This window comes from Lysinibacillus sp. ZYM-1 (assembly GCF_001308875.1).
In the GTDB taxonomy this organism is placed as follows: Bacteria; Bacillota; Bacilli; order Bacillales_A; family Planococcaceae; genus Lysinibacillus.
Window position 1 is genome coordinate 1 of the sequence record NZ_KQ465115.1, and the last position, 115,343, is coordinate 115,343.

The 115,343-nt window shown below is 37.9% G+C and carries 111 protein-coding genes, 1 other RNA gene and 1 riboswitch (1 of these 113 running past the window's edge); of the genes, 35 read left to right on the plus strand and 77 right to left on the minus strand.

Annotation, left to right across the window (positions count from 1 at the left end; translation table 11 throughout):
• Positions 1-454 precede the first annotated feature (454 nt).
• Positions 455-2,134: a formate--tetrahydrofolate ligase gene (locus AO843_RS09715; protein WP_054610927.1), complete on the minus strand. Its 1,680-nt coding sequence runs from the start codon at positions 2,132-2,134 to the stop codon at positions 455-457.
• A 212-nt stretch (positions 2,135-2,346) separates the two neighbouring features.
• On the opposite strand from AO843_RS09715, the gene AO843_RS09720 reads away from it, so the two are divergent.
• Complete coding sequence (locus AO843_RS09720) at positions 2,347-2,547, plus strand: cold-shock protein (RefSeq protein ID WP_004269397.1); 201 nt, start codon at positions 2,347-2,349, stop codon at positions 2,545-2,547.
• A gap of 106 nt (positions 2,548-2,653) precedes the next feature.
• Here AO843_RS09720 and AO843_RS09725 read toward each other — a convergent pair whose 3' ends face one another.
• Positions 2,654-3,439, minus strand: a complete 786-nt coding sequence (locus AO843_RS09725; protein WP_054610928.1) for a VOC family protein — start codon at positions 3,437-3,439, stop codon at positions 2,654-2,656.
• Between the two features lie 158 nt (positions 3,440-3,597).
• Between AO843_RS09725 and AO843_RS09730 the strand changes: the two genes are divergently transcribed.
• Positions 3,598-4,083, plus strand: coding sequence for a flavin reductase family protein (locus tag AO843_RS09730; RefSeq protein ID WP_054610929.1), 486 nt, complete (start codon positions 3,598-3,600; stop codon positions 4,081-4,083).
• 83 nt (positions 4,084-4,166) lie between these two features.
• Here AO843_RS09730 and AO843_RS09735 read toward each other — a convergent pair whose 3' ends face one another.
• The 5 genes from AO843_RS09735 to AO843_RS09755 form a co-directional block, all read right to left on the minus strand.
• The gene (locus tag AO843_RS09735) at positions 4,167-4,322 is read right to left on the minus strand and encodes a YezD family protein (protein WP_080709351.1); all 156 of its coding nucleotides are present in this window, start codon (positions 4,320-4,322) and stop codon (positions 4,167-4,169) included.
• A 69-nt stretch (positions 4,323-4,391) separates the two neighbouring features.
• Positions 4,392-4,487, minus strand: a riboswitch (SAM riboswitch).
• 169 nt (positions 4,488-4,656) lie between these two features.
• Positions 4,657-5,751, minus strand: coding sequence for a DUF418 domain-containing protein (locus tag AO843_RS09740; RefSeq protein WP_054610931.1), 1,095 nt, complete (start codon positions 5,749-5,751; stop codon positions 4,657-4,659).
• A complete protein-coding gene (locus tag AO843_RS09745; protein ID WP_054610932.1) occupies positions 5,735-6,337 on the minus strand; it encodes a TetR/AcrR family transcriptional regulator in 603 nt (200 codons plus the stop codon). Before AO843_RS09745 ends, AO843_RS09740 begins: the two co-directional genes overlap by 17 nt.
• A gap of 111 nt (positions 6,338-6,448) precedes the next feature.
• The gene (locus AO843_RS09750) at positions 6,449-7,123 is read right to left on the minus strand and encodes a phosphopantothenoylcysteine decarboxylase domain-containing protein (RefSeq protein WP_054610933.1); all 675 of its coding nucleotides are present in this window, start codon (positions 7,121-7,123) and stop codon (positions 6,449-6,451) included.
• A gap of 74 nt (positions 7,124-7,197) precedes the next feature.
• Complete coding sequence (locus AO843_RS09755) at positions 7,198-8,076, minus strand: LysR family transcriptional regulator (protein WP_054611060.1); 879 nt, start codon at positions 8,074-8,076, stop codon at positions 7,198-7,200.
• A gap of 134 nt (positions 8,077-8,210) precedes the next feature.
• Between AO843_RS09755 and AO843_RS09760 the strand changes: the two genes are divergently transcribed.
• Entirely contained in the window at positions 8,211-9,110 is a 900-nt protein-coding gene (locus AO843_RS09760) for a DMT family transporter (RefSeq protein ID WP_054610934.1), read from the plus strand.
• A gap of 41 nt (positions 9,111-9,151) precedes the next feature.
• Here the strand turns inward: AO843_RS09760 and AO843_RS09765 are convergent, their stop codons facing one another.
• Both AO843_RS09765 and AO843_RS09770 read right to left on the minus strand, forming a co-directional pair.
• Positions 9,152-9,589, minus strand: coding sequence for a YflT domain-containing protein (locus AO843_RS09765; protein WP_054610935.1), 438 nt, complete (start codon positions 9,587-9,589; stop codon positions 9,152-9,154).
• A gap of 193 nt (positions 9,590-9,782) precedes the next feature.
• Positions 9,783-10,223: a Dps family protein gene (locus tag AO843_RS09770; protein WP_054610936.1), complete on the minus strand. Its 441-nt coding sequence runs from the start codon at positions 10,221-10,223 to the stop codon at positions 9,783-9,785.
• 237 nt (positions 10,224-10,460) lie between these two features.
• Between AO843_RS09770 and pepF the strand changes: the two genes are divergently transcribed.
• Together pepF and AO843_RS09780 are read left to right on the plus strand one after the other, a co-directional pair.
• The gene (gene pepF, locus AO843_RS09775) at positions 10,461-12,278 is read left to right on the plus strand and encodes an oligoendopeptidase F (RefSeq protein WP_054610937.1); all 1,818 of its coding nucleotides are present in this window, start codon (positions 10,461-10,463) and stop codon (positions 12,276-12,278) included.
• A 227-nt stretch (positions 12,279-12,505) separates the two neighbouring features.
• Positions 12,506-13,489: an SEC-C domain-containing protein gene (locus AO843_RS09780; RefSeq protein WP_054610938.1), complete on the plus strand. Its 984-nt coding sequence runs from the start codon at positions 12,506-12,508 to the stop codon at positions 13,487-13,489.
• A 64-nt stretch (positions 13,490-13,553) separates the two neighbouring features.
• Here the strand turns inward: AO843_RS09780 and AO843_RS09785 are convergent, their stop codons facing one another.
• Complete coding sequence (locus AO843_RS09785) at positions 13,554-13,745, minus strand: zinc-finger domain-containing protein (protein WP_054610939.1); 192 nt, start codon at positions 13,743-13,745, stop codon at positions 13,554-13,556.
• 191 nt (positions 13,746-13,936) lie between these two features.
• Here AO843_RS09785 and AO843_RS09790 point away from each other — a divergent pair, with 191 nt between their 5' ends.
• The 6 genes from AO843_RS09790 to AO843_RS09815 all read left to right on the plus strand — a co-directional run bounded on the left by AO843_RS09790 (position 13,937) and on the right by AO843_RS09815 (position 18,987).
• The gene (locus AO843_RS09790) at positions 13,937-14,329 is read left to right on the plus strand and encodes a ribonuclease HI family protein (RefSeq protein ID WP_054610940.1); all 393 of its coding nucleotides are present in this window, start codon (positions 13,937-13,939) and stop codon (positions 14,327-14,329) included.
• A 251-nt stretch (positions 14,330-14,580) separates the two neighbouring features.
• Positions 14,581-15,378 carry an amino acid ABC transporter substrate-binding protein gene (locus AO843_RS09795; RefSeq protein ID WP_054610941.1) on the plus strand — a complete coding sequence of 266 codons (798 nt, stop codon included), beginning with the start codon at positions 14,581-14,583 and terminating at the stop codon, positions 15,376-15,378.
• A 64-nt stretch (positions 15,379-15,442) separates the two neighbouring features.
• Entirely contained in the window at positions 15,443-16,099 is a 657-nt protein-coding gene (locus tag AO843_RS09800; protein ID WP_054610942.1) for an amino acid ABC transporter permease, read from the plus strand.
• Between the two features lie 11 nt (positions 16,100-16,110).
• Positions 16,111-16,857 (plus strand): amino acid ABC transporter ATP-binding protein, encoded by a 747-nt coding sequence (locus AO843_RS09805; protein WP_054610943.1) that lies wholly within the window; start codon positions 16,111-16,113, stop codon positions 16,855-16,857.
• Positions 16,858-17,152: 295 nt separating this feature from the next.
• Positions 17,153-17,869 (plus strand): helix-turn-helix transcriptional regulator, encoded by a 717-nt coding sequence (locus AO843_RS09810; RefSeq protein ID WP_054610944.1) that lies wholly within the window; start codon positions 17,153-17,155, stop codon positions 17,867-17,869.
• Positions 17,870-18,057: 188 nt separating this feature from the next.
• The gene (locus tag AO843_RS09815; RefSeq protein WP_082389435.1) at positions 18,058-18,987 is read left to right on the plus strand and encodes a DMT family transporter; all 930 of its coding nucleotides are present in this window, start codon (positions 18,058-18,060) and stop codon (positions 18,985-18,987) included.
• 303 nt (positions 18,988-19,290) lie between these two features.
• Here AO843_RS09815 and AO843_RS09820 read toward each other — a convergent pair whose 3' ends face one another.
• Positions 19,291-20,187: a LysR family transcriptional regulator gene (locus AO843_RS09820; protein WP_054610945.1), complete on the minus strand. Its 897-nt coding sequence runs from the start codon at positions 20,185-20,187 to the stop codon at positions 19,291-19,293.
• A 134-nt stretch (positions 20,188-20,321) separates the two neighbouring features.
• Between AO843_RS09820 and AO843_RS09825 the strand changes: the two genes are divergently transcribed.
• From AO843_RS09825 to AO843_RS09835, 3 genes are all read left to right on the plus strand, one after another.
• Positions 20,322-21,332, plus strand: coding sequence for an alpha/beta fold hydrolase (locus AO843_RS09825; RefSeq protein WP_054610946.1), 1,011 nt, complete (start codon positions 20,322-20,324; stop codon positions 21,330-21,332).
• A 76-nt stretch (positions 21,333-21,408) separates the two neighbouring features.
• A complete protein-coding gene (locus AO843_RS09830; protein WP_054610947.1) occupies positions 21,409-22,227 on the plus strand; it encodes a MerR family transcriptional regulator in 819 nt (272 codons plus the stop codon).
• A gap of 23 nt (positions 22,228-22,250) precedes the next feature.
• On the plus strand, positions 22,251-23,426 hold the full coding sequence (locus tag AO843_RS09835; RefSeq protein WP_054610948.1) for an MFS transporter: 1,176 nt from the start codon (positions 22,251-22,253) through the stop codon (positions 23,424-23,426).
• Between the two features lie 209 nt (positions 23,427-23,635).
• Here AO843_RS09835 and AO843_RS09840 read toward each other — a convergent pair whose 3' ends face one another.
• Together AO843_RS09840 and AO843_RS09845 are read right to left on the minus strand one after the other, a co-directional pair.
• Entirely contained in the window at positions 23,636-24,280 is a 645-nt protein-coding gene (locus AO843_RS09840) for a methyltransferase family protein (RefSeq protein WP_054610949.1), read from the minus strand.
• 22 nt (positions 24,281-24,302) lie between these two features.
• On the minus strand, positions 24,303-25,100 hold the full coding sequence (locus tag AO843_RS09845) for a MerR family transcriptional regulator (protein ID WP_054610950.1): 798 nt from the start codon (positions 25,098-25,100) through the stop codon (positions 24,303-24,305).
• Between the two features lie 762 nt (positions 25,101-25,862).
• On the opposite strand from AO843_RS09845, the gene AO843_RS09850 reads away from it, so the two are divergent.
• Positions 25,863-26,477: a C40 family peptidase gene (locus tag AO843_RS09850; protein WP_054610951.1), complete on the plus strand. Its 615-nt coding sequence runs from the start codon at positions 25,863-25,865 to the stop codon at positions 26,475-26,477.
• 36 nt (positions 26,478-26,513) lie between these two features.
• Here AO843_RS09850 and AO843_RS09855 read toward each other — a convergent pair whose 3' ends face one another.
• On the minus strand, positions 26,514-27,704 hold the full coding sequence (locus tag AO843_RS09855; protein ID WP_054610952.1) for an MFS transporter: 1,191 nt from the start codon (positions 27,702-27,704) through the stop codon (positions 26,514-26,516).
• 5 nt (positions 27,705-27,709) lie between these two features.
• Positions 27,710-28,108, minus strand: a complete 399-nt coding sequence (locus tag AO843_RS09860; RefSeq protein ID WP_054610953.1) for a MarR family winged helix-turn-helix transcriptional regulator — start codon at positions 28,106-28,108, stop codon at positions 27,710-27,712.
• Between the two features lie 165 nt (positions 28,109-28,273).
• Here AO843_RS09860 and AO843_RS09865 point away from each other — a divergent pair, with 165 nt between their 5' ends.
• The gene (locus AO843_RS09865; RefSeq protein WP_054610954.1) at positions 28,274-28,828 is read left to right on the plus strand and encodes a DJ-1/PfpI family protein; all 555 of its coding nucleotides are present in this window, start codon (positions 28,274-28,276) and stop codon (positions 28,826-28,828) included.
• A 38-nt stretch (positions 28,829-28,866) separates the two neighbouring features.
• On the opposite strand, the gene AO843_RS09870 is transcribed toward AO843_RS09865, so the two are convergent.
• The 5 genes from AO843_RS09870 to AO843_RS09885 form a co-directional block, all read right to left on the minus strand.
• Entirely contained in the window at positions 28,867-29,187 is a 321-nt protein-coding gene (locus AO843_RS09870; RefSeq protein WP_054610955.1) for a DUF3889 domain-containing protein, read from the minus strand.
• Positions 29,188-29,275: 88 nt separating this feature from the next.
• On the minus strand, positions 29,276-29,407 hold the full coding sequence (locus AO843_RS25365; protein ID WP_004269370.1) for a hypothetical protein: 132 nt from the start codon (positions 29,405-29,407) through the stop codon (positions 29,276-29,278).
• A gap of 19 nt (positions 29,408-29,426) precedes the next feature.
• The gene (locus AO843_RS09875) at positions 29,427-29,651 is read right to left on the minus strand and encodes a hypothetical protein (protein ID WP_082389436.1); all 225 of its coding nucleotides are present in this window, start codon (positions 29,649-29,651) and stop codon (positions 29,427-29,429) included.
• Between the two features lie 872 nt (positions 29,652-30,523).
• Positions 30,524-31,393 (minus strand): PhzF family phenazine biosynthesis protein, encoded by an 870-nt coding sequence (locus AO843_RS09880; RefSeq protein WP_054610956.1) that lies wholly within the window; start codon positions 31,391-31,393, stop codon positions 30,524-30,526.
• Positions 31,394-31,423: 30 nt separating this feature from the next.
• Complete coding sequence (locus AO843_RS09885; protein ID WP_054610957.1) at positions 31,424-32,470, minus strand: ornithine cyclodeaminase family protein; 1,047 nt, start codon at positions 32,468-32,470, stop codon at positions 31,424-31,426.
• 144 nt (positions 32,471-32,614) lie between these two features.
• On the opposite strand from AO843_RS09885, the gene AO843_RS09890 reads away from it, so the two are divergent.
• Positions 32,615-34,066, plus strand: coding sequence for an aminotransferase-like domain-containing protein (locus AO843_RS09890; RefSeq protein ID WP_054610958.1), 1,452 nt, complete (start codon positions 32,615-32,617; stop codon positions 34,064-34,066).
• Between the two features lie 282 nt (positions 34,067-34,348).
• Here the strand turns inward: AO843_RS09890 and coaW are convergent, their stop codons facing one another.
• On the minus strand, positions 34,349-35,185 hold the full coding sequence (gene coaW, locus AO843_RS09895) for a type II pantothenate kinase (RefSeq protein ID WP_054610959.1): 837 nt from the start codon (positions 35,183-35,185) through the stop codon (positions 34,349-34,351).
• A gap of 415 nt (positions 35,186-35,600) precedes the next feature.
• Positions 35,601-36,335, minus strand: a complete 735-nt coding sequence (locus AO843_RS09900) for an SDR family NAD(P)-dependent oxidoreductase (protein ID WP_054610960.1) — start codon at positions 36,333-36,335, stop codon at positions 35,601-35,603.
• A gap of 229 nt (positions 36,336-36,564) precedes the next feature.
• Between AO843_RS09900 and AO843_RS09905 the strand changes: the two genes are divergently transcribed.
• Positions 36,565-37,386 (plus strand): squalene/phytoene synthase family protein, encoded by an 822-nt coding sequence (locus AO843_RS09905; RefSeq protein ID WP_082389437.1) that lies wholly within the window; start codon positions 36,565-36,567, stop codon positions 37,384-37,386.
• A gap of 43 nt (positions 37,387-37,429) precedes the next feature.
• Here the strand turns inward: AO843_RS09905 and AO843_RS09910 are convergent, their stop codons facing one another.
• Entirely contained in the window at positions 37,430-37,915 is a 486-nt protein-coding gene (locus tag AO843_RS09910; protein WP_054610962.1) for a metal-dependent hydrolase, read from the minus strand.
• A gap of 161 nt (positions 37,916-38,076) precedes the next feature.
• Here AO843_RS09910 and AO843_RS09915 point away from each other — a divergent pair, with 161 nt between their 5' ends.
• A complete protein-coding gene (locus AO843_RS09915) occupies positions 38,077-39,303 on the plus strand; it encodes a ferredoxin reductase family protein (RefSeq protein WP_054610963.1) in 1,227 nt (408 codons plus the stop codon).
• Between the two features lie 29 nt (positions 39,304-39,332).
• Here AO843_RS09915 and AO843_RS09920 read toward each other — a convergent pair whose 3' ends face one another.
• Positions 39,333-41,273 (minus strand): methyl-accepting chemotaxis protein, encoded by a 1,941-nt coding sequence (locus AO843_RS09920; RefSeq protein ID WP_231630113.1) that lies wholly within the window; start codon positions 41,271-41,273, stop codon positions 39,333-39,335.
• A 300-nt stretch (positions 41,274-41,573) separates the two neighbouring features.
• On the opposite strand from AO843_RS09920, the gene AO843_RS09925 reads away from it, so the two are divergent.
• Both AO843_RS09925 and AO843_RS09930 read left to right on the plus strand, forming a co-directional pair.
• On the plus strand, positions 41,574-42,200 hold the full coding sequence (locus tag AO843_RS09925) for a nitroreductase family protein (RefSeq protein WP_054610964.1): 627 nt from the start codon (positions 41,574-41,576) through the stop codon (positions 42,198-42,200).
• A gap of 344 nt (positions 42,201-42,544) precedes the next feature.
• Positions 42,545-43,039, plus strand: coding sequence for a hypothetical protein (locus AO843_RS09930; RefSeq protein WP_054610965.1), 495 nt, complete (start codon positions 42,545-42,547; stop codon positions 43,037-43,039).
• A 27-nt stretch (positions 43,040-43,066) separates the two neighbouring features.
• Here the strand turns inward: AO843_RS09930 and AO843_RS09935 are convergent, their stop codons facing one another.
• Entirely contained in the window at positions 43,067-44,131 is a 1,065-nt protein-coding gene (locus AO843_RS09935; RefSeq protein WP_054610966.1) for a DUF1835 domain-containing protein, read from the minus strand.
• Positions 44,132-44,262: 131 nt separating this feature from the next.
• Between AO843_RS09935 and AO843_RS09940 the strand changes: the two genes are divergently transcribed.
• Positions 44,263-45,432, plus strand: a complete 1,170-nt coding sequence (locus AO843_RS09940; protein ID WP_082389438.1) for a pyridoxal-phosphate-dependent aminotransferase family protein — start codon at positions 44,263-44,265, stop codon at positions 45,430-45,432.
• A 105-nt stretch (positions 45,433-45,537) separates the two neighbouring features.
• Here the strand turns inward: AO843_RS09940 and AO843_RS09945 are convergent, their stop codons facing one another.
• The gene (locus AO843_RS09945) at positions 45,538-46,866 is read right to left on the minus strand and encodes a D-serine ammonia-lyase (protein WP_054610968.1); all 1,329 of its coding nucleotides are present in this window, start codon (positions 46,864-46,866) and stop codon (positions 45,538-45,540) included.
• Positions 46,856-47,329, minus strand: coding sequence for a YaiI/YqxD family protein (locus tag AO843_RS09950; RefSeq protein ID WP_054610969.1), 474 nt, complete (start codon positions 47,327-47,329; stop codon positions 46,856-46,858). The genes AO843_RS09945 and AO843_RS09950 overlap by 11 nt, the downstream gene beginning before the upstream one ends.
• Before the next feature lie 175 nt (positions 47,330-47,504).
• Between AO843_RS09950 and gdhA the strand changes: the two genes are divergently transcribed.
• The 3 genes from gdhA to AO843_RS09965 all read left to right on the plus strand — a co-directional run bounded on the left by gdhA (position 47,505) and on the right by AO843_RS09965 (position 50,568).
• Positions 47,505-48,878 (plus strand): NADP-specific glutamate dehydrogenase, encoded by a 1,374-nt coding sequence (gene gdhA, locus AO843_RS09955; RefSeq protein WP_054610970.1) that lies wholly within the window; start codon positions 47,505-47,507, stop codon positions 48,876-48,878.
• A 216-nt stretch (positions 48,879-49,094) separates the two neighbouring features.
• On the plus strand, positions 49,095-49,784 hold the full coding sequence (locus AO843_RS09960; RefSeq protein ID WP_054610971.1) for a phosphoribosylaminoimidazolesuccinocarboxamide synthase: 690 nt from the start codon (positions 49,095-49,097) through the stop codon (positions 49,782-49,784).
• Positions 49,785-49,914: 130 nt separating this feature from the next.
• Positions 49,915-50,568 carry a Yip1 family protein gene (locus AO843_RS09965; RefSeq protein WP_054610972.1) on the plus strand — a complete coding sequence of 218 codons (654 nt, stop codon included), beginning with the start codon at positions 49,915-49,917 and terminating at the stop codon, positions 50,566-50,568.
• A 38-nt stretch (positions 50,569-50,606) separates the two neighbouring features.
• Here AO843_RS09965 and AO843_RS09970 read toward each other — a convergent pair whose 3' ends face one another.
• From AO843_RS09970 to AO843_RS09990, 5 genes are all read right to left on the minus strand, one after another.
• Entirely contained in the window at positions 50,607-52,355 is a 1,749-nt protein-coding gene (locus tag AO843_RS09970; protein WP_054610973.1) for a methyl-accepting chemotaxis protein, read from the minus strand.
• Between the two features lie 233 nt (positions 52,356-52,588).
• The gene (locus AO843_RS09975) at positions 52,589-53,791 is read right to left on the minus strand and encodes an NAD(P)-dependent malic enzyme (protein ID WP_054610974.1); all 1,203 of its coding nucleotides are present in this window, start codon (positions 53,789-53,791) and stop codon (positions 52,589-52,591) included.
• Positions 53,792-54,172: 381 nt separating this feature from the next.
• Positions 54,173-55,003 carry an MBL fold metallo-hydrolase gene (locus AO843_RS09980; protein ID WP_054610975.1) on the minus strand — a complete coding sequence of 277 codons (831 nt, stop codon included), beginning with the start codon at positions 55,001-55,003 and terminating at the stop codon, positions 54,173-54,175.
• 172 nt (positions 55,004-55,175) lie between these two features.
• Positions 55,176-55,985, minus strand: coding sequence for a sulfurtransferase (locus tag AO843_RS09985; RefSeq protein WP_054610976.1), 810 nt, complete (start codon positions 55,983-55,985; stop codon positions 55,176-55,178).
• Positions 55,986-55,995: 10 nt separating this feature from the next.
• The gene (locus AO843_RS09990; RefSeq protein WP_054610977.1) at positions 55,996-59,607 is read right to left on the minus strand and encodes a dynamin family protein; all 3,612 of its coding nucleotides are present in this window, start codon (positions 59,605-59,607) and stop codon (positions 55,996-55,998) included.
• A 264-nt stretch (positions 59,608-59,871) separates the two neighbouring features.
• Between AO843_RS09990 and AO843_RS09995 the strand changes: the two genes are divergently transcribed.
• The 4 genes from AO843_RS09995 (at position 59,872) to AO843_RS10015 (ending at position 63,158) form a co-directional block, all read left to right on the plus strand.
• The gene (locus AO843_RS09995) at positions 59,872-60,297 is read left to right on the plus strand and encodes a DUF4183 domain-containing protein (RefSeq protein ID WP_054610978.1); all 426 of its coding nucleotides are present in this window, start codon (positions 59,872-59,874) and stop codon (positions 60,295-60,297) included.
• Positions 60,298-60,963: 666 nt separating this feature from the next.
• Positions 60,964-61,611, plus strand: coding sequence for a helix-turn-helix domain-containing protein (locus AO843_RS10005; RefSeq protein WP_054610980.1), 648 nt, complete (start codon positions 60,964-60,966; stop codon positions 61,609-61,611).
• 19 nt (positions 61,612-61,630) lie between these two features.
• Positions 61,631-62,590, plus strand: a complete 960-nt coding sequence (locus tag AO843_RS10010) for an LCP family protein (protein ID WP_054610981.1) — start codon at positions 61,631-61,633, stop codon at positions 62,588-62,590.
• A 10-nt stretch (positions 62,591-62,600) separates the two neighbouring features.
• Positions 62,601-63,158 (plus strand): phosphatase PAP2 family protein, encoded by a 558-nt coding sequence (locus AO843_RS10015; RefSeq protein WP_231630114.1) that lies wholly within the window; start codon positions 62,601-62,603, stop codon positions 63,156-63,158.
• Positions 63,159-63,337: 179 nt separating this feature from the next.
• Here AO843_RS10015 and AO843_RS10020 read toward each other — a convergent pair whose 3' ends face one another.
• The 11 genes from AO843_RS10020 to AO843_RS10070 form a co-directional block, all read right to left on the minus strand.
• Positions 63,338-64,066 (minus strand): 5-oxoprolinase subunit PxpA, encoded by a 729-nt coding sequence (locus AO843_RS10020; RefSeq protein ID WP_054610983.1) that lies wholly within the window; start codon positions 64,064-64,066, stop codon positions 63,338-63,340.
• The gene (locus tag AO843_RS10025) at positions 64,067-64,930 is read right to left on the minus strand and encodes a 5-oxoprolinase subunit C family protein (RefSeq protein WP_054610984.1); all 864 of its coding nucleotides are present in this window, start codon (positions 64,928-64,930) and stop codon (positions 64,067-64,069) included. It lies immediately after the preceding gene.
• A 3-nt stretch (positions 64,931-64,933) separates the two neighbouring features.
• Positions 64,934-65,629 (minus strand): 5-oxoprolinase subunit PxpB, encoded by a 696-nt coding sequence (pxpB, locus tag AO843_RS10030; protein WP_156313956.1) that lies wholly within the window; start codon positions 65,627-65,629, stop codon positions 64,934-64,936.
• Complete coding sequence (pcp, locus tag AO843_RS10035) at positions 65,613-66,227, minus strand: pyroglutamyl-peptidase I (RefSeq protein WP_054610985.1); 615 nt, start codon at positions 66,225-66,227, stop codon at positions 65,613-65,615. Before pcp ends, pxpB begins: the two co-directional genes overlap by 17 nt.
• 5 nt (positions 66,228-66,232) lie before the next feature.
• On the minus strand, positions 66,233-69,058 hold the full coding sequence (locus tag AO843_RS10040) for a M14 family metallopeptidase (protein WP_054610986.1): 2,826 nt from the start codon (positions 69,056-69,058) through the stop codon (positions 66,233-66,235).
• Between the two features lie 8 nt (positions 69,059-69,066).
• Positions 69,067-69,969 (minus strand): ABC transporter permease, encoded by a 903-nt coding sequence (locus AO843_RS10045; RefSeq protein WP_054610987.1) that lies wholly within the window; start codon positions 69,967-69,969, stop codon positions 69,067-69,069.
• The gene (nikB, locus tag AO843_RS10050) at positions 69,969-70,901 is read right to left on the minus strand and encodes a nickel ABC transporter permease (protein WP_054610988.1); all 933 of its coding nucleotides are present in this window, start codon (positions 70,899-70,901) and stop codon (positions 69,969-69,971) included. The genes AO843_RS10045 and nikB overlap by 1 nt, the downstream gene beginning before the upstream one ends.
• A 65-nt stretch (positions 70,902-70,966) precedes the next feature.
• Positions 70,967-72,547 carry an ABC transporter substrate-binding protein gene (locus AO843_RS10055; RefSeq protein ID WP_054610989.1) on the minus strand — a complete coding sequence of 527 codons (1,581 nt, stop codon included), beginning with the start codon at positions 72,545-72,547 and terminating at the stop codon, positions 70,967-70,969.
• 31 nt (positions 72,548-72,578) lie between these two features.
• A complete protein-coding gene (locus AO843_RS10060) occupies positions 72,579-73,370 on the minus strand; it encodes an IclR family transcriptional regulator (RefSeq protein WP_054610990.1) in 792 nt (263 codons plus the stop codon).
• A complete protein-coding gene (locus tag AO843_RS10065; RefSeq protein ID WP_054610991.1) occupies positions 73,367-74,344 on the minus strand; it encodes an ABC transporter ATP-binding protein in 978 nt (325 codons plus the stop codon). Before AO843_RS10065 ends, AO843_RS10060 begins: the two co-directional genes overlap by 4 nt.
• Positions 74,319-75,332: an ABC transporter ATP-binding protein gene (locus tag AO843_RS10070; protein ID WP_197278904.1), complete on the minus strand. Its 1,014-nt coding sequence runs from the start codon at positions 75,330-75,332 to the stop codon at positions 74,319-74,321. Before AO843_RS10070 ends, AO843_RS10065 begins: the two co-directional genes overlap by 26 nt.
• 543 nt (positions 75,333-75,875) lie before the next feature.
• On the opposite strand from AO843_RS10070, the gene AO843_RS10075 reads away from it, so the two are divergent.
• The 4 genes from AO843_RS10075 to AO843_RS10085 all read left to right on the plus strand — a co-directional run bounded on the left by AO843_RS10075 (position 75,876) and on the right by AO843_RS10085 (position 78,955).
• Positions 75,876-76,337, plus strand: a complete 462-nt coding sequence (locus AO843_RS10075; RefSeq protein WP_054610992.1) for a chemotaxis protein CheX — start codon at positions 75,876-75,878, stop codon at positions 76,335-76,337.
• Between the two features lie 331 nt (positions 76,338-76,668).
• Positions 76,669-76,791: a hypothetical protein gene (locus tag AO843_RS25370; RefSeq protein ID WP_255350373.1), complete on the plus strand. Its 123-nt coding sequence runs from the start codon at positions 76,669-76,671 to the stop codon at positions 76,789-76,791.
• 24 nt (positions 76,792-76,815) lie between these two features.
• Entirely contained in the window at positions 76,816-77,307 is a 492-nt protein-coding gene (locus AO843_RS10080; RefSeq protein WP_054610993.1) for a cupredoxin domain-containing protein, read from the plus strand.
• Positions 77,294-78,955 (plus strand): b(o/a)3-type cytochrome-c oxidase subunit 1, encoded by a 1,662-nt coding sequence (locus tag AO843_RS10085; protein WP_054610994.1) that lies wholly within the window; start codon positions 77,294-77,296, stop codon positions 78,953-78,955. The genes AO843_RS10080 and AO843_RS10085 overlap by 14 nt, the downstream gene beginning before the upstream one ends.
• A 54-nt stretch (positions 78,956-79,009) precedes the next feature.
• Here the strand turns inward: AO843_RS10085 and AO843_RS10090 are convergent, their stop codons facing one another.
• From AO843_RS10090 to AO843_RS10225, 29 genes are all read right to left on the minus strand, one after another.
• Positions 79,010-80,506 (minus strand): carboxypeptidase M32, encoded by a 1,497-nt coding sequence (locus AO843_RS10090; RefSeq protein WP_054610995.1) that lies wholly within the window; start codon positions 80,504-80,506, stop codon positions 79,010-79,012.
• Positions 80,507-80,580: 74 nt separating this feature from the next.
• Entirely contained in the window at positions 80,581-81,675 is a 1,095-nt protein-coding gene (locus tag AO843_RS10095; RefSeq protein ID WP_054610996.1) for a helix-turn-helix domain-containing protein, read from the minus strand.
• A gap of 64 nt (positions 81,676-81,739) precedes the next feature.
• Positions 81,740-82,729, minus strand: coding sequence for a serine hydrolase domain-containing protein (locus tag AO843_RS10100; protein WP_054610997.1), 990 nt, complete (start codon positions 82,727-82,729; stop codon positions 81,740-81,742).
• Between the two features lie 22 nt (positions 82,730-82,751).
• Positions 82,752-83,597 (minus strand): MerR family transcriptional regulator, encoded by an 846-nt coding sequence (locus AO843_RS10105; protein ID WP_231630115.1) that lies wholly within the window; start codon positions 83,595-83,597, stop codon positions 82,752-82,754.
• Between the two features lie 264 nt (positions 83,598-83,861).
• Positions 83,862-84,809 (minus strand): malate dehydrogenase, encoded by a 948-nt coding sequence (gene mdh / locus AO843_RS10110; RefSeq protein ID WP_054610999.1) that lies wholly within the window; start codon positions 84,807-84,809, stop codon positions 83,862-83,864.
• The gene (locus AO843_RS10115) at positions 84,809-85,177 is read right to left on the minus strand and encodes a BMC domain-containing protein (protein WP_054611000.1); all 369 of its coding nucleotides are present in this window, start codon (positions 85,175-85,177) and stop codon (positions 84,809-84,811) included. The genes mdh and AO843_RS10115 overlap by 1 nt, the downstream gene beginning before the upstream one ends.
• Entirely contained in the window at positions 85,170-85,454 is a 285-nt protein-coding gene (locus tag AO843_RS10120) for a EutN/CcmL family microcompartment protein (RefSeq protein ID WP_054611001.1), read from the minus strand. Before AO843_RS10120 ends, AO843_RS10115 begins: the two co-directional genes overlap by 8 nt.
• Before the next feature lie 36 nt (positions 85,455-85,490).
• The gene (locus AO843_RS10125; RefSeq protein WP_054611002.1) at positions 85,491-86,360 is read right to left on the minus strand and encodes a phosphate propanoyltransferase; all 870 of its coding nucleotides are present in this window, start codon (positions 86,358-86,360) and stop codon (positions 85,491-85,493) included.
• A 12-nt stretch (positions 86,361-86,372) separates the two neighbouring features.
• Complete coding sequence (locus tag AO843_RS10130) at positions 86,373-86,963, minus strand: phosphate propanoyltransferase (protein WP_054611003.1); 591 nt, start codon at positions 86,961-86,963, stop codon at positions 86,373-86,375.
• Positions 86,964-87,053: 90 nt separating this feature from the next.
• Positions 87,054-87,332 (minus strand): BMC domain-containing protein, encoded by a 279-nt coding sequence (locus AO843_RS10135; RefSeq protein WP_054611004.1) that lies wholly within the window; start codon positions 87,330-87,332, stop codon positions 87,054-87,056.
• Positions 87,333-87,348: 16 nt separating this feature from the next.
• Positions 87,349-88,839, minus strand: a complete 1,491-nt coding sequence (locus AO843_RS10140) for an aldehyde dehydrogenase family protein (RefSeq protein WP_054611005.1) — start codon at positions 88,837-88,839, stop codon at positions 87,349-87,351.
• Positions 88,840-88,854: 15 nt separating this feature from the next.
• Positions 88,855-89,505 (minus strand): ethanolamine utilization microcompartment protein EutL, encoded by a 651-nt coding sequence (gene eutL, locus AO843_RS10145; RefSeq protein WP_054611006.1) that lies wholly within the window; start codon positions 89,503-89,505, stop codon positions 88,855-88,857.
• 11 nt (positions 89,506-89,516) lie between these two features.
• Entirely contained in the window at positions 89,517-90,533 is a 1,017-nt protein-coding gene (gene eutC / locus AO843_RS10150) for an ethanolamine ammonia-lyase subunit EutC (protein WP_054611007.1), read from the minus strand.
• A 9-nt stretch (positions 90,534-90,542) separates the two neighbouring features.
• Positions 90,543-91,907, minus strand: a complete 1,365-nt coding sequence (locus tag AO843_RS10155) for an ethanolamine ammonia-lyase subunit EutB (protein ID WP_054611008.1) — start codon at positions 91,905-91,907, stop codon at positions 90,543-90,545.
• 11 nt (positions 91,908-91,918) lie between these two features.
• Positions 91,919-93,343, minus strand: a complete 1,425-nt coding sequence (locus AO843_RS10160; protein ID WP_054611009.1) for an ethanolamine ammonia-lyase reactivating factor EutA — start codon at positions 93,341-93,343, stop codon at positions 91,919-91,921.
• A gap of 17 nt (positions 93,344-93,360) precedes the next feature.
• A complete protein-coding gene (locus AO843_RS10165) occupies positions 93,361-93,861 on the minus strand; it encodes a EutP/PduV family microcompartment system protein (protein ID WP_054611010.1) in 501 nt (166 codons plus the stop codon).
• A 10-nt stretch (positions 93,862-93,871) separates the two neighbouring features.
• On the minus strand, positions 93,872-94,213 hold the full coding sequence (gene eutS / locus AO843_RS10170) for an ethanolamine utilization microcompartment protein EutS (RefSeq protein ID WP_004269314.1): 342 nt from the start codon (positions 94,211-94,213) through the stop codon (positions 93,872-93,874).
• Between the two features lie 25 nt (positions 94,214-94,238).
• Positions 94,239-95,483 (minus strand): ethanolamine utilization protein EutH, encoded by a 1,245-nt coding sequence (gene eutH, locus AO843_RS10175; protein ID WP_054611011.1) that lies wholly within the window; start codon positions 95,481-95,483, stop codon positions 94,239-94,241.
• Between the two features lie 83 nt (positions 95,484-95,566).
• Positions 95,567-96,145 (minus strand): ANTAR domain-containing response regulator, encoded by a 579-nt coding sequence (locus tag AO843_RS10180; RefSeq protein WP_054611012.1) that lies wholly within the window; start codon positions 96,143-96,145, stop codon positions 95,567-95,569.
• Positions 96,138-97,577, minus strand: a complete 1,440-nt coding sequence (locus tag AO843_RS10185; protein ID WP_054611013.1) for a sensor histidine kinase — start codon at positions 97,575-97,577, stop codon at positions 96,138-96,140. The genes AO843_RS10180 and AO843_RS10185 overlap by 8 nt, the downstream gene beginning before the upstream one ends.
• Before the next feature lie 248 nt (positions 97,578-97,825).
• A complete protein-coding gene (locus AO843_RS10190; protein ID WP_054611014.1) occupies positions 97,826-99,733 on the minus strand; it encodes an ATP-dependent DNA helicase in 1,908 nt (635 codons plus the stop codon).
• 86 nt (positions 99,734-99,819) lie between these two features.
• Positions 99,820-100,956 carry a THUMP domain-containing class I SAM-dependent RNA methyltransferase gene (locus AO843_RS10195; protein ID WP_054611015.1) on the minus strand — a complete coding sequence of 379 codons (1,137 nt, stop codon included), beginning with the start codon at positions 100,954-100,956 and terminating at the stop codon, positions 99,820-99,822.
• 3 nt (positions 100,957-100,959) lie between these two features.
• A complete protein-coding gene (locus AO843_RS10200; RefSeq protein ID WP_054611016.1) occupies positions 100,960-102,708 on the minus strand; it encodes a putative bifunctional diguanylate cyclase/phosphodiesterase in 1,749 nt (582 codons plus the stop codon).
• Between the two features lie 493 nt (positions 102,709-103,201).
• Positions 103,202-103,581, minus strand: an RNA gene (rnpB, locus tag AO843_RS23985) — RNase P RNA component class B.
• Between the two features lie 60 nt (positions 103,582-103,641).
• Positions 103,642-103,938, minus strand: a complete 297-nt coding sequence (gene gpsB, locus AO843_RS10205; RefSeq protein ID WP_054611017.1) for a cell division regulator GpsB — start codon at positions 103,936-103,938, stop codon at positions 103,642-103,644.
• Positions 103,939-104,059: 121 nt separating this feature from the next.
• Positions 104,060-105,307 (minus strand): ribonuclease H-like domain-containing protein, encoded by a 1,248-nt coding sequence (locus AO843_RS10210; protein ID WP_054611018.1) that lies wholly within the window; start codon positions 105,305-105,307, stop codon positions 104,060-104,062.
• Between the two features lie 5 nt (positions 105,308-105,312).
• Entirely contained in the window at positions 105,313-107,589 is a 2,277-nt protein-coding gene (locus AO843_RS10215) for a DEAD/DEAH box helicase (RefSeq protein WP_054611019.1), read from the minus strand.
• On the minus strand, positions 107,564-107,947 hold the full coding sequence (locus AO843_RS10220; protein WP_054611020.1) for a YppE family protein: 384 nt from the start codon (positions 107,945-107,947) through the stop codon (positions 107,564-107,566). The genes AO843_RS10215 and AO843_RS10220 overlap by 26 nt, the downstream gene beginning before the upstream one ends.
• Before the next feature lie 217 nt (positions 107,948-108,164).
• A complete protein-coding gene (locus AO843_RS10225; RefSeq protein ID WP_008176489.1) occupies positions 108,165-108,359 on the minus strand; it encodes a hypothetical protein in 195 nt (64 codons plus the stop codon).
• A gap of 380 nt (positions 108,360-108,739) precedes the next feature.
• On the opposite strand from AO843_RS10225, the gene recU reads away from it, so the two are divergent.
• Entirely contained in the window at positions 108,740-109,384 is a 645-nt protein-coding gene (gene recU, locus AO843_RS10230) for a Holliday junction resolvase RecU (protein WP_054611021.1), read from the plus strand.
• A 1-nt stretch (position 109,385) separates the two neighbouring features.
• Positions 109,386-112,064: a penicillin-binding protein 1A gene (locus AO843_RS10235; protein ID WP_054611022.1), complete on the plus strand. Its 2,679-nt coding sequence runs from the start codon at positions 109,386-109,388 to the stop codon at positions 112,062-112,064.
• Positions 112,065-112,195: 131 nt separating this feature from the next.
• On the opposite strand, the gene AO843_RS10240 is transcribed toward AO843_RS10235, so the two are convergent.
• From AO843_RS10240 to AO843_RS10260, 5 genes are all read right to left on the minus strand, one after another.
• Positions 112,196-112,510, minus strand: a complete 315-nt coding sequence (locus AO843_RS10240) for a YpoC family protein (RefSeq protein WP_054611023.1) — start codon at positions 112,508-112,510, stop codon at positions 112,196-112,198.
• A complete protein-coding gene (nth, locus tag AO843_RS10245) occupies positions 112,507-113,169 on the minus strand; it encodes an endonuclease III (RefSeq protein ID WP_054611024.1) in 663 nt (220 codons plus the stop codon). Before nth ends, AO843_RS10240 begins: the two co-directional genes overlap by 4 nt.
• 12 nt (positions 113,170-113,181) lie before the next feature.
• The gene (locus AO843_RS10250; RefSeq protein ID WP_054611025.1) at positions 113,182-113,910 is read right to left on the minus strand and encodes a DnaD domain-containing protein; all 729 of its coding nucleotides are present in this window, start codon (positions 113,908-113,910) and stop codon (positions 113,182-113,184) included.
• A 77-nt stretch (positions 113,911-113,987) separates the two neighbouring features.
• Positions 113,988-115,283: an asparagine--tRNA ligase gene (gene asnS, locus AO843_RS10255; protein ID WP_054611026.1), complete on the minus strand. Its 1,296-nt coding sequence runs from the start codon at positions 115,281-115,283 to the stop codon at positions 113,988-113,990.
• A gap of 28 nt (positions 115,284-115,311) precedes the next feature.
• On the minus strand, positions 115,312-115,343 hold the end of the coding sequence (locus AO843_RS10260; protein ID WP_054611027.1) for a pyridoxal phosphate-dependent aminotransferase. 1,162 nt of this gene lie beyond the right edge of the window; the window shows 32 of its 1,194 coding nt (coding positions 1,163-1,194); the start codon falls outside the window, past its right edge; the stop codon is at positions 115,312-115,314.

Sequence of the window (115,343 nt, forward strand, 5' to 3'; positions counted from 1 at the left end):
CCCGTAGTGGAAATCAACGGCTTTACTTTATTTCATTGTAAAAGAAAAAAGACTGTAGGCAAACTCTCAAATTTTTTGAGTTTGTCTACAGTCTGAGATCCTAGTTTTTAAACTAGGATCTTAAATTTTCTAAAAAAATAGCTATTATAATTTTCTATTGATGTATCAGCGGATGAAACCAACAAAAATTTCACATTGATTCCAGTGATTAGAAGATCCCTGGATTGTCGCAAGATGCTCATTTAGTTTGGAAGTATTGGTTAGATCTATGTAGTGATGACACCGTCGCTTGAGGAGCAAATCATTTTTACTCAAAAGGAAAAGAGATTTAGATAAAGAATATTGTTAAAAATTCCTAATAACGATGAACAAAGACGTATCCTCACAGAAGCTCCAGCTAGTAAAAAACTAAAAAAAGCTGCGCCTATTTAAAAGGGCAGCTTTTCAACATTTTTTAGAACAATCCTACTGCATGTCCGTCATTATCGACATTCATGCGTAAAGCAGCTGGAGCTTTTGGTAGTCCTGGCATTGTCATAATATCCCCTGTTAGACAAACAAGGAAGCCAGCACCAAGCTTTGGAATCACTTCACGAATTGTGATGGTAAAGCCTTCTGGACGACCGAGTAAACTTGGTTGGTCGGATAAAGAATACTGTGTTTTCGCCATACAAATCGGCAGAGAATCCCAGCCAAATTTTTCGATTTGGGCCATTTGTTTTTTAGCTTGGTCAGTGAATTGTACATCTTTCCCGCCATATACCTTTTGCACAATTGTACGCACTTTTTCTTCAATGGACTCTGTCACATCGTATAACGGCGAGAAGTTGTTTTCTTCTTCCAATACAGCTAGTACTTGTTCAGCTAAGGCTAATCCGCCTTTTCCGCCTTCTTCCCAGACATTCGTACGAGCAATACGAACATGATTTTCTTGGCACCAGTTCAGAACTGCTTCTAGCTCTGCCTCTGTGTCTGTAATAAAACGATTTAATGCAATAACCGGTTCAACACCAAATGTACGAACCGTGTCGACGTGTTTCGCTAAATTTTCAATTCCTTGTAGCAGTGCTTCCACATTTTCGCCAATAAGTGCTGTTTTCGGAACACCACCATGCATTTTTAAGGCACGAATCGTTGCTACGATAACAACGGCACTTGGTTTAAAGCCTGCTTTACGTGCTTTAATATTCATGAACTTTTCAGCACCTAAATCAGAGCCGAAGCCCGCCTCTGTCACCACGATATCCGCTAGCTTACGGGCTGTTTGTGTCGCCATAATAGAATTACAGCCATGGGCAATATTAGCAAATGGACCACCATGTATAATAGCTGGTGTACCTTCTAATGTTTGTACTAAGTTTGGCTTAAAGGCATCCTTCAATAATAATGTTAAGGCACCCTCTACCTGTAAATCACGCACAAAGACAGGCTCACGTTCAAATGTATAGCCAATCACTATGCTAGCGATACGTTCGCGTAAATCCTCAATGCTCGTTGCTAAACAGAACACAGCCATAATTTCGGAGGCAACTGTAATATCAAAGCCGTCTTCACGTGGCATGCCTTGAACAGGTCCTCCTAAGCCCACGATCACTTTACGTAGTGAGCGATCATTTAAGTCCATTACACGTTTCCAAATAATGCGGCGTGGATCAATGTTTAATACATTCCCTTGGTGGATATGATTATCAATAAATGCAGATAAAGCATTGTTGGCTGTTGTTATCGCATGAAGGTCACCAGTGAAGTGTAAGTTAATATCCTCCATCGGCACAACCTGTGCATAGCCTCCACCAGTTGCTCCACCTTTTACGCCCATTACTGGACCAAGTGATGGTTCACGTAATGCTACCATAACTTTTTTATTCAATTGATGAAGGGCATCAGCTAGTCCTACAGTAACAGTCGACTTTCCTTCACCTGCTGGGGTTGGACTAATTGCTGTCACTAGCACAACCTTTGCGTCCTCACCTTGAGCTGTAATTTTTAATGGGTCAATCTTCGCTTTGAAACGTCCATACTGCTCAAGAGCATCCTCTGGAATACCCGCAGCATTGGCAATTTCCGTAATAGGTTTGATCACTGCTTGACTAGCGATTTCTAAATCTGTTAATGGTTGATTTTTCGTTGTCATTTGGCATCCTACTTTCTATGTTGTTCATTTCCATTATAGTCTTAATTGTGAAAAAAAAGAAAGCCAGATAGGCAAGCATTTCGACAATCAATTGACATCTTTGTTCAATTCATGTATGTTCTAAGAGAAAATGCAATTTTTTCACATTTTTCATTGATAGCACGACTTATTTAACTTTATTTTACATTCAAGCGCATTGGAGGCGAATGCTTATGCAACAGGGGATCGTAAAGTGGTTCAATAATGAAAAGGGTTATGGCTTTATTGAATGTGATGATGGAGAAGATGTATTTGTTCATTTTACGGGCATCCAGGAGGAAGGCTTCCGTACACTTGAAGAAGGTCAAAAGGTTTCATTTGATGTTGTGGAAGGCAATCGTGGTCCTCAAGCATCAAATGTTGTGAAATTATAAGCTACACAAACAAAAACCGAATAGAATAATATCGTTATTATTCCATCTGGTTTTTGAGATGTTTACACATAAAAATCCACTTCAATGATTGAAGTGGATTTTTAGTTTAGCGATTAATCCAATAAAAAGCACCTGGACAAACTAATGTTTCCTTTGTTCGATGTGGATCTTTTAATGTGACACCTATTGGTCCTTCTTTTAAATGCCCTAGCGTCATGGTTGCTGCTAGTTCTTCCTCATAAAAATCTAAGCGCATATTCGGTAGTTGCAGGGACGCAAACTGCTCATGTTGTTCATGTTCGGGTAACTGTAACGTCTTCTGCCATAGCTGAACCGTGGACTGCACGTCCTTGACATAAAATTGGACAGATTCCATTGTAATAGCTTGCTTTTCATCGATCGCACCGTTTGCTTTTAATTGTGCCAAACGCACCTCATCTTCATCTGCCCACTCAATTAAGAATGGAAAATCCATCGAGAGATTATGTTTGCCAAAATGCAATAGCTTCCATTCTATTATCGTGCCGTCTGGTCTTGTTCGGCTGCAAGCATCGGGGCCATAAACGTCAAAACCCAGTGCACGCAATCGTTGACCCTCTTCTTCAATATTTTTAGTGCGCAAAGCAATTCGTGAAAATCCTTGGCGCTCTTGATCACGTTTAAACGTATAATGTAGGGAATATGGGTACTGGGCCGCTTGCTCAAATAAATCACGATCATAAATAGCGATTTGTTCAATATAGCTTAAGCCAAAATAACTTAGCGTATTGTACGTCCCCCACATCGTGTGTTGACCACCGTTCACTGTATGGACATTTCGTTTATTGAAGAAAACCTTTATATTTTCTGGTGATTCTACTTGATGTACCAGATGATCAAAATATAAAGTCATGGCAATTCCCCTTTCTTTCCCCCATTTGCTTTACCTGGATGTTTAATTGATTTAAAATTTACTCAAGAAAAGGAGTTAATGTATAGTATGAAAAAAAGTGCAATTTACCTACTAACTCCGTTAACTAATTTATTACTAACTATAAAGAGGTGATTTGAATGACAGATCAAGTAGCTGCTTTTAAATTGGCATTGGGTAATTATCCTACAGGTGTAACCGTTGTTACAGCATGTCATGAATCGGATCCAATTGGCTTAACAGTCAATTCTTTTGCATCTGTTTCCATTGACCCACTCCTTATTTTGTGGTCACTTGATAAAAAATCTCAGCTCCATTCTTACTTTACGGCTGCGCCAAAATTCGCTGTCAATATTTTAGCGAGTGATCAAGAACATTTATGTACATTATTTGCAAGTAAAATCCCAGATCGCTTTGCTCAAGCAAAATGGTCTACCTCCACTTTTGGACTACCGATTTTACATGATACAGCAGCTATTTTACAATGTAAATCCTTTCAGCAAATAGATGCTGGCGACCATACCATTTTCATTGGGCAAGTGATAGACATTACAAATTTCCAAAAAGAACCTCTTCTTTATCATCGCCGTCATATCGGTCAGATTCCAAAAAGCTTTTATAGCTAATATCCATAAAAAAAGGGCCACTTGTAAGCAAAGGAATCCATGCTTATTGGTGGCCTTTTGACATCGTTCAACTGAAATGATCATTATTTTTTCTGTGGAAACCTCTGCTTTTCAAGCCTATTAATTTGAACAATTACACCATCTTGAATCGTAATATGCACTTCACCAAATTCAAGATTTTGAATGGCCTTTGCAATTGCCTCTAATTTCTTATCCTCTACCTTTGCCGACTGAGCCATACGATACACCCCTTCTTTCTCATCCTTGTTGTTTAAAAGAGGCCAATGCATCAAACTGTTTGATAGCCCCTCCTATCTCTCAGTTACATCTGTTGGATTTGGCACCTTTCTTTTCGGTTGCCGAGGCTTCATTGGGCCAAGTCCCTCCACCTCTCTCGATAAGAGTACTGCGTTTCTTGAAAATAATTCTATAATTCTGTCATACGATTGTCAATATAAATTATTAGAAAACCTAGTTGAATACTTTGTAATATGTAATCTAGATGAGAGAAGTGCCTTTACTCAAGTATTTTATGCCTAATCAAAGATAAATAGATGACTATCCATTAATTTATTACGGACTCCATTTTCTCAAAATGGATTCAAGTGGACCTCGATTATGATTGGCTCTCCACCATACAGAAACAACTACACAACCTATAAAATAACAGCATGCATACAACATGGAAAAGGCAAGCGTTTGGTTCTCCAGCTTATTGCAAATGATGAGTATCCCTATGCCTATAAAAACATGGCCAACATAATGGGTTAACGACATTTGACCCGTTATAACCAAAGCTTCAATCACCTTATTTTTGCACTTCTCAACAAGATAGATGGAGCACACAATGAGGACAATTGCCGAACCCGAATTAGATAAAACATACATCATATTAGGCGGAATCGGTCCTGTATCAAACAAGTACAATGCACTCTCTATATCTAATAAATGCACTGTCGTAACCTTAATGATGACAGTTGAAAAGGTTTCCGTCATAGTGACTAGCAAGACACCTGTTGCCAGTAATCCCTTCCTTAAGGTACGATTTGTTAAATCTAAATTGCCGATCAACATACCAATGAGAAAGAAACAAATCCATGGGAATACTGGATGGTAACCATTAAACATTAAATTCCTTGTAAAACCTGTTGGTGTCCAAAAATCAAGATACTCTAGTAATACATATGTTGGATGCCAGCCAGCAAGGTAATTAAATTGGATTTGGAGCCATTGTGAGACGATGAGGATGATAGTGATTAAGAGAATCATCGTTTTCTTGGATATGACAATCAAACATGCTGCAACAAACATATAAACACCATAATAATGTAGTATGTCTCCTGTCCAACCTATCGCATATAACACCATCCCTATTGCAAATAAGAAAAGTGATCTCTTCCAAAGAGTATATCTATTCTGGCGAATAAGCATTGGGTCCTTGGTGTCTCTAGCTTGACGAGTCATGAAAGCTGTTCCTATTCCTGCTAACATGACAAATACGGCCGATGCTCTGCCCTCAAAAAGATTTTGTAAGGCGATAAGCCCTGTTGAACCATTGGCTGTAGAACCTGTAATGACCCCAAAATTTACAATGAACATACCCAGCATCGCCAGTGCTCTTGCAAAATCTAGACCTTCAATACGGCGATGATCATTTTTCTTTTTCATCTTCTCCCCCTTGAATGACACTATCTACTGCCTCCTTCCAAATAGCCTTATAGTTCAATTGGTTACCTGTTAACATGAAATTACCGATATTATCATAGAGCAGGGCTAACATCTGTGCCTTTGCTTCCATATTGGGATTATCCACTATCACCCTTAGTCGCACCCCATATTGTAAGATCTCAACAAAACTTGTTAAAAAGCTTGTTTCTAGCTCTACTAACTGTTTCATATAGCTTTCATCGCGAGCTGCTAATAGTACATATTGATTAAATATTTTATTGAAATAAGGATCCTTGCCTTGAGCATCAATGGACTTATAACCAAGCTCTAGTAATTCTCCCTTGAAATTAGTAGGAGAAAGCTCTTTATAATCCACTGCGATATCACGTTGTATTTCTTTATAAAGTTCCTCAAACAAATAAGCGATTAATTGATCCTTTGATTGAAAATAATAATAAATGGCTGGTTTTGATATACCGACCTCTGCGGCAATCATCGCTAAGCTTGTTTTGTCAAACCCTTTTTCTGCAAACATCACATAGGCAACTTCTATAATCTTTTGAAAAGTTTGTTCTTTATTTCCCATAATGCCCTCCTATTTTTTACCGACCGTTAAGTAAATAGTAAATGATATCCATCTTTTTGACAAGAAAAAACTGTGCAGAAGTCTACCTCTCTACACAGTTCACATCACATTTTATTGATTTTGTAAACACACCATCAATGCTTCGGCTGTTTTTTGCTTGCCCATTACCTTGATAGGCTGTCCATCAGCAGGTACAATCCAATGGGGCTCGTCCCCACCATATAATGATTGAGAGCTATTAGCTACCATAAATTGAGCATTAGCTGATTCCATTCGCAGTCGTGCACGAGCTAGTAAAAATTCCTCGTCACTTGTCGCTTCTAGCTTAAACCCTACTAACATCACATTTGGTTGCCACTCTTTTATTTGACCTAAAACTTTTGGCGCCTTTTTAAAATGAATAATAGGTGGCTCATCAGAAGGCATTTTACCCGCTTCCTCCATCAAGTTTCCTGATTGATCGTACACTTTATCAATGACCCAATCAGAGCCAGCAGCAGCCATAATAACGATATCCACCTGTTCTTGTTGTACAGCATGCCGAACCTTTTCTCCCAAATCCTCTATGCCTTCAAATTTAATCAGTCTCATTTGACCGTGATTCACTGGGAGCTGTGCAAAGTAACCATGCATATATACTACATTAGCACCAGCGACAAGTGCCGCCTCCGCTAAATAACAGCCCATTGTTCCTTTTGATAAATTCGTGTGCCCGCGTACACGATCCCATTTTTCAAGTGTTCCCCCACTTGTAATGAGTACGGTTTTACCTTGTAATGTCCCCATACACTCACCTATTTTCTAAAATATATACAAATATTATTTTACCGTAATGCGAGGATAGGCTTCAATAGATTCCATCAGCGTGCATTTTTTTGTTCCATCAACCAAGCACTTAAAATTTCCGCAAATTTCTTCGTTACAGGTGACGCATGGTGTTTCATTGCGATTCCGATTGTACGGTAGGCACCTTGCTTCAGCGGAATTGCTTTTAGTGTAGGTGGCAAAGTCTGAATAACCAATTGAGGTAATATACTAATACCTAATTGATGGGAAATCATAGAAATAATGCCTACTTCCTCTGAAAGCTCAAAGCGAATATTTGGTTTCACATGATACTGTTCTAACAAAACTTTGACATCATTTGTGCCTCTATAGGAAGTCATAATAAAAGGCATATCCTCCAAATCAACAATATCTATCTCTGACTTGTTAAATAGCGGACTTTTATCTGAAACAATACATAGTAAGGGGTCCTGCTGTAATTCGGTAAATTGATATTGCTCTGATTTTTGCCCATTTAAAAATCCTGCTTCTATCTCCCCACTAAGTAGCCATTGTTCAATTTCATAATAATCTCCCTCCCATAATTCCACCTGTATTCCGGGAAACTGGTTATCCATAATCCTAATAATTTCTGGCATCCAGTTAGAAGATATACTCGAAATAACGCCAATACGCAGGTTTCCTCGTGTCACTCCATGAATATGAGCTGCCTCCTGCTGCAATAATTCCTGTGCGTCTAACACCTGACGCATCGCCCTTAGCATGATATGCCCCTCACTTGTCAACGTGACACCAACTCTACTTCGATGTATAAGGGCAAACCCAAATTCCTTTTCTAAACTTGACACAGCGTGACTCACAGCGGACTGTGTTAATCCCAGTGCATCTGCTGCTTTTGTAAAGCTTGCTACCTCTGCTACTTTTGTTAAAATCTCATATTTCACTAGGCTCATCGGCATTACCTCTGCATACATGAATTTTTTTAATCCTATTCATTATAAACATTCGTTTTACTAATCTCAATACAAGATATATAGTAATTTTTAGTATAAAAACTGTTTTAGTACACAGATGGTGGGTGAACATAATGAGTATCCAAGGAAAAGCAAATGTATTAATGGTTATTGTCACAATGTTTTGGGGACTATCTTATACCTTTATGGTCATGGGGCTTGAAACATTGGCTGTTTATAATGTGGTGGCACTGCGTTGTATCATCGCATTTTTAGTAGCAGGGCTTATTTTTTATAAACGGATGATTAAAGTAGATGGTAAGACATTAAAATATGCAGCTATCCAAGGATTTTTATTATTCATTGTGTTCGCGTTAAGCTTATTTGGTTTACAATCCACTTCTGTTTCAAATGCAGGCTTTATTTTAAGCCTAACTGTTGTATTAGTACCGATATTTAGCAGTTTCATTGATAAAAAATTACCGTCCAGAGCAGTTAGCTTTGCGATTATTTGTACCATGATTGGGATTACAGTATTAACAGCACAGGGTTCATTTGCCTTCCATAAAGGTGATTTGTTAGTAGCGATCGCCGCGCTTTGTTATTCTATTTATTTACTTTTAAACAGCTCGTTTACAAGAAATGTGGAATCGATTTCATATGGTATATACCAACTTGGTTTCGCTGGCGTTTATGCGCTTATCTTAACATTACTATTTGAAACACCAACGTTGCCAAATTCAATGACATCATGGCTCGCCATTTTAGGTCTTGGTATCATTTGTAGTGCGTTTTGTTTTGTCGGTCAAACTGTTGCACAACAGTATACTTCTGCTACACATACAGGTCTTATTTTTTCCTTAGAACCTATATTTGCAGCTATGTTTGCGATGATGTTCATCGGTGAAGGGCTGACAGTGAAACTAGTCATTGGAGGTAGCTTTATTCTGATTGGTAATTTATTTGCCCAATTAGAGCATTTCCATGTATTGCGCTTTATAAAAAAGGATGACCCAGAAAAAGTAACGCAATAAAAAACAGAGTGATCCATTGTGATCACTCTGTTTTTTTATCTTTACAAAAATCTTCTATATTGCTCAGCCTCATTCATGCGCTCTTGATTTCTTAAACGCTCCTCTTGCTCGGCAGCTGTTTCTGGATGTGTTTGTAGCGAATCATAATCATCCTCACGTTCTGCAAATAATACGATACTCCCTTGTTCTACAAGATGAGCATAGTAAGCTATTTGCCCTTCGGAAAGATTAAAGCGTTTTAAGCCTTCTGTTACAGCTGAGTCGCCCGTAAACCAAGATTTGAATTGGTCAACCCAATTACCAGCCTCATGTGTTTGGACATCAGCATCCCATTTCACATCCTCATACTGTTGGGGATCTTTCGCAATAATATGGATATCCTCTTTATGATAGCCCTCAGATCGCATATTTTCTAAAATATGAAGCATTTCATCCCTTGTATGGGCCACTTCAATTTTTGGATTTTGTTCATTCATCATGTTCAATTCCTCCTAATTTGTATGGCTTACTAGATAATTACCCCGACTATGGGCAAACAAACGTTTTTTGCCGCTTCTTTACCAAACTGTAATAATTGTCATCTTGCTTTTATGCTTGTTTCCTTTTTGTCAAAATGGAATAAGTGCTTACTAAAAATGCATCCCCAAATGTTATGGGGATGCATTTATATTTTTATTTATCAAGGAATGCTTTTAACATCCAAGTATGCTTTTCGAGGGATTGATACATCGCATTGAGTAAATCCTCTGTACGGTCGTCCCCTTCCTCTGCTGCTAGTCCCATTGTTGAATTTAATGCTTTCATGAGCTTTTGGAAATCTGAAATCGTCGTTGCCACCATTTCCTCCGTCGTCTCATTTCCTGTTGCTTCTTCCACATATGATAGCTCTAGATGCTCTTTTAATGTTGCCACCGGCTTGCCATCCTTTGAAAGAATACGCTCTGCAATTTCATCTAAATTCAAGGTAGTTTCATTATACAATTCTTCAAATTTTGCATGCAGTGTAAAGAATGCTGGCCCTGTGACATACCAATGATAATTGTGCAGCTTTGTATAAAGCACAGACCATGTAGCTACTAGCTTATTTAATTGTTTGTTTAAGTTTTGTGTCATAATTCTGTTCTCCTCCAATGTGTCAATTGTTCTAGCCCTTAGTATGCGTTTCAAATGATGTTGGCTATACACACATTGTTCCCGACCAACAATATTTCAAACATGCTCCTATTCAAAGGGACTAATCACGTGCAATAATATTCATTAAGAATATTTCAACTATTCTATTAAATTATTTCACTTTCCGAAATAGTTTCGTTATAATGAAATCACTTACATGTAAAGGGGTGTTTTGGAATGGAAGTTTTACCATTACGAAAAGATGTTGCAGTAGAAGAAACGTGGGATTTAACAGAATTACTTAAGAATGATGCTGATTTTGAACCTACTTTAGCACAGCTTGTAGAGGACGCACTTAGCTTTGAACAAACGTATCAAGGGACCATTACGGATGCGCAAAAAGTCATTGAGGTATTAACGGCTTTCGAAAATTTACAAAAAAGTATCGTTCCAATTGGTACGTATGCTAGCCTAAACTTGCAAGCAGATCGTACGGATGATGTAGCCCAAATACGTGCTGCAAAATTTAGTACAGCCCTCGGAAAAATAAGCAGCGCCTTATCTTTCGTGCGTAGTGAATTACTCGCTTTGGATGAAGGCCTATTACAAGAAGCGGCAATCTTAAGCCCTCTTTACAAACTTTATTTAGAGGAGCTATTAAAACAAAAACCTCACCAGCTACATCCAGAAGTCGAAAAAGCGCTTGCTGCATTTAGTTCTACATTTGATGCGCCTTACGAAACGTATAATACGGCAAAATTAGTGGATATGAACTTTGGCGAATTTGAAGTAAATGGTGAAAAGCATCCACTAAGCTTTGTCCTTTACGAAAATGATTGGGAGTTTGAAGCCAATACAGAAGTTCGCCGTGCTGCCTTTAAGGCTTTTTCAAGTAAGCTGCGCGATTATCAGCATACAACAGCACAAGTTTACAACACACATATTCAACAAGAAAAAACAATGGCTGATCTAAGGGGCTTTAACTCAATCATAGATTATTTACTATTTGACCAAGATGTCGATCGCTCTCTTTATAATCGCCAAATTGATTTGATTACAAAAGAACTTGCACCGCATATGCGTCGTTATGCAAAATTAATACAAAAAGCTAATGACATCGATCATATGACATTTGCAGATTTAAAAATCGCCTTAGATGCTACTTATGATCCAAAATTGTCGATGGATGAAGCAAAGGAATATGTTGATAAATCATTAGCTGTTATGGGTGAGGACTACAATCACTTAATGGATAGAGCTTTCCAGGAACGCTGGATTGACTATGCACCAAACAAAGGGAAATCCACAGGTGCATTCTGTTCAAGTCCATACGGTGGCCATCCGTATATTTTACTGTCATGGAATGAACGTATGAATGAAGTCTTTACACTGGTTCATGAGCTTGGTCATGCGGGTCATTTTGCAAACACGTATGCCCATCAATCTTATTTTAATAGTCGCCCTTCCCTGTACTTTATTGAAGCACCATCTACAATGAACGAAATGTTGTTAGCGAATTATTTATTAACTCATAATGATGATGTGCGTTTTAAACGTTGGGTCATTTCAAATATTGTCTCGAAAACGTATTATCATAACTTTGTGACGCACTTACTTGAAGCCGCGTACCAACGCAAAGTATATGAATTAGTGGACGCTGGTGAATCTGTCAATGCGAATATTTTAAATCAGTTAAAACGTTCTGTGCTAGAAGAATTCTGGGGCGATACAGTAGATATTTCTGAAGGTGCTGAACTTACATGGATGCGTCAGCCTCATTACTATATGGGCCTATACCCATACACTTATAGTGCAGGCCTAACTATTTCAACACAAGTATCTCAGCGTATATTAAACGAAGGTGATACAGCAGTTGAAGAATGGTTAGCAGTCCTACAGGCTGGTGGAACAAAATCTCCAGTGGAATTAGCACAAATGGCAGGTGTTGATATTACAACAGACCAACCACTTAAAGATACGATTGCCTATATTGGTCATTTAGTTGATGAGCTTGAGCGCCTTACATTAGAAATTGAGGCTGTCCAACAATCATAGATGTTCTAGAAAACGGTTCTGTGCTTGTAAAGTACAGAACGTTTTCTTTTTTTAGTTCTAAGTGAAAAAATGTATACATATACTAGAATTAGGGCGTCCATCCACACTTTTTAGATATTTCAAAATAGACAATCATTTTTCTTCATACAAAAGTACCGTTATTATTAAGAGTACGCAAATTATTTAGCAATATACGATTAACAATTGTCAAAGGAAGTGTTCTAATTATGGTAAAACGTAATGATCCATGCCCATGCGGTAGCGGCAAAAAATATAAAAAATGTTGTGAAGGTAAACAGCAAGTAACAGTGGAAACAGTACAAATCGAAGAATTAGAGCGTGTGCTACAAACATTTTACTTAGAATATCCTGAGCGTAAAGATGTTCGTGCTTATATCGAGCATGTGGCCACATGGCAACCTAAATTAGAGAGTGTGCTACAGCGTGAGCTGATTGAAGCCATTGCTTTAGACGACTTTTTCTTCCATCAAGAGCCATCTATTTGGAAAAGTTATTTAAAGAAAACGAAGAAAAAGGCAGTAAGACCTTCTACAGTGAAAGTACTTGAAGATTGGTCTCAGCCAACATTATTTATTGGTACGGTATCTGTTGTTGAGGAAAAATATTTTAAAGCTAGTCATTTACTTACCAATGAAGAGCTCTATATTCGACGAGAAAATGATAAACCAATTCCTGAAGGTATGCATGTCTTTGCCTTTATTTTACCGGATGGAACGAAGACATCGACACATTATTTAGCTGTGTCTACATTGATTTTCTTCCCTGAGGATCATCTAAAAGTATTTGAAGAATTTAAGAAAAACTTTGAAGCATCCGAGAAAAAGGTTGGAGCATTCTTAAAAGAAGAACATCTTACTTTCTGGGAGTTACTTGTCTCCAATGGCTATAAGGGAGAGGAATTCACTAATTTTGAAAGCACTGTCCTTACACAAGTAAAAGATTTCTTGGAGCAAAATGATCGTGAAACAGCTCCAATGCTTGAGTTATTAGAGGACTATTTAATAGAAGGACAACCTACTGCGCGCAAAGAAGCGGCCATTGCTGCTGGTGCGATTCGTTATGGGCAGGAAAAAGAGCTTTTTGAATCTCTTTCCATGACGGTAAAAGAAATCGCCGCGACATTTGATATTTCTGCTTCTTCACTTACAAAGTATTACCAAGACTTAAGTAGCTATGTCGAAACAAAATAATCCTAAAAAAAAGCTACATTTATTAGCATATGCCTGATAAATGTAGCTTTTCTAATTGGGTACTTTATTTACTGTAAACTTTTAAAAGCTCTTCGCCTAAAAACTGTAGCTTTTCACCAACTGAACAGGCTTCAATACAGAAGCGATGAGCTCCAGGTTTACCACGTTCCTTACGTAATTGCTGAATGACTAAGCAATCTGCGCAATACGTATCATGCAGTTCATCTATATCCTTCATAACCGTCACTTTATCCATATGAACTCTCGCTCCTTTCACGTCCAAAATTCACTTCCTACTATTATGAAGCGTACATTTTGAACAAGCAACTATTTTGTTTATCCACTTCAGCTATTTTTTTCAAGACCTTGACTACTCGCACATGGATGTTTTACAGCGCATCCTTGTTGTACAATTATATGGAAGTCAAATTGTAAAGTAGGGATGATATGTTAGAGGTTTATATAGATGCTGCTAGTGCAGGAAACCCTGGTCCGAGTGGTATTGGTATATTTATTAAAGGTGAAGGGCAACATATACAAATTAGTGAGTATATCGGGCAAACAAACAATCATATTGCTGAATTTACTGCCTTAGTACGAGGACTTGAAGAAGCACAAAAGCTAGGCTCTACGCTTGTATCTGTGCGCTCTGATTCTAAAATCGTTGTCGCTTCTATGGAAAAAGAATATGTGAAAAACGAGGAATTTAAACCTTTTCTGGAAAAAGCTTTATTACTCGCTAACACCTTTGAATTATTTTTTATCAAATGGGTGCCTGATTCTCAAAACAAAGCTGCCGATGCTTTGGCACGAAAAGCTATACAAAGCAAAAATAGTTGAAACAATGCCAAGGGACTGTGTAAACAGTCCCTTTTCCTTCCCCTTCTATTCAGATACTTAATATCCCCTGATCCATTATTTTTATGAAATCAATTTTTTTACAAACTTCATAATAAAATAGCTATATCGCGCATAAAATTTTCTGATTAATCCAAAACGATGTTGACATTCATTGGGCACGGTGATATCCTTTAACACATTAGTAGTTTAGCAAACGAAAGCGATAGATTTGTATAGGGGGTAACAAAACGATGAAACGTATAATGACTTTAGTTATGATGCTAACAGCTGTAATCGTTTTAGCAGCGTGTGGCACAGCAAAAGAAAAATCAACAGAGAAAGACCAAACATCTTCTGATAAAGAAAAAATTATTATTGGTATTGACGATAAATTTGCACCAATGGGCTTCCGCGATGATAAAAATGACATCGTTGGTTTCGATATTGATTTAGCACGTGCAGCTGCAGAGCATATGGGCGTAGAAGCAGAATTTCAACCAATCGATTGGAAAACAAAAGAGGCTGAATTACTCAGTGGACGTATTGATTTAATTTGGAACGGTTATACCATTACTGATGAGCGTAAGGAAAAAGTATTATTCACAAAACCTTATCTTGAAAACTCTCAGGTTGTTGTAACAAAAGCAGATTCTAAAATTTCAAAACTAAGTGATTTAGCTGGCAAAGAGGTAGGAATCCAATCACTCTCTTCTGCCGCAGATGCATTGAATGGTAATCCTATTCATAAAGAAGTAAAAACAATTACAGAATTTGCAGATAACGTTTTAGCTTTATCAGATTTAAAAACAGGTCGAGTTGATGCTGTTGTAATTGATGCTGTTGTAGCAGAATATTACATGACTCAAGAGCCTGCTACATTTAAATTATTAGAGGAATCACTTGCACCTGAACAGTATGGTATCGGTGTGAAACCAGGCAACGAAGCTTTATTGGAAAAACTGCAAGCTGCATTAGACAAAATGAATGAAGACGGTTCAGCGGCTAAAATCTCCACAAAATGGTTCGGCGAAGATAAAGTATTAAAATAGGAACAGGATATTTTTGTAAGAGTTTCCTCCGCGAAACTCTTACTCTTTTTGGAGGGACATCGTTATGGCGGATTACTGGCAAACTATGATATGGCCGATGCTAGAAGGTGCGAAAACGACAGTCATACTGTTTTTTATCGCCATTCTTGTATCGATTCCATTTGGCTTTTTACTAACACTTGCAGTTAAAAGTCGCATTAAACCACTTTCTTGGCTTGCACATACGTATATATATATCATGCGTGGTACACCACTATTACTACAATTATTATTAATTTGCTTTGGTTTACCTATGCTGCCAGTAATCGGTGAATATTTAGTACTTGATCGTTTTGTAGCTGCTTGTCTTGGCTTTATTCTAAATTACGCTGCCTACTTTGCAGAAATTTTCCGAGGTGGTCTATTAGCCATCGATAAAGGGCAATATGAGGCAGCTCAGGTACTTGGCTTATCAAAATGGCAAACAACAACACGTGTCATTTTGCCACAAATGTTTCGCGTAGCATTACCAGCCTTATCAAATGAATCGGTTACGCTGATTAAGGATACTGCTCTGCTTTATGCTGTAGCTGTTCCAGAATTACTGCATTTTGCACAAACAGCCGTCAATCGTGACTTTACAATTGTACCGTTCTTTATTGCTGGTGTTATTTATTTAGTCATGACGCTTGTCTTGACTGTATTCTTTAAATGGCTGGAAAAACGTTTTAAATTTGAATAGAGGTGACCTATATGGCATTGATGGAAGTAACAAACTTAAAGAAATCTTTTGATCAGACAGAGGTTCTTAAACAAATTACATTTTCGGTAGAGAAGAACGATGTCATTGCAGTTATCGGTCCCTCTGGATCAGGTAAAAGTACAATGCTTCGAAGCTTAATTCATTTAGAAGAAATTGATGGTGGTAGTATTTTAGTAGATGGTGATTATCTTGTGCAAGATGGCATGTATGCCAAACCACAGGAAATTAAAGCCTTGACAGCTAAAATGGGAATGGTCTTTCAACATTTCAACCTATTCCCCCACTTAACGGTCCAACAAAACCTTGAAACGGCACCTCGCCTATTAAAAAAAGAATCATCTGAAGCCATTTCAAGCCGTTGTCTAGATTTATTGAAAAAAATTGGACTTGCCGAAAAAGCAAACGCCTACCCTGCCAACCTGTCTGGTGGTCAAAAACAACGGGTTGCTATCGCCCGCGCCTTGATGATGAATCCACAAATTTTATTATTTGACGAACCAACATCTGCCCTAGATCCTGAGCTGACAGGAGAAGTTTTAAAAGTCATGAAAAGCTTAGCCGAAGACCAAATGACTATGATTGTCGTTACACATGAAATGGGCTTTGCGCGAGAAGTAGCAAACAAGGTTGTCTTTATGGATGGTGGACAAATTATCGAATCTGACCATCCCGATAACTTTTTTACAAACCCACAAAACGATCGAACAAAGGCATTTTTACAAAAGAACCTAAACTAAATAAATGGAGAGCAGACTTAAGCTGCTCTCCTTTTTTATTGTATTTATTTAAAATACATGAATCGAAAATGCTTTCTATCAATAGATGCTCAATAAAATCGTGCTGTTTATAAAAAAGTTGCCCCGTTTTATCCCTTTAGATATGATTGTTGAAGGGATGGCTTTATGATGTTTTTTGTTTAAAAGAATAGAACATATGATTAAAAAGATTGATTAAATGACAATTAATTGTTCCTTTAATGATCCTATTTAATAGAATAATTTTAAGACAAAGCTAAGGTAGGAGGAATGGAAAATGGAAAAGATAGAAGAAATTGCAGCAGAACGAAGAACCTATACGGCAAACCAAAATACTCATTCCCATTGTTATGCTCAGTTAATTTTACCTCTCCAAGGAGAACTTTTTATGCATGCAGGGGCACAGGATCTTCGACTAGACCACCAAACATTATTTTTTATTCCTCCCGAGTGCAAACATACTTTTCATTCAGATGTACGTAACGAGTTTTTAGTTTTAGATATTCCTCATTTTATGCTAACTAAGAAAACGTTAGATAATAAAGGATTTTCCTTTAATTTAGATAAGCAATGGAAAGGGATACGCTACCTTATTCTGAATGAAATCGATAAACAATCTTTACATAGTTCTGCTCTTAAAGACCTATATCCCTATATTTCACATTATTTACTTCAAGAACAACAACCTAACTCTATTAGGTATATCCATGAACATTACAATGAGAACATCACAGTAAATAAGCTGGCCTCACTTGAACATTACAATCGTTCCTATTATTCGGATTGGTTTCTAAAAGAAACGGGGAAATCCCCTTCAGCATATATACAGGAAGTTCGTTTGAACAAAGCGAAAGAATTGCTACAAAATACAGATTTACCTATTTTACACATCGCAATTCAAGTAGGTTTTGAACAACAATCTTCCCTAACGCGATTATTCCAAAAACATGAGGAAATAACGCCAAGCCAATTTCGAAAAAAATATAGATTTTAGGAATAAACTAAGCAAATCATGAAATTTGGATAAAAAAATTCTGAATTTCAGTAAAAAACTGTTATCCGATGTTTGTTAAATTTTATATGGACTTGGTTAAAAGCCAAGTTACTTCTTGATACCTGTGGTTCTCTCTATAATCACGGTTCTTTTTTTGAGAAGCTACTTAACTTAAAAGGAGCAAAAAGATGGAAACAGTTTTAGGTTTATTTTTCACACTTTTATGGTCATCTGCAGCGATAGCTACAAAGTTCGGTTTACACTCTACCACCCCTTTGGTATTGGCTACCACTCGCTTTTTGATTGCTGGAGGTTTGCTATTTCTTTATGTTTATTTGTTAAATAAAAAATACCCTTGGCCTCGGTCACAGGAATGGATCCCATTAATTTTTTTAGGGTTACTGAATACAACAATTTATCTGGGTGCAACCTTTTGGGCATTGAATTATGTATCAGCAGGCTTATTTAATTTACTTGTTACAACAAATCCTTTTGTAGTTGCTTTCCTGTCCTCCATATGGTTAAAACGAAAAGTTTATTTACAAGAATGGATAGGAATGGTTGTAGCAGCATGTGGATTGTTAATTGGCATATGGCCATCTATCACAACTGGTGAGGCTAATTTATATGGTTTGATTATTTTGGGATTAGGAATGTTATCAATGGCGATTGGAAGTGTTTACTTCAAAAAAATCAATCTTGATCTCCCAGGTATTGTCATTAACACTTGGCAAGTGTCTATTGGTGGGGCTCTATTAATCCCTATCACTTATCTTCTCGAAAAAGAAAAATTTTTTATAAAATTGGATTATTATTTCCTTGGTTCGTTAATTTGGTTGGTGTTCTTTATTTCAATCGGCACAATGTTGCTTTGGTTTTACCTGTTGAAACTAGATACGGTAAAAGCCAATAATTGGTTATTTATGACGCCCATTTTCGGATACATATTAGCTGCTATTTTTTTAAATGAATCTATTACAGTGTTTGATATTACTGCAACCGTATTTGTGGTTTTGGGATTACTCCTCTCAGGAAATATAGCTAGCCTCCCTATCAAAAAAATTCATCACAGAATCCGTAGCGTTAGTTATGTTTCAAGGAAAAAAAAGGTTAAATAAGTTTTGAGCACAGAAATGCTTGAAATTATTAAAAGCGTGTTTTGATCCAAACACGCTCTTTTTCTGTTCATTTATCAAGTTTATGAATATCAATTTGATCAAACTCTCATATATTTAATAGATTTACAGCGTCACACCGGGATAAAAACAACACCTGTTGTTTGGAATCATGCCACAGTTGTTGCCATTGTGGCTTGTCACTTTGGCAAACTGTATTACATAAAAGAATTTAGTGCCCCAGAAAAAGCGTGGCGTTAAGTTTTTTAACCTTCGGCAACAAGAAACGGAAAGGTCAATATTTATTTAGGTCCCATTACTCAAAAATGTATCTCGGGACGCATTCAAAAAGGCTTCGATGGCAGGCGAAATCCACTTCTCTTCATGCCAAAACATTTGGGTTGCAAACGATGTGGCGGTCAAATCCCATGGTAATGGGATCAGTTCTCCCCTATTCACTTCTGCTGTCACAGCCATTTCAGGCAATATGGCGATGCCCATCCCGATTTTTGCACATTGTTTAATCGCCTCAGCGCTATTAAATTCCAATTCGGTAATTCCTCCCATGCCCTTCTGTGAAAGACTTCGTTCAAAAAATGTGCGATAGGAACATCCCTTCTCCGTCAACAAGAAGGTCTCACCATTAAAATCTTCAATGACCAACTCAGTACGTGCAGCCAGCGGGTGATCGGGTGATACCAAAATATAAAAGCGCTCATCCAGCATTTTTTCTCCACAAAATCCTATCTCGTGCTTGGCCTCATCCAGCATAAAAATAATGTCCACGTCCCCATCTTGCAAACTCTGTTTAAGGTTCGAATGAGTCAGCGGTCGAAACATAAGCCGAATCCCTGGATAGCGTAAGCGAAACGGACGCAATACAGCCGGAAGACGATACGCACATAGCGTTTCGTCCGCGCTGATGACCACTGTACCCGTCACCTCTCCTGATTGCTTGACGGCATGCTGTGCTTCTTCAAGATCACTCAAAATGTTGGCTACATAGCCTAGAAAACGTCTCCCTGCATCAGTCAGGATCACTTTTTTCCCTAATCTGTCCACCAGCTTAACACCCAGTTCTTCCTCTAAAGCCTTCATTTGCATCGTAACTGTTGAGGGGACATAGTTTTGCACTGCTGCAGCACGACTAAAGTTGAGTGTGGAAGCAAGCGTATAAAAAGTCTTTAGTTGGCGCAATTCCATGATACATTTCTCCTCTTAATTCAAAAAAAATGAACGTTTTATTCAAAAACGTTTCTTTGACTTAACAATAGCATCGTCGTAGAGTAATGACAAGAAAGGCCATCCATCTTTAACTATGAAAAGGAGTTTTTTACATGAGAGATTATGAACTTTATGAACTGGGAGATATTTTGCTGCAATCTGGTGACACGCTGCCAAATGCCGTTCTCGCCTATAAAACCTATGGAACACTAAATGCAGAAAAAAATAATGTGATAGTTTATCCCACTTGGTTTGCAGGTCTGCATACCGATAATGAATGGTTAATCGGAACTGGCAAGGCACTGGATCCAGAAAAGTATTTTATCATCATACCGAATATGCTAGGCAATGGATTATCCTCTTCACCAAGTAATACGCCACCGCCCTATCACCAAGCAAATTTCCCGCTGATTTCGATTTATGATAACGTGCGACTGCAGCATCAATTGGTTACTCAAAAGTTTGGTATTACAAAAATCGCACTTGTTGTTGGCTGGTCACTAGGAGCTGTACAGACCTTTCAATGGGGGGCAAGTTATCCCGATATGGTCGAACGAATCGCTCCATTTGGAGGGACTGCCATGACCCGAGCACATGCAAAGGTTGTATTTGAAGGAATGATTGCTGCCCTTCAGGCTGATTCTGCCTGGAAGAATGGTTTTTACACGCAGCAACCAAAAGTGGGACTGGCAGCCATGGGTCGAGTCTATGCCCCTTGGGGCTTCTCACAGGCATATTATTTGGAACAGCTCTATCAACAAGACGGCTATCAAACATTGGAGGAATACCTTGTGGATTATTGGGATCAAGTGTTTTTGACCTTTGACGCCAATGATTTGATCACTATGTTACGTACTGGAATCACTGGCAATATTAGCGCAAACCCAGCATATAATGGCGATTTTGAACTTGCATTAAGCAAAGTTACCCCACGGGCATTGATCATGCCAGGAAGTACGGATCTTTTCTTTCCTCCTCAGGACAACAAATATGAGGCACAACATATGCCAAATGCCCGCTTCCTCCCAATTGAATCGAAATGGGGACATTGTGCTGGAATTGGACAGCATGAACTAGATTCTGAATTTATTGATAAAAACCTAAAAATGTTCCTGCTTGAATGAAAACTTTTTTACACTTGACTTTCCCCTGCACGGGAAACTATATACTTCCATTAGATTAAAGATTGGAGGTGATATTTTGTTTAAAATCAGTGTGTTTTCCAGGCTAAGCAAAGTATCCTTAAAAACATTGCGTTATTATGATCAGATCGGCCTATTAAAACCAAGAAAGGTAGATCACGACACTGGTTACCGTTACTATTCGGCAGACCAACTGCTTGAGCTCAACCGAATCTTTATTTATAAGGAATTGGGGTTCACCTTGCCACAAATTATACATTTGCTTCACGAAGATATTTCAGTGAAGGATATTCAAGGGATGTTTAAGCTGAAAAAAAGTGAAATCCAGCATATCATCGATACGGAACAAGCCAAGCTCGCTCGGATTGAGGAGCGCATGCAACTTATAGAAAGAGAAGGACAAGTAGAATCAGGGCAAGAAATTAGGATCAAAGCTGAAGGCGCTCAGCAGTTCCTTTCTTTGAAAGCGCGCGGGAGAGAAGAAGACATTCCAGAACTGTTTCGTACATTTAATCAATTATTAACAAAGGAAACCCGCCAATTGGCTCAAAGTCCACAGGTCGTTTTATGGAAAGAAATAGAGGGAAAAGAGGATGAGTTTGAATTTGAAGTCGGTTATTTTTTGACCCGTGAACCTCCAGTATTCCCAGATATATTTCAACTTCGGACGCTTCCTTCAGAGCCAATGATGGCCACAATGACCTTTCGTTCCGATTCTAACTATGCTTGTACGGCCTGTGTCGATTTAGCTAAATGGATTGCGAAAAATAACTATCAGATCAAGGAAAACGAACCTGGTAGGGAAATTTATTTACCGTTATCTACAACGCAAGATGCACAATTAATGGAAATACAGATTCCCATTATAAATAGATAACTAAAGAGGCGGAGTGGATTGAATTGAAAAATAATCTGATTATCTATGTGCTAGCATTTGTTGTTTTTTTAATCGGCACGGTTGAATACATTATTACAGGCGTAATTGAAATGATTGCCACGGACTTTGGCGTAACTATTTCCGAAGCTGGGTTATTGGTGACCGTATTTGCCCTCGCAGCAGCCATTATCGCACCCATTCTAATCGCCCTAACGATAAATATGGACCGTAAAAAGTTGCTCATCGTTACCCTTAGTATGTTCATTGCCAGCAACGGACTGGTGTTTATAAGCCCCTCTTATGATACCGCACTATGGATACGTATTATTCAAGGGGTTAGCGGAGGAATCGCTACAGTGGTAGCCATGGCAGTAGCTACTCGGCTGGTTGAAAAAGAAAGAAGAGGCCGTGCTATCGGCATTATTTTGATGGGTCTAAGCAGCTCACTAGTGCTGGGTGTTCCGATTGGCACATTTTTTAGCGAGATTTTTGGATGGAGAGTTTTGTTTATTTTGATCGGTTTATTAACCATTCTTCCCCTGTGGATCGTCTATAAAAAGGTTCCAAAAATCAAAGAAGAAGAAGCGGTTACCCTCAGGATGCAGCTCTCCATTTTGAAAGATACAAAAATTCTAACTGCCTTAGCTATTACTTTATTTTATATCGGTGGATACTCTACACTATTTACGTATATCACACCTTTCCTGCAAGCCACATCGACGCTTTCCATAACCGAAATTAGTGGCATTCTATTCCTAGCGGGAATTTGTAGCTTTGTCGGATCAAGATTAGGCGGGCAATTAGCAGATGCAAAGGGATCAAGATTCACAATTAGTTTCGGATTGCTGTTACAAGGCGCAACGCTCTCTTTATTCGCTTTAGCTGGTGTCAATCTCATTGTATTAATCTTGGTTTTAATGATTTTTATGTTAGCGACATGGAGTATTTCCCCTGCCCAGCAACTATTTTTGGTCACTCTGGTACCTCGCAATCCAGATATTGCCCTTAGCGTCAATACGTCCTTCATTCAATTTGGATTTGCGCTGGGATCGGGATTAGGCGGGCTTGTCATCAGCCATACTTCTGTCCTGAATTTGAATTGGATCGCTTTGGCTGCAGTAAGCATCGCTTTTCTTCTTGCCATCTTGCTATTCAAAAAAATGAGTAGTGGTATTGAAAGCTCTATTGTTACTAAATAAAGATATTAAATAGCCCCAAATCTCTCTACATCCTTCCTTTATATTGATATGCTCGATTGAAAATCGGCATTTTCAACAATAGAGGTAGGGTGTTTTTTATAATCTCAAAACAATTCGTCAAAACCAACGCAAGGGTTTATGACAAATGAAGAAAGACCACCTTTTGATGGGTGATCTTGTATACTCCGTTTTCAAAGCTTGTTACTGATTTACCAGATAAACGGAATTAATTTTTTTGTTTTCTGTTTATATACTGTAAATTGTTCTCCGTACTTGTTCATTAGATAATCATCAGATTTTGGAATATATCCAAATACAAATACTAAGAATAGACCTAGAGGGATAAGCAAACTATAAATATTGTTAGAGATTAGCGCTAAACCCAATACCCAAAGGCAATCCCCAAGATAATTAATATGGATGGCATATTTAAACAAACCACCTGTATAGAGCTTCCCTTTATTAGCTGGATTGTCTTTAAAAGGTTTTCTTAGCAACTCCGAAACTGTGTTTAACATACTCCCCCCTAAAAACAATATCCAGCCTATAATAAGAACTGTTAAGTTTGGATCTTGATTACTAGTAATCATTAAGATAGGGAAACCTAAATAATAAATCCCAAAAGCTACACTATTCATAATGGCTTCTTGCCATGCTATACCTCTAGGCAACCATATAAACATCATAGCTGTTAATCGTAAAGCTGTAATAATTAAAGCAATAAAAAGCCCAAGTGAAATGCCTGATTTGTCATAAGTAATGAAAAGCAAATAATAGGCAATGACTAAATAGATAATTTCAGCAACTAAAATCAAGATTTTTTCTTTTATCGTTGGCTGGTTTATGCCATACATTGTATTACGCTCCTTCTTTTATTCATTTTATTGGAAAATATACTTCTACAATATTATTTTCCTCCGATGTGCTATAAGGATTCGTTTGATAAACTTCAAACGGGGCTCCATTCAGTTTATAGTTATTTTCTTCAATCCACATATGTAGCTTTGTATGAATAGAAGGTAATTCATCATAAGAACCAGTAAGCGTAGCCATTGCGCAAAGGCCGGGAAAAAACACTTTTGTTTTATTTGTAGCCTCTGCAAGGGGTATCGCAATTTCTACATCATATTTTTCTGGTATATATTCTGAGCTATGGAAAATTGCAAGTGGCTTTGCAATAGGTACTAAATTTTCAAACAAAATTTCACTAAACAACTCATTAAAGTGTAATAGAAAATCAGCGGTATTAATTTGTTTTCGTTGGGATAATATATGAAAGGTTAAGTGATTCATAAGTTTAATCTCAATTTTATCTAAGTAACCCATGATATGTTCCGCTTCATCTAACCGTTGAATATCTAGCTTTAGTTTTTTTAAAAGTGAACAATAAAATGTCATATGTTGTGTTAGTTTTTCTTGTTTAGCTTGCATTTTAGCGTTAAGAAAGTCGGTATCTTCCCAATTAGCTAGAATAACCTTGATTTCTTCAAGCGAAAATAAATAGTTTTTTAATCGCGTAATCAATAAAGCGGTTTCTAATTGGGAAAGATTATAGTAGCGATAGTAATTTTTACTGTCTATAAAAGCAGGCTTCAAAAGCCCAATTTCATCATAGTAGCGAAGCGTCTTCAACGTGAGATGCGATATTTTCGAAAACTCACCAATTGAAAGCATAATAATCACCTCCTTTTTTAAATTACTTTAAATATAATGTTTCCTGTAAGGGGAAGGTCAATTAATATAGTTAAATTTTATTTTTTGAGTAGAGAAAGCATCTATAGCTTTCGAGACCATTCAAATTTTTTACTGGCTGCACACCCTTTAATAAAAAGCAATTAGGCTTTGTTAGTTTATGTACATTACTTCACAATCTTAGTTGTGACACAAGTATAGATCCAATAAAAAAATCATCTCTCCATAAGAAATTTTAGAGGGAAGATGATTTTAAGCAATCTTTATTAAAAATTATTCAAACTTTGTTATTAATTAGATGATATATAATATTTATAGAGCCTTTTGGTAAATAATAGTCCAAGTAAAACACAAAAAGTTAGCCTTCTATACTTTTCACAAAGCCAGCATAATTTAATGATGGCTTTATAAAATATCGCTTCTTCCACCAAATATGTAGCATGCATCACGCAATCTGGTGTTGTCACTGAGAGCTAGTATGGATTAGATTTTTCCTAGTGTCTTAGCCTCCCCGCCAAAAGATATATCTTGTCATATACGCTAATTTTACCTTTTTTAGTGGATCTCTCAAATTTCTGTAGGTCATTATCAACCTTCATATAGCCCTAGATCATTAGAAAAAAACCATCTTTATTCCATTCTTAAAACGTCTCCACATTGTTATTTTATTGACATCTAACTGTAATATTACAATGCTAAAATCATTTTCGTATCAAATTTTAACATTGTAGGAGGAATTAAAGCATGAAGAGTAATAAAAAGTATAGATGGGGCATGAAATTAGCGGCATTGGCATTAAGCTCATCCGTACTTTTTTCAACAGTAGAATCAGCATCAGCTGCGACCTATACCGTTCAATCTGGTGATTCTTTATGGAAGATTGCCAATCAACACGGTGTATCCTATCAAACATTAATGAACTTAAATCATTTATCGTCTTCCAATATTTATATTGGGCAAAAATTAACGATCAATAAACAACTTTCTTCCACACCGAATACGTCATCCAAGTTACTACAGGTGGCTAAGCAACAATTAGGTGTCAAATATACATTTGGTGGAGTAAAACCAAGTACAGGCTTTGACTGCTCTGGCTATATCACATATGTCTTTAATAAATCTGGTATTTCAACACCACGCAAAACGGCTGCTGGATTTTATCTTTCAGCTAAAAAAGTAAGTACACCTCAAGTCGGAGATATAGTGTTTTTTGCTAATACATATAAAGCAGGAATTTCTCATGCAGGTATTTACATTGGCAATAATCAAATGATTAACGCTAGTAATGATGGCGTTAGTATTGCAAACATCAATAACTCCTATTGGAAAAAACATTTCGTTGGATACGGCCGTTTGTAAAAGAAAAAAACAGTTGGGACAGTCCCAACTGTTTTCCTATATATTTACCACTTTTTTCGGTTTCATCTTAGCAAGTCGTAGTAGATAAATAATAAAGACAACCCCGAGTAAACCTGCTCCTGATAAGTAAACATATGCATAACCTGCCTGTACGGCCACCATCCCTAAAATATAAGAACCTAGGGCAATGCCAAGGTCAAACATTGTAAAATAAGTTGCTGTTGCATAGCCACTTCGTTGGATAGCTGTGGATTGTACGGCTAATGCTTGCAAGCTTGTCGTAACAGCTCCGTAGCCAAAGCCTACAAAAATGGCTGCACTTAAAAATAGCACTGGACCTTCAACAAATGCTAGCATGATAAGCCCGATCGCAAAAGAGATAATACCAGGAATAATGACAAATTGCGGTCCCTTTGTATCATAAAGTTTACCTGTATATGGTCGTGTAATTAACATAGCTGCTGCAAACACGGCATAAAAGAGACTAGCAACAGCCATTAAATCTTTTTGCTGTGCATAGACCGATAAAAATGATAAAACACTTGCATACGAAAAAGCTACTAAACTAGCAATCGCTGCAACGGGCAATGCCTTACGCTCAAATAAATCGTGGAATTTAAATGTTAATTTCCCTTCATGTGCAGGCTTTGGTAAATCGTCAGTATTAACCGTTAATGCTAAAATGCCTCCAGCTAGAATACAAATACTCATGACAATAAATAACACGTTAAAAGTACTATATTGAATTAATAATAAACCGATAAATGGTCCAATTACGACAGCTAGATTCGTAGACATCGTGAAGTAACCTAAACCTGCCCCTTTTCGCTTTACTGGAACGATATCCGCAGCTAATGATCCTGCAGCCGTTGTAATAATACTAAAGAAAATCCCTTGAATAAATCGAAGACCAAGTAAAAGTCCAAATGGATGAATAAATAAATATAAGACGGTACAAATAAAATAGCCAGCGATGGATAGCACTAGTAATTTTTTCTTACCAAACACATCTAATAATTTTCCTGAAAACGGACGCACAATAATGGCTGATAATAAAAAGCCTGACAATAATAAGCCTGCTTCCTTATCTGTCTGATGTAATTCACCAATGGCATAAAGCGGCAAAGTTGTTACTAGTCCATAAAAAACAAAAAACACAGAGATATTTGTTAAAAAGAGACTGATGAAACGCTTTGTCCATATTTGTGTATTTTCCTCTTGCTGCATGTCAATCAACCTTTCATTTTTTCCAGTAATATCATAAACTGCTGCTGTTCCTCAGCAGTAAGTGATCCTACCATTTCTTCCTCAAATGCTAAAATAGTTTCTGTAATGGCTGGTAAGCGCTCCTCAGCCTGTGCAGTTAAGGTTACAATTTTTTCACGCTTATCCTCCCCGTCCAATCGTTGGACCCAGCCCAAGTTCTCTAATCGTGTAATAGCTCTTGTAATACTTGGTGCTTCTACATTTAAATATTTCCATATTTGCGTTAAAGTCATCGGCCCGTTTTTATGTAAGCAATATAAAATGGTCCATTGTGAGCTATATAAATGATGCTGCTTCAAGACTTCATTTAAGCAGTTTGTTAAATAACGACTTTTTTGGAATAAAGCATGGAATATCGGATTCATATGGTCTACCTCCTGAAAATTTATTTACCTAGCTAAATAAACTATACGCTTCATTTTTTCCTTTGTAAAGCAAGTAATATGATAAGGTGGATCAATCCTAAGCAGGAAATTTTTTGCATGTGTCGAATAAAGCTAGTAGATTCACAATGAAAAGGAGATGGAGTCATGGGGAATAAGGTTTTAATACTTGCTGGAGATGCAGTAGAGGCTTTAGAGATTTTTTATCCTTATTATCGTTGTCTTGAGGCAGGCTATGATGTCACAATTGCAGCACCATCTGTCAAGAAATTACAAACTGTATTACACGATTTTGTAGAGGGCGTTGATACATACATCGAGCGTCCTGCATACGGTTTAGAAGCACATGCCTCTTTTGCAGATGTTGATCCCACACAATTTGATGGTTTAATTATTCCTGGTGGTAGAGCGCCCGAATACATCCGTTTAAATGAACATGTGCCGACACTAGTGAGCCATTTCTTTGAAACCAATAAGCCAATTGCTGCTGTTTGTCACGCCGCACAAATTTTTGCTACTATCCCCGAAGTACTAAAAGGACGTGAGCTTACAGCTTATATTGCTTGTAAGCCAGAAGTTCAAGTAGCAGGGGCCACTTATATTGATGCCAATCTTCACACAGATGGCAACTTAGTAAGTGGACATGCTTGGCCCGATCTACCAGGCTTAATGCGTGAGTTTATACAAAAGTTAGAGGGTTAAAAAGTGAGGATGCCTAAACTTAGGCATCCCTTTTGCTTTTATGAAAGGCTTTCTTGTAATTCAATTTTTTCTACTTCTTGCGTGGAGGTTAGGTAGCTGATTCTTACATAAACTCCAAATTCCTTGTCGGATTGCTTAAGCCATAGCTTAAATTTTTCAATAGTTGACGTCCCATGTATTTCTTTCCCTTCATGTAAATAATCTATAATCTTTGCTTTAGGATATTTTGCCTGTACCTCTTCTACCGCTAGTTTCCCCCACTTAGCATAGGCTGGCGTTTCTTGCTGTGCCAAAACAATCTCAGGGATATGTAATGGCACAGCAAGCAGAATTCCAAGCGTTACATAAACGTTTTTCACTTAAACCCCTCCTAATTAAACTGTATAGAATGGTGATTAAAGTAAAAAATAAGAGCTCCAAAAGTATTTACTTAAGGAGCAAGATTTGTTATTGTTTCGGCTGTTGAGGATTATTATGAATGACTTGGTTAAACTCTGCTGAGTATTCTTCCCGATCATTCTTTTTATGTGTATCCTCTTTCTTTTTCTTTTTAAAGCTTGTTTTTCTTTTCTTCGCCATTGCTTACACCTCCAAATAGTTAGTTCTTTTTATTGGACTGTTGATTTTTATCATGATTCGTTTTATTGTTTTTATTTTTGGCCTTCGCATCAAATTCTGCCGCGAACTCCTCATTCAAGTTGTCATTCGGGTTGTTATTATTGCTATTACTTCTATCGAGGTCTTTGCTTTTGTAGGTGCCAAAAGGATTATGCGTTCTGACATTCATTGTTTTTTTGCTGTTTTTGTTATTTCGATTGCCCACAGTTCTTCACCTCCTACATGTAATTTGCTCAAGTAGTAGCGTTTATATGAGGTATTTTTTTCGGGCATTTATGTAAAAAAAGAATGAAATTCACTAACTCATGTTAGATAGACTAAACTAATAAGCGGATAATACGTTCAGTATAAGGACATATTTTATTACATAATATAAATGTTAAATATATTTCGAATCATCGTTATATTATTTACAACATAGGCAGGCTTCTTTGTAAGGCTCTTATTGACCCCTATTACAACAATAACCTTTTCTAATGCCATTAATTGTTGTTGTGAAAATTGATAAGAAAGGTGGATATGATTAAATATGATTAATGAATGATTTACTTTCAGTAAAAGAGGTTACAGAGAGAATGCCAAAAAGCGAAGAAACTATTAAGGTTACTTGTTGATCCTGAAAAGAAGACTAAGAATATGGGGGTGAAAAAGTCCGTGTGCAAGAAGTCATTTTAGAGAATAATGCCAAACGATACATGTTAGTCAATAATAATGGATTTCCTATACTGCCTGTAATGAAATATATAACGTTCCTCATTGTCTAATTTAAGCGAAGTAGGTGTCCTGCCTTAGCGACATATGCACAAAGCCTGAAGATAAGCAGAATTCATGTGTTGTAATAGAAAGATGATACTAACACGCAGAAATAATAGGTTTAGACCTCTTAAGCCCCCTTTGATATAGGGGTTGCCTTTGTATGTAGCCCAAATTTATGCTTAAAAATATAATTGGCTATAATAATAGCCAACATATTACAAAGGATATTTAATTAAGAAAAAAACAGCCATACTAGATGTAACATAACACCTAATCCGGCTATCTTATTATTTCAATTTATTAGAAATTTATATTCTACAATTATATTTCAACCTCTGTTTCAGACAAATTCAATGCTTTTCCGCCCACCTTTACCTCAATAATTTCTTTCCCTTGAGTGGTTAACGCTATAACTATTTCTGAAGGTTTTTTCATAGAGTAACCTTGCTCAACAGATATATTAATTACATTTTCCTGTTTAATTTCACCATATTTATATAGATAACATGAAAGGGCACCATTGGATGTACCAGTTGCAGATTCTTCTGGAATTCCATATAAAGGTGCCAAATTTCTACAGTGAGCATTTGAACCCTTTAGTGATTCAAGGGTAAAAATATGATAACCAATGGTATTATATTTACTACTGATATTTGTTACTTTTTCAAAATCTGGCTTTATAGAATTTAATATATCTAAGTTTCTAATCGGTACAAGTATATCCCTAAGGCCAGTAGATACAATTTGCACTGGTAGATCCTCCAACATTTCATCTATAGTAATATTTAAGGAATCTGCAATTTCTTCCTTGTCTATTATTTCATAATAGCTTGGAACATTTTGATCCATCATAATTGATCGGTCTTCCATTACTTCTACATTTAAAATTCCAGCCTTTGTTTCTTGAGAATACTTTCCTGGTTTAATATATCCTTGGCTTGAAAGTGTATAGAACGCTGCTATCGTTGCATGGCCACAAAGATCAACCTCTTCATTAGGTGTAAAGAATCTAACCTTGAAGTCAGCAAGGTCTGACTTCATGACAAAAGCAGTCTCACTAAAACCGATGATACCTGCTATTTTTTTCATGTCCTCATCTGATAGATAATCAGCGCTAAGTACCACTCCGGCAGGGTTCCCTCCCTCAATGGTTTTTGCAAATGAATTTAATGTATAAACTTTTAACTTCATTATATGATCCCTCCAAATTGTATATCGATTTTATATTTGCACGATTGTTCCAACATTCATTTCTTCTGCTTTTGATACAATATATTTTGAAACTGCAAGATCCTGCAATGCTATGCCAGTACTATCAAAAATCGTAATTTCTTCATCACTTGTACGTCCTTTCGCATTTCCAAGTATGAATTGTCCGATTTCAGTCAAATTGTTTTTGCCTAATATACCAGCCCTTATAGCACTTTGTGTTTCTCCGACTGTCGATGCTTGTGTAATATCATCTACATATACAGAAGCTACCTCAAAGATTTTTTCATCTATTTCCTGTTTTCCAGTCATGTCTGCCCCCACACAGCTGAAATGTATGCCTGGCTTAATCCACTCCTTAAAAATCAGTGGTTTTCGCGAAGGTGTTATCGTAATTACTGCATCGGTTTCTTCCAAAGCTTTCACTGGATTTTCTACAGCTACAAACTGAACAGACTCAATTCTTTGTTTCCAACTCTTATTATAAGTATCGTTGATATCATTTATGATTTTATCTAGTTCCGTCTTTATTGAATACTGGAATTTTGATGCATTTTCATATTTTACGGGGTCATATATATATACCTTGTTGATTGTCTGAACTTGAGATAGAGTGGCTGCTATTTGAAAAATCGCCTGAACTCCTGTACCTACAATCATTAGTGTTTTTGAATCTTGTTTTGACAAGTGTTTCACGCCTATTGAACCTGCTGCTCCAGTACGCATTCCTGTCAAATAACTTGCGTTGAGCATTGCCTTAGGAAACCCATTCTTCAAATCAAATAACATAGTCAGCCCAGTTATAGCTGGAAGCCCTTGATTTTTATTATCACCAAACCATGAAACGAGTTTTAATCCAAACACATCTTCTTCATTAAGCATCCCTGATTTAATATCCATTTCTGCCCTACCCTCAAAAATCACCTCAGATACCATGGAGAATAGTCTCACCTGATTGTTGGCTTTAAGCTCATAGGCTTTTTCTACACATGCTACTGTATTCTTGATATCAAGAATGTTCTTAACATCATTATCACTTAGAATTCTTATTGGTACCATAGTTATCATTATCCTTTAAAATTTTAATATCTTTCTGTGAATGTAATTGTATTTGAACAACAACAAAAAGTCTCCAACCATTCTTGGTTGTTATTTAACCAACCAAATGATAAAGTACAAATACTATGATTTTGGAGGAATTTTATGTGGGATATCAACTGGAGACCTGATAGAAATAATCCTTATCGATTGAATATACAGATTGTTAACTTCATAAAAGATAAAATAGCAACTGGAGAATGGCCAGTTGGTTTCAAATTGCCAAGTCAGCGGACACTTTCTGAAATTTTCTGTGTAAACAGAAGTACCGTAGTATCTGCCCTTGAAGAGCTGGCAGCTGAAGGCCTTATTAGCGGTAATGCTGGTGGAGGTACAAAAGTAATAAACAATACATGGACATTAATGTCCATTAATCATTCATATAATTGGCTTCCCTATATATCTTCGGGATTACATCAAAAAAATCAAAATATAATGCAGCAGATCAATCAGGCTGAATTCCAACCTGATATCATCCGAATGGGGTCCTGCGAACCTTCCCCTGAATTAATACCTAACAAAATGATTCAGGGCGTACTAAAAAAACTGTCTACGTCTATGGCGTCGCTGGGTTATGAAGAACCAAAAGGAAATATCCATCTAAGAAGAGAGGTATGCACATACCTTAAAACAATAGGAATAGGAGCTGATCCATCCTCAGTTTTGATTACCTCTGGTGTTTCGCAGGCACTGCAGCTTATTTCCCTTGGCCTTTTGCACACGAACTCAGTAGTATATGTTGAAAAACCATCCTACCTATACTCTCTTAGAACCTTTCAATCGTTCGGAATGCAGCTTTCGGGAATCAAGCTGGATGAAGAAGGTATAGAAATAAAAGAATTGGTTGATCGACATAGGCGGAGAAAAGGAGCAATGCTTTTTACAATACCTACTTTTCAAAATCCTACCGGGAGTGTCATGTCACTTGAAAGAAGAAAAACGCTTGTTGATGCGTGTGATAGGGAACATTTGCCTATTATCGAGGATGATGTATATAGGGAGCTTTGGTTTGATGAACAACCTCCACAGCCATTAAAGGCATTTGATAACAATGGACTTGTATTATATCTTGGTGGAGTATCGAAGAATTTAAGTCCTGGTCTTAGGATTGGATGGATTGTTGGATCAGAAAAAGTCATTGAAAGATTGGCAGATATAAAAATGCAAACTGATTATGGAACCAGCTCACTCTCTCAAAATGTAACCACAGAACTATTCTCTAGTGGTCTTTATTATCAGCATAACGATATAATGAGGAAAAATGTTAAGATCCGAAGAGATGTTGCTCTTGAAGCATTAAAGAAATATTTTACCGGCATCGGTACATGGAGTATCCCTAGGGGCGGCTATTTCATCTGGCTTAAGTTAAATGAAGGTATATCTATGTACCAGCTTTTTACTAAGGCCTTAAGTCGGAAAATACTTGTTCACCCTGGAAATTTGTATGAGTTTCATTCTGATCAATATTTAAGAATTTCTTATTCTTATGCATCCTTAAATGAAATTGACTATGGAATTAAAACTCTTTCAGAATTGGTAGCAGAACAAACTTTTTAAGTTTCATATAGAGATTTAAATATGGCAGATAATTACAAAAATGAGTATTGAATAACCAATGTATGAGATTAGAAAATCTGGCAGCTAAAAGGGATTTGTACCACAAGAAAATCGAACAGGTTTCTTTTATAAGCAGAAATGCTTTTTCTAATGAGGTATGTTAATTGAATAACAAAGGACATAACATATTAGTCATATATAATATGTTATGTCCTTTTTATTTCACTTTTTTTATACTAAGTCTGGATAATTTGTCTTAGTCATGTTCATTCTTATCTGTCTCTAGACAACCGTATATTCCGTTATATTTAGTAATGCTCCCACAGCTCCAGAAAAGCCATGATCATTAATAAAGACAGGTGTATGCTTTTTCGTGCGTGTATAATTGGCGATCACTCGGGTAAGATGTTCATTATTGCTGAGAGTCGATCCAATATAAACGATATGCTGTGTATTTTTTTCTTCGGCATATTGAATACTAAGTGTTGTGATTACTTCACCAACGAGTCCCTGAACAGTTGCAATAATATCCTCAGCCGGGTGTTGCAGTGATTGTGTGATGCCAACTTTACCAAAATTACTCGCAGTTAAATGACCGTCAATAGGTGTATCCATTCCTTGATAAATGTCTTTGACTAATAAATCTATACCTTCTCGATTGCCATTTGCAGCCATCTCGCGAATTTCATTATAATCTGTAATGCCTGTTGTAAGCGCTGACAATCCTATTAATGTCCCGCCACCAACGCCTGTCCCACCTACGCGTATATGTGTATTGTCTTCCATATAATGAATGGAAGTACCAGTTCCGATATTAGTAATCATACTACGTTCAAATAAGTAGCCTTCTTTATTCAACAAAAAACGAACACCTTTTAATGTAGCTTCAAATTCTACTATATAATGAATCGATTTCATTGTTTTAATGACATCAAGTAATTGTTCTGTACGTCCCCCCGTAACACCAATATCCTCAATATCTGGATGATCAATAATCCAATTTTTCACAGACAACAAATCATTTGACGGAAAGGTTGTTAAAATAAGTTCATTGTCTTGATCTAAATATGCAACCTTTGTCAATGTGCCACCTGCATCAATACCTATAGCCTTTGGCATACAATTCTCCTTTGTGTTTATTACGTAACTTCATCTATTTAATGACCATTACGCTAGTAGTCAGGCAACTCATCAAGTTTCATGCCTTCATTGGTGTCAAGGATTTTGCAAGGAGTTTTGGTGTGCCAAAATCCTGACTAACTAGTTATTATACGAGAGCTTGAAGCTCTGTACAGTTCCCCAAATCGTGTAATGATATTTTCGCCCTTTCTAAACTTTAACGCTGTTGAAATGATTGTGCAATAACTTCATAAACATTCATGAAAAAATCACGAAAAATATCAAAATTTTTCTAATCTACTGCGGAATCTTGACGAATTATAATACTTTATCACCATTCTACTAAAAAAACAAAAAAAGTGAAAATGCACTGCTTGAACACAGGCATTTCCACTTTTTCTATTACATTTTGTAATTATTGAGCTGAATAACCACCATCAATCACTAACTCAGCACCTGTTATATAAGAAGCTTCATCTGATGCTAAAAATAAGATTGCATTGGCTACTTCCTCAGGTTGGCCAAGACGTCCCATTGGTGTAGTTTTTACCAACATGTCCATGGCTTCTTTTGCTTCAGATAATTTGGCTGTCATTGGTGTTTCAATAACACCTGGGAAAACCGTATTGACACGGACATTGAAAGCACCTAGCTCTGTAGCTGCTGCACGAGCAATCGCGCGTAAAGAGCCTTTAGATGCTGTGTAGGCATTGAAGCCTGCACCAATAATCGCTGTGTAAGAGGCTGTATTGACGATTGAGCCCTTTCCTGCTTCCTTCATATATTTAGCCGCATGTTTAATGCCAAGGAATGGACCAAAAGCATTGATATTGTGCATGATTGTCCAATCAGCTTGTGTAATTTGATCTGGACCTTTTTCTGATGAAATACCTGCATTGTTAATCAAAATATCAATTCGGCCATATTTTTCGACAATTACTTTTGTCACTTCTGCCCAGTTTTCATCAGATGAAACATCCAATTTCATGCCCTCTACATTTTCAAGCTCTGAGATTTTTGCTAGGTTCTCCTCGTTAATATCAGCTGCAATGACTGTAGCACCTTCTTGTGCAAACAATTTTGCCATTGCTGCTCCCATTCCTGAGGCGCCGCCTGTAATCATAGCAATTTTATTATTTAAACGTCCCATTTCTTTAAACTTCCTCTCTCGTGAGATTTGTGTTGTTGTACTAGCATAAACCCGCACTTTTTGGCCACACAAAAGGTATAGGTTTAAATAGTTTACTATTAAACTATATCATTATTAGGAACCGTTTTCAAAGAATATCTCCCTATTCATGAACAATCTGTTTTATCTTTCCCTATTTTTACGATACGATATACTATAGATGTGGAACCATTTGAACGGAGGAATACGAGTGAAAGATCAAAAAACACTTTATAAAGAAGCGATGCAGGTTTTAAAAGATACAAGTCGCACTTTTTATATACCTATCACTTTCTTAAAAAATGATTTAAAAGTATCGGTAGCAGCTGCCTATTTAGCGATGCGTGCCATAGATGAAATAGAAGACCACGAACAGCTTTCTAATGATGTAAAATTTGATTTACTATCGGCAACGAGTGAGCTATTAAAGGGCACATTTAACGAAGAGGCTTATCAAGCGTTGTTAGCTCCTTATGCAGAACAGCTTCCTGAAGTGTCGCTCCGATTAGCAGATTGGCTAACATTCTGCCCTGAGGAATCACGGAAAATAGTACAGGCTTCTACAAGTGAAATGGCATTTGGTATGGCAAAGTGGGCAAAAGCCAATTGGCAGGTGCATACACGAGAGGACTTAGATGATTATACATACTACGTAGCAGGGCTTGTAGGGACAATGTTGTCTGAGCTTTGGGCGTGGGGTGCAGACGTTCAAACTGATCGCGAGTTAGCAATCGGCTACGGTCGTGGACTTCAAGCGGTCAATATCTTACGTAATCAGCATGAAGATCTTGATGAACGTGGCGTAAGTTTCGTTCCTGATGGTTGGACACGTGAGGATTTATTTGCTTATGCTGAGGAAAATTTGGCAAAAGCAGATCTCTATATGAAAGATATTCATAAGCGCACAATTTTGCTATTCTGTCGCTTGCCACTTGCTTTAGCCCATAAAACATTGAAGGCTATGCAAGAAGGACGAGAAAAAATGACGCGCACAGAGGTTGAACAAACTGTGGAAGAGGTACAGGCCGACTAAAAATGATCAAGCCCCAGTAAACCAATACTGGGGCTTTTCCTATTTACGTATAAATAAGTTTAACAATCAATTCATAGCTCAAATAAATGGAGAGCATTGACAATAACATAAGCACGACGTTTTCCACCTTACTCCCTGTTTTCGTCGTTAGTGGAAAACGAATAGATATAGTCGCGGGGAAAAATAATTTTACCCCTTTCTTCGTACACATATCTAGCACGATGTGACTAGCCATACCAATGATTATTCCAATAGAAATTGCCTTGTACGGAACGAAAGTATGTAATACCAACGACATGAACAATAAAAACAGCAAACTATGGGTAAAGGAACGATGGCCAAATACCATATTCACCAGCTTCGATACGATAGGAAATTTCCGACCAATTTTACTACCTCTATGACATATATCTGGAAGTAATGCGCCGATAACACCTGCACCTACTAAGACAAGTGGGTTATCATTTGAAAACTGTGCAAAGGCTAGACTTGCCGTGATGCCCCCAACAATATGGGTATTCCCTTGCATAAATTACTTCCACCCTTCTTACGCTTATTGTGAACCTTCTTAATGTAACATAAATCCGCCCATTAGGGAACATACATTCCGAACATACGCTCGAAAATATTTTCATCCAATAATTGTATAGCTATAAAATATATGGCTAAAAATAAGGATGGAGGTTATTTATGAAAGCTTATAAAGGACTACTTTTAATTTTTTTGACGATGGGCAGTAGCGTATTTCTTTGGTATTTTGCTACACCAATTGCCCCTATTCATCCACTGAGCAAGCTTGGTCATATCATCGGGGGCTTAGCGATTACAGGACTATTCCTTGTGTTTCTTTTCGCTACAAAAAATAAATTACTAGAGCGTTGGTTCAATGGGCTAGCGCGACTCTATTTTTATCATAAAGTACTGGCCATTTTTTCACTTGGATTCATCATTATACATGGTCAATTACAAAAAATGGTTCCTGATGAAGAACTGCCACAAACTTCACTTCATGAATGGGCTAAAGAGCTTGGCGAGCTCGCACAATATGGCTTTATCATCCTGATTGTACTAGCATTCTTAGCAAAATTTTTAAAGTATGAGCATTGGCGCTGGTTACATCGCCTACTGCTTCTTCCTTATACAGTAGGCATTTACCATACTTATTTTTCTAGCCAATATGATTTATTACAGCCCTCAGCTATAGCAATTTTCACAGCCCTTACAACAACCATTGGATTTATGTCTGCCCTGTATATGATGACGATGTATCAAGATATGTTCTTTCCTTACAGCGGATCTATTTCCAACATTCAAAAACTGAATTCCCATGTCATTGAATTAGAACTGACCCTCACGAAAAAGCTCCATTATCGTCCAGGGCAATTTCTCTTTATAAAAATCTTTCAAGAGGGCATTGAAAAAGCACCACATCCTTTCTCCATTTCGGGTGGCGATGGAGAAAAAATTATAGTGACAATAAAAACAGTTGGAGATTTTACAAGGCAGGTTTACGACCACATTCAAATGAATACCCCAGTTGCCGTCGATGGTCCATTTGGCCATTTCAACTTTGACAAAGGTGCCAATCAACAACTATGGATTGCTGCTGGCATTGGCATTACACCATTTCTTGCCTATTTACAAACAAAGCCTGAAAAGAAAATTGATTTATATTATTCCTTTCATGGTCTAGATAATATTGTATACAAGGATTTTTTACAGAATTATGCGCAAACAAATGATCATTTCACGGTCACTTTTATCGATACGACACAGGAAGACAGGCTCTCTTTTGACCACTTGACCATACCAAAACAGACAAGTATTTATATATGTGGACCCGAAAAAATGATCAAACAATTCAAATCGTCCGCTCCTACTAGCAAGATAGAGTGGGAGGGATTTATATTCAGATAAAAAGAGGGTACATCTAGTACCCTCTTCTATTAAACATGAAATTTAGCCGTTTCTTCCTGCAAATATTGAGCTAGTTGGGCCAGCTGCTCTGTTGCTACAGCCATCTCATTCATGGTAGAGGCCTGTTGCTCAGTGATCGCTGATACATGTAATGTTTGATCATTTGTTGCCATTGCCTGTTGGCTAATCGCCTGCACTTTCTCTGTGACCTCCTGGAGATTATGAAAAACATCTTGTGTCGTTTCCTTTGTGTTACACATTGTATTTTGTAGCCTTTCAATAGCAGAAGTAATTGTATCGAAAGTATTGCCAGCTTGCTTTACAGCATCAATTCCTTGATGCACAATCTTTCGACTTTGCTCCATCATCATCCCTGCTTCATTGATTTGCTCCTGTATCGTCAACACAACTTTCGCAATGTCCGAAGATGTGCGGCTTGTTTGATCAGCAAGTGCTTTGACTTCTCCTGCCACGACGGCAAAACCTTTTCCAGCCTCACCTGCTCGAGCTGCCTCAATAGCTGCATTCAGGGATAATAAATTGGTTTGCTCTGTAATGGCTGATATTAACTGACTCATTTTTTCAATTTGTGCCGACTGCTCCTTCAAGTTGCTAACTAAACTCGCACTTTTGTCGACCTGTGCATGGAGCTGGACAAAGTCTTCCACAAAAACGCGAATTTTTTTTGAGCCATCTGTTGCTATATCAGAGGTCGTTACTGACTGTTGGACGGCATCATTCAAATCATCCATAGCCGACTTCATATTCTGTCCTACTTGAGTTGTGACAGTTACTAGTTGCCCACTGACTAGTTGTTGTGCACTAGTATTCTCAGCAACATCTTGCATAGAAATGGCTACCTCCGTAACGGTTTTATTGACCTCCTGTACACTTGCCGTTAATTCCTCGGCAGTTGAAGCAACCGTCTCTGTCTCGGTAACAATCCGTTGCATCATCTTACTTAATGCTTCCACAGAATCATTATAATAGCGAGCCATTTCACCAAATTCATCTTTCGTCTGGACAGCCATCTTTTGGGTTAAATCACCTGTAGCGAGATAGCCTAAATATGTATTCATCGTTGTTACTTCCGTTCTAATATAGCGAGCTAAAAAATAGATAATCATCGCCATCAATACAATGAGAATCAAGCTAATCACTATTTGTTGCTGGAGCATTGCTTGTACCTCGCTATAAAGCTCATTCGTGGGCACCAGTAAAACTAGTTTCCAAGGCATATTCTGTATTTCTTTATATTGGAGCGTAAAATCAATACCTTCAATTGTTGTATGTATTAGCTTTTGCTGCCCTGATAATTGTTCAATGGGTATATTCAAAAACTCTTGAATCGTCCCTTTATTTACTTTTTCAGCATCAGGATGCGTTAAAAAACCTCCATTTTCTTCTATTAAAAATGCATAGCCACTATTACGTATTTTCACATCGGATACAATAGATTGGATCGAATCTAACACATAATCCCCTGTAATCACACCAATTGACTTTTGATCTTTTACAATTTGAGTGCTAAAAGAAATAAACATTTCTCCCAATGCTTCATCAAAATATGGGGCTGTATGGGCAACTTCGGCGGAATGAATACTGTTGCGATACCACTCCTGTTCATGAAAATGATAGGCAGGATTCTCATAAATATCAGTCGTTACGACCTTTCCTCCTTCTTTATAAGCATACGGTCCAAAAAGCTCACCCTTTACTACATCTTCCTCTAGCCAGAGTCCCATACCATATGTTTCTTTATTCAACGGCAATAACTGCTGAACAAAGCGAGTAAATTGCGGTCTTGTCATCATACTATCAGCCGATTCTATCGTTGTTTTTGCACTATTAATGAGTTGTATATGCGAATGTAATTTACTCTCTACAGAGCTTGTAACATCATCCGCTAGTAAGGACATTTCATTTTCAATAGAGCTTTCAAGTTCATTGGATGCGCTCAAATAATTCATGATGGACATACCACCTAGAAAGACAATAATGACAGGAATAAGTATCCCTATTTTTTCCATAATTTTTTAATTACCCATTAACCTTTTCATCCAACTTCACTCCAACCTATTATTTTTGCTCTATTCCCTTTCTAGTATAAATGGAGGATGTCTACCTAAATATGTTTTTTTTGTAATTTTTCATATAGCTTGATAGAAAAAGTCTTCATTCAAGAATCTTTAATTCAGGCAATTTACTTGGAATATGAAATCATTTATCGTATAGTAAAAACGCATCTTATAATGAAGGAGCCAAAATTAATGACAGTAACAAAAAACCATTTAAATAAAGTCATGCATGACCGTAAATCTGTTCGCAAATACGACGAAAATTATAAAATACCTCAAGCACAACTAAAAGAACTACTTGAAGAAGCAACATCTGCGCCATCTTCTAGTAACTTACAGCCATGGCGTTTTTTAGTCATTCAAGATGAAGCCATCAAAAAAGAGTTACGTGCCATTGCTAACAATCAAGAACAAGTGGAAACTTCTTCTGCTATTATTGCTGTTCTAGGCGATACAAAAATGTACGAAAATGCTGAGGCAATCTATACGAAAAATTTTGATCTTGGTTATATCGATGAAGCAACAAAAGATTTAATGATTAATAACTCTATCAACTTATATTCTAAGCTTCCTCAAGAAGTTTTAAAAAATATCGTTACATTTGATGCTGGTCTAATTTCCATGCAAATCATGCTTTTAGCAAAAGACATGGGCTATGATACAGTGCCAATGGGTGGATTTAATAAAGAAGCCTTCGCTAAACACTTTGATTTAGCCGATCATATCGTACCCGTTCTTTTAATTGCGATTGGTAAAGCAGCAGCTCCAGCCTATAATTCTTCTCGTATTGAGCTAGAGCATATCGCCAAGTTTATGTAATACATGTGAAATTGTCACCTTCCTATACGGTAAGGTGCTTTTTTTATGAATTTTTTGGCATGTAAGGAGCCATCACAAACATAGGATAGTAATGTTTGTGAGCAACAAAAGTAGAAAAACTCTAAAAATGATTCTCTAAAACTAGCATAATAATTTTCCCAAGGATATTTTTTGCATTTTTTTCATTCATTACTCAAAAAATCATCATGTAAGACTTAAGAGAAGTTTTTATTCTAGTACATTTGTGCGATTTCTACTAAAAATTACATATAAATGGTTGTAGATTAAACACAATGGGATTGGTATGATTAGGAGGTATTTTCTTAAGAAGGGAGGTTTTACTGATGGATTATAATGATTCATATTATTACTCTGATTTAGATGCAGCCCTAGGCGGCTTATTTATTGTAATTATTTTAGCATCTCTGGTTATTGGTTTAATCGCCTACATTATTAGTGCACTAATTTATTTTATGACATCTAAAACAAATGGTTTTGGGGATGTAGCCTATATCGCTTGGATTCCTATTATTAATGTATACAGTCTTTTCTTGCTGACTGCTGGTGGAGAAAATCGGGAAACGATTCGTGCAACAGCTTTAAAAAATACGCTCATTTATGCGGGCTTGTTAATCGTTTCACTTATTATTCCATTTATCGGCTTACTCGCATCTATAGGTGCTGCAGGCTTTACATTGTATTTCACATATCGCCTATTCTATCGCTGGTGCGGTGAAACTGGTAAAGCAGTACTATACACGATTTTAATGATTATTACAGGCGGATTGTTCTTTGCTATTTACGGTTTAATGCGCATGAACAAACCATTCGTTGCCTAATTCACCATCAAAAACCTCTTTATGTCTTCAGACTAAAGAGGTTTTTTGGCGTATTTTTACATAATAATGTCGCATAGTTTTAGGAATTCCTTTTAATGCAAAGAAGCCATTGTATACTAAATATCGAACTCTATATTCTAAATAAAAGATGTTTGGTGGTGCTTCCATTCTTGTAAGTAGTTCTAAAAGAAATGTTCCTGTTTGAATAAAATCTATGTTTCCTTGTTCCCGATGTAGTTGTTCGAGTGTCGTCACAATGAATGAGTCATAATAATTCTCTGGTACCGTTTGAACGTGCTGATGCTGCCATTGACGGAAAATCTCTTTTGATTGCATCAGACTTTCCCATTGCTGGAGTAGCATCTGGTGTTCCTTGACTGACAGTTGCTTTACTTCATACAGATCTGGGTTCCATTGACGATTGATCGCATGCTGATCAGCAGTGTCTATGAGAAAAATATCATTAGGATGTTCACGTAGTAAAAAAAGGAAAAATCGAAGCCCACATTGCTCTTCTGTATTGTTTCCGTACCAAATATAGATGGGTAAATGCATCGGAATATCGCGTATTTCTCTGATCACATTTATCAATTTAGTATGACCAACAAAATCATCCATCTCATCATTGATATTTTCTATTAACCACTCGTGGCGAAATACCTGTCCTCTTCTTTCATCCAGTTTCCACAGCGGTCCGATAGACAAATCCTCCGGAAAGCCAATGACATATTTTGGTGGAGCAAGTGCCACTCGTAATGAACCTGCGGCAGATTCTGAGCAAACGATATGTACCTTTTGTGCATTTGTCATAGTCACACATTTTCTTTGTTGCTGAATGTAATCATTAATAATGTCTACCATATCACTGAGTTGATCCGGCGCAACCCAAAAGGACCACCCCTCCTTAGGATTTCTTCCTTCATGCCGAAAAGCTGTAAAAGGCTCTGATGGCTGAAGCTCATACCCCTTCCATTCACCCTTTTCCATCACATTTGTAAGTGTGACATAATCGAAATTTTGAATTTTGTATACGAACACCTGATTTCGTTCACATAAAAAATATATAAATGGATCGTGCATAATTGTTTCCATTTACTTAACCTCCTTCATAATGACCATCTCTTTCATCATTTTTCAAAAATGCAGGTAGCTAACACAAGAAGTATGTTATTATTATAGTTAGAAAATTTTGAATTTCTGTCAAGTAAAGGGGATTGATGAATGTGTATGAAAATATTTTAAGACATCCAGGGCCAACACCGATTCCAAAGAAGGTTCAGCTTGCGATGAGTCGGGATATTTTTAGTCATCGCAGCCAAGAATTTGTGGAATTATATCGAGAAACGATTGAAAAAGTAAAGCCTGTCTTTGGCACGACACAGGACATCTTACTGTTACCATCCGGTGGGACAGCTGCACTTGAAGCCGCAGCAGTCAATACTGTCGTAGCTGGTGAAGAAGTTGTGGTCATTACCGTTGGAGCATTTGGTGACTATTTCGTTTCCATTTGTGAGCAATATGGTTTCCATGTACATAAGCTTGAAAAAGAATGGGGACAGGCTTGCACACCAGAGGAACTACGGGCATTTTTACAGCCATTACAAAATATCAAAGCCGTTTTTGTCACGTACAACGAAACATCTACAGGCATTTTAAACCCTGTCGCTGAATTAGCACAGGTGATTCATGACGAAACAGATGCCCTCGTCATCGTGGATGGCGTAAGCTGCATCGGTGGCGCTCCTGCAGAAATGGATGCCTGGGGCATTGATATTTTGGTGACAGGCTCTCAAAAAGCGATGATGCTTCCACCTGGACTTTCTCTTGTCAGTGTGAGCGACAGAGCTTGGCAAGTTATTGAAGAAAATCAAACACCAGCCTATTATTTAAATCTATTAAGCTATCGTAGTTGGGCCGAAAAAGGTATGACACCAAATACCCCTACTATTACGCTCATTGATGGACTGCATGAAGTCTGCCAGCTAATTGAGCAGGAAGGTGGCTTTACACAAACGGTTGCCCGTCATGAACTCATGAAAAACATGGTGCGTAGCGCAATGAAAGCATTACACATCGAGCTCTTAACAGAGGATCGATACGCCTCACCTACCATTACAGCTATTAAAACACCAAAAGGGATTGAACTTGGTGAATTTTTAACACACCTTAAGCAGCATTATCATTTAGATTTCGCAGGTGGCCTTGGCCATCTACAAGGTAAAATCTTCAGATTCGGTCATATGGGCTATTGCTTCCCAAGTGACATTTTACAAGCCGTATCCTTACTGGAAGCCGCACTCCAAGATTTCTCTTACGATTTCCAACCAGGGGTAGGCGTCCTTGCTGCACAAGAAGTATATTTAGCGGCTCAACGTAAAACATTACAACGTTAATTTGAAAACAGGTGAAGAATTTTTCTTCACCTGTTTTTGTATGAATGAGGCTTTGTGGTTTTGATTGGGCTATTTTTGGGCGAAGCGCAATCCCCTATTTCTAATTTAAACAAAATCTCTGCTTTTAGCCAAATATGTAGCACGCATGCTGTCAGGGACCATACTGCCACCTGTTGCCCACACGAGATGTGTTGCTTGCGACATATGCTTTGCAAGTTTGTGCTGCGCTATATAATGTTCACCTTTTTGCAGTAAGCGAATGGCGCCAAACATTCCTGCATGTGCAGAGGGTTCTAAAAATAATTCTTCACTGTCCATTGCTAAACCTAATGATGTAAACAATTCTTCATCTGTCACCGTATAGCAACCACTTATATACGTCTCCATCACTTTTCCTACAAATTTGGATGCGCGGCCAACCGCGAGACCATCTGCTTCAGTTTTATTGTCTAACTCAATATCCTCTACACAGATAGCGTCATGTAGCCCGGTCATTAAACCGAGTGTCATGCAAGGCGAGGCCACTGGTTCTGCGAAGAAAATATGCACATGCTCACCGAATATTTCACGTAATCCATATGCAACTCCACCCGGTCCTCCCCCTACACCACATGGTAAATAGACGAACAATGGATGTGTGCCATCGACGGAAACATTCGTCTTATCTAATTGGCCTTTTAAACGCATTGCTGCGACCGTATAACCTGCAAAAAGATCCTTTGAATTTTCATCATCAATGAAATGACACATCGGATCTAGTTCTGCTTCTTGACGCCCCTGTTCAACAGCAACACTGTAATCAGCTTCATATTCAACCACTGTGGCACCTTTTTCTCGCAGTAAAGCTTTTTTCCATTCCTTGGCGTCACTCGACATATGTACGACGACATTAAAGCCGAGCTTCTTGCCAATAATGCCGATACTTAAACCTAAATTCCCTGTAGAGCCAACTGCAATTGTGTATTGCTGGAAGAAGGACTGAAATTCCGCTGATGCTAAGCGCGCATAATCATCTACTTTTTTGAGCTTTCCGCTTGCCAATGCCAACCTTTCTGCATGCTTTAATACCTCATAAATTCCTCCACGTGCCTTGATAGAGCCTGAGATAGGTAGAGCATGATCAGATTTTAAAAGCAGCTGACCTGGGATGAACAGTCCATACTCATTTTCAAGCGCTCTTTTCATAGCAGGGATCTCCAAGATAGTTGATTCGATTAGGCCATTACTTGCCACAAGTTCAGGAAATGCCACTTTTAAATAGGATGAAAATCGTTGTAACGTTTCCTCTGCCTCTGCTACTTCTTCCATAGTAAAGAGCGAAGTTTTCGCCTTTTTCATCCAATTTGTATTTTCCCATAATACAGTTTCTTTATTTGCTATTGCTTTTAACTGTGGAAATTGCTCAAATAGTTCGTGTTTACGTTCATTTTTCATCTGTAGATCCCTCCATTTTTTGTGCTGAAATCGCTCGTTCACAAATTTGTCGAAATTTCATTTCAAACGAAATATTGTTTTCTTGTGTCCTTTTTTTAGGACCCCTGGTACGTCCACCTGCCCGTCTAATTTTTTGACCAACATGGCGCATTTCGAGCAAACGTTCGATATTTTCATTAGACATTTCTCGTCCATTTTGGTCCATTGGATACCCCCCTCTTGCTAAAACCATTGCCGCTAACCCATAATCCTGTGTAATGACAATATCATGTTTTGAAAGCGCGTTCACTAGCGTAAAATCAACCGAATCTGGACCTTTCGGCACAATAATTGTTATTACATTATCACGTTCAACACGGTGGGATGTATCGCAAAACAAGATAGTTTCAATCTCAAATTCAGATGATACAGATAGCGCCAAATCCACTACTGGACAGGCATCAGCGTCTATAAGAACCTTCACAATAAAGCATCATTCCTTTCTCATAATTAGATGAATCATTCTACTATAAATTATTTTAGCATAACATTTATTTGACCCCACTTGCTCAATTTTTCACAAACTTGAAAAGTATTTTATTGAATAGTTTGAAAAATAGATATACGATACACCTATCAACTAAATGGGGGTTTTTACTATGACAATTACAACTGTTAGCAATGAACAATTAGCTAAAGAATACGTAGATGGCGTATTCGAGCAACTGAAACAACAGAACTGTCATCAAGCGGAGTTTCTACAAGCAGCTGAGGAAATTTTCATTTCATTAGTACCTGTATTCGCCCAACATCCTGAATATATTAAGGCCAATATTTTATCTCGAATTGTTGAGCCAGATCGTATTATTTCCTTCCGTGTTGCTTGGCAAGACGATAACAATCAAGTGCAAGTAAATCGTGGCTACCGTGTGCAATATAGCAATGTCATGGGGCCTTATAAAGGCGGTCTGCGCTTCCACCCTTCCGTAAATGAATCCATCATTAAATTCCTAGGCTTCGAACAAATCTTTAAAAATGCTTTAACAGGGCAACCAATCGGTGGTGGTAAAGGTGGATCTAACTTTGATCCGAAGGGTAAGTCTGATTCGGAAATTATGCGTTTCTGCCAAGCATTCATGACTGAATTATACCGTCATATTGGGCCAGATGTCGATGTTCCTGCTGGTGATATTGGTGTAGGTGCTCGTGAAGTGGGTTATTTATGGGGCCAATATAAACGTTTAACAAAAGCAAGTGAATCAGGTGTATTAACTGGGAAAATCCCTGGTTATGGCGGTTCTTTAGCGCGTAAAGAGGCAACCGGTTACGGTACAGTTTATTTCGTCAATGAAATGTTAAAAGATGCAAACGATTCATTCGAAGGAAAAACAGTGGTCGTTTCTGGTTCAGGAAATGTTTCTACGTATGCCATCGAAAAAGCACAGCAATATGGCGCAAAAGTAGTTGCATGCTCTGATTCTTCGGGCTATGTTTATGATCCAGAAGGCTTAGATTTAGATGTGATTAAAGAAATTAAAGAAGTAAAAGGTGACCGCATTTCAACTTACGTAAGTTACCGACCAAATGCTAGTTTTACAGATGGCTGTACAGGTATTTGGACGATTCCTTGTGACATCGCTCTACCATGTGCTACTCAAAATGAAATTAATGGTGAGTCAGCTCGTACATTAATTTCAAATGGTGTCAAAGCCATTGGCGAAGGTGCAAACATGCCATCTGATCTTGAAGCAATCAACGAATTCCTAAATGCAGGTGTATTGTTCGGACCAGCAAAAGCAGCGAACGCTGGAGGAGTTGCTGTATCAGCCCTTGAAATGGCACAAGATTCAAGCCGCGTATTTTGGTCATTTGAAGAAGTAGATGCGAAACTTCATCAAATTATGAAAGATATTTATTTAGATAGTAAAGCAGCTGCTGAAAAATACGGCTTCCCTGGCAACCTAGTGATGGGTGCAAACATCGCAGGCTTTATTAAAGTAGCAGATGGAATGCTTGCTGAAGGCATCTACTAATAACTTGATCTAGCAATCCGTCATGAATCCACTATCAGATTTCGGAACATTCCAAAAAAACAAGATGATTACGATTATTCGTTCTCATCTTGTTTTTTTGTTGCAAATTTGCAATAAATGATAGAAATAAGTGTTTAAAACGAACATTTTTTATATTAAATATTTAAAACATTCGTGTTATAATTTTAGAGTACTATGAATATTGGAGGGTTTTTTGTGGAATTATTATATACAGGGAAAACAAAAAATGTGTTCAAATTAGAAGATGGTCATTATTTATTAAAATTTAAAGATGATGTAACTGGAGAAAATGGCGTGTTCGACCCGGGTGCCAATACTATTGGTTTAACAATTGATGGTGCTGGCTTAGCAGGTTTACGCTTAACTTCTTATTTCTATTCTAAATTAAACGAACAAGGTGTTCCTACTCACTATGTAGATGCAAACTTCGATGATGCCACAATGACTGTAAAACCTGCGACGGTTTTCGGGAACGGTTTGGAAGTAATTTGCCGCTTCAAGGCAGTTGGATCATTCTTACGTCGCTATGGTGCTTATGTGAAGGAAGGTCAAGATCTTGATGCCTTTGTGGAAGTTACTATCAAGGATGACGATCGCCAAGATCCTCCGATCTCAGAAGATGCATTAGCTATGTTAGACCTGTTAACACACGAAGAATATGCCATTTTAAAACAACGTACAATTGAAATTTCTAAATTTGTAGGAACTGAACTTGCTAAAAAGGGCTTAACGCTTTACGACATTAAATTGGAATTCGGCCGTGATGCCCAAACGAATGAAATTTTATTAATCGATGAAATTTCTGGTGGAAATATGCGTGCTTACAAAGGTGAGCAATATATCGAACCATTAGAGCTTGAAAAAATCATGTTAGCTAACTTTTAAGAGTCGCCGTGTGCGGCTCTTTTTTTCGTTAAAATAGCTTATTTTTACTTTCTACGAAACTTTTCATTGTATCACTCGTATACTAACTATGCGTAACATGCAATTATTCTTTTATTTTGGAGGTAGTTTGATGGAAAATTTTAATGACTCACCGAAAGAAGAAAGGCCAAATGTGAATCCGTTTGTATCTGTTTGGTTACATCCAAAGCAAACCGCCCGCTTTATGATTAACGAAAAATCAATCGGCTTTGCGATTTTGGTTTTGTCCATTGGTTATATCGGTTCAATCATGTCAGGGCTGATAGATTCGGAATTCTTATCTAATTTATCTCCTTGGCTATTGGCTTTACTATGTGTAATTCTTGCCCCAATCGCTGGTATCATTGGGACAGCTATTTCCGCACTTATCTCATGGCTATTCGGTAAACTATTTAAAGGGACTGGTACGTATTCAGACTTATTTAAAGGGTTAAGTCTTACAGCTATACCATTTATAGTGCTTATTCCACTTTACATTATTTGGTTAATAACTTCCCCAGAGTCTTTACTGGATCCAAACTTTATGGGCTCACTGCCATGGATTTTTTGGCCAACGATGTTAGTAACTATGGTTGTTAGTATTTGGTCTTTCGTGATTTCAGTGGGTGTGGTAGCAGAAGCACACCAAATCTCTAATTGGATGGCCTTCTTCACCCTCTTTATTCCTGGAATTATTTTATTCATTGTGTTTTTTGTACTGTTCTTTATTATCCTCATTGGAGTTATTGGCGTTGGCATGATGTAAAAAATCTCCCCTCTCATTTAAGAGAGTGGGAGATTTTTTTATAGTTTAAATTGGGCAATTAATGTCTTCAATTGTAAAGCTAATGTCGATAATTGAGCAGATTTCCCTGCCATATCCTCCATTGAGCTACTTGTCTGTTCAGATGTCGCCGTCGTTTGCTCAACACCCGCTGCAGATTCCTCTGCAACCGCAGCAATTTCTTGAATAGCGCTATTCATTTTTTGACCATCTTCGGTTACTTTTGATAAATTATTGGAAATCAATTGAACACTTTCTACAACATCATTAATAGAATCACTAATCGTAGTAAACGTTTCACTCGTAGCTTTTATTTGATTAGTACCTTCTTTTACCTCCTGATAGCCATCCTCTAATGAGCTCGTGACAACATCAAAATCTTGCTGGATATTTGTTACGATCGTTGTAATATCATTAACTGAAAATGCTACTTGTTCTGCAAGCTTGCGTACTTCATCTGCAACCACCGCAAATCCTTTTCCATGTTCACCAGCTCTCGCCGCTTCAATTGCAGCATTTAAAGCTAACAAATTCGTTTGATCGGCAATGTCTTTAATCACCACGACCAATTTTGAAATTTCCTGTGCTTGCGCATCTAAATTTTTTACTTTCTCTACTGCATTTTGTACAATGCTATCAATCTTTTTCATTTGAGAATTCGAAGATGTCATGAGCTGACTTCCTTCATTGGTTAACCCTAACACTTCAACAGAAGATTGATGGATATGCTCACCATGCTGATTTGTTTCGCGTAAGTCCGCTGTAAAACGTTCCATTAAAGAGGTTAATTCGTTGGAATGATTCGCTTGCCCTTCTGCACCAGATGCTAATTCATGCATCGTAATAGCGACTTGCTCAGCTCCCATATTAACTTCATTAGCTGATTGTGAAAGCTCCTTACTAGAAGTATTGATTAAATCAGATGCTTGAGCAATATTGTGTATCATGTCCTTCAATTTAAATTGCATTTGATTCATGGCGCTTGCTAGTTTGCCTATTTCATCTTTTGAACGAATAGTCATGCTTTCTTGCGTTAAATCGCCCTCTGCGAATCGTTCCATCGCTTGGACCACTCGGTTAATAGGTTTAGCCATACTACTTGCGTATTGCCAAATAACAAATATCCCAACAATTATGGCTATACCAATCACAATTAGCGTTGATTTTAGAATACTTTCTGCTGGTTTATTAAACTCCACTAAATAGGTGCTGGCACCAATGACCCAACCCCAATATGGATCAGTTTCTGCATAAACCCCTTTTTTCTCCAGTTGATCGGAATTTGGTAGTGGCCACGAATAGGAAGCAAACCCACCACCTTCATTTCCTTTGGCAATGATTTCTTGTATATACTTAACTCCATTATCATCCTGTTCATCCCAGACATTAGTCCCCTCAATGTTTGGATGCGCAACGGAGTTCCCCTTTTGGTCAACAACAAATATATAACCATTATCACCTAGTTTAATATTTTTATTAATAGGGCGCTTTCCTTCACTATCCTTCTTCCCTAAAATAGCAACCTTTACTTTTTCTTGTGCTTCTTCTAAAGATAAATCGCCTGACTCTACCTCTTGATTAAACTGTTCAATCATGGCAATGGTCATTTCGACACTATTTCTTAAATTTTCTTTCCCAACTGTTTCTAAATTTGCTTTACTTTGTTGATAGCTTAAATTACCTAAAATGATTAGGGGGATCATTAAAAGTAATAATGAGAAAACAATCAGCTTGGCTTTAATAGACCTAAATTGAACTAATGATTTCATATTTCCTATCTCCTCTTTGTTTAATGGACTTAAGACCCATTTTTCTCTAAAAAAATAACAACATTATGTATTTGTGCTTTCCAAATTAATCTCACAAGGTATTACCTTGTACTTATCAATTTTATTACATCAAAAACCAAACAACAACATTTTTCGAGAAAATTCGATAAAAAAATGTAGAAAAGCATACCATTGCTTTTCTACATCTGCCGTATTTCAATATCTATTATTTGTTAAACTGTTAGAGCTGTATTTTGTTGGAATAGTTCCGATACCCCCGATTCGACTGCTGCGCCACTTACTGCCCGTGAGACAATGGCAACGACACGCTCATCCAGAGATTTTGGAACAATATATTCCTCTGTTAGCTCCTCATCACTAACAAGTGAAGCGATTGCCTCCACTGCTGCTAGTTTCATTGTTTCATTAATATCCGTTGCACGTACATCTAATGTGCCACGGAAAATGCCAGGGAAGGCAAGGACATTATTAATTTGATTCGGATAATCTGAACGACCCGTACCCATGACGCGTACCCCCCATGCCTTGGCATTTTCATACGTAATTTCGGGATTAGGGTTGGCTAATGCGAAGACCACTGGATTTTCATTCATAGATGCTATATGTGCCTCTGTTAATAGATTCGCAACCGAAACTCCGATAAAGACATCCGCATCAACAAGCGCGTCATTCAAAGTACCATGTAGTTTCTCAGGGTTTGTTAAATGAGCAACCGCCTCTTTAATCGGATTCATGCCTTCCATACGCCCCTCATAAATAATACCTTTTGTATCGCACATAAAAATATTTTTATAGCCCATTTGTACAAGGATACGTAAAATAGCAATACCTGCTGCACCTGCACCGTTAATGACTACCTTCATCGTAGCGATATCCTTTTGCACAATACGATTGGCATTAATCATAGCTGCTCCTACTACAATTGCTGTCCCATGCTGATCATCATGGAACACTGGAATATCACATTCCTGACGCAAACGATCTTCAATTTCAAAACATCTTGGCGCTGAGATATCCTCTAAGTTCACAGCCCCAAATGTCGGAGCAAGCGCCTTCACAATGCTGACGATTTCATCCGTATTTTTCGTATCTAAACATATTGGAAAAGCATCAACATTGGCAAAACGCTTTAACAAAATCGCTTTCCCCTCCATGACTGGTAATGCTGCTTTAGGACCTATATCCCCTAAGCCTAAAACTGCTGTACCATCTGACACAACTGCCACCATATTACCTTTCATTGTATAGTCATAGACTAGCGATGGATTTCGTTCAATTTCCACACATGGCGCAGCCACACCAGGTGAATAAGCCAGACTTAGATCATAAGAATCCTGTACAGGTACCTTTGATATCACCTCTAATTTACCGCTATAGTGTGCATGCATTTCTAAAGCTTTTTTCATTACGTCCATTCCATCCCATCCTTTTCCCTTTGTTTTTCATTATATTTCAGAATCATAATACTTTGTGAAAATATAGTCAATAAATATTCTGTCAATTTATTTTTTCTTTCAAAAACACCGTATTTTATGACTTCAAATACATTTTTCTGTCAAATTACGTTTTTCACAATCAATTATTTTAAAATATCTAATACAATGATGTGATCATTAAAAAATGTACAACTATAGCCATTCAAGCTGTTCAACTTTTCACATAGTATTTTTCTTGTGTAAATGAGAAATTTTTCACAAACTTATGTAAGCGCATCCATTGAGTTAATTGGGTTTGTCACAATTTATTCACATTTTTTCACAAAGTTTTTTATTATTGCAGTCCATAAAAAAAGAGCCCTACAGAAAGGACTCTTGTGTAAAGTGACGGATAAAAGCATTGATGATATGTTTAGAGGACCATTGCTCGCCAGACACTTTAATAATTGGATATTCTCGTGGGAAGATGCTAGACGTCATCTCCTCTACGGAATAACCTTGTTGAAATAAGTGACGTACTTTCTCTTCCATTTCTTCAATATACGCAATTTTCTCTAGTATTCTGTTTCGTCCATCTACCAAATAACCTGCATGACAGCAATAGACTTCGTTAAAATCATAGTTTAGTAATTTCTTTAAGGATGCTAAGGTATGTACTATATTTTCTTCATCGAGTACCACCTTTGTTTTAGTTTGAACATATAAATCTCCTGTAAACATTGCGCCCGTTTGACGATTATAGAAAGCAAGATGATCTGTCGTATGGCCAGGTGTTTCAATAACGTCCCATACGGCTGTTTTCGTTTGCAATGTAGCCCCTATCGGTTGTGCCAGAAAAGCTGGTCGCTCCCCCCATAATGCTTGGCGATACATAGGATAGTCACCCTCATGAGCACAAATTTGAAGGGAATCACGGTGCAGATAAATCGGAACATCCTTTTGTTGTTGAAGCCAAGCGGCATTACCCGCATGATCCTCATGCGAATGAGTTAGTGCAATTTGCTCAACTGGTAAGTCTTTGAAAAATGATTGAAACTCTTGTGCCAGCGAATTTGAGCCTGTATCGATTAATAATCCATCAACAAAAAAGCTATAAACACTCATCCCAAACCCTTGAAGCGCTACCTTCCCCAGTGCACATTGGACATCGCGATGGTGTTGAACTTCTATCCTCGTATCACGTTTAAACATCCACTTTCCCCCTTTTAAAAGAGTGTAGCATAAAATGAATGACGAGTCATTTTGATTTCTATCCTTCCATTCGGCGATTCTAACCGTCTGTTTAGGCATGCTATCCGTCACTTACAACGTTCTATCCGTCAACAAAAAAACGCCCACCAAAGTGAGCGTTTTTAATCAAATTCTATTCATTTGTCCCTTTTTCAACATCGTATTGTGTAATCCAATCACTAAAGCTACCTACATATAATTGGATGTTTTCATAGCCTTCATCTGCTAATACCGCATATAGAGGAGATGCCGTTACACCACTGCCACAGTAGACAACAACATGTTCATCTGGTGCTACTTTCTGGCGCAATGTGTCGTTGGCCTGTAATTGTCCATCTGTCTTCAATTGCTCCCAATCAAAGTTTTTGGCTGTTGGAATATGGCCAGCTACTATATCTAACGGCTCAACCTCTCCACGATAACGCTCAGCTGCACGAGCGTCGAGTAAAGTCGCTTTAACTTCTCCGTCCACAATCGCCTTTACCGCCTCGCGCGGGGCATAAAGCTCATCCTTCCAATCAAAATCAATGATTGTTGGTGGGTATTTAACGACATCTTTTGTAAATGGCATTTTCGCTTCCAATGCAGGTGCGCCCCCATTAACAATGACAACATTTGGGAAACCAGCGTATGTCAGCATCCACCAAGCACGTGGAGCGAATGGTGCTGCCCCTTGGTCATAGACCACGATTTGATCTTCATAACGTAAGCCTAATTCTTGAAATACAGATGTCAATTTTTCTTTGTTCGGCATTGGGTGACGACCGTTTTTACTGTCCATATCAGATAGCTGTTGCTCTAAATCAATATGGATTGCTCCTGTTGCATGGCCTTCTTCAAATGCTTTTTTTCCAGCCTCTTTGTTCTGTAAATCAAAGCGTGCATCGATAAAACGGACGCCATCTAACTGAATTTCATCCACTGATTTGAATACTTTTCCCATATAAATCACCTCATGCGTATTGTAATTGTGCGTAAATCGCTTTCCAAGAAGCTAAACGGCTCTCTTCTTGAAGTGCCAATCTTTCTGTTTCAATTTGCTCAAGCGCTTGATGATAAATATATAAACGTAATTTTTCTGCTTCCTCTGCAATAAATGTAATAGCCCATGTCATGAGAGAAACTTTCTGTGCATCTAAATAATCCTGTGCATCCGGTTTTGTTAACGTTTCTAAAGCCTCACTCAATTTCATTTTTTCATTCTTCTCAAAGAAAGCTTTTTGATTGCGGAAGTGAGATTTAACGCTAGCATATTTCGAAATATTAGCAAACGGACCTTCAAAATCAAGTAAATTTGGCTCAGAAGATTCAAATGCTAAGAACGAGAAGCTACGGTTAAGCTCTTTTAGCTCACGAACTTCATCTTTAAAGCGGTGCTGCATCTTCTTGCTAATAAATTGTGATAAACGGAAGTTTGTAACACGCATTTCCTGCGTAAAGTCAAAACGTAAGCTTTGCATAACTTCTTTCAATGCATGCTCCAATGCCTGCTGTGCTGGCATGGCCGCAAAAGTGGAAGGATTGTAACCTTCCTTAAAGAATTCAGGGTAACGATAATAGACTCGCTGTAGAACATAATACAGGAGCTCATCAAGCTCTTGCTTCGTCTCGCTTTCAAGCATACTTGTATTGAGCACGCTAAATTTCGATTGAATATGCTTTTCAAGTGTTGTTAATTCCTCTAAACGTTCATCTTTACGTTTTAAGTTTTCTTCCGTTTGCGTGATTAAATCCGCTAAGCGTTGCTCTGTTTTATCAACTTCTTCCGCAAGAGCCTGCACGGCTAATGCACTCAATTCATCGTTTAAGAATGTATGGAAGTCGTTTTCAAACGGTGGCATACCTGATGTTAAATCCGCACCTTCTACTTTTTCTTTTAACGCTAATAGACTCGACACGCCATACAGTCGTGGGAAACGAATTCCAAAACGCTGTAATTCTGAACGAACATAGCCTTTTACATCTTCCTGCTCTTCATCTGTTGTCGCTAAATCAATGGCATTCACTATAAAGAACATTTTATCAAGCTCAAATGCATCCTTCACACGACCAAGCTGAATTAAAAACTCACGGTCAGCTTTGGCAAATGCATGATTATAATACGTAATAAATAGGATGGCATCCGCATTACGAATATATTCAAATGCTACACCTGTATGACGAGCATTAATTGAATCTGCTCCTGGTGTGTCCACCAATGTAACGCCCATGCGTGTTAATGGACTATCATAATAGAAGTCGATATTGTCCACAAAGCAGGATTTATTTTCTTGCGCAACAAATTTTTCAAATTCAACACGGTCTACACGAATGATCGTACCAAGCTCTGATTTAAACGTTTGGTAACCTTCCTTATAGGCGCGAATAAATGACTTGTGCACATTTAAACGCTCATCCGTCAACTGTACTGCAAGCCCTTCATCAGCACGATTATAAGCTTCCTCCAATGAAGTTACGGATAAGCCAATCGCTGCATACGATCCTTGAATATCCTCTAACATTTGCTCAGCTGTTTTAAGCAGTACATCGGCCGTTTCATGAGGATGCTCTGGTGTAACAGGACGAATTTTATTGATAGCGGCTGTTGTTGGGTTTGGCGATACAGGTAACACCTGCGCGCCCATTAAAGCATTCGAGAAGGATGATTTCCCTGCACTAAATGCCCCAAACAAAGCGATGGTAAAATCTTTTTTCTGTAAGCGTTCCACTTTATTTTCAAGATATTGAGCAACTTCAGCAAAGCCTTGTACTTCTTTTACAGCATTCGCGGTATGCATTGCACGATTAATAACACCATCGATTGGTAGACTCGTTGCACTAACAGTTTGATGCGCTTCTTCTTGCTGAATGACTTGTTCTTTCGGTTGTAACATGGAGTCATCAAACAATCGAATCTCTGCTAAATCCTGTTTAAATGAATTTTCCCAATTCGTTAGCTGTTCATTCGCGATTTTACGTATTTCGTTGCTCGCTTGATGCATAATGCTCGCACTATATTGTTGGTAGCCCTCTATTTCAAGTACAGCTTTAATAGCATCTACTTTTTCCTGCATGCCTGCCATTTTTAACTTAGAAGGAGCCGCAGTTTCTGTTGCCACTGCCTCAAGTGTTGTCGCTTGTGCATTTTTCCAGCTATCTGTTTCCTGAATAAAGTAGCGCTTTGTTGCCTCTGCCACACGGTTGGCGAAGTTCAACACCGCATCACCTGTTAACAATGCCCCTGTTTGAACCTGCTGTTCGATCAATGAAAAAGGTAGGTCAAATGGATAGGTATCAATTGCTGAAGCACGTTCCTCATTTAAGGCACCCACGTCCTTCAGTGCCTTTTTCATGAGGCCTTTTAAATGTCCTGTAATTTGTGCATGAACAACATTTTGATAGGCACTATAAGCATCCTCTTTACGACGGTTACGCTCTTCTTCTGTTTTTTTCTTCGCAGTAAAGAGACCTCCTACCTTAAAGCCCTCCTGCATACTTTCTAAATAAAGACGTAAGCGATCACGTAAATCCGCTGGCATAATAGCAGCATTGGCAAGCAATTCTTTACGCTGCTCCTCAAATGTTTCATTCCACGCCTCAACTGAGAACAATTCAACTTGACGATTTAATTTGTTGTATTGCTCTAAAATATCTTGATGGTTTGCCCAGTCGTCCGCACTTAAAATCTCTTCATCAATCGCTAGACGATCCTCTTTTTCTTCCATTAAATAATTGTCATGCTCGCTTTGCAATAAACGCAATGTATTCGTTGCCGTTTGCACAAGCTGATCCTGCCAATCGTTCATACTATCCATCACAATTTTCTTTACGGCTTCAAAATCGTTATATGGGTGATCAGGCTCTCTCAATGATGTGAAAAATACACCTTTCGGAACGACACCCCATGCCGCAAAGGAATTATGAACGGTTGCTTTAAACTCTTCAAAGCTCAATTCATTTTCTTTATGCTTATCAATCATATTAACGATCAAATATACATTTGGATTATATTTCATTAATTGCTTTGTAAATTGGAAGTTCAACTCTGATTGCACATGGTTGTAATCCATTGTATAGAATACAATATCAGCAATATGAAGTGCAGATTCCGTTGACATGCGGTGTGCATCATCTGTTGAGTCAACTCCAGGTGTATCCATCACTGTAACGCCTAAAGGTAATGTCGATGTACTATGACCAATTTCAATTTGAGAGACTAAATCCCCATTCTTACTTAGCTCTTTTACAGTTTTAAAATCATAGCCTGCCTCAAATTTAACAGGCTTTTCATTGTGCATATAGACAATCGCAAAGTCTTCCTCAGATTTATGCACTTTTACGATATTCGCACTTGTTGGAATCGGGCTAGATGCCAGTAAATTTTCGCCAGAAAGCGCATTAATCATACTTGACTTCCCGGCAGAGAAATGGCCAGCAAAGCCAATCACATACTCTTTTTGCTGAATTTTGCGAGCAAAAAGTGATGTTTTATCCATGCGTTCCGTATCACCATTATGCTGATATATTATGTATTGCAAAGCGGCTTGCTTTAATAGCCCCTCCAATTGTTGATCAAAATCTTTCATGAAACCAGTAACCCCTTTTTTGTTAATTATTCATAATTAGTATTCTACCTTATTCAACTAGCAAAGTATAACACTAATTTACGGTAAAAAGCGTGTATGCCAACGCTTTCATTCGACTATTATTTATTAAAAAAGCATGTTTGTCCGAAATAATCCTCCTTATATGATAGATGCTCAACTAGATGGAATTTTATTTCCTTCATATTTTATAGTAAAGGAATTCGGGGCAAAGGTTAATTTTACAAGAATGGAGTGTGATAGCATATGGTCAACCCTAAACATCGTCAAATGATTAAAAAAAGCTGTCATTGTAGCTATGAGGATCGATTTATTTGGCCCCGTATAAAAGCTTCTAACGCTTCTTCAATCGTTCCTCCTACTGATGTAGTCCCAGAAGGTACGATACGTCCAACCATCAATAGATATTTTTATATTTTAACAAGCGATCTTGATCTAACAAATGGAGCAACCCTACCCGCAACCCTCTTTTGGAATGATCATACCGACCCCGTTACTGAATTTATGGTCTTTTCGCCAAATGGCTACGTCAATCTCTACATTAATGCAGTTATGCAAGAGGGCGGTATTTATACACTAACGGCCACTGCCTTAACAATCGCCCCTTACAATGGCACTCTATTTAGAGGAACGCCTATCATAATTGAATCACTAGGCTTTACCTTGAAATAAAGACTATGAAAGGCTGTGAATTAGTAGAACCTCCTATTATCAATAGTTATGTTAATGGAACAGGTACTTCTACACAGGATTCAGAAAATAGACTAAGAACCAGCACTTCTAACAAAATGGAAAGCTGTTCGGGAAAGTACACACCGTAGATTGTATTTTCTCTTTAAAAGTAAGTAATAATGATAGACGAAAAGAAAAGCTCCGAATCATTGTCTATTAGGCTTGGATTGAGGGCTTTTTTTACCGTTGTTTTTTTGTCAACATTTAAATTTTCTTATGAGTATGGAAGGGATTACGTTTATGGTTTGGCTCGACTATTCTTCCAGGTATGCTTTGTGTGGCATTATCAGCAAACTCACTTACAAAGGTGCGTGCGCTGTCCTACTCGGACTTTCACCAAATGTCTTTCTTATCAGAAGATTTATGATTATTTGTGCAATAGTCAAATTAGGAAAGAAATTCGCTGATGTTCGTATTGATTCATTTACTATAGGGCCCCACGGAACAGTAGTTAGTGGTGTGTTGATGTTATTGCTTGCATTTGCAGCATTCTTTCAATATAGATGTTGACATTTTGTCAACACAACTATACACTTTTGTACAACGATAATTTTTCATTAAACAATAACGTGAGTGTTAGGGAACTATCAGAAGGGAGAATCCAATATGGCGGATAAGAAAGAAAATACTACTCTAGGTTTATTGTTGAAAGAACTATTGAAAGAACGTTCATTATCCATGCGGAAGTTTAGCGAACTTACAGGAATCGATACAGCTACGATTTCACGGATTATCAATAATAAACGAAAAGCAACACCACAACATTTAGAAAAATTCGCTGATTGCCTTGGCGTTCCTTTCATTAATCTTTTTGAAGCAGCAGGATATCCTATTGAACAAAGACAAGAAGAGTCGCAGTCAGATATTCATACCTCGGTTGATGCAATACAGACTTTTCTTAAGGCTTCTAATGTGTACGACAATCAATTTTCAGTGCAAGATGTTGAAAAAAAATTAGACGATTATGGATTATTTGCACAAACAGAAGAGGGGAAAAATACAATTCATAAGAGTTTTAACGAAAAGATTCAAAGTGTAGGTAGCGTTGGACCATTTATAAGTAAGTTGAAAGAGTTATATGTAAAATTTACAACAGATAAGGGTACACTATTAGAATTAACAATAATTGGAAGTGTATTATTGTATTTTATTATTCCAGTGGATGTTATTCCGGATTATCTTTTTCCTATTGGTTATTTGGACGATGCAATAGCTGTACAACTTACCGCAAAATCTTTGTTGAAAAATTACTGATAGGTGGATTAATTAATTTATGAAAAATAGTAAAACAAGCCGTAAATGGTTAAAAAATTCGTTTTTAGCATTCACATTGATCATCGTAATAGGGATTGTTTATTGGTTTTATCAGTACAATAGTGGATTGGCAATGGCAGAAGACGAAATCAAAAAAGAAGATGAGGAAACGTTTGAGCCATTCAAAGGTGCCGACCTGCAATTTGGTGAGATTAATGTGCTATTGATAGGCAGTGACACTAGAGGCGATGAAGGAAGATCTGATGCTTTAATGATTGCACATTATAATCAAACGACGAATCATGTAAAAATCGTTTCAATTATGAGAGATACGTATGTTGACATTCCAGATTACGGGAAGAATAAAATAAACGCTGCGTTTGCTTTTGGAGGTCCAGAACTTGTAAGGAAAACAATTAAGCAAAATTTTGATATTGATGTGAATTACTACGCTATCGTTGATTTTGAAGGATTTCCCAAAATTGCGGATCTTCTAGCACCAAATGGGATTGATGTTGATATCCCTTATGAAATGTCATATGGAATTGGAACGACATTATTTCCTGGAGAACAAACTTTACATGGTGACCAATTATTAGCATATGTACGATTCCGTCACGATCGTTTAAGTGATTTCGGACGAGTTGAACGCCAACAAGAAATTTTGACAAAGGTCAAAGAACAAATTAGTTTTCAAAGCTTAATGAATTTACCCAAAATACTCGGTGTTGCAGAGGCGTATATCGATACTAATGTTGACAATAAAACAATTCTTGCCATTGGGAAAGGTTTAATGGAGGGGAAATCTAATGGTGTGGATACTTTACGGATTCCTGTTGCCAGTTCTTTTGAAAACAAACATGTACATGTAGGCGCAGTCCTTGACATTGATTTGGAAAAGAACAAAAGTGCATTAGAAAAGTTTTTATCCATAGAGGACGATGTACAAATGTCTAAACTAGAAGGAGTTTCATCTTAAAGAGAATATGATGATAGATTATCAACTTTTCAAACTACTAAACCAATTTGCAGGACAATACCCGATTTTAGATCATCTTGTTCTTTTGTTTTCAAAATATGGCCCTATTCTATTTGGACTGGTATTGATATGGCTATGGTTTTCAAAAACCCAAAATCAGCATGAAAATAGAAAAATAGTAATATATGCATTAATAATTGTTATTCTCACTCTTGGAATAGATAGGATGATAGAAATGGCGTATTTTAGACCACGGCCATTTGTCAATCATAACGTAACATTGTTACTCGAAAAATCAAATCTAGATCCTTCATTTCCAAGTAATCATGCTGCAGGTGCATTTGCCTTGGCATTCGCTTTGTTTTGGAAACGAAGAAAAATTGGAACTGTACTCATCCTGATGGCCTGCTTCATGGCACTTTCAAGAATTTTTATCGGTGTACACTACCCTCTAGATGTGTTAGCAGGTGCATTTATCGGATTAGCGGTAACTTACATAGTGATGTTACTAAAACGTCTTCTTGAATCCTTCATACACAACAAGGAAATATATATAAAACAAGAATAACCTAGCAATATTAATATCTAAAAAGTTCGCAATTGGTGCGAACTTTTTTGTGTTACAACTATAGTAGCGTCAAAAACTCGTTCCTATAGATACTAGGTGATGCCTATTCCCAATTGTCCTAGAAGCTGTTGAACGCTCCAAATAAACTGGATGCCCTAAACAGAGCATCCAGTTTATTGTTAATGTAGTTGCTGTCTAAGCGCTGCAATTTTTTTAGCAAAGTCCAAGGCATGCCGACCATCTCCATGGATACATAATGTGTGCGCTGCCACTTTTATTTTTGTAGACTGTACAGAAAAAATTTCATTAGCAGTCAAAATTCCTGTTACATGCTTAAGCATTCCTTCTTCTGTTTGTATTAAGGCATTTGGTTCCTGTCTGCTCACTAATGTGCCATCATGATGATAACGACGATCAGAAAAAACCTCCTCATATACTTGTAGCCCCTTGTCCCTTGCAATCCCCGCCATTTGGCTTCCCGCTAAACAATATAAAATAAGCTGTGGATGGAGATCGTACACCGCATTGACAACAGCTGAAGCTTTCTCCTGATCATTTGCACATTGATTATAAAGTGCCCCATGTGGCTTAACATGATGTAGTGTCCCTTCTTCGATACGGACATAGGCTTGCAATGCTCCTACCTGATAGACGATCATATCGTAAATTTCAGCCGGACTAAATGCCATGTTTCTTCGTCCGAACCCCTCACGATCAGGATAGCCGGGGTGTGCACCAATATGAACATTTTTACGAATCGCACTACGAACAGTTTGGTGCATAATTGAATGATCACCCGCATGGTAGCCACATGCGATATTGATCGATGTCACATAATCTAGTATCTCTTCATCTCTTCCTGTAATAAAAGCATCATAGCTTTCCCCTAGATCACAATTAATATCCATTCACATGTCCTCCAGTGCAAAATGTATTGTGTTAAACATACGCATTTGGGCTACTTTATGTAAATCATCTTCATGTACTGTCGCTATAATAGGATAGCCTCCTACCGTTTGAGCATCCGCCATTAAGATGATGGGATTCCCATTTTGAGGCACTTGGATTGAGCCAAACTGTGTCGCTTCTGACAAAATTTCCTTCATTTCTTGCAGCTGTAAGACAGGGCCTTTTAAATAATAGCCCATTCTATTACCACCACTAAATTGAAAAGGATTTTGCAAAAACTGTTGTTGACTCTCTTCCGTAAATAAATGAAAATGAGGACCCTTGAAAATTCTAATAGTAATAGCGCTGTCAAAAGTCGGGCGATATGGTGCATAAAGACCTCTATTAAATTTTAATGGAGATGCTGCTTGTCCATATAAAATACTCCCTTTTGTAATTACTGTACCTAGATGACCCAGTGGTAGGCATGAGCTACTACCAAGCTCACATTTTGAATAAAATCCTCCGAGCGGCGTCAAGTATACGATTGAGCCTTGATTCATGCTCTTGACCATTAACCTATCACCCTTTGTTAAGTGGAATGTTTTCCACATTTCAATTGGTGCATTATTGACAAGGCATACACCTTGTCCCCCGGTTAAAACATATATACCATCAGCCAATGCCTCAAATTCAAAACCACCCACGAACATTTCGAAAGAAGTTTGGTCATGATGATTCTGCAAAATTAGCTGGGCTGCTTGAAACGATACTTTATCCATTGGTCCAGATAACGGAATACCAAATGCCCGATAGCCATACCTTCCTTTATCTTGTAAGCTACCATAAACCCCTTGTTTTGTTATGAGCAGAAGTGGCTTCAATCGCTACACTCCTTTGCTTTTCATTTCCCAAAATTGTTGTTTGGTTATTTCATAAAACTGGACTTCGTCACCCAGTTCAAATAGAAATGGCTCTTTCCCATTCAGATCAAAAAGTTCAAACGGCGTTTTGCCGATAATATTCCAGCCACCAGGCGAATCGACAGGATAGATTCCTGTTTGCCCGCCACCAACCCCAACAGAACTCGCTGACACAGAGGTTCTCGGTTTCTCTAAACGTGGCACAAACAATTTAGAATCAAGTTCACCAAGGTAAGGAAAACCTGGTAAAAAGCCAATTAAATAAACATAATAGCTTTTGGACATGTGTAGCATTTTCATGTCCTCAAAGGATAGACCTGTATAGTCCATCACTCGTTGCCTATCTAAGGCAAATTCCTCATCATAGCAAACTGGTATTTTTAGTAGTCTATTGGTTCTTTCACTATTTGTTGTGGCAGCCTGTATCTCAAGCCATTGTCTTTTTAACAGATCGACATTTATTTGTTGTTTGATATAAGCTGTAACTGTATGATAGCTTGCAACACTTTCAACTAGATTGTGTCGTAGTTGTTTTTTCAGAAACCGATTAAATGCTTGTACTGCATAAAAGTTTGTGTGGGATATTTCCTCATGAAAAGCAAATCGAATAGTATGCTGGCTAATCCACATCGAATGAGGAAATTCAATGATTGCCGGCACGTATTGTCTCCTCAATGCAAAGCTTCACAGCAGCCACTAAATCACGGATATTCCAGCCTGGAATTTTGCCATGTTGGATGGCCAATTCAAAGGATGCAGGAATATGAATAAAGCCAGCACGAACTCCTTCATGTTGCTGTGCATACACAAGACCCTCATACATAATGTTATTGCATAAGTAAGTACCTGCTGTATTGGAGATTTCAACTGGATAGCCTTCTGTTTGTAATCGATTTACCATATTGCGAATCGGTAAATTCGTGAGATATGCATCTGCCCCCTCCTCCTGAATACTCTCATCAACTGGTGTGTAGCCATTATTATCGGGCTCTCCATCTTTAACATTAATGGCAATTCGCTCAGGCGTTATTTTAAAACGGCCCCCTGCCAATCCTAAAGAAATAATGATTTGTGGCTCTATTTCCTCTATATGTTGCTTTAGCTGCTCAGCAGATTGTTGAAAATCTACAGATAAGATTCTACCAACAATATGATAGTCTCCTATCTTTTCTCCAGCTAAATTTTCTACAATTTGCATAGTTGGATTGATCTTATAATCAAGAAATGGTTCAAACCCTGTTAATAATATTTTTGTCATATTCGTCACCTGATTTCTATCGGACGTTTTTTTATGTAACGTCCGTATTGTTTATTTTTATATACTGGCGTAGTTATTGCGGCTTCTAAAATAGCCTGATTAAATAACTTATGTGCTTCCATACACGATGCTAATTCTTCACCATATACGATTTCATCTGCAACTTCTGAAATTATATCTAAAGCCACCCACTGTGGGTAACGCAAAATACTAACTGATGTAAATGCTGGGGTTACTTCCATACTACGATAAAAGTTAATATTCCCCATCCCTTCAATTGGGTACTTTTGTGGATCCCACTTTGTTCCGTATTTATAGTATCGATTACGCCAATAAGCATTTTCTTGGGCAAAAGTTGATCCTTCAAAAATATTATTTACTCGATCAGCTACTAGTTCCAAATTTTTAGCCTGGACTTCCTTTGTATCATCATCTGCATAACGACCAATTCCATATATCTTAGCACTCGGAAGTGTATAAGAAACTGGAAAAATCGGTGGACAGGCATAACCTGCGAACGGTTGAACCCACTCACGAGCGGGTATCCCATGGTCGTCAATGACAATATCAGGAGCCCATTTTTTTAAGATAAGTGGTAAAACATTTGCCTCACCAAACACACTTTTTTGGAATTTCACATGTGCGAATTCTAACCCCACCGCATTAAATCTTGCAGCATGGTGCTTCCATTTCGGATGCTCTTTTGTCAAACTCTCCATTATTTCATAACCATCAGGGTTGGCTAAAGGAATAATAATTATATTCATTTTTTTTAAGATTTCTGGATGGTCACAAATAATATTTTCCATTAGCTCTAATATTGCAGGCGTACTGGATACTTCATTTGGATGATGCCCAGCTTCAAAAACAATCGTATGCTTTTCATCTGTTTTTTTAAGCCCTGAATAATATTCACTTGTAATTGGTTCAGTCACTTCGAAAAATGGGATGACATTACCTTTATAAGAAACATCTCCATAATTCAATTTGACCTCAGCGTAATTTCTAAAACGAGTTAATAATTGAAAAACATTTTTAATTTTGTGCTTTAATTGTATTTGTGCCTTAATGACCTTAAGTTCATTCCCTCTATACATTTCAATAGTTTCAAATTGCCCTTCTGGATTAAACAAGATTCGCTTTGTGACCGGATCTATATTCAATTTTTCATTCCACTGGTAAACCTTTATTTCACTTTTGATTGGCATATATATATTTTGTTCTATATGAATATAAGGAATCACACCACCTGGCGCTTTGTAAGGTTGATTCACTAACCGGCGACCTAGTTCATGAAAATAGTCTAAGGTATTAAAGTATAAATCCTCGTATAATGCCTCAAACGATGAGTTTGCCTCTTGTTGAACACTGATTTCTTCTTCAATTCCAGATGACGTAAAGTCAATTTCAATTCGATCAAATAAAGGAGAAAGTTGTCCTTGCTTAACATTAGTTGTATCTATTTTTAATTTCTTCACCACTCGAGGCAAAAATTCTTTAACATACGATTTATAAAAACGTTCACGATCTGAAAATACTATTTTTTCTTGTACCCATTTCGTTTGGTTTAATAATCTATATCCAGCGGTAGTTGGATATACTTTTTTCTGACCATCAACATAATCCATTTCACTAATAAGTGGATTTAGTACAGCAATTAATTGATCATCTACAAATACACTATAAACATGTTGCGTGGTGCTTGAAAGTTCAAATTGCACTTGTTCTTTTGGTATGCCGAATTGTATTTCAATTAATTCATCCACTGGATAAAGCTCCATAATCCAGCGATTATGCTGTTCTAAGCCGTTTAATCTTACACCATCTTTACAAACTATTTTTACTTTTTCAAAAGGACTTTCAACAGATGGAAGTACTTCCTCTAATATCCAGTATAAACCTGTTTTAAATGCGGAGCGAACTTTAATTGTTTTTAAATTTGGAAATTTTCCGAACAAATCTAGTCTGTATTGATCACGATTTTTTTTATTCGCCGTAATATAAATTTCTGCCTCTAACGATGTATTTGGTTCATTTTCTAGTGCCTTTATAATATATGAAGCCTCGGATTCATCTTTCCATATTTCTTCATATAAAATATCCGCTTCATTCACTTGTTTTTCGTTTAATTCCCCAACCCCAAGTAAGCCACCTTCAGACACATGCTTCGCTGTCGCTATGGAATGTATAACGGCTGGTAAGCTTTCTTTTGTACCACAAATTTGAATAGCGTTTTTGGCGACTAATTCCATAAAGCTTCCTTTTCCTTGCTTGAGCGTAATGGATAGATGTCGTTCTTCTTTCGTTATAACTGGTAATGAAACAGATGTGGCATACAAGCCTAAACGTAACGCCAGATAACAAACCTCTTTTAAAATGGCATTTGTCTTTAATTCTTCTTGTACATCCATTCTTACGCTTACATGTTGTTGTGGATGCGCTTCATCTTTTTCACCCGTTCCATATGCTGTCCAAAGGTGACTTAAATTCTCATAATAGGGTAATGGGCTGTCCGTAGTTGTTTCTAAAATTCCTTCACTGGCTATTGTACTTAACAAGGCAGAAAGTGATAATTCACTCTCATAATAAAAAATAAATATATTCTTATCTTCTGAAATAAACGTGCTATTATGTTGCAAAAACTTCATTGTGTATTGTTGATTTGATGGTTGAAATAAATCAAAGTCTATTTCATTTGACTCAAAGCCTAAACGTAAACAAAAATCAATTAATCCTAGTGGAACAATATCAGTAGGTAAATCTATAAATAAAGAAGGTTTTTTTTTCGTTTCGTTCTTTTTAAATAAACTTGAAAAAATCATAGAGTTCATCGTATCACCTAAACTTTCATATTTGGATCTAAGCGATCTCGTAACCAATCTCCCAATAAATTAAATCCTAAAACTGTTAACATAATTGCAACACCTGGAAAAACAGATATCCACCAAGCTGAGGTCATATAATTTCGACTATCAGCTAACATACCACCCCACGAAGGTACTGTAGGTTCGACACCTAACCCTAAAAATGTTAATGAGGCCTCTAATAAAATAAACTCTGCAATACACATCGTTGCTAACACTAAAATAGAGGAAGCAACATTTGGCAGTATATGCTTAAGGATTATTTTGAAATGTGTCCCACCTATAGCCTTTGCAGCTTGTATATACTCTTGTTCCTTTAAAGCCAATATTTCTCCTCGAATTAATCGAGCAAAACTAACCCAATATGTAAGTCCTAGGATAATAATAATTTTTTCAATACCTGTTCCAAATACACTCATAATCACGATTGCTAGTAATATAAACGGTAGCCCCATTTGAACTTCAGCTAATCGCATAATTAAATCATCCATCCATTTCCCAAAGTAACCTGAAACAATTCCCAGAAACGTACCAAGCACCAATGAAATGAATACGCCACAAATACCAACTAATAGAGATATACGCGCTCCGTAGATAATTCTACTTAGCAAATCACGCCCAACCTGATCTCCTCCAAGTAAATATTGGGATTTACCAGAATCGTCTAGCCATTTGGGTAAATCGAGCCGATGTCCTAAGCTAGCTGCTCCTGGATCATAGGGAGCAATATAAGGAGCGAAGATAGCACACATTATAGTAGTTACAACTAGTAACAAACCTATTATCCCTGTTGGATTGTTCTTTATGAATTTCAAAATGCTTATTATTCGATTGGCTTTTTTTATTTCTATTGTTTCTGTCTCCATTATCTGTGTCATTAATTATCACCTCTTCCAGTTCTAATTTTGGGGTTAATCAATGAGTAGCATAAATCAACGATCAGATTTACTAAAATCATAATAAGCGCTAAAAGAATGACTCCTCCCTGTACGACTGGATAGTCTCGTTGATTAATAGAATCAACAATTAATCTTCCAATTCCAGGCCATGAAAAGACTTGCTCTACAATAACCGCACCTCCTAATAGCCCCCCAAACTGTAAACCAACAAATGTTACAGTTGGCAATAGGGCATTGCGGAACGCATGACGAATGATCACTAACCATTCTCTTATTCCTTTCGCACGTGCAGTTGTCACGTATTGCATTTTAAGTACCTCAAGCATAGACGTACGAATTAATCGAACTAGTATACCTGATAGAATCAGGCCCAATGCAATGGATGGTAAAATTAATGAGCTAAACCCATCAAATCCGGATACTGGCAACCATTTTAGTTGAACAGCGAAAATTAATATAAGCATAAACGCTAACCAGAAATTAGGAAAAGAAATGCCCAACAAAGAAAAAATACGACTAAAAACATCAATAGATTTCCCTTTATAAATGGCTGATAGAATACCTAGTGGCACAGCTATTAACAACGCAACTGCCATTCCACCCAAAGCAAGTGCTATTGTCGGCCACGCTCGTTCGAGCAACATCCCTAAGACAGGACTATTTGAACGATATGAAGTACCGAAATCAAGTGTTACTAAATCCTTCATAAATATGATGTATTGCTCCCATACAGGCTTATCCAAACCTAGTTTGGCTGTCAGTTCTTCTACTGCTTGTTGTGATGGTTCACCAGCTCCAAACATAATACTTACAGGGTCACCTGTTAAACGAATTGCGAAAAATATAATTAACGAAACTGCAATGATCACCAACACAGTATGCGATAAACGTCGTAGAATATAGGAAAGCATAATTCCATCCTCCTAATTTGAAATGAAAGAGATAGTATGCTAGCATACTATCTCATAATTTTTACTTACTCGACAGTGACACCTTCAAATCTAAAGCGGCCATCATGTGGTGGTTGGAAACCTTTTATTCGTTTATTCACTCCGTATATTTCTACCTCGGAATATAGATTTACTTCAGTAGCCTCTTCATATAAGACTTCTGTTAGTTCTTTAAAAACTTTTTGTCTTTCGTCATTATCAATAGTGGCACGCTCTGCTGCTAATAATTGTTCTACTTTTTCATTTTTAAAAGATGGGTTCCAGAATTCGCCCTCGTGATACATTAAATAAGCTGTATTATCAAAGTCCAGAGTCCATCCACCCCAGCCATTTTTATACATATGTCCAGCTTTTCCTTGCGGTATTAACTCTGATTGGAATGTAGTATTTTCCACACTATTAATCGAAGCTTTTAATCCAACTTCTTCTAAGTAAAACGCTACTGCTTGCGCAATCTCTTTAAATGTTCCATCAGTACCTGGAATAAAGAACTCTAGTGTTGTACCTTCAGGAATGTTCGCTTCAGCCAATAGTTTTTTTGCTTTTTCAGGATCATATGGATATGGCTCTAAATCTTTGTTATAACCAAACGATAAATTACTTTGGAAAGAGCTAATAAGATTCCCATAGCCAGCTAAAATTTCTTTTACAATTGTTTCTTTATCGATAGCATAGTTAATAGCTTGACGAACACGTACATCATCAACTGGCTCTTGCGCTGTATCAAAACGAATGGAATAAGCTGTAGGAGTTGACACATCCATTAATTCAATAAAGTCAGTTCCTTCTGCTGTTGCAGCTTGTGAAACTTCTAAACGTGTCATAATATCAATATTTCCTGTTTGTAATTCTGCAAGTGCTGTTGCTGTTTCTGGGATAACTTTAAATGTTACTTTATCTAATTTAACAGCATCTTTATTCCAATAATCTTCATAGCGTTCAATAACCACTTGTTTATCACGTTGATAATCTGTCATTTTAAATGGACCAGTACCAACAGGTTTCATATCAAAATTCTCTGCTCCCTGTTCTTGAATATATTTAGGTGGTACGATTACAGCACCATATCCTGATAGTTTTGTTAGTAATACTGGATCTATAGAATTTAAGTGCATAGTTACTTCATATTCACCAGTTACTTCAACATTGTCGATCGAAGTATAGTTTGAATATTGAGGACCTTTTTGACCTTCATCACCTAGCAAACGATCAAAAGTAAATTTAACTGCTTCCGCATTAAATGGTTCCCCATTATGGAAGGTAACACCTTGTCGTAGTTGAAATACAATTGTTTTTTCATCTTTATATTCCCAAGATTCCGCTAACCCTGGTTGAATTTCTAAATCTAAAGAACGGCTTACTAATCCTTCAAATACCGAAGTTGCTACCGTACTCCAAGAAAGTAAAAAGGTATCAATTGGATCCCAGTTTTGGGGATCTCCTGCCACACGAATAGCTAATTCATTACCACGTTTTACGGCAGAGTTTTCGCCAGAATATTTGCTACTATTTTTACTGTCGTTTTTTGTCGATGTGCCGCCACTACATGCTGACAAAATAATCATCATGCATACAAGTAATAGCGCTATCCATTTCTGTTTCTTCATAATTGTTCATCCCCTTTTGTATTTGTGCTATTTATACGCCATAAGGATATGGCATCGAATAACCTAGTTCAGTAGATATTAAAGCAGCAGTTTCCCACAGTCCTTCTAAAAATGTATTAATTTTTTCTTGCGGTAATAGAGATTCTATCCCAGCTATACTAATGGAGTATTCTACTCTTCGATCACTATTAAAAATCGGCACCGCTATTGATACAGTTCCTTCTTCCAATTCTGACACGCTGTAGGCATAACCATTTTTCTTTCCAAAATCAATTAATTCAGAGATTTCTTCGTCCGTATGGGGGGTTCCACTCGCATATTTTTTTCGAGGTTTTTGTAGTACCTCGCCTATTTTTTCTTCAGATTGAAAAGATAAAAGAATACGTGAGCAAGCACCTGCGTAAAGTGGTGCTCTTCTTCCCACTCTTGTATATAATAGAACAGGTTTTAGACTTTCTATTTTTTCAATGTAAAGGCCATCTGTTTCATCCAGTACAACTAATTGAACAGCCAAATCAAATTTCTGTTGTAACATTTTCATATATGGTATTGCCAAAGAACGAATTTCAATTGAATTAGCCGCTATCGCTCCTAATTCAATTAGTTTATTCCCCAGTAAATAATGGTCACTTAAAATTAACTGTCCACCACTTTGAACATATGGACGTTTTAAAACACCTAAATCCGTAAATGTTTTCAAAAATCTATGTAAGGTCGGTTTAGGGATATCTGTTTCAATTGCTAGTTCGTCTAACCGCCAAGAAGGTTTTTCTTCAGTAAATAACGTTAAAATGTTGATACCTTTTTCCAATGTTTTACTCATGTTAATCGCTCCATTTGTTCTTCATAAAGTAAACAAGAAACTTCATGTTGGTCACCAATTTTTTTTAATTCTGGAGATGTCACTTTACAAATTTCCATACAATTTGGACACCGTGTATGGAAGGTGCAACCTGATGGTGGATTTGCTGGATTTGGAACATCTCCGCTAAGCACAATTCGTTCCTTTACTTTTGAAGGATGAGATTTGGGTAATGCTGATAACAATGCTTTCGTGTATGGATGTTTAGGATTATTAAATAATTCATGTTTGTCAGCCATTTCCACTAACTTACCTAAGTACATCACGCCTATACGATCACAAAAATGATGCACAACACTTAAATCATGGGATATAAAAATATAGGTTAGGTTCATTTCCTTTTTTAAGTCTTTCATTATATTCAATACTTGAGATTGAATGGATACATCAAGTGCAGATACTGGTTCATCTGCAACAATCAATTTTGGATTCGACACTAGTGCTCTTGCAATTCCAATTCGCTGTCTTTGGCCACCTGAAAATTCATGTGGAAAACGTTCTAGCTGCTTTTGTGTAAGACCAACCTGTTTGGCTACCTCATAAACACGTTGTTTCCGTTCTTCCTTTGTACCAATTCCAAAATTCACTAAAGGTTCTTCAATTATTTTAAAAACCTTCATACGTGGATTAAGTGACGAAAAAGGATCCTGGAAAATTATTTGCATATCACGACGTTTTTGTCGTACCTCTTTTGGGCTAAGAGTAGCTATATTTTCTCCATTCAGCAAAATTTCACCTTCAGTAGGTGTAAGAAGTTGAATTAACGTTTTGCCCATTGTGGACTTTCCACACCCTGACTCTCCGACAATCCCTAAAACTTCACCCTCGTTTACAAAAAATGACACATCATCTACTGCTTTTAAATTCCCCGAACGTGATCCTTTTACTGAGAAATACTTCTTTAAATGCTTAACTTCTAACAGTGGACTGCCCATTGACAATCCCTCCTCCCACATCATCTTTTTCATATAACCAGCATCTTACTGTGCTACCGATAGACGTTGTAAATAGCTCCGGCTTCTTTTTACATTTTTCAGTGGCAAATTCACATCGGTCAAAAAACCTACAACCTGACGGCATATCGGATGGCGACGGTACCACTCCTTCGATAGACGGCAGATACTCTTGTTCTGTCTCAATATCCGGCAATGAGTTTAGTAACCCTTTGGTATATGGATGAAGAGGATGATCAAATAAATCCAATACATTTGCTTCTTCAACTATTTCACCCGCATACATCACAATCACTTTCTCACATATTTCAGCAACAACACCAAGATCATGGGTAATTAAAATGATGGACATGTCTAGTTTTTCTTGAATGTCTTTCATTAAATCTAGGATTTGTGCTTGAATAGTTACATCTAAGGCTGTAGTAGGCTCATCTGCGATTAATATTTCTGGTCCACAAGCCAATGCCATAGCGATCATAACCCGTTGCCGCATTCCGCCAGATAATTGGTGGGGATATTCATTCACTACTTTATCCGGACGAGGAATACCAACGAGACGGAGCATATCAACTGCACGCTCTCGTGCCTCTTTTTTTGAAATATTTTCATGGCTATGAATCATTTCAATGATTTGTGAGCCAACTTTATATACTGGATTAAGAGAGCTCATCGGTTCCTGAAATATCATTGAAATTTTTTTCCCACGAATCTTTCGCCATTCCTTCTTCAATTTTTTATTAATTTGTTTTTGATCTATGTAAATTTCCCCACTTTGCCAATCAACCCCAGTAGGCAATAATCCCATAAGAGATAGTGATGTCATACTCTTTCCACAGCCAGATTCCCCTACAATCCCCAATGTTTTTCCTTTTTCAAGTTGAAATGACACCCCATTGACAATGGCAATATCTTTTTTATTTTGTTGAATACCTATTTTCAAATCTTTTACTTCTAAAATATTCAATCCCATTTTTACCCCCTCCGTTCCAAAATATGAAACGCGATTCCATTTTTTAAAATCTTATCAGAAATTACTTGCATATTTCAATAGTTTTCAGAAAAAAATAAATATTCTATTTAATATAATTATTTCAGGAAAATAATTAATTTGTCTCAAATTTGTTTGTTAATAAGCAAACTAACCCTACTTCCTTCCAGAAAAAAATTTTTAAAAAACAAAAAAAGCATGGCCCCGAGTTCTTCTCGGACCATGCTTAAAGTACTTTAATGGACAATTTCTTATTTCAAATGTGCAGTCGCCTGTTTCATGACGTATTTCCCTACTCCAATATAAATCGCTACAGCTGTTCCAATCAATACGAATGTCATCGCTGACCGCTCCTTTTCATATAAATTAATCTTTTTCTATTTGACTTTCTGACCATTACATTGAATTTGAAAATCATTCTCATTCATATATTATAAATTTCACGTTAATTCGTCAAGACGTACTTTCATCTTACCCTTTTTACATGGTAAGATGTAGAAAAGTCGGAAAAAGGATGCGGTAATGATGAGTAATTCGAAGTACTTTCAAACTATTTTAAACGGGACAATTCACGCTTTAAAATCAATTCTTCCTATGGATATAGAAGTAAAGTCGCCTAGTATTATTTCTGAACCCTTTCAACAGCAACAAATGGGTGTATTGATTGGTTTAATCGGAGATTTAAAGGGTCGCGTCATCATTGATTCCTCTCCCGAAGTGTTCAGTGGGATCGGTAGTACCATGTTTGGTATGCCGCTTGAAGGAGAAATGCTAGAATCCTTTACAGGAGAATTTGGTAACATGATTGCTGGAAATTTATGTACAGCCGTTGGGCAAGAAAGCTTAGAAATTGACATTACTCCACCAACTGTGATGGTCGGCAATACAAAATTATATGGCTTTGAAAAAGCATTTGCTCTCCCTGTCTCAGTCCCAAACGTTGGTGCACTAACAGTTCTATTAACGATTGAGGAAGAAGTAGAATAGAAAGCTAGTTTATAAGACTATGCCAAATAAGACATTGTATGCAAGAGCATACTGCTTTTATGTACAGAATTTCCCATTCGCCTACAAGAAGTGATAAAGAAGGTTCTGCCTTCCTTCAAATCTATTGTTTTTATTAAAAAAAAGCTAAATACAATAATTAAACAAGCTATCTCAATGACTTTTGAGATGGCTTGTTTTTTTCTCTCTTCAATTCTTCACACTTTCTTCACATAATTTGCGTAGATGTGTGATTTTTTTCACATCTAAATGAATTGGATTTTTATATGATGACAGTAAGAAACACCACAATAAAAGCGTAGGAGGAGCAAAAATGGCAAACAAAAAGAAGTCAGATGAGAATTTAAAAGGTTCACTCTATGCAGTTTTTGGAGTAGGTATCGTCATTATTTTACTTTGGGTGTACTGCTTTGATTTGTTCATTGGACGGTTTTAATCTACGAAGAAGGGACAGAAACATATGCACATACATAAGTATGAGAAGTATTGGCTTGTGTTCGGGGTTGCTACTTTAGTCGCATTCCTAATCATTCTCGGTATCGGAGCGTTTCATCAAGGCTCCCACCCGAACAATGGTAAAAAAACACTAGATTACGAGAAAGTGAAAGAAACAGCACCTTTTGATAATCCAGGTGTCCATAAGGTAGAGGGCAAAGATTGGGATTATGAAGTGGTAGTAATAGCTTCTGCATTCAATTATAATCCTCCACAAATTGAGGTGCCACTGGGTGCAAAAGTAAAATTCATCGCGACAAGCGAGGATGTTATGCACGGATTTCAGGTTGCAGGTACGAATATCAACATGATGCTTGAACCTGGTTATATTTCTGAATATGTAACAGAAGTAAACAAAGTAGGCGAGTTTTTAATCGTATGTAATGAGTATTGTGGTACAGGACATACGATGATGCACTCTATGCTAAAGGTGGTGGATTCAAATGAGTCACACTAATTCAATGACAAAAGTGGATCGTCGCGATGCTAAGCTAGCGATGGCACATATTTATGTGGCATTTATCGCATTGCTATTAGGTGGTCTTGCAGGTTTATTACAAGTATTTGTGCGTTCTGGTCAATTTACATTACCAGCAGGCATTGGCTATTATCAAGTTTTAACGGTACATGGCGTATTACTCGGTCTTATTTTAACTACATTCTTTATTTACGGCTTCCAAATTGCTAGTGTAAGTCGTACATCAGGTACATTCACGAATGGTCAACGCAAACTTGGTTGGATTGGTTTTTGGTTAATGACCATTGGTACTGCTGCTTCCGCGACAATGGTTTTATTAAATAAAGCAACTGTTCTTTATACATTCTATGCACCGCTAAAGGCGCACTGGATTTTCTATTTAGGCCTTACATTAGTCGTGGTTGGTTCTTGGGTTGGCGGCGCAGGCCAAATTTTACGGTATGCTCAATGGCGCAAAGAAAATAAAGGTAGCGGTCAACCTAGCCCATTATTATCGTTTATGGTAGTTGTTAATAATTTAATGTGGTTCGTGGCAACACTGGGTGTAGCAGCTTCAGTATTAATCCAACTGTTACCATGGTCATTAGGTTTAATTGAACGTGTCGATGTTGCATTATCTCGTACCCTCTTCTGGTATTTCGGTCATGCACTTGTATACTTCTGGCTATTACCTGCTTACATGGTTTGGTATGTAATTATTCCAAAAGTCATTGGCGGAAAAATTTTCTCCGATTCTTTATCAAGACTATCGTTTATGCTGTTCTTACTTTTCTCTATTCCTGTAGGGATTCACCATCAGTTAACAGAGCCTGGTATTGATAGTACATGGAAGTTCATTCAAGTTGTATTAACATTCGCTGTAATCGTTCCATCTCTTATGACAGCCTTCTCGATGTTTGCTATGTTTGAGTTACGTGGTCGTGAATTAGGCGGAAAAGGACTGTTCGGATGGTTCAAAAAATTACCTTGGAAAGATGCTCGTTTCTTCGTTCCATTTATTGGTATGGTGGCATTCATTCCTGGCGGTGCTGGTGGTATTGTCAATGCTTCTTATCAAATGAACCAATTAATCCATAATACGATTTGGGTTACAGGGCATTTCCATTTAACGATTGCAACAGCCGTTGTTTTAACTTACTTCGGTGCGGCCTTCTGGTTGATTCCACATTTAACAGGACGTACTTTGACGAGATCTTTAAATAATCTTAGTAATTTCGCTGGTATCTTATGGGCAGTCGGTATGACAATTATGTCTTCTGCCATGCATATTGCAGGACTTATTGGTGCACCTCGTCGTTCTGATTACTCAGAGTATGGTGGTGCTTCACAGGCATATGATTGGATTCCATATCAAATTGCACAAGCTGTGGGCGGAACGATTCTCTTTATCGCGATCCTAATAATTATTTATATCGTCGTGAAATTAGCTTGGTTTGCTCCTAAAGGTGAAGAGGAGTTCCCTATTGGTGATGTACATGAGCTTAGTGGTCCAACACCAGCTATTTTAGAAAACTTTAAAGTTTGGCTTGTCATTTTAGTAGCCTTAATTTTATTCGCTTACACCGTGCCAATTTTCGAAATTATTTCGAATTCACCGGCTGGCTCCAAGGGCTATCAATTGTGGTAAGCATTTGGACACAAAAAGCGATTTCTCTAAAATGAGAAATCGCTTTTTTTCATTTTATAATTGATAGAGTTTCGTATATTTATCTTGTAAATAGTCTGCTAAATACTTAGCGTTTAAGCCTTCCCCTGTTGCTTCTTTAAGCAATTCGAACGGTTTTTTCAATGCCCCATATTGATGGACTTTGTCTGTTAACCATTCTCGAATTGGTAGCAGCTCTCCCTTTTCTAATAGCTCATCAAAGTTTGGGATATCCTTATCCATCGCATGCTTCCATTGCGCTGCATAAATCATTCCTAACGCATAAGATGGGAAGTAACCAAACATACCACCTGACCAATGCATATCTTGTAGGACACCTTGTGCATCTGTTTCAGGACGAATACCTAAATATTCCTCATATTTATCATTCCATACTTGTGGCAGATCCTTCGCCTGTAAATCGCCATTGAACAAGTCACGTTCAATCTCATAGCGAATCATGATATGTAGTGGATATGTTAATTCGTCCGCTTCAATACGAATGAAAGATGGTTCGACCATATTAATGGCACGTAAAAATTCGTCTAATGCAACATGACCAAATTGTGCTGGTGAGAAATGTTGAAGGCGCTCGTAGTTATGTTGCCAGAACTTCTCATTTCTGCCGACAAAGTTTTCATAAAATAATGATTGGGACTCATGAATACCCATGGATGTACCCGTCGCTAATGGAAGACCAGCTAGCTTTTCATCAATATTTTGCTCATACATAGCGTGACCACACTCATGAATCGTGCCAAAAATAGCTGAACGGAAATCATTTTCATCATATTTAGTTGTAATACGAGCATCTCCGTAATTTAAACCAATCATAAATGGATGCACACTTTCATCCAAACGACCCGCATCAAAATCATAACCCAGTTGAGCTAGCATCTCTAATGATAGTTCACGCTGCGCTTCACGTGGGAATTGCTTAAATAACATGCTTGTGTCTGGATGAAGCGGTGAATCAGCAATTTTTTGTACAAGCGTTACAATGGATTCTCGTAAATCACCAAATACTTGATCTAGGACATCTGTCGTCATATCAGGTTCATATAAATCGAGCAATGTGTTGTAAGGGGATCCATTTTTAATGCCCCAATACTGTATGAATTTTTTCTGCCATTGAATGATTTCTTCTAAATATGGTAGGAATAGTTCAAAATTATTAGTTGCCTTAGCTTCTTCCCATGCCGTTTCCGCCTTCGATTGTAGAATGACGAATTCTTTATAATCCTCAGCAGGAATTTTTTTATTTTGATCGTAATTCTTTCTTACCTCTTCTACTAAACGAAGTGTCACATAATCAAGATCCGCTTTTTGTGCCTCTAAAGCTACTAAAAGCTCTCCTAGTTCATCACTCGTTTGCATATCAAATAAGGAGGCTGATAATGTACCGATTACCTCTGAACGTTGCGCTAGCCCTTTTTTAGGTGCACCCGTTCGCATATCCCAATAAATTACATTGAGTGCTTCCTCATAATGTTGCATTTTCTTAACGTAGTCTGTAAATTGTTGAACTGTCATGCATTCATCCTCCTTGTCGCTATAAGTTTATCATATTTTCGAAAATTTTGTATATTGTGGGCCGTTTAGTAGTTTTATTCAGATTTTTCATTTTTCACTTTATCTATTATTTTTAAATACTGTGTATCTCCGAGCCCATATTGAGGAAAGAGGCGAAATAATTGCGTTAACAAGTCCTTAGAAGACTGATCAAGATGCTTTTTAATATACTTTGAAATATCATTTTCTTCTTTTAAATAGTCAAAATATAGTTGGATTCCTTGATACATTACAGGTAAAAGTGTAGCCTTTGGAAGACGATGGTGCATAAAAACCTCTTCATAGACCTTGAGATAATCCCCTAGCACTATCTCTATCTCGTCTACATCATAGGTCGTTTCCTTCACCATATGAAAATAGACTTTGCCTTGAAATTTCTGCTGTTCCAGAAAAGCAAGGATTGTCAACAAGTTCATTTGACAAAACATATCATCTCCAAACCATAAAACGATACATTGGTAGTTTTTTGTCCACAATAACTTCAAAGGATTCAATGTCACATGCTCATAATCCTGTAACGATACCTGATGTCCAGCAGCGCGAATGTTGTTAAAATCCTCACCAAAAATCGGACAAGTTGTTGGATTTGTACACATCGCTTCATTAAAAGGTACATAATCACTGTTCCCCATTAACAGTTGTTTCGAAAATTCCTCGTACATCATTTGACCATTCAATACATTCAATATCTCTTGATCATATTGCATTTCCATCTTAACTTGCAACGCTTCGATTTTTAATTTTTGAGAAATATCCATCGTATACCTGCCTCTTTCATCCTGTAAATTCATTTTTACAAATGTTTGCAATGGTAGTGGGGACTTTCTGAAATCAGTAGGACTTATACCAAAGGCCCTTTTAAAAGCTCTAGAAAAGGGTTCCTGTGTTGAAAAGCCATAGTGGAAGGCAATATCAATCATTTTTGCTTCCGATCTTTTTAATGCCTCGGAAGCCAGAAAGATCTTACGTAGCGAAATATATTTTTTAATTGTTATCCCCGTCATCTGATGGAATTTAAAAGAACAGTAATAAGGTGAATAGCCCATATGCCTCCCTAAACGTTCTAATGAAAAACCTTCTATGAGATGACTCTCAATCCAATCAATCATCTCCTGTACGAAGTTGTTCATCCTCATCCCCCCTACTTAGATTATAGTAGAAGTGCTATGACTTGTTATGATATAGGTTGTGATGTTATCCCTTTAATGCTGAAATAATATGATTTTTGATGAATGGCCACCTATCTGGAGCATTCGCCATAAAAAATGAAGAAATGGCAACCACTGTATTCAGTGTAGGAATACAACAAATCACATTGCCACCATCCCCTATAGCTGCATAAGTAAATAAGCCATCATCCTCTCGTAGCCACCATAAATAGCCGTAATCATGAGGGTTCGCTGCGACAGATTCCTGAATCCAAGCTTTAGACAGAATTCTTTGATTATTCCACAGTCCTTCATTCACATATAGAGAGCCTAATCTTGCCATATCTCTAGTAGTCATTGTCAATCCCCAGCCGCCTGTAGAAAGCCCGCTAGGATCATGCACCCACCCTTTTACGTTTTTTCCGAACAAATCTTCAAAGCCAAAGCTTGTCATTGAATAATTCGGGATTTGTTTTATTCCTATCGGTTGAAATAAATACTCATTAGCAAATGCAAGAGCACTCTTGCCTGTGCTCCTAGTAAGAATGGCAGAAAGTAAGTGTGCTCCTGCTGAGGAATATTTAAAGGAACCGATTGTGCCTCCTTCCCCTATATTATTGAGAATATACTTCACCCAATCATCTTGCTGACATAATATATCGAGCGGCTCATGCCAATCCTTATACGGATGGGGCACTGTCATTGTTAAAAGATGTCGTATGTTAATTTGATGTTTAACATCATCATCTGTACGATACTCAGGAAAGAAATCCAAAACATTTTGTTCCACACTTCTTATATAACCTTTATCAATTGCAATGCCAATAAGTGCAGATAATATACTTTTGGTGACAGAAGCCACATGCTGTGCTTGCTCTGGGTGGTTCTGATGAAAATAATTTTCATATGCTAGCTTGCCATTACTTACAATCACGATACCTGTTATATTGCTATACTCCTCCTTTATAATAGATGCTAACTGACGTTCATCCGAGTTCAACCTCTCTGATACAGGTATGTTCCAATTAATCCCCATTATTTCAACCTCCTAAAGTTCATCATTTTTTCTTGATAGGAAAATAGACTTCTGTCAGCCACTCCTCCGTTTGTTGCTCTTGTTTGGGGTCTGTTAAATAAATTTCATAGGGGGAATCAACCAACTCATAACCTTCCTTCTTCACCCATTCGATTAGATTGGCATAAACAGAAGATAGCTCACGATAAGCCCCCCTTAATACAGATTTTGCGCAAAGTCCTCCAGGGAAAACTCTGGTTCCTTTCGCAGATTCCATAATAGGAATAGCAAACTCTGTATCATTACCAGTAGGATCGTATTCAGCACTATGGTAGATCGTCATCGGCTTGCCTAGTAAGGTGTATTGTTCCTTGGCGACTTTCTCATAAAGCACTCGAAAAAAATGGCTGTATCCCACTTTATAATCCTCTCCTGTCAACAACTGCCGATTAGTTAGAACTGTCATCTGCTTAGTTTCGACGAGTTTTATAGGTATATCATCAAGATAAGACATAATCGATACACCCTCCGCTATATGAAGTAAATCATGATTGATTTGCTTCACAGTATAGTCATAAGCCTTAATTCGTTTCTGCAATTCTCGTTTCTTTTGTATTAGCACTCCATATAACGTTTCTTCTTGCTGGTGTTCTTCCATCACAACCAGTGATTTGATATCCTCAAGCGTCAATTGATAGGATTTTAAGCGATTTATGAAGAGCATTTTTTTCAACTGTTTAATGGAATAATAACGATAGCCAGTTTCTTCATTTATCTCTTCAGGATGAATTAAACCAATTTCATCATAATAACGAAGCGTTTTCGTTGATACACCACAAATTTTTGAAAATTCACCAATAGATAACACACAATCACCTCTTCTTTTCATCTATGCTTACATCCGTTATACACTTTCCCCTTAGGGCAAAGTCAACATTCTTTAAAAATTTCGCAAAAAAAACTGTAGCAAACTTTGCATTTGCTACAGTCGGTCCTCTCACTAATAAATGAGAGTTATCTATTTATATTAAGGGGAGTTTTAACTAGCTTTCAAGTCATGTTCGGTTTCCAATCAAACATTTTTAAGAGCTACCATTAAGTTTCAATCGAAAGAAAGATGGGGATTCTTTTTTTCATTGAAGAAAGAGCCTGATTACTCTATGTTTTGGCAAATGGCAATTACTTGTTTAACAGCCTCCGCTGAATGCTGAAGTGCTGTTTGTTCTTCATTTGTTAGGTGCAATTCAATGACAGATTCGATACCATTGCCACCTAAAATCGTTGGTACTCCTAAATACAGATTGTGGTACCCATATTCACCTTCTAATAGAGCGATAGAAGGGATAATTTTTCGTTGATCTTTCATAATGATTTCGACCATCTGCGCACAGGCAGCAGCTGGTGCATAATACGCACTACCGTTTCCTAATAAACCGACAATTTCTCCGCCACCTTTACGTGTACGTTCGACGATTTGCTGAAGTCTATCCTGGGGGATCAATTTTTCTAGCGGAATACCTCCAGCATAGGAATAACGAATTAATGGTACCATTTCATCACCATGTCCACCTAGCACGAAGCCAGAGACATCTTCTGGTGCAATTTGTAGCTCTTGTGCAACAAAAGTGTTGAAGCGAGCTGTATCTAACACACCAGACTGCCCAATGATACGATTTTTAGCAAAGCCTGTTTCCTTATGACACACGTAGGTCATGGCATCAACCGGATTACTCAACACAAGGACAATACTATTTGGAGCATAGTGTTTAATTTGTCTTGAAACTTGTTGAATAATTTTTGCATTCGTTGTCACTAAATCATCACGACTCATGCCTGGCTTACGTGGGATACCAGCTGTAATAACTACAATATCTGCACCAGCAATATCTTCGTAATTACTCGTCCCTTTAATGGATACATTAAACTTTTCGATAGGACCTGTCTGAAGTAAATCCAATGCCTTCCCTTTTGTTGGGTTCTCTGCTTCTGGAATATCAACAAGCACGACATCGCCTAGTTCCTTTTGTGCTAAAAATAGACTCAACGTGGAACCAGTATGACCTGCACCTATAACAGCAATTTTATTTTTACGAAATGCCATTATGCTTCACCTCGATTATCTGTCGCCGGCGTTGCTTCGCTTGTTTTTTTAGCACGTGTTGATGGAGGTGTAGAAGCCTGCTTTTTCTTCGGTGCCTCTGGTCCTTTAATCATTTGGAATACCTCTTCATCAGGCCTTGGAATTACGTGAGCGCCTAATAATTCTCCAACACGCATGGCAGCGGCTTTACCTGCTTCTACTGCTGCTTGTACAGAACCAACGTCACCTTTCACGACCACCGTCACAATGCCACCATCCACAAATTCCTGTTTGACGATTGTAACGTCTGATGCTTTAATCATCGCATCAGCCGCTTCATAAGAACCCACTAATCCTTTTGTCTCAATCATTCCAATTGCGCTACTCATTGTCCTCACCTCTCATCACTTCAGTAGAATCAATAATACCAATGATAACTGCATCGATTGGTAACGGATTTTCTTTCATAATATAGCGTGATGAACCACCGCTTGTTATCAGTACATCATCACCAATCCCTGCACCGATACGATCAGCTGCTACAATTTCAGTGCGAATCGGCTGCTGATTGGAGTCAATTGGTTGAATGATTAGTAGTTTTAAACCATTCAGCCCTTCCTCCTTACGTGTTGCCCATACACTGCCTATCACTCTTCCCATTTGCATGAACTTCACCCTCTTTATGCTTCACAGATTAGTTTGCTACTCAGAACGGATCGTTAAAGTTTTATTTAACTCTCGCAGCTTATCATAAGCTAACGCCGTTACAATGGTTTTCTTTGGCACGACAATTTCTTGCGCTTCTATTTCTAACACTTCAAGTTGTGAAAGTAGCTTTTTGTCATAATGATAAATAGCTGGTTTTTCTACCTTCGCTACGACTGGAGACTGCTCTTTCACTGGAATCGGTTGCTCATTCACTTGATGTTGAACGATTTCTGCTAATGTTCCTTGTTGAATTAAACCTGCATTGGCTTCATCTGTATCAATATGCATTTCTAATCGATAACGCTCTGATACACGGATAACCACATTCGATAAAATAATTGGGCGAATACCTTCTACCTTGATCTGTACAGACTGTCCATCTACTACATTGAATTTCGCACGATCTGCAGGGGACATATGAATGTGAGCTTGTGCAATAATAAGTCCTTCATTTAGCACAACACTCCCCTTTGGACCAATCAATGTAACAGGGCTAGAGCCTTGTATATCACCTGAAATTCTTAATGGTGGTTTTATCCCTAGTTTCATGGCATCTGTCCAGCTGACTTCCACTTGAGACAATGAACGAGCTGGACCCAGTATACGTACACGCTCAATCGATCCTTTTGGACCAGCAATGACTACGGTTTCCTCCGCAGCAAATTGCCCAGGTTGTGAAAGCTCAAACTTTGGTGTAAGCTGATAATTCTCACCAAAGAGCTGTTCCACTTCTGCTTGTGCAAGGTGGACATGGCGGGCGGATACACCAATTGGAATTTTACCGTCATGTGGAGGGGAAGATTGATTTTTTAAAACTTGTTGCAGAACTTCTTCCACAATTTTTTGCACTAAATTTTCTTGCATCTTGCCTCCTCCTTACGATGTTACTTTTACTAATGTTCCTTGTGCTTGTTGTTCAATAAAACCAGCGTTTGCTTCATCCGTATCAATGTGCATTTCCAAACTAAAATCATTGGAAACGCGTACAACTACCCCACGGAATGTAACTGGACGGTCACTGATTACTTCTACAGAAACCAATTCATTATTTTGAACTTCCAATGCTTTCGCGTCTTCTTCAGTCATATGAATATGTGCCTGTGCAATAATGACTCCTTGCTCGATGGCCAATTCATGATGTTGGCTAATAATTTTGATGCCTGCTGAGTTGTCAATATTTCCTGATTGTCTCAGCGGAGGGGTTACTCCTAGTTTCATGGCATCTGTTCGGCTGACTTCCACTTGAGTAGCTGCTCTTACTGGACCAAGTACTCGGACATTATGAATAACGCCTTTCGGTCCCTCAATGGAGACACGCTCCTTTGCAGCAAATTGTCCAGGCTGTGATAAGTCAAAATCCTTTGTTAATGTTGCATGTGGACCAAAAAGAGCTTGTAAATCCGCTTCACTTAGATGGATATGACGAGCCGAAATGGCCACTGGAAATGTTTTTGTCGCTGTTGTCACGTTAGCCACCCCTATATTTCATGGATTGTTGTTACTTGATGACAAGATGAGAGCTTTCCTTTAGTTGGATCAGCTCTCATTCTGATAAAATTAAGCTTCTGTTTTAGGTAAAATCATTTCTATCTCGTGGTGTGGACGTGGGATTACATGAACAGATAAAAGCTCTCCTACACGTTGTGCTGCTGCTGCACCTGCATCTGTTGCTGCTTTTACGGCACCTACATCTCCACGTACAAGAACTGTTACGATACCGCCACCTACATGTACTTTTCCTACTAAATTAACGCTTGCAGCCTTTACCATTGCGTCTGCTGCTTCGATTGCTCCTACTAAACCTTTTGTTTCTACCATTCCTAATGCTGTACTCATTTTTCATTCCTCCAAATTATTTATTTTGTAATGTGATTTGTTTTAATACCTGATCTACAATTTGTTGAACCATTGTTGTGTCTAGAGAAGGCTCTTGTGAAACAACCGACTCCACAACGGACTGAACTTCAAACTCTGGTTTTGGCACTTCTACATCTTTAATGCCATAAGCCATACGTTTGATATTTAAGAGATGTCTTGCTGTGATGTTATCTGACGTAATATTGCCGCCAAATGTACCACAGCCTAATGTAAAGGATGGTGCTAATCCCGTTGTGCCACCTACTGCACCGATAGATGATAATGTATTGACTACAATACGAGATACTGGTAATTCAACGGAGAATTGCTCTGCTAATGCTGCATTTTCAGTGTGAATCGAGCAAGTATGTCCACGTCCACCAATATTTAATAGGTCAATCATTACTTGCTTAGCCTCTGTACTATTTTCTACTGTATAGAGGGCATAGATTGGTGATAATTTCTCAAGAGAAAATGGGATATTTTTACCAATCATTGTTTCCAAGCCAACAAGTACTTTTGTATCTTCTGGTACAGTGATGCCTACAGAATCTGCTAAGCAAGTAGCTGATTTTCCGACGATTTGTGGATTTACCTTACCTGGAACTGGTGAAATCAATTTCTCCATTTTAGCTTTTTCTTCAGCATCTAATAGATAGGCACCGTTTTTCTTTAATTCAGTTTGTACTTGCTCTGCAATTGCTTTATCCACAATAATAGCTTGCTCCGTAGCGCAGATAGTGCCATTATCAAACGATTTACTGTGCACCAATTGACGAACGGCCTTTTGAATATCCGCTGATTTTTCAATATAAGCTGGGACATTCCCTGGCCCTACACCATAAGCTGGCTTTCCAGAGCTATACGCCGCCTTCACCAAAGCGCCGCCACCTGTAGCTAAAATCAAATGAATATCAGGATGCTTCATGAGCTGCTGTGTTGCCTCCATAGAAGACATCGTCAAACATTGCAGTAGACCTTCTGGCGCACCTGCTTGTTCTGCAGCTACTCGACAAACATCTAACGCCTCTTTTGTACACTTCACAGCATATGGGTGTGGACTTAGCACTAAAGCATTTCTTGTTTTTAAAGAAATTAATGTTTTAAAGATGGCTGTAGATGTTGGATTCGTCGTTGGCACAATTCCTGCGATAACCCCAAAAGGACTTGCAATTTCTGCCACTTTTTTCATTCGATCATAGCCTACGATACCAACAGTTTTTAACTCTTTAATATCTTCATAGACATCTCGTGAAGCCACTTCATTTTTCATTTTTTTATGATTAGGGATACCCATCCCTGTTTCTTGCACAGCCATTTTTGCTAAACGATCTGCTTCCTTAAAGGCAGCATCCGCAACAGCCTTCACGATGCTGTCTACTTGTTGCTGTGAAAATTGCATGTAAGCAGTTTGTGCTGTATTAGCATGTTTAACAGCATCTCTCATTTCTTGAATCGCTAATAAGTCTTTGTCTAATGTGGCCATAAAGCCGCCTCCTTTCTATATCACTGGGTTTCTTGCTAAATTTTCGATAGCTTCTCTAAAAGCATTTGCCGCAGCTTCGCAGGACGATTGACTGCCGCTTAATAAGCCACCACCGAAATTGGTTTCAGAGGGAGGGCCAAAGAAAACCTTTAACTCTACATCTGCCGCCTTTAATGCCGCATCTAGCCCGACAACTGCTTCTAATGGCGGTGCGATTAAATACGCAAGTGGTGTGCCAACCTTTACATCTGCCAGCTCAGCAAGATACGTCCCACAGCTTGCCACTGTATGGGCAAACAAGGCATGGTTGTCATTGTTATTAATGGCTTCAAAGTACGTATCAAACGCTATTTTTTGTTGAATGGCATCTAGACCACTCCGAATTTCATCAGGCGAGCTTCCAGCAATAATGCCAATGACTTCCCCTGACAAGGGACCAGATGCATGAGCCGCTCCCGCATAGAAACTTTTCGCATAGACAACATCAACATCTGCCTTCTTTGTTGCTTCATCTAATGCTACATATCCTACATCATCAATTGTGAGGGTCACGAGCCCAATACTATGTTGATGTGGCTTCAAATCTAGCTGCTCTGCTAATTCACTGTTGACTCTCGGAATCGTTTGCATTGCCAAAATTTGGGCCATTATTTTTTGAGGAATCATATTTCAGCCTCCTAACCTTCTTTTGCGACAAGCTCTACCCCACTTGCCTGGTAATGCAAGATTTTTTGTACAACTGTCCCAAGGTAAGCACCAGCCTCTAATGGTGGGATGCCACCCTTATGGATATTAGATATAACCATGCGCTCCGCTTCCACTGTGCCGATTCTTGGCTTATAGCATAAATACGCACTCATCGATTCAGCTGAAACTAGTCCAGGACGCTCACCAATTAAGTAAACAATTACCTCTGCCTGTAACAACTCACCGATTTCATCCATGAGAGCCACTCGGCCTTTATCAATATAGAAGGTTGTGCCTATTTCAATATTTAAATTGCTAAGACTTTGTTGAAGCGCTAAATAGACATCTTGCACATTTTCCTCAATCGCACTCGCACTTAAGCCATTTGATAGAATAATCTGCACTTTCGGCTGTTGCTTGCACTTTTGTTGTATCAATGTCTTGGATTCATCTGATAAACGGCGACCTAAGTCAGGTCTTGTAATGTATTCTTCTTTATCTGTTACCTTTGAAGTCACTTGAAAGACATCAAGTTTTTGTAAAAGATCTTCTGAAACTTCACCATACACAGCATCCACTGCAGCCGCATGATCGAGACGGAACTTTAACCACGTTTTCGTTTTCGGTCTTGTTCCCGCCCTACCTACTCCTATACGAGCTGGTGTATGCTTTTTAGCTGCCTGGACACTTTCTGTTAATGTGTCTGCCTCAAATTGAAAAGGCTTGATCGGCACAGCGACATTTAATGGTTGTTCAAAAGTTGCAGGAGCTATATGTGCCTGCTGAGGAGCTCCATGCTGATACAGCTTAATTAATGGTTCCAGTGATGTAGTCCTAGATTCTACTATTTCCGTAGATTCATTGGCATTCGCATCATAGAACTTAATAAGTGGCTCTGTTGATTGCTCTGTTGGTGTAGTGTCTACCTCAGGAGCTTGCCCCTCTGTATTTTTCTCCATCTTTTCCATGACAAGTTGTGTAATCATAGAGACTAATTGATCATTCACTCGACTCACCTACCTTTCAAAAATGGATAAATCCCCAGCTCTTGCTGAAAGTCGACCATTTTCATAAATGCCCATTTTCTCTAGCCATGCTAAATATGCTGGTGCGGGTTTTTTACCAAATGTTTGCAATAATGTAGCTACATCATGGAAGCTCATTGATTGATAGTTGAGCATGACATCATCACCCATTGGCGCTGCAATAATAAAGTTAACGCCAGCAGCTGTCAGTAATACACTTAAATCTTCAACATCGTTTTGGTCTGCTTTAATATGGTTTGTGTAACAAATATCTACACCCATAGGGATGCCATGCATTTTCCCCATGAAGTGATCCTCAAGACCTGCTCGTATTACTTGTTTATTGTTGTATAAATACTCTGGACCAATAAAACCAACTACCGTGTTAACAATATAAGGGTTGAAGTGTCTAGCAAATCCATAATTGCGAGATTCAAGTGTTACTTGGTCGATGCCCATATGAGCTTCTGCTGATAACTCTGAGCCTTGACCTGTTTCAAAGTAGAATAGGTTCGGACCAGTACCCGTTCCCTGCTTTTTTATGAGCTCTTCTGCTTCTCTTATTAAATCCGCAGAAATACCAAACGAACGGTTGGCAATCTCAGTTCCAGCGATACTTTGGAAAATCATATCGGCTGGTGCGCCTTGCTTAATGGCTTTCATCTGTGTAGTAATATGTGCTAATACACAGTTTTGCGTAGGAATCGACCAATCGTTGATAAATTCTTTTGTGGCAGTTAACACCTTTTTGACACTTTCAACAGAATCATCAACAGGGTTAATGCCGATTACAGCATCTCCAATACCATAGGACAGACCTTCTTTTAGGGAGGCAATAATGCCGTCTATATTGTCTGTTGGATGGTTTGGCTGCAAACGAGATGACAGTGTACCCTTTTGTCCGATAGTAATATTACATGTTGATAAAATTTCTACTTTATTGGCTGCATGAACCAAATCTAGATTTGACATTAGCTTTGTGACAGCAGCAATAATTTCAGAATTCATGCCTTTGCTTAGACGCTTTAACTCACGATCACCAGTATCATTCGATAAAATGTATTCGCGTAGCTGCTCAATGCTCCAGTTTTTGATTTCTCCATATATTTGTTCATTAATGTCGCCCTCAATAATGCGTGAAACCTCATCATTTTCTTGCGGCACTAATGGATTTTCTCGGATATCTTTTACTAAAAGCTCACTTAACACAGCCTTTGCTGCGATACGTTGCTGAACAGTTTCAGCTGCAATTCCAGCTAGCTGATCGCCTGATTTTTCTTCATTGGCCTTAGCCATGACATCTTTTAATGATTTAAAATTATATTTCTCTCCACCAAATATCACCGATAGATTCATATTCATCCTCCTTACTTTGAGTGGAAGGCAAGAGTTTTCACAACAACTGGAACAACGCCAGATGGCAGAATCTCGCCAATATCGATGTAATCACCCGTCTCCACTTTAATTTGATCGATGCAAATAATTGGTACTGTAGGATTGATTGCTTGTATGGTTTGTCCAATAATCTTTGCATAATCTGATTGAATGACTATGATAATTGGTATGTCCTTGGAGCATCTTGTCGCCAAGTGTTGCAATATGGCCTCACACAATACATGTACATCCTGAAAACTTAAATACGGCAATTCACTGAAATAGAGTGCAAATGGTGACCGATTGTCCTGTATAGAAAATAAATCATCTGCTCGCTCTACCGCTGTTTTCACCATGTGGTTATAGTCTATTGTTGTTGCATCTATATAGCAGTTAAAAACAGGAACATTTTTGAGCGGTAACACATCTGCATCTACCTGAATGGTTGCCCCACTTATATCAGTAGTTTGTGTACCCGCCCCAGTGACTGTCGCACGTGCGGTCTCCTTAGGTTGTAGCCATAAAAATGCTTGTAGTTGCTCATGCTGGACTAGCATTTTCGCTAATCTTTCACCAATATCATCATATTGACGCTGTGTACATTCATTTTCATAAATACAGGAGGCTACTCCTCCAGAAAAGACGATGGCATCTACTGGTTTATGCCAGTTTGGTAAATGCCCTAGTACTAATGGATGCTGTTCATCCGTACACTGCCCCAGCAAGATTAAGGCGAGTGTACCCACCATTTCTTCAATACATTGTGTCACTCGAACATCCTCTGCCGCATCACCGACAGATAACGGATTAGACCATTTCTCCATTAGTTGCATGAGTGGCGGAGAAATTGATTGAATTCTACCATTCTTAAATTCAATCAATCTACCACCAACATGTAAGGTACATGTACCGATGACTTCTCCAAACTGCATGACAGCAATATTGGCAGTTCCTCCACCAACATCAATATTGGCAATTACTTTAGAAGAGTTTTTAGATTGCTGTAAAGTACCTGCTCCTTTAGCGGCAATAATGCCCTCTAAATCAGGCCCAGCAGTCGCAACTAAAAAATGACCAGCACCATCTGCAATAGTATGGACAACCTCTCTTGCATTTTCCTTCGTGGCAGATTCGCCTGTAATGATAATGGCGCCCGTTGAAATATCAGTGGGTGCCATTTGCGCCAATTGATACTGTTGAAAAATGAATTCTTCAATTTTTTTCATATCGATAATGTCTTTATTGATAAATGGTGTCTTGATGATTGGACTTTGATGTAACACCGTTTTCTCAATAATTTCAATTCTTGGCACATGGGTCACGCCAGCCACATTCTTTAACAGAAAACTACTAACCACCATTTTTGTCGTGCTTGTTCCTATATCAATCCCAGCACTATAAATTTTTTCAGTCTTCACCCTACACCATCCTCTCGCTACTGTGAGCAATACATGAGATATGGACTATCGCAATCCTTCACGAATTGTTGAATTTCTTCATGTGTATGGAGCTGAATAAGTGGTGCAATCCATTCAATGCCAAGTTTTTTCCACGAAGAAGTTTTCACGATAGGGCCCTGTGTCATGACATTTTTTAATAAACCTGTAGCCCTTTCAATATCTGCATCAGGTGCATCAATCTTTGTAATGACACCGATTTGTATTTTAGGAATCCCTAAGCTAAATTGCGGAGGAAACACACTTCTTGATGATGTAGCATCCTGCAAATAAATCACATGCGTTACTTCCAACGATGTAGCCATAATATTTCTGTAATACATAGGATTTTCTATATATTCACCCGGTGTATCGACAATCCAGTCATCATAAACGAGTGCTTGTGTTTTATTGGCATGGCTTTCTTTGCCCAACAAAGTATTCATCAATGTTGACTTTCCTGCTTGCACACCGCCTATTATCATTACTCGATTTTTCATACGACACATCCTATGATTTCGTTATTTTTGATGGTGTATAACCTAATACTTCGGATAAAAAACGATTAATTTCTAACATCGCCATTTCCACCTCTGATACACTACCAACAATAACGAGACTCCCTGTAAAACGATCCAAAAATCCTAGTTTGACATTGGCAGCCTTTGTCGCTAAATCCCCTGCAATAATGACCGTTTCACTTGGCGTACACGTCATAATCCCAAGCGCCCCTGCTTCTTGAATGCCTAGCTTTTGAAACATTTCGGGATCAGGGTTGGCAATAAGGTGACTCAATGTTAGCTGTTTACCCGGCACAAACTCCTGAATAAATCGTTTCTTTTCTTCACTCACACTTCATCACCTCACTTTTAATTGATTAAGATTTTTGATCTGTTAAATATTCGCCTTCTTTAATAATTCCGGCCTTGCGATCCTCAATTTCTAGCCTTAATGCAGTTGGTACTGATAGCTTATAGGCTAAAATAATCGCGATAATACCTGCTAAAAACTTACCAGCAATAACCGGTAAAATGATGGTTGGTTGGAAATTCGCTGTAAATGATAAGTGATCACCTAATAAGAATGCCGAACATACGCCGAATGCAATGTTAATGACCTTATCCTTTGGTGGCATATGGCGAATAAGTGTGAACATCGCTAAGATATTGGCAATTGTCGCTAAAATCCCTGCACTTCCTACAGATGACAAGCCTAATTTTTTACCAGCCATTTCAAGTGGTGTTGAAGCATATTTTCGAATTAAATACACCATTGGGAAAGCTCCAGCTAGCATAATACCGATGTAACCGGCTGTTTCCAATGCTCGGAATTGATCGATCTCATCTGCCATGATTGGATCGAAGCCCCATGCACCAAATACCTTTGTAAAAATGCCTGTGAAAATTTCTACAATCGAGAATACTAGTACCAATTTGATACCTGCATCCATCACACGGCCGAATAACATGAAGCCTGCAATCATACCGTTTGGAATAAGCTTTAAGCCTAACGCGATTAACACAACAAAAATAAACAAAGGCAATAAATTAATTAATATTTGTAAAACAGAAATGGCAAATACATAAGTAGGTGCCTCTGTTGTACTAATAACTTCACGAACTTCTGTGTTAAATAACACAATCATAATCGATGAAATAAATGCACCAATCGGAATTGTTAATACGCCTGCCATAATACCTAGCGCCATATATTTATGATCACGCTTATCTAACATCGCAAGCCCCATCGGAATCGAGAATACAATCGTAGCACCTGACATAAATCCAACGACTAGAGCCATTACCCATCCCTCATATGACTCTTTTAAAGCATTGGCTAATTGGTAACCACCCATGTCCGAAGCTAAAATAGTTGTCGCCGCAATAGCAGGATCTGCACCAATTAACTCAAAAATCGGACTAATAAAATGACTAATAAACCATGTTAAGTAAGGTATAGCTGCCATAATCCCTGCTGCTGGGACAAAAATATGACCAACTGTATGGATACCATTCATAAATTCCTTACCAATTCCATACTCAGCATCTCGGATTGCTCCGATTGCCCCTAAAACAGCACAAATCATAATAATATAAACGATAATCGTTCCTATCATTGCCATCTTACTCATCACCCCTTTATGATTAATAAATTTATATAAAAAAAGGCGCTTTAAAGAAGAAATCTCTTTAAAGCGCCTTTGCTTCAACTATTGACTTGTAAGTTAATAATAATTTGTTCCGCTATTTGTACCATTTCCTGTTGCGTTTGCATACTTTCATTGCGAATTTTTCGATAAGCCTCGTCCTCGCTTATATTTTCAGCCTGCATAAGCAAGCCCTTAGCTCGTTCAATAACTTTTCGCTTGTCCAACTGTGTTTGCTTATGTAAAATCTCCCCATTGAGACGGTTGAACTTATCAATTTGATGAAAAGCAACCTCTAACACAGGCAACACATTTTTTTCAGAAAACGGTTTCATTACATAACCTAATATATTATCCTGCTTCATGTATAGTAATAATTCTTTTTCACTGTATGCCGAGATGAAAAGAACAGGTATACCGAGCTGTTGTTCAATAATTTTACTTGCCTTTAAACCATCCAGTTTAGGCATTTTAATGTCCATTAAGATTAACTGTGGTTTATGTAAAAAGGCTAACTCAATGGCTGTTTCCCCATTATTAGCTTGAGCTACTACTTCGTAACCATTATCTTCTAACATAAACTTCAAATCAATCGCAATCAGTGATTCATCTTCGACAATCATAACTTTCCTAGTCATTTACGATAAATACCTCCTCACTTACAGGGAACTGAATTTGAGTATGTGTACCTTCTTCACTAGGGATAATTGAGAATGAGCCAGCTAAATCATATTCCACAAGCCTTGTGATAATTTCCATGCCAAAAGATGCCTTCACCTCTTGCATTCCAACGCCGTTGTCAGAAATATGAAGTGAAATAGTAGAGTCTTCTTGCATGAATTGAATATCGATTGTTCCTTCATCACGACCGAGAAAAGCATACTTTAATGCATTTTGCAGTAGTTCGCAAATAATGAGCGCAAGGGATACTGCTTTTTTGGAATGGCAAAATAGTTGCAAATTATCATGATGAAATGCTAGTTGAATAGTTGCTGTATTGGACGTGCCAATCATTTTATGTCCAATTTTTTTAGCCAATGCAATAACGTCTACTTTCTCTTCAGCGTTATCCTCATTTTCTAAAATAAGCTCATAAACAGATGAAATACTATATATTCGATTTAATGCCTCCTGAAAAGCATTTGCATTAACAGCTGACAATTCATTGCGCATTTGCAAGCGTAATAGGCTTGTTACTGTTTGAAGATTATTTTTCACACGATGGTGAATTTCTCGTATGGCAAATGTTTTCATCATTAGTTCATTTTCTTTTAGCTTTAGTTCTGTTAGATCATGAATAATGAGGAGTGTGACCTTGTCATTTTGGCTGCGGATTGGAATTTTCTTCACGATAAAGGATTTACGTTCAATCGTAATTTCTAGGAAAAAGACATCGTCGCCTTTATCATAGACTTCCTGTAAAAACGGTAAAATTTTATCCAACGCAACATTATCAAAGTTTTCCAATCCTGAAAGCTCCGAAATAAAATGGTAACCAGCAGGATTGCTGTAAATCACTTTGTTCTCGTGATTTGTAAGAATAATTGACTCTACTAGTAAATCAGAAACAACTGGAATCGGCTGAGAATTAGGTTCTACAATATGCTCAATTAATGCAAAAGGCATATTTTGAAAATCATCTTTTGGTGTCGACTGCATCTTCACCATCTTTTCCTGAATCAATACAGCAATCACTTGCTGTTGATCATTAAAGATCGGAATCACATTTTGTTCGACTGTAATGCCTTCTTGCGTAATGGCTCTGGAAATCGATGATCTTTCCTTTTGTTTAAACGCAGCGAATACGGCTGGTTCAAAACTTTCAAAGACGAATTTTCCAATAACTGATTTTTCGTATAAACCTTTTTCCTTGTTAGGGAATGCTTCTGCCACGACAATTGCATGTGATAAATTATCCATCATACAATCTATGAACATATAACAATCAGTGAGCTCAGCATAGTAGTTAAGCGTTGCTTCCATTTCTATTAACTTGTCAATATCCGTTGCCGATAGATTTGTATATTTTCTACACAATGATTGAATGTTCGACAGGTTTAAGCCCCCCATCAATGAATAATCAACAATCAGTTTGATTATTCTTAAAAATTCTTGTCATTATTATAAACCTTTTGTGAAATTATTTTCAATACAAAAAATATTTTCTTTCATCAAAATTCGTTGCATTACAAAGAACTATATAGCTTAAAAGAGAAATATTCAACAGTTATTTATCATCACATTATTCAGTTAGAAGAAAAAAGTTATTTTAATATATCAAAAAAGAGAGTTTGCCGATTCAGCAAACTCTCTTTTTTCTACTTAATTTCAGGTGTGACAGCTAATATATTCTCAAAGGCTGCACGTTGTTTTTGTTCTTCCTCATTCAACAAAATATGGATATCCCCATGATCGTTTGATGTTCGAATTAAGCGGCCCATTCCTTGTTGCAAGCGCAATTGCATGAAAGGTAATTCCACCTCTTCAAATGGATTTTCCGCAAACGTACGTTTTGCATCAAATAACGGATCCTGTGGAGGGAACGGTAAATCATAAATAATGACACGTGTTAATGCTTCCTCAGGTAAATCTAAGCCTTCCCATAAATGATATGAGCATAATGTTTTAACGGTACCTTGCTGGAAATCTCGAACAATGGCTGATAGTTCTCGATCACCCTCGAATGCCACATACATTCGCTCCATTAATGGCAATTCAGCTTTAAATTTTAACATGGCTTGCTTAGATTTAAACAGAATCAATGTTTGCTCGCCATCACGCAGTAATTGCTGTACACGTGCGGTTTTATCACGTTGAGCTAGCTCATGTAAATAGATTTTCATCACTTCTTCATAATCAAATGGAGAAGGTACTGAAAATGATTGGTAATCTCGTATGCCTAAACTATAAGCGATATAAGAAAAGTCTTTATTGACTGCTAAAGTGGCGGACGAAAAGACGATCGGAAGCTTTTTAGAGAATAACTTTTCTGCTAAAACTTCAGTAATCAAACGAGGCATAATCACCAACGTTTCTTCTCCATCTGTCTCCTCAAGCCAATCCACTGCATCTCCTTGTGCTATGAAAATACGCAAAGAAGCCTCATATTGTTCTAAATATTCTTCCGCCATATTTAACTCATATTCAGGAATCATGTACATTTCAGATTCAAATACAAATTCCTCCATAAGTATTTCCACATCTTTAATCAATTGTTTTCCATAAGCTAACAATGTTTTGGATTTATTGATACGTTTACGATCCTCATCTGAAGCAACGATATCATCACGAAGCTGATCAAAAAATAGCTCGTGATCGTCTTGTAATTTTTCCATCGCATACAATGTACGTTCTCGCACGCCATCTACCATTAATCGCTCTAAAAGTTGGACAATGGTTGTTGCCTGCACTTTATAAGTCATCGCTTTTTGCGCAGCGTATTCCAACAGATGCCCTTCATCTAAGACAATCATTGATACTTCTGGCAATAATGCAAGCTGCCCTTCACGCTCGCGAGATTCTTTTGTAGCTAAATGCTCCATTAAAAAATCTTGGGAACAAATTACAAGATCCGTTGATTTACGGTAATGAGAGCGATGCAATGTTTGCCCACAGCGATTACGAAGATCACAAACAGAGCATTGCATAATTGAATTGTAATTAACCTTTTGCCAATCCTCATCACTAACTGTCGGATAATCACTACGTTCTCCATATGGATGAACAGCGATCATCGAACCTTGTGCATACACGCCATCCGGGATGGAGAATGAAATATCATCAATCCATTCATCCGTTTCCACTTTTTCCGCTTCCTCAAAGCGTTTTAAGCATAAATACTGATCTCGTGATTTTGCTAGACGAACATCAATTTCCAGTCCAAGCGTTTTTTGTAGTTTATAAATATCGCCGCCATCTTTAACAAGCTGGTCTATTAATGTTTCATCAGCACAAGCAATAAGCGCCGGTTTCCCTGTATAGCGTGCGTAAGAAATCGCTGGGAGTAGATAAGCAATTGTTTTCCCAGTTCCAACACCCGCTTCTGCAAAGAGTACATTTTTTTCTTTTAGCGCTTGCTCTATTTGATAAGCCATAAAAATTTGCTCATCACGACATTCAAAACCTTTTTCAGGTAATTCATCATAAAGGACGTCACCCATCCAGTCACCTAATGAATCAAAAAATGAACGGTCCTTTGATAATGCAAATGGTAAAGATTTACGCAATTGATGTTCCCCCTCTTACTATCTGGTGCTATTATACGCGACGAAACGGAAGATAAGAAAAAATCTTATCTTCCGTTACTTATTCGTTAATCTCTTTTAGACTTTTGTCCCCAGAACTGATAATAATTTGTTTCGATAAAACCATTAAATAACTTCCGTTTCTTCGTCGCTTGGCGTCCATATAATTCTTCAAAATTTTTCATGGAGGATAGCATATATACTGACCAAGTTGGATAGTTTTTCATTACTTTTCCTAAATCACGAATAACTTGTTCCACTACTTCAACATCACCAATACGTTCTCCGTATGGTGGGTTTCCGATCATCACACCATCTGAGAACTGAGTGGTAAAATCGCGTGCTTGCATTTGTTTAAACGTAATCAGCTCACCAAACCCTGCTTCTGTAGCATTTTCTTGTGCAATGCTTACCATGCGATGATCAATATCGGAACCAACAATTTCTAACGGTTGATCATAATGGGCCAAACTTTCTGCTTCATCTCGAACAGCGTCCCAGATTTGTGCTTTCATCCATGGCCAGTCCTCAGAAATGAACTCACGATTATAGCCAGGTGCTATATTTTGTCCAAACATTGCCGCCTCTAATGCAATGGTCCCAGAACCACAGAATGGATCCACAAATGGACGATTTGGATTCCACTTTGAAACTTGTATTAATGCCGCCGCTAATGTTTCTTTTAACGGTGCCTCACCTTGCACCTGACGATAGCCACGTTTATGAAGGCCAGCACCAGATGTATCAATCGTTAGTGTAGCCACATCTTTTAATATTGAAACCTCAATTTTGTAAGTGGCACCCGATTCATCTAAAAAGCCAAGTCGCTTATAGTGCTGTTTCATTCGTTCAACAATCGCTTTTTTAGTGATAGCTTGGCAATCGGGAACACTAAATAATTTTGATTTAACGGACTTACCCGAAACTGGAAAAGCAGCATCCACTGGTAAATATTTTTCCCAAGGTAAAGCCTTCACACTTTCAAATAATTGTTCAAATGATTTTGCAGGGAATTGTCCGACTACAATTTTTACACGATCTGCTACTCGTAGCCATAAATTGGTACGTGCGATGGCTGTTTCATCACCCTGAAAATATACTTTACCATTTTCAACAGTTGTTTCATAACCAAGTGCTTTGACTTCCTGGGCTACAATTGCCTCTAATCCCATTGCAGCCGTAGCTACTAATTGATAGTTTGCCATAGATTATTTCCTTCCTTGATGCTCAATTTCCCAATACTCCATAAACTCGATGATGTCGTTTAATGGTAATGGTTTGCTGTAATAATAACCCTGAATAATATCACAATTCATTTTACGTAGTATATCCACTTGTTGTGCCTGTTCTACACCTTCTGCTACAACTTTCATTTTTAGACGATGCGACATTTGAATAATAGCATCTACAACTGCCTGTTTTTCATCGAGTGAACCAATATGTTGAATAAAGCTTCGATCAATTTTTAAACAATCTAGTGGAAAACGAACTAAATAGCTCAGGGAGGAATAGCCTGTCCCAAAATCATCTATGGAGATTTTAAAGCCTAATTGTTTCAAACGAACTAACTTGCTCACAGTTTCGTTAGCACTGTTCATAACAGTTCGTTCTGTCACTTCTATTTCAAAATTGTTGGCTGGCATATTATAGCGTTCTAATATTGCTTGTATCGAATCTAAAAAATTCTGTTGTTTAAAGTGAATGCTAGATATGTTAATGGCAACCGGTATTTTCCACCCATATTGTTGCATTTGAATAACTGCCTCGCACGCCTTTTCTATAATGACTTCACTTAACGGAATGATTAAACCTGTTTCCTCAGCATAAGGAATAAACTCACCAGGTGACACAAAGCCAAGTCTTTCATTATTCCAGCGGACCAGTGCCTCTAATCCTTGAATTTGCTCATTATCCATAGTAATTTTCGGCTGGAAATACAACTCAAACTCACGATTATCAATGGCTCTTCTTAACTCAGAATCTAGCAATAAGACACGCTGTGCATCTGTTTGCAGTTCATCAAAATAAAAAGAATAGCCATTCAATCCATTCTTTTTTGAGTAGGTCATTGCTCTATCTGCACAATTAATCAGTTCTTCGGTATTTTTACCATCTACTGGATAAACACTTATACCAATGCTTGTGGAAATAAAAACTTCCTGGCCATTTATCATCATCGGCTTTTCTATACTACTTATTATTTGTTCAGCAAAATTTGCAGCTTCTTTTACGTTTTTTACATTCGTTAATGTAATGACGAATTCATCTCCGCCATATCTTGCAATAATATCTTTGTTTTTCAGTAACTGTTTTAGTCGTTTGGCGACTTCTATTAATATGGAATCTCCAACAGCATGACCTAATGTATCATTAATTTGCTTAAATCTATCCAAATCTAAAAAATAAACCGCATGCTGTACTGAATGAGAAATAGCAGAAGTGGATTCTAAAAGATTATCCATTCTTTCAATATAAGCAAATCGATTGGATACTTCTGTTAATGAATCTGTCAGTAAACGTTTTTCTAATTCGTTTTCTACTATTTTTCTTTCAGACAAATCTGTGAAAATACCACAATAATTTGTAACCTTCCCCTCATCGTTGGTTACACATACAATTGTTAACCATTCAGGATATACGTCTCCAGTTTTACGACGATTCCATATTTCTCCTTGCCAAATTCCTTCTTGTCGTATCTGTTCCCACATCTCTAAATAAAACGGTAATTCATGTACACCCGATTGTAAAACGGCAGGTGTTTTTCCAACCACCTCATCACGTGTATAACCTGTGACAAATTCAAAGGCAGGATTAACCATCACTATTTTTTTGTATTCATCAGTAATCATGATACCTTCAGATACATTTTCGAAGATTTTAAGTATTAAGGTAGTAGGATATTGAGAAATTAACTTCAATTTATCCACACTTTCCCAATTGTTATTTACTCCGTTCATGTTTCCGCCCCATCCTATCTCTCTATACTCCCCTTTAAAGGGCACTTACGCCAGGTTAACTATGTAAATCAATGACACCTCAGATGATGGTGTACAGTTTTTTTCGAGTTGACTCGTAAGCTCATCTTAAAAATCTGTGACTTCTCAGAGGTTTGAACTTGATTCAGCAGTCGTCCTGTCGTCACCTGAATGGAAAGAAAATGTGCAAACTCTCGCTATCTATATTGAGTAGAGTCATTTGTATCTCGCACTTTGCTCGTTACAAAAACTTTTGCTGAATCAAGATAAATACACATTGATGCGATAACCGTTTTCAGATGTTTTGACTTAAAAGCGGTAGCGATAGAAGCTTGCCAAACAAGTTAGCCATTCTCAAACGTATCGCGCATACCAAGACTTGATTAACAAGGTTACTTTTTCCTCATGAACTCAAAAGAAAAGCTCTCCACCGATTTGGAGAGCGCTTGTTATTTCGTAAATAAGCATCAAAAAATTCCATAAGCCATGTTTTGTTCCTGAGTACTCAAACAGCTTGCGCCTCGTACGACCAGGTAGTAATCATCTATCTACAGAGCAAACTCTGTCCCTCTATCCGTTCAATTCCTTCAAGAGAGTGCCCCTACCATAATTTGGGTTTCTCACTCGTGGGGTTTACCTCGTTCCACCTTGCAAGTTTCCAAGCAAGCTTCGTCACTGTGGCACTTTCAGGAAGTGTCAACCATATCCTAGGACTTAGGTTTTCCTTCCGCCATCAGCCTTAACAGCTGCCTTACCTTATTTTTTCAGTAAGCACGAACACTACGGACATCTCAGAACCGTGTGAGCATGGACTTTCCTCTACGACGTCTAGCGCCGCAGCGATTACCAGAATTTCATGATGATACGAAAGATTATACTAGAGTTTTATGTTAAATACAATATAATTGACTAAAATTATTCGTACAGCTTGCTACCAAATACATGTTTTTCTAAATTTGAAAGACGTTTTAAAATATCAAAATTAGTTGTACCAGCTGCTGCTGAAGCAACGGGTTGTCTCTTCGGAGTACTTTCAATTTCTTCTTTTAACTGTCTATTTTCTTCACGTAGTTGGGCCATCACTTTTTCAAACGTTTCATAGTCTTGAATAATTTCATCAAGGAAAGAATCCACATCTTCCACATTATAGCCTTTAAAGTTCTTTTTAAATTCCTTTTCAAGGATCATTTTTGACGTTAATTTAATGTCCATTCACATCGCCCTTCCTCACACTACATACACGAATACATTATAGCATACTTCACCACATTATATCGTCTGAATACTCCAATTGTAAGGCTAATCTTGTCGTTTCATGCGCTTACCCGGGAAATTATTTCTTATTTCCTAATCTGAGTAACCTCTTTTCCCACGAAATTACCCATTTTTGTTTTTGTTCTGCTCTCCATTGCTCATTACTTTGAATGAGATGTATGCCTTGTTGCGTATAATAAAGGGCCTGCTCATAATCTTTCATTTGATGCTCATAAAGTATGGCTAGCTGTTCAAGGACATGCAACTTTGTTCTTGCTTCTACAAAATGGAGAGAGGCAACAAATGCATCAATAGCTTCACTGTAGCGTTTACTCTTCTTATGCTGTAAGGCTAAATAGTATTGAGCATTACTTGCTTCCAGTGCATCGAATTGGGTTGTTACCCTTTCTAAAACCCTAACACTTTGTGTGCTTTCTTTTAAATCACCATACCATTTTCCAATATTGGTGAAGGTTTTTGCCGATTCTTCATGTTCTTCCTCAAACAATAACTGGGTGGAATGACTATAAAGCGTGATAAGTGACAGTAAATCCCACTCATTATGAAGTAAAACCTTCATAAGAGCATCTGGTACGCCACTTTTCACAGCATCTAAATAAATAATAGGTGCAAGATGGCCTGGAATGTCTCCCTTCCGAGAAAAACCAAGCTTTTCTTCTTCTACAGATTTTAATTTTAAGCGCTCCATATCATTTTTCCATAAACGCTTCGAACTATGCAATAAATCGATTTGTCGTTGCGATTGTAATTTGGGTAATGTTTTTTGATGTAATGTCCAGCGTGTTTCAAGCTGCGGCCAATCAAAACTTTTACCATTATAAGTGATGACCGTTACTGATTTTTGCCACAGCTTGGATTCAAACAAGAAAGCCGCTTCGTGTGCAGGATCGGCAAGGATATATTGCGTCAACAGGAAGCAATCATCTATCACTTCTAAAAAACCGAGCAAAAAAATATGGGTCCCGACACCCTTTAAACCTGTTGTTTCCGTATCAAAAAACAAAACGGGTTCATTCACCGTAAGTGCATAAGGATGATCAAACTCAGCAACATGCCATTTTTTCAGGGCATCGAAGAATGACTGTAGCTGATAATGACCATGCTGATACGTAAAGGGATATTGCACTTCACGCTTAAACACTATGCCAAAGTCATTTTCAACAACGGTTAACCCCGCTCTTTTCCATTGCTCTGTATAGCTCGGATTAGTTGGTTTCTGAAAAGTCGGCTGCTGGACTTTAGATGGGGCTGCTGTTTTTTTTCCAAGCATTTTTTTCATTTGTAGGATTTTATTTTCATAGGACATATATTTCACTCATTTTCTGCTTGTAGGATTGCTAATACTTGTAGCACCTTACGCTTGGCCTGCTGTAAACTATCTTGTGCACCAATACATGATGGACAACCTGCCTCACAAGCACAATTAGCTACATGCTGATAGGTTTTGTTTAATAGCTCTTCCCATAATTCATAAACCTTTTCACTTAAGCCGATGCCACCAGGATACTTATCGTATACAAAAAACGTCGGTTGCTCATTATGTGTAGCTTTTACCTGTGGTACCACGGCTACATCACTACTATCACATTGAATGAATAAAGGAATAAATGCATTCATCGCATAGGCTGCTCCCGTCATAGCATCTGTTAGCTCTTCCTCGGTCCACTTTTCTGGCCCGGCAAAGGATAGCCACGACGAACTCGTATGCATTTCATCTGGAGGTAAATGAATAGGCCCTGACCCGATATTATCATGCGTACCAAAGCGTATTTTCTTAAAAATCGTTGCTTGTGCGACTAATCCAACATCTCCAAAGCTAATCATACCGCCGTTATAAGAACGGCTTCGGTCTTCCTCTAATACCTTCATTTCCACAGCAAGATTGGCATCTGTATAATAATCAATGTCGACTTCACGTACATAAGCTTTCTTTTCTTCCCAGTCGAGCTTTTCTACTTGGAATTGAATCCCTTGGTGTAAATAAATTGCCTCCTCATGTAATAATGTCATGGCACTATGCCGATCCATTTCACCAATTACCTTTGTTTGTGCAGGAATGGATAGATCAATAATTACCACATTTTCCTGAGAAGCAGAGCGTAAGCTTATATCGTGTGCTGGGAAACGATCACTCATCCAATGCCACTTGTCGCTCGTCTTAAAAACAACGCCTTCCTCTGCTAAATAATCTAACAATTCCTGTATGTCATATTCACCATAAGTATCTTCTATTGAAAATGGTAACTCAAAAGCGGCACATTTCAAATGATCCATTAAAATTAACATATTTTCTGGATAAATACGCGCCTCTTCTGGTGTACTACCAAGTAAAAACAGTGGATGATTCACCACATACTGATCAAGGGCAGTCGATTGCGCTACATAAATAATTAAAGCCTCATCCTGCCGCCTTCCTGCACGTCCTGCTTGTTGCCAGGCACTTGCAATATTTCCTGGGTACCCTGTCATAATACATGCTTGTAACTGTCCGATATCGACTCCTAATTCTAACGCATTTGTGCTAACAACGGTTTGAATGGTGCCATCACGTAAGCCTTTTTCAATCACACGACGTTCAGATGGCAAGTAACCACCTCGATAGCCACGCACAGATTCATCGAGCAGTTTATTGCGCGTAAGCTCCTTTAAATAAGTGACAATCATTTCAACCCGCACCCGACTCTTAGCAAAAATGATAGATTGAATGCCAGCTATATATAGTCTTTTGGCTAAATCACTTACCTCTAGCACGGCACTTCTACGCACTCCAAATGTTTTGTGAATAATAGGTGGATTGTAGAAAAGAAATGTTTTCTTGCCAACAGGTGCACCAGAGTCCGCGATGAGCGCATGCGATTCATTCGTCAGCAGTTCGGCAAGCTCCTTAGGATTTTTTATTGTTGCTGATGTACAAATAAACACGGGTTTACTACCATAAAATTCACAAATACGTTTTAATCTACGAATAACATGTGCAACATGTGAACCAAATACCCCTTTATATGTATGCAATTCATCAATAACGATATACTGCAAATTTTCAAAGAGTGATACCCATTTCGTATGGTGTGGCAATATCCCTGAGTGAAGCATGTCGGGATTCGTCATGACAATATGTCCTGCTTTGCGAACCTTTTGACGAATGCCAGGAGCTGTATCACCATCATAGGTATAACTTAAAATCTCCTCGCCACTCTGTTCAATTAGTTTATTTAAGTCATTTTTTTGATCCTGAGCTAAAGCCTTTGTTGGAAATAAGTAAATCGCTCGCGCGTTTTTATCTTCTATTATTTTTTGCAATACTGGCAAATGATAGCAATATGATTTACCCGATGCGGTTGGTGTAACAGCTGTAAATGACGTACCATTCTGTGCCAAATCAAAGGCCTCTCGCTGATGTGTATAAAGTTGCTCTATGCCCCTTGCCTGTAAAGCCTTAACTAGAGAGGCGTGTAAATTTTCTGGGAAAGGAGCATAACTTGCTGGCCGTCCTTCAAGTGTCTGCCAATGGAGAATGCGTTCTTTTAATTCTTCATCATATCTCCATTCATGTAAAAGCTCACTAATCGTTCGTTTCTTCGATAGCATTCATTGCCTCCCCCTTAATCAGTCGTTCAAAGTTTTTTATTGTATAGGAGGTAGAATGAGTCGCATCTAAAAAACGTTTTTTACTTGTTTCTTTATAAAAAGATTGCACAACAAATTGCTCCATCGATTCTACCGCTGAAGCAATTTGTTGTGTATGCATATATTTCGGTTTATTTTCTTGAATCCATGTATTGGCCTCTTGCTGCCATTCCTTCAACAGTTGGTGAATTTTATCAACGTGTGGTTTCACCTCTTGAAAAAAATCAGGTGTACGGTCCTCCTCACGCATTTGCCAAAAACGCGAGACACATTGATCACATTCATCTAATAATTTGGATGTTTGCTGAATAACTAACAATTTTGCACCTCATCTCTCATCAATTCCACGTAAGCAAATATTTTTCGTAGCAAGCACATATATATGATGAGTATGTCTTACCCAACATTTCAACTACGAAAATATGGTACCTCTTGATACCTTTACCGTCACTCACTTGTTTTGTGGTAAAAACTGTATCAATTTTAATGCTATGGAGGTAGTTCAATTGCTTATGAGATAAGTGTACCAAAGTCTATCATTTTTCACTACTAATAGGCGAACAAGCATTCTTTACTTGCCAGTTCTTTTCTGCTAAGCTTACTTTCTGACTAACTGCTTTGAGTTGCAAAAAAAAGTGCATATTCTGAGCATTGTTTTCCAGCGACACTCTCGTGAAAAGTAATTGATTGACCAGATCTAACTGCGCAACTAATTGTTCTAACTTGTTCAAAATAACGCCTCCTTTGCTTTACTTATGTATTCCTCGCATGTATAGAATTACCTTCATACGTGACAAAATAAGCGTAAGTTAGCTGAAAGAAGAAGATTTTCGATAAATTTTTATAGGTGAACCTTCCACCTACAAAAGCGTCCTGAATGAAAGGTGTAGATAATTCACCATTCTTCATCCGTTTCTATGATTCAATTTATCAGTTATTTTGACGATTAGAGGAAGAAAATCATTAGCTTTTTTTCGACGCAATTTGTTCATTCTTTGCATCAACTGTCTACTACTCTTGTAACAAAGACCATACGGATGAAGGTAGAGAAGAGCCATCAAATCATGGTAAACTAATATATAGGAAAGCAGTTTGATAAAGGGTGAGCTAAATGACAATTCGCTATCCAAACGGGAAATTGTATACCCCAAATACTTCTGTACAGAAGACAGAAAGAAAAAGTAAAAGCAAAGATTTGTCTTTTAGTAATCGTGGAAAGACGCTAGAGGATGAAATTAATGAAGCAAACGACTATTATATAAAAAGACGACTTGCTATCATTCATAAGAAACCTGTTCCTGTACAAATCGTCAAAGTAGAGTACCCTTCACGAAGTGCTGCTGTCATTCGTGAAGCATATTTTCGAACACCCTCTACAACCGACTACAATGGTGTTTGGAATGGGCATTATATAGATTTTGATGCAAAGGAAACTGCTTCCAAAACGAGTTTCCCCTTAAAAAATATTCACGAGCATCAAATGACCCACATGCAGCAAGTGACTGAACAAAATGGTGTGGCTTTTATTATCGTTCGCTTTTCAGCTTTTGAACGGTATTTTATTGTGCCATATGAAGTTTTACAAAAGGCCTGGCAAGCAATGGAGAATGGCAATCGTAAATCCATACCCTTTTCAACGATTGAAGAAGAGGCGTATGAAATTCCCACTAGCTATTATCCACGTATCGATTATTTACCCATCATCCAACAACTGATCGATGCACAATGCTACGGGTTTGAAAGTGAGGAGAAATAGTATGACTGAACGTCGTCGAACACGTGGAGAGCATCAAAAGGCTCTCGCTGAAAAAAATAAAAAAGGTAAGAAAACAATAACAAAATCATCATCACCCGCTAAGATGTGGATAAAACGTATTTTCTTAACACTATTAATAATCGGTGTGGCAGGCTTCGTTGGAGGAGCGGGAGTATTTGCTTATTATGCAAGCACGGCTCCAGAGCTTGATGAGGAATTATTGAAGGACCCTGTATCGTCAGAGTTCTACGATAAAAACGGCGAAATATTTGCAACAATCGGTGCTGAAAACCGTAAATATATAAAATATGAAGATATACCAGAAGATATGGTTAATGCTATTCTTGCAACGGAAGATGTACGCTTCTTTAAACATCATGGCATGGATTTCTATCGTCTAGGCGGTGCTATACTTGCTAACTTCCGTGATGGCTTTGGTGCACAAGGTGCCTCTACCCTAACACAGCAAGTGGTAAAAAATTCATTTTTACAAAATGAAAAGAAATTAAAGCGTAAAGCACAAGAAGCTTGGCTAGCGTTTCAATTAGAACGTAAATATTCAAAAGAAGAAATTTTTGAAATGTACTTCAATAAAATGCTAATGTCAGGGCGTATTTATGGCTTTGGCACAGCAGCACAATATTTCTATGGAAAAGAACTAAAAGATTTATCATTGGATGAAGAAGCATTATTAGCAGGGTTAGTGCAACGACCAAATGCCTATAATCCATTGAAAAACCCTGACCTTGCAAAGCAACGTCGTAATACGGTTTTAGGATTAATGCATCAACATGGAAAAATTTCAAAAACGGAAATGGAAGAAGCTAAGAAAGTTGATGTCCAAGCAGGTCTTGCAGACGATGCAACACGCCAATCATTTGCTGGTTCGAAATACGACGCCTTCCTAGATGTTGTTATTAATGAATTAGAAAATAATGGTGATGGTACAGCCATGGCAGAAGGAATTAAAGTTTATACGACACTTGATCCGAATGCCCAAAAAGTTGTAGAAAATGTCATGAACGATGACAGTAATTTCCCTACTGAAGAGATTCAGTCAGGTGTAGCTGTCATTGATACAAAGACAGGTGCGATTCAAGCCGTTGGCGGCGGTCGCAATTACGGTGCTATACGTGGCTGGAACTATGCAGATGATTTAAAAAAGAATCAACCAGGTTCTACAATGAAACCATTAGTGGACTATGGTCCAGCAATCGAATATTTAAATTGGTCTACAGGTCAAACGCTTGTCGATGAGCCAATGAATTACACAGGTACAAAACAAACAATTACGAACTGGGATGGTCGCTATATGGGTGCCATGACTGCTCGTAAAGCCTTATATGCTTCACGTAACGTTCCTGCTGTCAAAGCATTACAAGAGGTTGGCACTGAAAAAGCCAAGGAATTTGTGGGACGTTTAGGCATTAAAACAGATGATCTTTATGAATCGGATGCGATTGGTGGAGGTGCTATTACGATCTCCCCTATCCAAATGGCAGCTTCTTATGCAGCTTTCGGTAATAACGGGGTCTACACGGATCCACATGCGATTTCAAAAATAGTCTATCGTGATGGCAAAACATCTAAAAACTACACACCTGAACCTAAAGTTGCTATGAACGATTATACAGCTTATATGGTAACGGATATGCTGCGTGATGTAGTGGGCAATAAACCAGATGCATCTGGTACTGCTGCCAATGTACCTGGCTTAGATATTGCAGGTAAAACAGGTACAACCAACTATTCAGCAGCCGATTTTAGTAAGTATAATTTACCGAATACAAGTGTGCCAGATTCATGGTTTGCTGGTTATACAACAAACTATTCCATTGCGATATGGAGTGGCTATGAAAAACACTTTGATCCAATTACAACGTGGGAAGAACGTCGATTACCACAAAATTTATTTAAGTCGATTATGCAAGATATTTCAGCAAACGTTGAAACAGCTAGCTTTAAAAAGCCAAGTACAGTTGTAGAAGCAACGATTGAAATAGGCTCTAAGCCATTGAAATTAGCAAGTGACTTTACACCTAGTGAGTTACGTCAAACAGAGCTATTCGTTCGTGGAACTGAGCCAACAGAAGTGTCTAGTGTTTATGAGGCACCAGAATTAGCTACACCATACAACGTATCAGCAAGCTTAGATTTAGATGCACAGTCCATCAATATTTCTTGGGAACATGATGCCAGCCTAGATCCAGAAACAGATGAACCACTACCAACTTCATTTGAAGTAACGGCAACACGTGATGACGGACAAACGTTTGCCCTTGGTACAACTGAGAAAAAAGATTTAACAGTTGGCAACACGCTTGAAGATGGGAATTACACGATCTCAGTCGTAGCCATCGTGGACGGTACACGCAGTGACCCTGGTACAGCTACTTTCCAAATCACAAGTACATCTGATGAGGATTTAGAAACGGAAGAACCAGATGAGCCAGAAATTGATTTACCAACAGACCCTGATCAAGATGATCACGACAATGGTAATAACAATGGCAATGGCAACGGTAGTAACAATGGCAATGGCAACGGTAGTAACAATAATAATGGGAATGGGAATAACGGCAGCAATAGTGGAAACAGCGGTGGACCAGATGGTAGTCAGCCACCAACTCCTCCTACCGATCCCGTAAACCCAACTGATGAAGAACAAAGCTCAGAATAAACGAAAAACCGAGAAGCTAATGAAGCTTCTCGGTTTTTTCTTGATGGAAGGGCTACTATCCGTCACTTTACATGTGCTATCCGTCACTTCAAGATGCATATCCGCCGGCATGATCACTCCATCCATCTACTCTAATTTTTACTAGCTTGAATTCGTAAACGTGCTGTACGCTTTTTCGTTTCCTTAAATAATTCATCAAGCTGGCGATAACAAGCATATTGCCCTGGCTTCGCTTTGATAAAAGCAAGTCGTTCAACGCCATTAATCGGTAGCACTTCATCACCTGCCGCTTGTACTAGCTGTTCAAACAACTTTATTGCTTCTTCCATTAAACCTTTTGCTGTACCATTTCTAGCATCATGGGCTTCGTGGATGTTCGCTTGAAGGGTTGTCCACTTGGCAAACCATGCATCTACTTGATCTTTTACGATGGCCTCACTATTCATGCTTCCTTCACCAAGCCTTTCTTCAACCGTTTTTGCCCCTCACGGCAATCACTTAGTAAAGGGCAGGCATGGCAGCCAGGATTTTGGGCCTTACAATGGTAACGGCCAAAGAAAATTAACTGATGATGTGTTTTCGACCACTTATCCATGGGCGTTTTTTTCATGATCGTCTCTTCCACTTCAAGCACGGAATCTTTCCATCGACATAGCCCTAGACGTTTTGATACACGCTCCACATGGGTATCGACTGCGAGTGCTGGGATATCAAAGGCAACTGATAGCACCACGTTGGCTGTTTTCCGCCCCACACCTGGCAATGTCACCAGTGCTTCACGCGTAGATGGTATTTCGCCATTATATTCATCTAACAAACGTTGACATAAAGCCTGAATGTTCTTTGCTTTATTGCGATATAAGCCAATAGAGCGAATATCCTGCTGTAATTCATCCAACGAAACAGCTAAATAATCTTCTGGCGTTTTATATTTCTGAAATAATGTTTTCGTTACCTTATTGACAAGTACATCCGTACATTGTGCAGATAATAATGTCGCAATTGTTAGCTCAAAAGCATTGTCATGGACGAGCTCACAATGCGCATCAGGAAACATTCGATCCATCTCTTCAAGGCAATGTTCCCACTGTTTTTTTGTTAACAAACCGGATGCCCCCTATTCTCTTTCTTCTAACCAATTGTAAAACGGTACTTTATTGGTTGGTTGAGTATCTTGCTGAACCGTACGTGCTGGAGCCCTATTAAACGTTTGCTTCTCTCGAAACTGCTCACTTTGTTTTTGCGCGGCTTGAGGTGTCGTAATTTTTTTCTTCTTCCACTCTAACAAAATGCGATCTATATAGCGAATACTCAGTTTCCCAGCAAAAACAGCTTCTTTCAGTGCCTCCTTAATGAGGGCTGGACTATGGTTGTCCTCATCAAGCCAACATCCTATTTTTTCAAGCTCTAAAGGAGATAAAAGACGTCCCATTTCCTCTTCAAATAGTCGGAATATCTCTCCTTCTTCTTGTCGAAGTGTCACCGCAGATTTTTGTTGCTCTTTCATGTCGATCATCTGCACAATTCGCTCCCAAAGTGGGTAAACCGAATATTTTTCATAGAGCTTGCCACCTGCATCTACATCACGAGTAATTTCCAAAAAGCCCTTTTGCATTAATCGCTGTAAACGTGATGTTATATCATTATCAGGCATTGCGAGACGATTCTTAAGGTCATTCGGTGTGGGGAAGTCATTCCCTTCCATATGAAAGGCTAATAAGTGCATGACAATTAGCGCCTCTTCATCCTCTATATTTAACTCCTTATAAAACTGAAAAAAAAGCTGAGGTATAGGGATCATTCTCTGCTCAGTCCATGTACGGAGTCGATGATTATTTGCGTTCATATTTCTCTAGACTCCTTCTTTAAGTAAGTAGAAAAGCCGCGTAGATATTTCACTACGCGACTTTTAAATTGATTTGCTTATGGATATAAGCGGTTCAGTAAACGTGGGAATGGAATCGTTTCACGAATATGTTCTGTGCCAGAAATCCATGCCACAGTTCGCTCTAATCCAAGTCCGAAGCCTGAATGTGGTACAGAGCCATGTTTACGAAGTTCTAAATACCATGCATATGCATCTAAAGATAGGTGATGTTCTTCAAGACGAGATTTTAATAAATCATAGTCATGGATACGCTCAGAACCACCAATAATTTCACCATAGCCTTCAGGTGCGATTAAATCGGCACACAATACGACATCATCGCGCTCTGGATGTGGTTGCATATAGAATGGCTTAATGCCTACTGGGTAGCAAGTAATAAATACTGGCTTGTCGAATGAATTCGCAATGGCCGTTTCATGAGGTGCCCCAAAATCGTCACCCCATTCAATATCGTCGAAACCTTGTTCATGTAAAAGCTTGATTGCATCATCATATGAAATACGAGGGAATGGCGCTTTGATATTTTCAAGTTTTGATGTATCACGGCCAAGTCGCTCTAATTCTAATTTGCAGTTAGCCAGAACAGATTGTATAATATGCGCTACATACTGCTCTTGGACCTCTAGATTTTCATCAAATTCTACAAAGGCCATCTCAGGCTCGATCATCCAAAACTCGATTAAGTGACGACGCGTTTTCGATTTTTCGGCACGGAAAGTTGGACCAAATGAAAATACTTTTCCTAATGCCATAGCAGCCGCTTCCATATAAAGCTGCCCAGATTGAGAAAGATAAGCATCCTCCTCAAAGTATTTCGTATGGAATAGCTCAGAAGTACCTTCCGGTGCAGATCCTGTTAAAATTGGTGGATCCATCTTTGTAAAACCATTGTTGTTGAAAAATTCGTAAGTGGCACGAATGATTTCGTTACGGATTTTCATAATGGCATGTTGTTTACGAGAACGTAACCATAAATGACGGTTATCCATTAAAAATTCAGGACCGTGTTCCTTTGGTGTAATAGGGAAATCTGTTGCTGTATGTAGAACCTCAATTCCTGTTACAGCTAGCTCACAGCCAAAGCTTGAACGTTCGTCAACTTTCACTTCTCCTGTAATATACATAGAAGTTTCTTGCGTCAGACCTTTAGCTGTTGCAAAAATTTCTTCACCCACTTCTTCTTTCACGACAACACCCTGAACAAAGCCAGAGCCATCACGAAGCTGTAAGAAGGCGATTTTACCGCTTGAACGTTTGTTGGCCAACCAAGCGCCAATTTTGACTGTTTCTCCGATATGCTGTGGCATATCTTTAATCATAATTTTTTTCATAGAAATCCTCCAAAGTCGTCTAGAGGGATTAGTCTTGCCATTTTGATTTTACAAATGTAT

Excerpts from the sequence above, each read along its gene's own strand:
- AO843_RS09715 (WP_054610927.1), bottom strand. The coding sequence starts at position 2,134 with ATGACAACGAAAAATCAACCATTAACAGATTTAGAAATCGCTAGTCAA.
- AO843_RS09720 (WP_004269397.1), top strand. The coding sequence starts at position 2,347 with ATGCAACAGGGGATCGTAAAGTGGTTCAATAATGAAAAGGGTTATGGC.
- AO843_RS09725 (WP_054610928.1), bottom strand. The coding sequence starts at position 3,439 with ATGACTTTATATTTTGATCATCTGGTACATCAAGTAGAATCACCAGAA.
- AO843_RS09730 (WP_054610929.1), top strand. The coding sequence starts at position 3,598 with ATGACAGATCAAGTAGCTGCTTTTAAATTGGCATTGGGTAATTATCCT.
- AO843_RS09735 (WP_080709351.1), bottom strand. The coding sequence starts at position 4,322 with ATGGCTCAGTCGGCAAAGGTAGAGGATAAGAAATTAGAGGCAATTGCA.
- AO843_RS09740 (WP_054610931.1), bottom strand. The coding sequence starts at position 5,751 with ATGAAAAAGAAAAATGATCATCGCCGTATTGAAGGTCTAGATTTTGCA.
- AO843_RS09745 (WP_054610932.1), bottom strand. The coding sequence starts at position 6,337 with ATGGGAAATAAAGAACAAACTTTTCAAAAGATTATAGAAGTTGCCTAT.
- AO843_RS09750 (WP_054610933.1), bottom strand. The coding sequence starts at position 7,123 with ATGGGGACATTACAAGGTAAAACCGTACTCATTACAAGTGGGGGAACA.
- AO843_RS09755 (WP_054611060.1), bottom strand. The coding sequence starts at position 8,076 with ATGAGCCTAGTGAAATATGAGATTTTAACAAAAGTAGCAGAGGTAGCA.
- AO843_RS09760 (WP_054610934.1), top strand. The coding sequence starts at position 8,211 with ATGAGTATCCAAGGAAAAGCAAATGTATTAATGGTTATTGTCACAATG.
- AO843_RS09765 (WP_054610935.1), bottom strand. The coding sequence starts at position 9,589 with ATGATGAATGAACAAAATCCAAAAATTGAAGTGGCCCATACAAGGGAT.
- AO843_RS09770 (WP_054610936.1), bottom strand. The coding sequence starts at position 10,223 with ATGACACAAAACTTAAACAAACAATTAAATAAGCTAGTAGCTACATGG.
- pepF (WP_054610937.1), top strand. The coding sequence starts at position 10,461 with ATGGAAGTTTTACCATTACGAAAAGATGTTGCAGTAGAAGAAACGTGG.
- AO843_RS09780 (WP_054610938.1), top strand. The coding sequence starts at position 12,506 with ATGGTAAAACGTAATGATCCATGCCCATGCGGTAGCGGCAAAAAATAT.
- AO843_RS09785 (WP_054610939.1), bottom strand. The coding sequence starts at position 13,745 with ATGGATAAAGTGACGGTTATGAAGGATATAGATGAACTGCATGATACG.
- AO843_RS09790 (WP_054610940.1), top strand. The coding sequence starts at position 13,937 with ATGTTAGAGGTTTATATAGATGCTGCTAGTGCAGGAAACCCTGGTCCG.
- AO843_RS09795 (WP_054610941.1), top strand. The coding sequence starts at position 14,581 with ATGAAACGTATAATGACTTTAGTTATGATGCTAACAGCTGTAATCGTT.
- AO843_RS09800 (WP_054610942.1), top strand. The coding sequence starts at position 15,443 with ATGGCGGATTACTGGCAAACTATGATATGGCCGATGCTAGAAGGTGCG.
- AO843_RS09805 (WP_054610943.1), top strand. The coding sequence starts at position 16,111 with ATGGCATTGATGGAAGTAACAAACTTAAAGAAATCTTTTGATCAGACA.
- AO843_RS09810 (WP_054610944.1), top strand. The coding sequence starts at position 17,153 with ATGGAAAAGATAGAAGAAATTGCAGCAGAACGAAGAACCTATACGGCA.
- AO843_RS09815 (WP_082389435.1), top strand. The coding sequence starts at position 18,058 with ATGGAAACAGTTTTAGGTTTATTTTTCACACTTTTATGGTCATCTGCA.
- AO843_RS09820 (WP_054610945.1), bottom strand. The coding sequence starts at position 20,187 with ATGGAATTGCGCCAACTAAAGACTTTTTATACGCTTGCTTCCACACTC.
- AO843_RS09825 (WP_054610946.1), top strand. The coding sequence starts at position 20,322 with ATGAGAGATTATGAACTTTATGAACTGGGAGATATTTTGCTGCAATCT.
- AO843_RS09840 (WP_054610949.1), bottom strand. The coding sequence starts at position 24,280 with ATGTATGGCATAAACCAGCCAACGATAAAAGAAAAAATCTTGATTTTA.
- AO843_RS09845 (WP_054610950.1), bottom strand. The coding sequence starts at position 25,100 with ATGCTTTCAATTGGTGAGTTTTCGAAAATATCGCATCTCACGTTGAAG.
- AO843_RS09850 (WP_054610951.1), top strand. The coding sequence starts at position 25,863 with ATGAAGAGTAATAAAAAGTATAGATGGGGCATGAAATTAGCGGCATTG.
- AO843_RS09855 (WP_054610952.1), bottom strand. The coding sequence starts at position 27,704 with ATGCAGCAAGAGGAAAATACACAAATATGGACAAAGCGTTTCATCAGT.
- AO843_RS09860 (WP_054610953.1), bottom strand. The coding sequence starts at position 28,108 with ATGAATCCGATATTCCATGCTTTATTCCAAAAAAGTCGTTATTTAACA.
- AO843_RS09865 (WP_054610954.1), top strand. The coding sequence starts at position 28,274 with ATGGGGAATAAGGTTTTAATACTTGCTGGAGATGCAGTAGAGGCTTTA.
- AO843_RS25365 (WP_004269370.1), bottom strand. The coding sequence starts at position 29,407 with ATGGCGAAGAAAAGAAAAACAAGCTTTAAAAAGAAAAAGAAAGAGGAT.
- AO843_RS09880 (WP_054610956.1), bottom strand. The coding sequence starts at position 31,393 with ATGAAGTTAAAAGTTTATACATTAAATTCATTTGCAAAAACCATTGAG.
- AO843_RS09885 (WP_054610957.1), bottom strand. The coding sequence starts at position 32,470 with ATGGTACCAATAAGAATTCTAAGTGATAATGATGTTAAGAACATTCTT.
- AO843_RS09890 (WP_054610958.1), top strand. The coding sequence starts at position 32,615 with ATGTGGGATATCAACTGGAGACCTGATAGAAATAATCCTTATCGATTG.
- coaW (WP_054610959.1), bottom strand. The coding sequence starts at position 35,185 with ATGCCAAAGGCTATAGGTATTGATGCAGGTGGCACATTGACAAAGGTT.
- AO843_RS09900 (WP_054610960.1), bottom strand. The coding sequence starts at position 36,335 with ATGGGACGTTTAAATAATAAAATTGCTATGATTACAGGCGGCGCCTCA.
- AO843_RS09910 (WP_054610962.1), bottom strand. The coding sequence starts at position 37,915 with ATGCAAGGGAATACCCATATTGTTGGGGGCATCACGGCAAGTCTAGCC.
- AO843_RS09915 (WP_054610963.1), top strand. The coding sequence starts at position 38,077 with ATGAAAGCTTATAAAGGACTACTTTTAATTTTTTTGACGATGGGCAGT.
- AO843_RS09920 (WP_231630113.1), bottom strand. The coding sequence starts at position 41,273 with ATGAATTATTTGAGCGCATCCAATGAACTTGAAAGCTCTATTGAAAAT.
- AO843_RS09925 (WP_054610964.1), top strand. The coding sequence starts at position 41,574 with ATGACAGTAACAAAAAACCATTTAAATAAAGTCATGCATGACCGTAAA.
- AO843_RS09930 (WP_054610965.1), top strand. The coding sequence starts at position 42,545 with ATGGATTATAATGATTCATATTATTACTCTGATTTAGATGCAGCCCTA.
- AO843_RS09935 (WP_054610966.1), bottom strand. The coding sequence starts at position 44,131 with ATGGAAACAATTATGCACGATCCATTTATATATTTTTTATGTGAACGA.
- AO843_RS09945 (WP_054610968.1), bottom strand. The coding sequence starts at position 46,866 with ATGAAAAATGAACGTAAACACGAACTATTTGAGCAATTTCCACAGTTA.
- gdhA (WP_054610970.1), top strand. The coding sequence starts at position 47,505 with ATGACAATTACAACTGTTAGCAATGAACAATTAGCTAAAGAATACGTA.
- AO843_RS09965 (WP_054610972.1), top strand. The coding sequence starts at position 49,915 with ATGGAAAATTTTAATGACTCACCGAAAGAAGAAAGGCCAAATGTGAAT.
- AO843_RS09970 (WP_054610973.1), bottom strand. The coding sequence starts at position 52,355 with ATGAAATCATTAGTTCAATTTAGGTCTATTAAAGCCAAGCTGATTGTT.
- AO843_RS09975 (WP_054610974.1), bottom strand. The coding sequence starts at position 53,791 with ATGGACGTAATGAAAAAAGCTTTAGAAATGCATGCACACTATAGCGGT.
- AO843_RS09980 (WP_054610975.1), bottom strand. The coding sequence starts at position 55,003 with ATGTTTAAACGTGATACGAGGATAGAAGTTCAACACCATCGCGATGTC.
- AO843_RS09985 (WP_054610976.1), bottom strand. The coding sequence starts at position 55,985 with ATGGGAAAAGTATTCAAATCAGTGGATGAAATTCAGTTAGATGGCGTC.
- AO843_RS09990 (WP_054610977.1), bottom strand. The coding sequence starts at position 59,607 with ATGAAAGATTTTGATCAACAATTGGAGGGGCTATTAAAGCAAGCCGCT.
- AO843_RS09995 (WP_054610978.1), top strand. The coding sequence starts at position 59,872 with ATGGTCAACCCTAAACATCGTCAAATGATTAAAAAAAGCTGTCATTGT.
- AO843_RS10005 (WP_054610980.1), top strand. The coding sequence starts at position 60,964 with ATGGCGGATAAGAAAGAAAATACTACTCTAGGTTTATTGTTGAAAGAA.
- AO843_RS10010 (WP_054610981.1), top strand. The coding sequence starts at position 61,631 with ATGAAAAATAGTAAAACAAGCCGTAAATGGTTAAAAAATTCGTTTTTA.
- AO843_RS10015 (WP_231630114.1), top strand. The coding sequence starts at position 62,601 with ATGATAGATTATCAACTTTTCAAACTACTAAACCAATTTGCAGGACAA.
- AO843_RS10020 (WP_054610983.1), bottom strand. The coding sequence starts at position 64,066 with ATGGATATTAATTGTGATCTAGGGGAAAGCTATGATGCTTTTATTACA.
- pcp (WP_054610985.1), bottom strand. The coding sequence starts at position 66,227 with ATGACAAAAATATTATTAACAGGGTTTGAACCATTTCTTGATTATAAG.
- AO843_RS10040 (WP_054610986.1), bottom strand. The coding sequence starts at position 69,058 with ATGAACTCTATGATTTTTTCAAGTTTATTTAAAAAGAACGAAACGAAA.
- AO843_RS10045 (WP_054610987.1), bottom strand. The coding sequence starts at position 69,969 with ATGACACAGATAATGGAGACAGAAACAATAGAAATAAAAAAAGCCAAT.
- nikB (WP_054610988.1), bottom strand. The coding sequence starts at position 70,901 with ATGCTTTCCTATATTCTACGACGTTTATCGCATACTGTGTTGGTGATC.
- AO843_RS10055 (WP_054610989.1), bottom strand. The coding sequence starts at position 72,547 with ATGAAGAAACAGAAATGGATAGCGCTATTACTTGTATGCATGATGATT.
- AO843_RS10060 (WP_054610990.1), bottom strand. The coding sequence starts at position 73,370 with ATGAGTAAAACATTGGAAAAAGGTATCAACATTTTAACGTTATTTACT.
- AO843_RS10065 (WP_054610991.1), bottom strand. The coding sequence starts at position 74,344 with ATGGGCAGTCCACTGTTAGAAGTTAAGCATTTAAAGAAGTATTTCTCA.
- AO843_RS10070 (WP_197278904.1), bottom strand. The coding sequence starts at position 75,332 with ATGGGATTGAATATTTTAGAAGTAAAAGATTTGAAAATAGGTATTCAA.
- AO843_RS10075 (WP_054610992.1), top strand. The coding sequence starts at position 75,876 with ATGAGTAATTCGAAGTACTTTCAAACTATTTTAAACGGGACAATTCAC.
- AO843_RS25370 (WP_255350373.1), top strand. The coding sequence starts at position 76,669 with ATGGCAAACAAAAAGAAGTCAGATGAGAATTTAAAAGGTTCACTCTAT.
- AO843_RS10080 (WP_054610993.1), top strand. The coding sequence starts at position 76,816 with ATGCACATACATAAGTATGAGAAGTATTGGCTTGTGTTCGGGGTTGCT.
- AO843_RS10085 (WP_054610994.1), top strand. The coding sequence starts at position 77,294 with ATGAGTCACACTAATTCAATGACAAAAGTGGATCGTCGCGATGCTAAG.
- AO843_RS10090 (WP_054610995.1), bottom strand. The coding sequence starts at position 80,506 with ATGACAGTTCAACAATTTACAGACTACGTTAAGAAAATGCAACATTAT.
- AO843_RS10095 (WP_054610996.1), bottom strand. The coding sequence starts at position 81,675 with ATGAACAACTTCGTACAGGAGATGATTGATTGGATTGAGAGTCATCTC.
- AO843_RS10100 (WP_054610997.1), bottom strand. The coding sequence starts at position 82,729 with ATGGGGATTAATTGGAACATACCTGTATCAGAGAGGTTGAACTCGGAT.
- AO843_RS10105 (WP_231630115.1), bottom strand. The coding sequence starts at position 83,597 with ATGAAAAGAAGAGGTGATTGTGTGTTATCTATTGGTGAATTTTCAAAA.
- mdh (WP_054610999.1), bottom strand. The coding sequence starts at position 84,809 with ATGGCATTTCGTAAAAATAAAATTGCTGTTATAGGTGCAGGTCATACT.
- AO843_RS10115 (WP_054611000.1), bottom strand. The coding sequence starts at position 85,177 with ATGAGTAGCGCAATTGGAATGATTGAGACAAAAGGATTAGTGGGTTCT.
- AO843_RS10120 (WP_054611001.1), bottom strand. The coding sequence starts at position 85,454 with ATGCAAATGGGAAGAGTGATAGGCAGTGTATGGGCAACACGTAAGGAG.
- AO843_RS10125 (WP_054611002.1), bottom strand. The coding sequence starts at position 86,360 with ATGCAAGAAAATTTAGTGCAAAAAATTGTGGAAGAAGTTCTGCAACAA.
- AO843_RS10135 (WP_054611004.1), bottom strand. The coding sequence starts at position 87,332 with ATGAGTACAGCATTAGGAATGGTAGAAACAAAAGGTTTAGTAGGAGCA.
- AO843_RS10140 (WP_054611005.1), bottom strand. The coding sequence starts at position 88,839 with ATGGCCACATTAGACAAAGACTTATTAGCGATTCAAGAAATGAGAGAT.
- eutL (WP_054611006.1), bottom strand. The coding sequence starts at position 89,505 with ATGATTCCTCAAAAAATAATGGCCCAAATTTTGGCAATGCAAACGATT.
- AO843_RS10155 (WP_054611008.1), bottom strand. The coding sequence starts at position 91,907 with ATGAATCTATCGGTGATATTTGGTGGAGAGAAATATAATTTTAAATCA.
- AO843_RS10165 (WP_054611010.1), bottom strand. The coding sequence starts at position 93,861 with ATGAAAAATCGAGTAATGATAATAGGCGGTGTGCAAGCAGGAAAGTCA.
- eutH (WP_054611011.1), bottom strand. The coding sequence starts at position 95,483 with ATGGCAATGATAGGAACGATTATCGTTTATATTATTATGATTTGTGCT.
- AO843_RS10180 (WP_054611012.1), bottom strand. The coding sequence starts at position 96,145 with ATGACTAGGAAAGTTATGATTGTCGAAGATGAATCACTGATTGCGATT.
- AO843_RS10185 (WP_054611013.1), bottom strand. The coding sequence starts at position 97,577 with ATGGGGGGCTTAAACCTGTCGAACATTCAATCATTGTGTAGAAAATAT.
- AO843_RS10195 (WP_054611015.1), bottom strand. The coding sequence starts at position 100,956 with ATGGCAAACTATCAATTAGTAGCTACGGCTGCAATGGGATTAGAGGCA.
- AO843_RS10200 (WP_054611016.1), bottom strand. The coding sequence starts at position 102,708 with ATGAACGGAGTAAATAACAATTGGGAAAGTGTGGATAAATTGAAGTTA.
- gpsB (WP_054611017.1), bottom strand. The coding sequence starts at position 103,938 with ATGGACATTAAATTAACGTCAAAAATGATCCTTGAAAAGGAATTTAAA.
- AO843_RS10210 (WP_054611018.1), bottom strand. The coding sequence starts at position 105,307 with ATGTCCTATGAAAATAAAATCCTACAAATGAAAAAAATGCTTGGAAAA.
- AO843_RS10215 (WP_054611019.1), bottom strand. The coding sequence starts at position 107,589 with ATGCTATCGAAGAAACGAACGATTAGTGAGCTTTTACATGAATGGAGA.
- recU (WP_054611021.1), top strand. The coding sequence starts at position 108,740 with ATGACAATTCGCTATCCAAACGGGAAATTGTATACCCCAAATACTTCT.
- AO843_RS10235 (WP_054611022.1), top strand. The coding sequence starts at position 109,386 with ATGACTGAACGTCGTCGAACACGTGGAGAGCATCAAAAGGCTCTCGCT.
- AO843_RS10240 (WP_054611023.1), bottom strand. The coding sequence starts at position 112,510 with ATGAATAGTGAGGCCATCGTAAAAGATCAAGTAGATGCATGGTTTGCC.
- AO843_RS10250 (WP_054611025.1), bottom strand. The coding sequence starts at position 113,910 with ATGAACGCAAATAATCATCGACTCCGTACATGGACTGAGCAGAGAATG.
- asnS (WP_054611026.1), bottom strand. The coding sequence starts at position 115,283 with ATGAAAAAAATTATGATTAAAGATATGCCACAGCATATCGGAGAAACA.